Genomic DNA, 115343 nt, shown 5'->3' with positions numbered 1-115343 from the left:
ATGATTACATGACCAAACCGTTCTCGCCTGTAGAGCTGGATGCCCGAATCAGACGCTGCCTGCATTAGAAGATAAAAAAGACCAACAGACAACCATCTATTTACATGGATTTGAAGAACCATCAAATACACTACCCGGAGGGAATATCATGGAGAATCAACAATTCCACACATTACTGAATGCGATTGAAAATAAAGAAGCTGTACTCGGCGTTGTCGGGCTCGGTTACGTAGGACTTCCACTTGCCGTGGAAATGGTCAATCAAGGTTTCACGGTAATCGGAATTGATCTGGATGCGTCCAAAGTAGAGAGTATCTATCAAGGGGATTCCTATATTCACGATATTTCGTCCGATGAGTTGAAAAAAGTAATGCAAAGCGGTCGGTTCCAACCAACGACAGATTACAGCATGCTGCGCGTCATTGACGCACTCAGCATCTGTGTACCGACGCCGCTCAGTGAGAATCAGGACCCGGATACGTCTTACATCGAGACGGTTGTGGATCAGATCAAACTGCATATGAAACCAGGTATGCTGATTACACTGGAGAGCACCACTTATCCAGGTACAACCGAAGAATTGATCCAGCAGCAGCTGGACAAGATCGGACAAGAAGCAGGTAAAGACTATTTCCTCTGCTTCTCGCCTGAACGTGTGGACCCGTCCAACGGACGTTTTACAACATTTAATACACCGAAAGTGATCGGGGGCACAACTGAAGCTTGCCTGAAACTTGGAACAGCGCTATATAGCAAATATGTAGAAACCGTAGTACCGGTATCTTCGCCAAAAGTGGCTGAAATGTCCAAACTGCTGGAGAACACATTCCGCAGTGTAAACATTGCCTTTGTGAATGAAATGGCGATGATGTGCGACCGTATGGGCATCGATATCTGGGAAGTAATTGATGCGGCAGCAACGAAACCCTTTGGTTTCATGCCATTCTATCCAGGCCCAGGCATCGGTGGACACTGCATCCCGCTTGATCCGATGTACCTGTCGTGGAAAGCCAAAGGTTTCCGTTTCTATAGCAAATTCATTGAACTGGCGCAATCGACCAATGACAACATGCCATATTACGTGTTGAACAAAACATCAACGATTCTGAACGAATACGCGAAATCTGTACGTAAATCGAATATCTTGCTGCTCGGTATGTCATACAAACCGAATATTGCCGATCTGCGTGAATCACCAGGACTGGAAGTATATGAACTGTTCAAGGAAAGTGGAGCCAACGTAAGTTACTACGATCCACATGCCGATTCTTTCCAGGACAAGCATGGGGAGACGGTACACAGCGAAGCATTCAATCTGGAACAGTTCAAGAAGTACGATTGCATCGTGTTGATCACCAACCACAGCGATTTGCCTTACTTTGATATTGCCGAGATGGGTGTGCCGATTCTGGATACACGTAATGCATTCCGTTCGTACACACATCCGCACATCTACAAAATTGGTCACTCGGTTCAGCATCCTGTGTTTGAACCAAGTGAAGCGTTGCTCGTCTGAGGAAATATATGAGGCAACGGGGCAAGCTGGTAGGGATGGCGAAATGGGCCATTTTGGCTGTGGTATTGTGCCTGCTGCTTCTGTCTTGGATGTTTAAGTGGTTCTCCACCGAGGAACACAAAGCGACCTGGCTGTGGGACGCGTCCATTATTGCAGAACAGACACCTGAGATTATTGCTTTCTCGAAAGAACAGGGCGTGGATACCATCTTCCTGCAAATCCAGGATGAGGTGCCTGATGCAACATACCGCAAATTCATTGCTGCTGCCCGGCAGGCTGAGATTGAAGTGCATGGACTTAACGGCCATGCAGACTGGGCCTATGAGGAGAAGCGGGATGAAGGACTTGCTTTTATCGAGCGAGTGAGAGCCTACAATGCAGCTTCTGCCAAGAATGAACGTTTCGAAGGCATTCAACTGGATGTGGAGCCGTATCAGCTGAAACGCTGGGAGGACGAAGAAAGCAGTGTCATTGCGGAGTGGAGCGACAACATGAAGGCTTGGACGAAAGCGGGAGAGGCCGCCGGATTGTACATGAGCGCTGCCATTCCGTTCTGGCTGGATGCCCGTCAGTCGGCTGAAGGTGAGGGTACATTCAGCCGCTGGGTCATCTCTCACTTCGATGCAGTGGCGATTATGGCTTATCGGGATAGCGGGCAGCAGATGTATGATCTGTCCAAGGAAGAACTGGACGAAGCGGATGATCTCGGCAAGAAAGTCTGGATTGGCGCAGAACTCGCGGATACACACGAAGGGGATCACCTGACCTTTTTCCGTAAACCCGTTAGCAACATGAATGAAGAAATGGCCAAGGTGTTCGATCTAGGCTCTTCCCATTCCTCTTTTGCAGGTGTGGCTGTGCATCATTATGAAGCATGGTATGCGAAGGAGAACGGTATTCCGCTTGCACGTAAGGATGAGAAAAAGGAATAGCGTTAAGTAAACGTTAGAAGTTCCTGGTTTCTGATGCGTGCCTCAAGACTATAGTATAGAAAGAAGGCAAGTCCCGGGTAGATGGGGCTTGCCTTTTTTGGTGGTGGATTAAGCAATGGATTTTGCAGCACTACGATATACAGGAGTGAAACTCAATATCCACTGTAATTTGATAAAGGGCACAATGTACACAACCGCATACAAGCGTGGTACACGAGGCTGAATTATAGGCTGGGGAGCGAAAGGTCGCTCCCTCACTCTTTCGTGCTCTCCGCTGTGCGATAACGATTGGGTGGCAAACCGACCTGCTTTTTGAACGCTTTGGAGAAGGAGAACAAGTCGGGATAACCCACGGAATGAGCCACTTCCGTTAAACTTAGCGGCGTCTGCACGAGCAGACGTTTGGCTTGATTCATTTTCAATTGCTGAATATATTGCACGGGGGACAGACCATAGGCTTTGCGGAACTGTTTGGCAAAATGAGTCCGATCCACACCCGCATGAGCAGACACACCTTCCACGGAAATGCCGCCTGCAAAATGAATGTCCATGTACTCCTTGCCTTTCTGAAGCCAAGACGTGGCAGAATCTGGTTGCAACCCTTTGGTTGCAGGGGAACGGGCTATCCGGTCAAAGAGGCTTAGAAACCGGGTGAGTCGTCCCAGATCGCTCGCTCCATCCTGCGGTTTGCGAACATCCTCCATGAACGAGCGCATGGCGCTTGCAGTCTCCGGCGTCAGTACACCTGAACGATACGGTGAGTCCGGAGTAAGTCCAATACGAGACAACAGTTCGGCTGCGTATGCACCATCAAAGGCGATAAAATTTTTTTGCAACGTGTCCTCCGGGTCCGTCCAGTACTCATGCGTTACATGTGGAAACAGGCAGAACGCATCCCTGGCTCGAAGGGTATGACGCTGTCCGTTCTGGATGAATGTACCTTCTCCCTCCAGCACAAATAACAAATAGTGATAAGGTGTGGTGCGAGGGCCAATATGATAGTTGGTCTTGGCTATATTACGGCCAATGCGAATCGGCCAGGCTCCCCCGGCTTTCTCAAATTCAGATGGAGTGAAGAATATAATATCCAAAAATTCGTGGTGGTCCTCCTTCATGCGTTCAATCTCGGTCATCAGGAACACCTCTTTAATGTATAAGTATCGTAGATACGATCTAAAAGTTTCGCTTGTAGATGTTGTTCAAAAGTGGAAAATCATATTTTTTGTACTCGTATTTAAACCTATTATACAGGTGGGTTTTATACATATTCAAGATCAGCAAGACCTAAATCTCTGAAAAGACCACAAAATGACAAAATAAACTTACCGCGAAATGACATTGCTCACAGACAAATCAATTGATATGATGTCCATACCTATTAAACCAAGTTAATTAATCGGTATTTGGAGCTTTCATACGAATAAAATGATTAGAAATTAGGCGCACTTTAAAAATAAGTTTCAAGAGATGCCAACGTAGTGGAGGGGACGAAATCGATTCTGAAGAAGCGAAGCGGTCGCCTGAAAGCTTTCTGAAAGAAAGCTACATCGGAAGCATAAGCTACCCTTGAAATTTTACCTTTAAAAAGGAGAATCAAAAAAAATTCAAGGATAACAGTGATCGGAAGAACGATTCGTACCCGGAACGTCAAGGAGGCGTAACGGTAACTCTTTAACATGAGACTTTATTTATTCATAGAAGGGATTGAACCTTGTGAGCGAACAGGAAGATATGAAGTTTGGATGGTTTTTGCCTACAGCAGGGGATGGTAAGTATGTGGGGGTTGCCCCGGAGCGGGAGCCGAGTCTGGATTATCTGATCGATGTAGCACAGACGGCGGAGAAGGCAGGATTCGAATTCGTACTGATTCCGACAGGGGGAGCCTGTCTGGACGCATGGGTGGTTGGCTCGGCAGTAATGAGTCACACGAAGACATTGCGTCCCCTTGTTGCCATTCGCCCGGGTTTGGTTACACCGGTACTCGCTGCACGCATGGGAGCGGCATTGGATCAGCTATCTGGTGGTCGCGCCATGATCAATGTGGTGACAGGCAGTTCTGTTCGCGATCTGGAGGAACTTGGCGATCCACTGGCACATGCGCATGATGAGCGGTATGTGCGGGCGAGCGAGTATATGGAAGTGATGAAGCGTTCATGGACGCAATCGACGGGACTGAATCTGACGGAGTTTGCTGGAACTGGGTCCAACTCTGGCACAAACGCACCCAGCGATCCCAATCCTGAATTCAACGGCCAGTATTACAACTTCAAAGGACCGGTAGGCATGCCGGAGACGGTCCAAAATCCGCATCCACCATTCTATCTGGGAGGAAGTTCACCGATTGCCAAGAAGGTGGCCGTTGAGCATGCAGATACGTTCCTCATGTGGGGCGAGCCTCATGACTGGATTCAGGAGCAGATCGAAGAGATTGAGGTCATTCGTCAGCAGGTAAAACAGGAAACGGGACAAGATCGTCAGCTCCGTTACGGCATGCGTGCTCAGGTACTCATTCGGGATACCGAAGAAGAAGCATGGGCAGCAGCGTGGGAGATTATTAGCAAAGTACCACCAGAAGCGATCGAGAAAGCCAAAGCCGCTTTTGCCGAGACGGATGCAACCAACCAACGCAGACAGAACGAGTTACGGGAACTGTCCGAGAAGCAGCAGTTTGTCGTAGGTCCCAACTTGTGGACAGGTTTGTCCGTTGTGCGTTCCGGCGGTGCAATCCTTATTGTGGGTACAGCCGAACAGGTCGCAGAACGTTTGATGGAATATGGAGATCTCGGCGTTACGACGTTCATTCTATCCGGCTACCCACATCTGGAAGAGGCTGAAATCTTCGGACGGACCGTGATGCCGATCATTCGCGAGAAATGGAAAACAAGACAGAAGCAGCATTCAATTACTACTAACTAAATAAGTTAACCTTTTTTACACGATAACGAAGCGTTCAAAACAAATCTGGAAAAGCGAAGCGATCGCCTTTATCCCCGGATTTTAACCATTGAAGAAATAATTCAAAGAAATTCGGGGATAACAGCGATTGGAAGATTGTTCTGAACGCGTAGTGATCCAGTGTAAAATCATTCGTTCAACTTATACAACATCTTTCAGGAGGTCGTCTTTCATGAAAAAAAATAAAAAATTAATCCTGCCGCTCGTCAGTATGCTGGTGATGTCCATCCTGTTGTCAGCTTGCGGCGGTGGGGATAACGCGTCCTCTGGAGATAACGGTTCCTCAGGTTCAGGCAAGGTTACGATCAGCTTCATGCACTGGCGCGGAGAGGATTCCGAAGCACTCAACAAGACCATTGACGCATTTGAAAAAGAAAATCCAAACATCAACGTGGAGATGCAGACGCTGCCCTCCGATCAATATCAGTCCACTGTACAATCCAAAATCAGTGACGGTTCGGTAGGGGATGTATTTGCTTCCTTCCCGGGTGCACAATTCGAAGCCTTCACCAAGGCGGGATTGTTCACGGACCTGAGCGGATCATCGTTCCTGTCGGCTTACAATCCGAAGCTGATTGAAGCAGGACAGCACGATGGCAAGCAATATGCGATCCCGTATCAACTCGTATATAACGATCCCATCTATAATGTGAAACTGTTTGAAAAATACGGACTGACGCCCCCAACCGATTGGGAAGGCTTCCTGGCCCTTTGCCAGAAGCTGAAAGACAATGGCATCATTCCGATTGCCTTTGCCGGAGCGGACATTGGCCCAGGGCAATTCATGAATACAATGGTGATGAACAACGCACCAAGTGACGACATTTTTACCAAAGTAGAAGTGGGCGAAGCCAAACTCACAGATGAGTTCTGGGTGAAAACATTGACTCAAATTAAGGAACTGAACGATAAAGGTTACTTCCAACAAGATGCACTGGGTACGAAGGACCCTGCGGCTGGCGCACTGTTTATTCAAGAAAAAGCAGCGATGCTGGCAAGTGGATCATATCAATTGGCTCAGAATAAGCAGCAGAATCCAAATTTGGAGCAAAAACTGCTTGCGCCAATTACGGTAAGTGCAGATCAAGCGAAGTATGAAGGGGTGCATACGACCACATTCATGCTCGCAGTGAACAGCAAATCGAAACATCCGGAAGAAGCGAAGAAGTTCATCGAATTCCTGAGTAATCCGGAAGTAGCAAGCGACTACGCCAACCAGACGGGACAGAATGTAACGGTGAATGATGTGAAGTACGATACGCCTGAACTTCAGGTAGCCGGAGAATGGGCGAGCAAAAAGACCGTGTTCCAGCCACGGTTCACCATCCTGAACGGAGACAATCAAAAAGCAGTAACCAACTCCATTCAGGCCGTGCTGAGCGGTACTTCTCCAGAAGAAGCAGCACAGCAGGCACAATCGATCATTGATCAGCATATCGGGAAATAAACGATGAAAAACCGTCTTCAGCTATCCCTGTTTCTGATCCCCGGGTTGCTGCTGTACGTTGGATTGTTCGTATTTCCTACATTGACGGGGCTGTTCTACTCCTTTACGGATTGGGACGGGGTATCCCCGTCGTATGCATTTGTAGGGCTGGATAATTACAAGGACAGTCTCAGCAGCATCGTATTTCGCAAAGCCTTTGGCAATAACGTGGAGTTCATGTTAACGGTTGTTATTGCACAAACCTTTATTTCACTTGTCCTGGCCTTGCTCCTGGTACGTAATACCAAGACACGCATTGTGCTTCGGGCATTGTATTTCCTGCCTGCGATTCTGTCCTCCGTATCGGTCGGGCTGATCTGGGCATTTATGTATGATCCATCCATTGGATTGATCAACTATGGATTGAATGAGGCGGGAATGAGCAGCATGGCCCGCAACTGGATTGGTGATCCGAAGATCGCCATCTATTCCATCGCTGCGGTCCAAGTCTGGGCCCATGCCGGCCAGATGATGATTGTATTCATCGCAGGTCTGCAAGGCATTCCGGCAGAACTGTATGAAGCGGCTCGCATGGACGGCGGGAGCAAATGGCAGGTATTCCGTACCGTGACCTGGCCGCTCCTGGCACCTTCGGCAACGATTGTTGTGGCCTATACGACGATTCAATCGTTCAAGGCTTTTGACCTCATTTTCACCATGACGGACGGAGGCCCGAATTACGCAACTGAAATTTTGACCACATATATTTATCATACCGCCTTTGGCAGTTATTCATTTGGTCTGGCTTCTGCCGGTTCGATGATCTTCCTGGTGTTGCTCGCGCTCTTGACGCTGTTGCAGTTCAAGGCACTGCGTGCCGACCGGGTAAGCTATTGAAGATTGGACGCGTGTTCGTGAGTATGCGAGCCGTGACTGGATGAGATGTAGAAGTATTTGTCGTTTCCGTTCCATCCGAACGGCGAACCTGAACGGCACCGAAGTTGACCTAATAGACTTAAAAAAGAAGGGAGGGAGTTTATATGGTTTTAAAATGGTTCAATCGACTGATCCTGTTGGTGTACGCGCTGCTGATTCTTGTTCCGCTGTATTTTGTATTTGTATCTTCGTTCAAAACAAGCAGCAACTTCTTCACCAGTCCATTCAGCTGGCCTGACCCGTTCACGTGGGATAACGTCATTGGTATGTTCCGCAATCAGCCGATGTGGCAATACTTCGGAAACAGTATGGTCGTAACGCTGGGAACGGTTGCGATTGAGCTGCTGCTGAGCAGTATGATTGCTTACGCCATTGTCCGCTGGGGCGGCAGCGTAGGCAAAATCGTATTTGCGCTGTTCGTGGCAGGCCTAATTGTTCCTTCTCAGGTGAGCATGCTGCCAATCTATTCCCTCACGCGTACACTCGGGTGGTCAGACAATCTGACGGGCCTGATTGTCGTATCCGCCGCGATGCTCATGCCTGTCTCTGTATTTATGCTGACAGGCTTCATGCGCATGCTCAATTCGGAGATTCTGGAAGCGGGCAGTATGGATGGAGCAAGCGAATGGAGGCTCTACACCCGGATTGCACTGCCACTTGCTGCACCTTCGCTGGCGGCAACAGCGACGTTCCTGCTCGTCATGGTATGGAATGACTTGCTTATTCCGATGCTCATGCTTAGCAGTAAGTCCAAGCTGACTTTACCACTAGCACTGATGCAATTCCGTGGGGAGTATGTAACCAACTATCCGATGATGCTCACGGGTGTACTTGTCACTGCTATTCCGATGATTGTGCTGTTCCTGTTACTCCAGCGTTACTTCGTTGCAGGTCTGACAGCGGGTTCACTTAAGGGGTGAGGTATCGTAGAAATCGGAAGGAAAAGCTTATTTTGCATTGATTTCTGGAGCATTCTGCATAATAATGATTTAGTGTCAGAGTGACTACATAGAGATCAAGGGAGCTATAAGTGATGAGCAAACTGGAAGTATTGCGGAATCCCAAGCAGCGCAAGCTGCTGTTCAGTGCCGGCATGAGCTGGCTGTTTGATGCGATGGAAGTGGGTATGATCTCCTTTATTGTGGCTGCACTCGCCAAGGAATGGAGTCTCAGTCCGGGACAAGTCGGCGTGCTTACGAGTATTAACTCGATCGGTATGGCATTAGGTGCTTTGCTTGCAGGTGCACTTGCAGACCGTTTTGGACGGAAGGCCATTCTGATGTGGACCTTATTAATCTTTACGATTGCAAGCGGTCTATCTGCATTGGCGACTGGATTTGCTGTATTGTGTGCACTACGTCTGGTTGCGGGTATTGGACTTGGCGGAGAGTTGCCTGTGGCATCCACACTGGTATCGGAGTCGATGCCTACAGCGGAACGTGGACGTGCCGTTGTATTATTGGAAAGTTTCTGGGCAGGGGGCTGGATTGTATCGGCGCTCATTGCCAACTTTGTCATTCCGGAGTACGGATGGAGAATTGCTTTTGCCATTGGTGCACTTCCGGCGTTCTATGCATTATATCTGCGTCGTGCCATTCAGGACCCGCCGCGGTATAAGAATCACGCCAAACTTCGTAAAATCACGTTCCGCGAGAAAGTGGCTACCGTCTGGTCAGCACCACATCGCCGTACAACGTTGATGCTCTGGATTTTGTGGTTTACCGTCATTTTCTCTTATTATGGAATGTTCCTATGGCTGCCTTCGGTTGTAATGGCCAAAGGATTTACGTTGATCAAAAGCTTCCAATACGTGCTGATCATGACGATCGCACAATTGCCAGGTTACTTCACCGCAGCGTACTTCATCGAACGTTACGGTCGCAAGTTCGTACTAGTGGTGTATCTTACGTTGACTGCATGCAGTGCGATTGCGTTCGGACTGGCAACCACGGAAGCAACGATTCTGGCTGCGGGGATCTGCCTCTCGTTCTTCAACCTGGGTGCCTGGGGTGGTCTGTACGCTTACAGCCCGGAATTGTATCCGACTTCCGTTCGTTCGACAGGTGTTGGCCTTGCCACATCGGTAGGCCGGATCGGTGGTGTACTTGCTCCACTGATGGTCGGTATGCTGGTTCAACGCGAAGTGGCAATCAGCCTGATTTTCACCATTTTCTTCGTGACAATCCTCATTGGCGCAGCGGCTGTGCTGTTCTGGGGCCGGGAAACGAAGGGACAAGAACTCGCCGAGTAATTGTCATTATATTCAAGCGCAACTTTTGTACGGGTCTGCCTGCCTACGGAAACGGGGGCTGGACAAGCGGTACAAGGTTGATACAAGAAGAGGTGTGACCCTGATACGACCATGGGCTCATACCTTTTTTTGTTATGTCCAAGACTCATTTTTACATGCTCCATCGGTCCGATAGACGGCACTTTTTCTATATCCTATAATGACACTCGGGATGTAGAGCCGGGAGGATTCAGGGGAAAGAAGTAGGATCTGAATTCAGAAAATGGAGGGTAACGAAAAGATGCAGACCAAGCGTGAAATGGATCAAATGCGTGAATTCAATGAGAACAATACGATGGGTGAAGCGACTCGAGCGAATAGCATAAATGGAAGCCACAACAACGTGATTGACATGGTGCGAGAATATGGGAATAACAACATACATGTAACGTACAGCGATAATAACATTAAACAACTGAGTGAGATGAACGGAATGTATGATGTGTATGTTGTGGATGAAAGTAAACCTACGAAAGAGATGGAGGTCACCAATATTATGAATAACATGACGATTACGAAAAATATGGAGTACACGGGCAGTGAGGATGTACGGATTAGAGCTGGTAGTACAAATGTGGGATCTGATGTGCAGTTGAGTACTGACATCATAGAGCCTATCACCGTTAGCCGAAAAGTAACCCATCGGAGAGGGAGAAAGGCAGGCAAAAGAGCAGGACGAGTAGGTATGCTTCTCGGTACTTGTGCGATGGCTGTCGGGTTAACCGTAGCAGCGCCTTCTGCGGGAGCACAGAAGCTGGAACAAGGCGTTCGCAGTGAACATGTGCTGCAATTGCAGGAGCAATTAAGTGACCTGGGGTATTTTGACGCGGGAATGACCGGTTATTACGGTTCGATTACCAAAAGCGCTGTCCGCGAGTTCCAGCAGGCGCAAGGACTCAGCGCGGATGGTGTTGCAGGTCCGGCAACGCTGAACAGGCTGAATAAAAAGGCCAAAGCCGAAGGCGAGACGCTGCGCCAGTTGGCGAAGCTGATCCATGGCGAAGCACGCGGAGAATCTTTTGAAGGGCAGGTCGCTGTAGGAGCGGTTGTCATGAATCGTGTGCATTCGGATTTATTCCCGTCATCGATCTCGAAGGTCATTTTCCAGAAAGGTCAGTTCACGGCTATAGACGATGGGCAATTTAATACAAAACCGACAGCGACCTCTTATAAGGCAGCACGCAAAGCATTAAATGGCGTGGATCCTACGAATGGAGCGCTGTATTATTACAATCCGAAGATTGCGACTTCGCTGTGGAGCAAGAGCAGGCCGACGCTGCTTACCATTGGGCAGCATGATTTTACGAGATGAGATAGGTTGAGATAGGTAGTGTAATATTTGGAATGATAATGATGAACCTCGGCTGTACGCTGCTGAATGCAGACGTGTACCGGGGTTTGTTTTATATTTTGGTTGTGTAGGCGAAGAATAAGGGGGGGCTTCCGTTAACTTCAATTGAAATAGCATCTCAACACCATCTAGTATATCATTTTATTTAGTTTTAGAATAAATACATATTGCATTTTAGTTGTTATTCAAGAATAAAAGAAGAATAGTCCATGAAAATTGAGTTTATTTCTATAATCCTATAATAAAGGAAATGGAGATGATTAGTAGTTAAGCTATTTGTTGCGTAACGAATTATTGAGATAATGATCAACCATCCGTTCCGGATCGAAAGCGAAAGTTGGGTCTTAGATCGGAATTTGGTTAATTAGCACTATTGATTTCTAAATTTCATAAAAAGGGAAAAAATTCAAAATTAAAATAGATTGTGTTAGAATATATAGTAATTATGGAAATTGGAGGGGCTGAAATGGAAATACAAAATAAGTTAAGTGAAATTAGAGTTGAAAAAAAATCAACTACTAAACAAAATTTTTTTTCAGTTTTAAGCGCGATAACGATCGGGATGATTTTAGGTTTAGTGGCTAAGCTTGTAGATGATCAGGGGATTAACCCTATATTTGATGCTATCGGTGGGCGTTTAGGTGTGTGGATTTTTGTTGCAACACTTATAGCAATTTTTAGTTATTCTCCCAAACTAGCAGCATTTAAAATATGTTCCTTTTTTGTGTCGCTGCTAACCATTTATTATCTATATACCGTTTTTTTTCTAAATTTCTTTCCAATGAGAGAAATTGTGTTTTGGGGAATGTGTGCAGTGGTATCTCCGGTGTGTGCTTATGTGATGTGGTATGCACGTGGCAATGGATTCTTATCTAGTGCTGTTTTGGCCCTTCCAATCACAGCTTTGCTTTCCGAAGGTTATCAATTGCGTAACGCTTACTTGCCTGAGCACACTCATTACTATCTAATCCCAATACTTATGGGGATATACTTAATTATGGTCATTATTTTACTGATCGTTGTTCCTAAGAGGAGACTTGAATTTTTAATTGTACTTCCAATATCTATCATATTGTCCCTTATCATAATATATTTTAATGTTTTAGGGCGGATATTTGGTGGATTAAACGGAGTTTTATGAAAAAATTTTAACTCCAAAAGAAAAAAATATAAAATTTATCCATAAATATATATTAAAATCCAAAAACTTCTTGATTTATCCAATTATATGATTTACAATTATGTCAAATACATGAAGGAGGTTATTTATTTGAAAAACAAAATTGCTACTTTATTGTTATCTTCGTTTTTATTGGCAACTTCGGTGAGTGCAGCAGCTGCATCTTCACCTGGTCCGGGATTTCCGCTTGCTGATGGCGTGGACACTTTAGCGACATCTTCGATTAGTTCATCAAATTTATCAGCTCCAGCCCCTGGATTTCCACTCGCTGATGGTGTGGATACTTTGGCTTCGACTGAGGCTAAAGTTCAGGAATTTTCCACAAACGAAAGTCGAGGCATTAGTCTACAATCTGTTAAATCCTATAACAGTCCAGGTTTTTACACAGGCCTGTATATAGGTGGATCGTCTTCGCCGACAGTATTTGCTTTGAATAGTAGCGGATATGCGGTTTATAGCAGTATTTACCAAGCGAATTTGAATGCCGGAGAAAGTGTTCAAGTTACATATCAAACCTTGAATGCTAATACTGGAAATACTCTAGCAGGTAAAAGTTTATCTGGAATTCAAAGTAGCGGTAAAGTAGATATTTCTACAAAAGTACAGTCACAAACAGCAGTTTATGGATATATGCACAATTTTACTGGTAACCATACAGCCGTATCGGGTAATTTTAACTATTAATTCTTTGTAGTAGCAGCATCTGTCATCCCAGTGGTTTTCTGATACAAAACACAGGGATGGCAGATGCTTATCTTTTTTTCATGCTCAACATAGGCTCAGTTCATTCACTGATAATTGAGTTTTGGTTAATTTTTAAAATAAAGAGAGGCGTTGTTACTACAATGAATAAAATCAAATCAAAAAAAATAACTTTCATTATATCTTTATTACTATTTTTTGTTGCGGCTATTTTTTTTGGGGGTTACTTTATCTTCTCTAAAGAGAATGAGAATAGTAGAAGTAAGATAAGTATTTCAATTGGAGTGCCTGAAATGGGAAATCCAATATATCAGTATCCAAAGCTTAAAAGTGATATAGAGGCGAGATTTGACGTTGAAGTGAACTTCGTGGAATTATATCCCGAATCTCAAAAAAACGCCATAACAGAGAATGATGTTATTGATAATACATATAAAAAAGTAAAAAATGGTGAACTGGATATAATTGCTGGACTGACACCAAATAAATTAGCACCTCTTGTTCAAGACAATTTACTTTTAGATATTACTGATCATATAGACCATAAAGAAAATTTGCATTCAGGAGTACTTAATAGTAGTTTGAAGGGAGGTAATGGAAGAATATATTATATTTCGCCAGTCATAAAAACAATATATTTTGTTTTGCAGAACGAAGAAATCTTTAATGATCTGGGTGTTGATTTGATACCTATGTATCCAACATATAATGAATTTCTAAATACATTAAATCTTTTGGAGTCCTCCTCAAAGAAAAAAGGACTTTCATATAGTCCTATAGCACTTGCAGTTAAAAATACTGATGATGACGAGTTATTTATTGGTACTCAGTTAAGAATGTTTGGTTACAATTTAGAAACGCCTTTTTATAGTAATGGTCAACTTATGAATGAAGAATGGCGAGAACTATATAACTTTTTTGCCACCATGGTAAAGAATTATGGAAAAGGTTATGAAGAATATGAAGATGGGACTTACCCTATCGATAATATTTTTTCTAATGGAAACTATGGGATGATGATTGCCAACGCATTTAATATGGAGATATATTCTAATAGCGAATTTAATAGAGATTGGAATTCAAAATCTCCAGTAAAAATAGAGGCGAATTTCCCTATCAGTATTTCTTTCTTACCTAATAAAGATGGTGATAAAATACAAAATATAAGACAGTCTACATTAGCAATCGTTAAAGAAAGTGATTACAGAGATACTCTAATAGGAATAATAAACTATATATTGAGTGAAGAGTACACTTTAAAAATGCTGGATTCTAGGGGTGAATATAATCATTTCAGTAACTACCCGCTCTCATACCCAACATTTTACAACGAAAATACAGTTTCTATTTTGAATCAGTCTTATAACGAAAACTTTGATGCATCAATGATATACGATGTGGACAATGGATCTGCTGTAGAAACGTATCCTATCTCAGATGAATATATTAATTTTGATACGACTGTTAATGAGGCCCTTACTGATGTTTATAATAATGAAAAAACAATAGACGAATCCTACCAATATATATTTGAACAGTTTGAAGACTAGTTCGGTCTAGCTTATTAACGAAACTGAGACTCATCTTCGATTTGTAGCCAAATCAAAATAATAAAAAATCTTATAGGAACCCTTTTCTCAACAATTAGTTGAGGGAGGGGTGCTTCATTTTATGCGGCGGTATGAGGTGTTAATCCTTTAATAGGTTAATCCGCAAAACTTATTATATTTATTCAGTTTGTAGTTATAATGATTGAGCTTTCCTCAATGGGATAGACATGGCTTTCCAAGTAACGAAATATGTGTTTGTTGTGGCTTTCAATCTGGATTTGATGATGATGCAAAAGAAAATCCTTGAATCCATAGAAGAGTATAGAACTAGATGGATAAGTGAGGGGGCTAACTGGTTTAGCTCATTGAAACCAATAAAATTGAATTGGGATCTTTCAGTCCAGTGAAAAGAGTCAACTTAAATAATCAATATGCTTATACGACGGGACACAATTTCCTAAGACATTATCAACTTTGAAGTCAGTAGGCACTCCTTCTATTCCTCGAAAGTTAGCGAGCGATTTGAATAAGTAACAAAAAATGCGGTGTGGGATTTGTCATTAAATGTTGAGCAACGACCTGCTTGATGAAACACTGGATTAAATGGAATAGTTAATCAGTGAACATATATCAAGTGGTTTCTGGTATATGAATATGAATAAGTCGGGAGTCCTTAATGGAAAAAACGAATATCATGGCTGAATTTATCGTTACAGGAGATCATTTCGAACCGAAGTTAATCACAGAACAGATTGGAATCGAACCATCAGGAACCTATATAAAAGGAGAAAAGATTGATGATAGAGATTTGTATCGAAAAGAAACCTGTTGGTTCTTGGAGATGGACTATCAGGAATCTTTTGATATCAATCAGCAATTGAACCACATACTCAATCTTTTGGAGCCACATATTGAAAATTGAAAACCTTGAGAATGAAGCATAATTTGAATTTTCTGTTAGCTTCTCGATCAGGATTATGGATAATGAGACCCCTGCTATTACTATCGAGCAAAAGGCAATCAGTATAGCCTATGACTTGAACGCAGAGTTTGATTTTGATTTGTATATCCTATAGCAATAGGAACAAGTTTCTTGTGAAAATACATACGTATAATAAAGTGTCATTTATATCATTTGTTTAGACCTAATGAGATAAGCAATGGGTACAACTATGGCCTGATCCATAATTCCTAGATCAATTGATGATCCCTTTTTTGATAGGAATAACCGTATACTGGATGTCAATCACTCACAATTTTCTTCACTACTTAACCTAATAGTAGGTCAAGCGCTGAATATCCTTGAAACCGAATACTAATTTACAAATTATATATAAAAGAGGATATAATTAGTACCTATTTATAAATTTGTGCTAAGTTACATCCAAAGAGGGGAGGACGAATATGCCATTTATTGGGGGAATCATTTTAATCTTGATCCTAGCATTTATTCTATGGGCATTAATGATCCCGCTATTCAATAAAATAGGTAGTAGAATTCTGAAGAAATACAATAAATTCAAACAAGAGGAGAATGTTGATGAAAAATTCAAAGACGTTTAGAACAGGGGCGATCACGGTTGCATTGGTTATTATCGTGGGAGTATTATTGGTGACTTTCTTTGTAACACGAATTCCTAATGGATATGTCGGGGTTGTATATTCACCCAATGGAGGCGTAAAAGATAGCACACTGAGTCAAGGTTGGAAACTGGTTGGAGCGTTTGATAAAGTAACGAAATATCCGATCCGAATTCAAACGGTGGAATACAGAGACATTCAGATTGCAACTTCTGACGGAAAAAACATCACTATCGATTTTGCTTACAACTATCAGGTAGAACCAAGTAAAGTATCTTCTATATTCAATACATTTGGGCCAATTAGCATTCAAGAAATTGAGGATACATATCTCAAAACACGTTTCCGTGATGCAGCTCGTAAAGGTATTTCCGAGTTTACAGTCATTGATGTGTATGGTGAAAAGTCATCTGAAGCAGGCGTGGACGTGCAACAACGGTTTTCGGATGACGTTAAAGAGTTAGGTTTTATCGTATCCAACGTTACCGTAGGTGTTCCTCAACCTGACGCTAAGACTCAGGAAGCCATCGATAAACGTGTCGAAGCTTCTCAAGAACTGGAACGTAAAACGACTGAACTGGAGATCGCCAAGAAAGAAGCAGAACGCAAGCGCGTGGAAGCACAAGGTAATGCAGACAAACTATTGATCGAAGCAGAGGGTCAAGCTAAAGCCAATAAAGAGCTTCAACAATCCTTATCGAGTCAACTCGTTGAATATGAAACCATTAAGAAATGGGATGGAGCCCTTCCATATGTAAGTGGGTCCAACACGCCAATGATTCAATTGCCGACTACAAAAACAGAGCAAAATAGCGGCGCGGGGAGCGTAACTCCCTAATTAGCGCTTGAAAATGCACTTAATACTTTCTCATCCAATTGAATTTATTGACTCTAATGAACAAGCCGGTCCAATCTTGGGCTGACTTGTTCATTTTTGAGTCTTTTTAAAGATACCGCAGGAAAAACCGTGAGCTTCACCATTGGATTCACTTAGCCAATCCTGTACAATGGATAACGACAATAACAACGGTAGATTAAGGATGGATTAGCACGATGAGAATTATCATATCACCAGCTAAAAAGATGAAGATCGATACCGATTTGATGGCTATCGCGCAGATGCCGCAATTTATAAACGAGTCAGAACAGCTATTGAGTCTGCTTCAAAAGTTATCCTATGACGAACTGAAAGTGATGTGGAAGTGTAACGATGCAATCGCTGAACAGAACGTGGAGCGGATTCAGAATATGAATATAAAAGCAAATCTTACGCCAGCCATTTATGCCTACGAGGGCATTCAGTATCAATATATGGCACCGGGTGTTTTTCAAAATGAGGAACTGGCGTATCTTCAACAGCATTTACGCATATTATCCGGTTTTTATGGCATGTTGCGGCCTTTGGATGGCGTTACCCCGTATCGATTGGAGATGCAGGGTAAGCTGCAAGGTCCAGGTTTCAAATCGCTCTATCAATTCTGGGGCAGCAAGTTGGCGGATCAGCTTCAATCTGAAAGCAATTGTATTCTGAATTTGGCTTCCAAAGAGTATAGCAAGAACATCACGCCTTTCCTGAAGGAGGAAACCCAGATGATCACTTGTGTGTTCGGACAAATGGTCGATGGAAAACTTGTTGAAAAGGCAACCCGGGCCAAGATGGCCAGAGGTGAGATGGTACGATATATGGCTGAGCGGAAGATTACAGATGTGGAGGATATAAGAGACTTTGATCGGTTAGGTTTTGTTTTTTCAGAAGAGAAGTCGGATGAGAGTACTTATGTATTTATATATTCAGAGGGACAGTAGCCTGTTGTCCGCTGATCATATATCAGAATGTTAACTATTTATTCACCCCAAAAGTCGCCAACTGGCGGCTTTTTTTATTTTTCAGGTAATAAATCTAGGTTCTAATCTAATAGGAAAGACGATTAATTCAAATGAAATAGCATTTGAAATAGATCTAATCTATTATTCTATTCGTGTCAGGATATTACAGGTTATATTCTAAATTGTTATCTGAGATATAAAAGGAAAAAAGTCCCTTAAAGTAGGGACTAATTAACTATGTCCTAAAATAAGGGAAATGACGATAATAATTTATTACGCTCCATTTATACATCTTTTAAGGTAAGAAATGGAGAAAAAACATAAAGGAGGAATATGAATTCCATGAGTTTAAGAAAAGGTTTTATTGTTTTTCTGATGGCTTTGTTGTTGATTGGAACGATCTATCCGAATAGCGGTTATGCGCTTTCGAATCAATCGGATGCCATAATAACAACTGAGAGTAGCGTGGAGAAAGTTGATGTTCCTATGGAGGAATCAGCTTTAACAGACAACGAATATCTGGAAGATATTGATCCGGATTTCTATGAAGAACCGGAAGGTGTAAACGAATTTATCGAAGAACCAGTAGATGAACCGACGGTTACTGATGATACATACGGGGAGAACTCTTTCTCTGCTCAAGCAATGGCCATGGCAGACGAAACTTTGACCATGAGTCCTGGGGATTCCTATACGTTCACGAATAACGGAAGTGCGACAAGATCGTTAAGTACGAATGCGGCGACCTCGAGAAGTAGTGCGTACGATTACGTTATTTATAGACCAGATGGCAGCATCATGGGCGAAAACATGGACTCTACTAGTAGTTTATCAGTAGGTTCAGGTTATACAGCTGTGATCACCTCGACGGGTCAGAATCCTTTTACAGTGACAATTCGTTCTGAATTTTCCTACAGTGTATCAGCTAACCCTGCCATGCTTAGGGTTACGTTATCCAAAGGAGAGAGTTATCGATACTTTAATGAAGGGACACAGTCAAGAGTTTTAAGTGCCGATACTTCGACGGCTCAGGACAGGAAAATAGACTATGCTTCTTACAAAGAAGATGGTAGTCTTGTAGCTTCCAATTTTGAAACGACGGGGAAACCTTCACTTGCAGGAGGGAACGAAATTATTATTACTGGAGCGGGCTCGCAGCCTGTTAGTGTTGGTTTTCCCTATGAAGTCTATACCGGTGAATGGAGCGATGAGCCAGCCTATACGCGTACAACGCTATATCAGGGAGATAGCTACCAGTTCACTAATATCAGTTCCAAATCCGATGCACTCCAAACGGATGGAACGACCAAAGATAAGCATGATTACGTTGTTTATCTTCCGGATGGAACGGAAAGTTCTACAGGGACGAATACGACCACTAAGCCTACGGTAGCAGCAGGAAGAACCGCCGTTGTAACCTTGGTTACAGCAACGCCTGTAACATATGGTGTGCCCTATCGGACATTTGATGTCCAAAAAGCCGGTGGTGATGCGATTACTCGAATCACTGTATATCCTGGAGAATCTATGATTTTCAGTAATAATGGTTCGTTGGCTAATCCGATAAAAAACAATGCAAGCAGTACCAATGGAGCCGTTTTTGACTATGTTCTTTATACAGCAGAAAACGTCGTTCATTCGGATGGATTCAACAAAAATACTAATCCGATCATTCGCTCACAAGGTTACGCAGTCGTGACCGTAGTTGGGCAAGTCCCAATTGAGTTTAGTTATACGGATGATTTCTCGGTTGAAGAAAGCATGGAACCTGCGTACCATCGCGTAACACTTCAACAGGGAGAAAGCGTGACATTTTGGAATAACAGTACCGATCGGGAATATCTCGACAGTGATGCATCCACCAGTCAAGGGCGAATATTTGATTACGTCACCTATTATCCGGATGGCACAGAACGGAGTACAAGAAAAGCAACAGCGGTTGAACCAGTTGTTTACTATGGAAATAAAGCTGTAATCACAGGCGTATCTGCTCAACCTGTAACCATAGGTGCGATTTACACCATTTTTGATGTGGAGGATCGACCAAATGAAGCACTAACTAAGATTACGGTATCACCGGGTCAATCGGTAAAATTCCATAATGGAGGCTCACTCAGTAACCCAATACGGAGTAATGCCAAAAAATTAGGTGCACTGTTTGATATTGTGGTGTATAAGGCAGACGGCAGAGCACATAGTGACAAATTCAATAGCAATGTAAGTCTCGCTACCATTCCTTCTGGTGGTGAAGCCGTCGTTACCGTAGGTGGAAGTACACCTGTAACATTTGAATACACGGATGATTTCTCAGTAGTGGATAGCCAGGAACCAGCTTATCTGCGCGTAACGTTGAACAAAGGCGAGAGCTATGCCTTTACCAACATAAGCTCAGATTCGAAAAGGGTCCGAAATGATGCTTCCAGCAGTGAGGGGCGGGTGTATGATTACACGATTTACAACGTTGATGGAACAGTGTCAAGCAGTAGAACAGCAACAGCGATCGAGGCATATGTCCTAGGTGGTAAAAAAGTTGTTGTTACCAACATCTCGGATCAACCCATAACGTATGGTGGGATTTACCGTGTTTTCCGTGGACAAGATGATCAAGTCCCTTCACCAGAAACAGAAATCACTGTCAATCAAGGACAGAGTGCAGTATTTACGAATCCGGATTCAAAACCTGCTCAAATTGAACGAATCGCAGGAGTAAACTCCGTTGTGGATTATACGGTCTACGACAAATCTAATAAAGCATTGTATTTCGTGGAAGGTATGAGTCATGCAACATGGGATATTCCAGCAGGTGCAACGCTTGTTGTTACCGTAGTATCTACGGAACCTGTAACGATTCAATATACCTCTCCTGTGACAGCCAGCTCCAGTCAGGAGCCTGCACTTATCAAGCGGAATTTGACGCCAAATAACACGCTCTTGTTCTCAAATACTTCACCTTATGAGGCTATACTCGTTGGTTCTCCTTCAGAAGGAGGAACCTATGATTACGTTATTCGAAATCAGAATCAAGCTGTTGTTAAGGAAGGAAAGAACGCTACAGGAGGACAATTTGTACCTGGAAAGTCTGACATTCAGGTGCATAACGTGTCATCCCAAACACTGAAATTTGTAGGTGCTTATCGGCACTTTACGGTCAAGGAAGTGGAAGTGGAGTTTCTGACTTTGTATGAAAACACAGAGACGGCGCTTCCGACAGTTCAGCAAGGGAATGTGTACTACCGTTTTAGTCCGTATAGCTCTGACAAGTATCGGATTGCCATAAAGGAATCAGGTGATTTTTCCATTGAACCTCGGATCGAATTGTATTCAGATAAGGAACTGAGCATTCCGGTAGCTGCTTCAATAGAGCAAGAACAGGTATATGGTGAGCAATATACCGTTCTTGAATGGGAGCTTGAAGGTGGACAGAATTATTATCTCAAGCTAAGTGAAAAAGAAGGAAAACCGATTCAAGGAGCCATAAAAGCAGCGTGGATGAACATTCGCAATGACAACAGCTATGAGTACGGCTATGGCAATCAACTGCTTAAAGTTGTCCTATTTACGGGAGATCAAATTGTGTTTGAGTATGATCGCAACGGTAATTTAACGAAACGAACGAAAAAGATTTTTCCATTTAATTAATGATTGTCTAAATTTAGGTTGAGGTGATGGAGTGTTTAAGAAAATAACGATTATTTGGTTATGCGTCATATTGGTTCTTAGTGGGTTCGGTTCTTTTGGATATGGAGGACAAACAGCAGCGGCGGCAGAAGGTAGGGATTCCCTCCCTTCCGCTACCTACCTTACAATCCATAGTTTAAAAGAGCAATTTGGTATCAAAGAAGATTGGATCGAGAAGAAACTAGATCAGGGTTATTCGTTGTACCAGTTGTATAAAGCTTTACAGACAGATCGCACAGGCGGCGAGGCTGCTGAAAAATGGCTAGAAGCACAAGAAATAAGCGAACCGATTCAAATGGAGGGGCTACGCCCTTCCGGTTCATCACAGCAAAACAACTTCTCGATTAATGCTCTTAATGAGGATACTCCAGGTACGGGAACGACCGTGGACGAAACTGGACTTAACCATGTCGATATCCGAGATGACGCATCGCTATATATGACGTCTTATGGAGCGGAGTCCATCTCTACTGCTACAGGGGAAATGATGATTCAGAGTACTGACCTTTCTCTACCTGGACTCATTCCGTTTGATCTGACACGCGTCTATGACAGCGCTAGAGCCACTGGGCAACTTGGCATTGAATATGACGAAACGACAAAAACGTATTCCAATAAGGTTACGCCACGCAAGGAAGAACTTTCTGCTGGATTGGGGCAAGGCTGGCGTTGGGACATTCCTTTCATGGAAAAGCGTGGCGATAATCAGTATATTCTGATTCCAGGCGTGGGCAATTACCGCTTAAACGCGAACCTGGAACTGGAAGGTTACGTATGGAATGACTTAACCGTTAAGCGAGATGCGACCGTGACTGTTAATGGCGTATCTAGCAGTTATCGTCTATCCATCCGAAATGGCTACGATTATCTATTTAATGAAGCCGGAGAACTGTTGCAAATTACAGATGGCTACCGAAATACTGTGAATTTTCACTATACGACATTGAATGGAAACCAAGCCATTGCAAGAATTGAAAACAGTGAAGGTCAGGCGCTGACATTTGCTTATGACAACCTGAAGGTTACTGTACAGCTTGCAGGAACGGATCGGAAAGCAACATACACGCAACGCGAGGACGAAGGCATTCGCATTTTGCGAGAATACACAGATGCTCTCGATCGGACAACGACGTATACGTACTATTATCCGGAATCCAAATTCAATTTCCTGCCTGACTTGCAAAGTAACCAAAATGCTCAAGGTGTGATGCATACAGCGTTGCTATCGCGCATTACAAGCCCTTCATCAGCTATAACGGATTATGCATATATTCCAGCGCTGAAGCAGATTGGCGAAGCTTCCTCCCATTTTGTATTCAAAGTAAGAGAGCGCAAGAGCCAGTTTAGTACAACGGATGGCGAAGGCGTTCTGGACAAGGTTAACTTTGAGTACTCTGGAGAAGATCTGGACTCCTATGGACAATCCGCAACATGGACAACAAAAGTGAAAGCAGAGAACACCGCAGATACTTGGACGTTTTCCAAAACGTTTAGCGCTGCAGCTCATCCAGATTTGGTTCGCGCAGATAAGCACACGTTAACTGGAGATGACGTGACTTATTCCACGGAGTTGCAGTACGATAACCAGACGAAGCGAAACCTTCCGACTCAAATGACGGAGTGGGTTAGTGAGGGTGGACGTGCAGGCGAGAAGCTAACCACGACCATGACCTATGATACCAATGGAATGGTGACTTCAGAAAAGCGCAGTACCGGACAAGAATCCACTTATGCGTATGAAACGAGTAAGGCTCCATATCACTGGATCAAACCTATTCGTTCGACCAGCAAGATTAATAGTACCTTGGAGAGATACACCGAAACAACCTATAACAGCCAAGGTTCCGTTCTGCGGAGCACAACTAAAAATGGATACGGCGGGCAGTTGCTCACTGAATCGGAAGTGAAGCTGGATGATAAAGGAAGAGTCATCAGCACCACAGATAAAGGCGGCTATTTAGCTAAAGACAGCGTAGTGACGTTGAGTTATCAGGCTAATGCAGGGCATTTGGTGGAATCCAGATCCATAACCGTGAATGATGCTGCTGGTAAAGCAGAAGCCCTCGTGGAATCGTATCAATATACGAATGCTGGCGAACTGGAAAAGACAACCGATGCATCCGGGGAACAGGAATCGTATCAGTATGATAAGAGAGGGCGACTTCTACAAATCGTCCATGCTGATGGTACGCAATCAACCACTGCTTACGATGATGTTAAGAACATCATTACAAGCACATCACCAGACGGCATTGTCACGACCGAGCGGTATAATCCGCTAGGCCTTTTGGTAGAAGAGCAGACGGCTGAGGCTACTTACAAATATGCCTATGACCACGAAGGTAATGTAACGGCTGTTGAGGATGCCGAAGGCAATGTGACGAGATTTGTAGTCGACGCGTTTGGACAAGCGATAGAGACAAAGTATCCAGACGGGACCACTGGAACAACCAATATTGATGCTGTGGGTCAAACGGTGACCTATAAGGACGCTGCTGATAATCGCACACGGGAGAAGAAGGATTTACTTGGTCGAGTGACGGCGGTGGAAGAATATCGGAATGGTGCATATGTTCCGTTACAACAAACCGAGTATGATATCGATGGTAACGTAATTGCATCTATCGATGGTAACGGTCAACGAACGACCTATACGTATGATGCGCTTGGACAAATCACGACGGTAACCACACCGAAGCAAGAAACAAGTCGTTATTTCTACAGTTATCAGGGCCAAGTGACACAGATCGTATCACCGAATACGCAAACAGTCACAAAACAGTATGATGAATTGGGAAGACTCATTAAACAGACGCATCCGAGTCCAGCCGGGTATGCGACAACGTTATATTACGATAAGAAAAGTAATCTGATTAAAAAACAGGATCGACTTGGGAAAGTAACAGAGTATACGTATAACAGTGACAACATGCTCACAGGTATGAAAGCACCGGATACGAATGTATCCTATACGTACGACGAGATTGGCCGCAGAACATCGATGACCGATGACCATGGAAAGACCACGTACAGTTATCGAGCAGCAGATGGGATGTTGAACGGACTGACGTTCCCGGATGGGACACGACTTGATTACGAAAACAATACTCAGCAACGTCTAGGGTATACCTTAACGGATGCCAAAGGACAATCCTTGCGCATTCACGGCGAAGTAGATGCCATGAATCGGGTAACCTCCATGGATATTACCTCGGGTTCAGGAGGGGCTTCTGCACTCGCAGCATCGGGAACGACGCCTGTGGATCGTATGACATTCAGTTATGCGTCCAATAGCTTGCTGGAGAAATTGTCGTTTGGCAAGGGCCTCAGCACAAGTTACCAGTTCAATGGCTATGACCTGTCGGGAATCACGATCTCTCAAGGGACATCTGCGGTGCAACAGTTCGCCTATGAATATGATGGTAATAAAAACATCACGTCCCGTACACAGAACGGGGAAACCGATCAATACACATACGATGAATTGAGCCGGATTCAGACCGAAACGGGCACGCAAAAAGAAACGTATACTTATGACCCGAATGGTAACCTGTACAGTACCGGAAGTGGTAAGGTATACGGTCTAAAGGATGCACAGTATACGTATGACAGCCAGAATCGTCTGATTAAAGCAACGGGTGAAGGCAAAACGGTAACCTACAGCTATAATGGAGATGGACTGTTGTATGAACGTACGGAAGGCGACCAAACGATTCGTTATTACTACGATGAAGAAGCCAAACTCATGGCTGAGGCCACTGTAACGTCTGGAAAAGCTGAGCTAACATATGCCTATATCTATGATCTGTATGGGCAATTATGGGCTCGCCAGGACAAGCAAACAGGTAAACTGGAATACTACCAGTTGAATGGTCATGGCGATGTCGTTGGCCTCGTGGACGATGCAGGCAAAGTGCTGAACAGTTACACCTATGATATCTGGGGCGGACCGTTAACGACGGAAGAAACCGTACCGAATATGCTTCGCTATGCCGGAGAATATTGGGATGATACTGTAGGTCTGCAATATCTGCGAGCACGCTGGTATGATCCAGGCATGGCACGTTTCATCGGTGAGGACACGTACGAAGGGGAACTGAACGATCCGTTGAGTTTGAACTTGTATTCGTATGTGTTGAATAATCCGTTGAAGTATGTGGATCCGAGTGGGCATGTGGCTTGGTTAATTCATGGGACTTTTAGTGACAAGGATACGTGGACAAAAGATTTTCGTAGTTATCTTGAAGGTGTTCTAGACGAGTCAGTTACGAGGCTTAGTTGGAGTGGGAAAAATAAGGTTCCGGCTCGTGAAGAAGCAGCGAAAGATCTAACAGACAGAATATACAAATACTATTTATCTAATCCTAAGGAACCAATCCGACTAATAGGTCATAGCCATGGAGGGAATGTAGCCATAATGATAGCCAACAATTTGGCTAAGTTAGGGGTTCATGTAGAAACCCTGGTAACAATAGCTACTCCAGTACGTGAATACCAACTATCAACAACAGTTGGTCAACACATACAAGTGTATAATAGTTATGACATTATTCAAAATAATGGCGGTAGCATAAAAAAAAGCGGGAAAGCAAGAAGAACTTTTGAAAGTGCATTGAATATCGAGGTCATTCTTCCAAAAAAAGAGAGAGAATTTTATTGGAAGGGACAAGGGATAGCTAATCATTCTTCTATGCATAGTAATGTTAATGTATGGAAGAAATATATCGAGTCAAGATTGAAATGATAGTGATAGTTTGAGTTCCATAACTGATGGGGAGGTGAAAGAGTGTCGACTTGGATTAAATTTATATGGATTGCCACTACATTAATTAATTTATCAGTATTTATTTGGTTTTTAGTTGAGGCGACGTCTAATTTTCAAAAATCACTAGATTTGGTTGGTATGCCGATCATGCTTTTCTATGGAATACCTTCTCTTATTGTTAATATGATTTCGATTGTAATTCTGATAAGGAAATGGAGTTCTCAGTTAAGTGTAAGTACCATGATTGTGGGGGGAGTGTTCATCTTCATACTGTTATTCTGTACTCCGGCTTTTGTAACTGCATTACAAAATACGGTGAAATCAGATCAAGTAGAAAGTGATCCGGTTAGTTACACATCTGATCAGAAGTACCAGTACAATATCGAATTAATTAACATGTCACAGAGAAATAATCAGGTTAATTTAATTGTAAAAGATGTTTCTGGTAAAGCTGAAAAGAAAACCATTCCATTAGATCTGGACACTGAAGAGTTAATAGCTTTAACCACTGGGCCGGGATCCAATTGGCAGTGGGCTGTATTAGATCCTACAGAAAAACCTGAATTATACAAGCTTACCACTACCGAAAAGTTAGGCATGCATAAGGTCTATATGATTGATATTGTAGAAGGTTCTTCGCAAGAAATTAAGTGAACAGACAAACAGCATTTGAATTGCTCCCTGTTTGGTGATGTCCAAGTTTTAAGCTAATGAATATTTTGAATGGTTTGTTTTAATCGCTCTGCAGAGAATTGAAACTTTTCAAAAAAATATTAATTTGCTAACAATAATAAATTGATGATGCGTTCTTTAATTTTTGATGAACAAGCCAGTCCGCTAGTGGGCTGGTTTGTTCATTTTGTAGTTCTTTGAGAAGCACCACGGTACAAAATCATCAAACCATTGCTGTAGACTTAAAAAGTCTAAAATATAACGTTAAATTAAAGGATGAATCAGCATGGTAAGGATTATTATTTCACCTGCTAGCGAGAAGAGCTGAACTCAAGGTCCGGGTTTCAAGTCACTCTATCAATTCTGAGGCAGCAAGCTGCCAGATCAGCTTCAATCGGAAAGCAACTGCATTCTGAATCTGGCTTCAAAGAGTATAGCAAAAATATTCTGCCTTTTCTGAGTGAGGAAACCCGTTTCATTACTTGTGTATTCGGACAAATGGTCAATGGGAAGCTTGTTGAAAAGGCAACCTGGGCTAAAATGGCCAGAGGTGAAATGGTACGTTATATGGCAGAGCACAAGATTACAGATGTGAAGGACGTAAGAAACTTTGATCGGTTGAATTTTGCTTTTTCAGAAGAACGATCCGACGAGAGTACGTTTGTTTTCATACAAGCAGAGGGGAAAGTAGCCTGCTGTGCAATGGGTGGTTCTTGTACAAAGTCTGCCCTTTAATGTCTCAATGACAAAAGACGCAGGGGATGTATATCCCTGCGCCTGATCTGGCAACAAATCCGTGTCCATCAAACCAGAATTAAAGACTTGGCGGAATCTTTGTCTGCAAACACGTTGTCCATGCGAATACGGGCTTCCCTAGCACCATAACGAAGCATCAGGTTGTATTCCATCTCCATATGTCGCTAGAGCAAGGAGGAACCTGCAATTTTACCATCAGCATCAGTTAATGGATTGAAGCCAATTCCTCCAATATTCATATTACATCCTTCCTGTTAGCGAACATTAATCCAAGCGGTCCACTGTGTTGGGATGTTAATGGAATAGACCGTTCCTACAAATTGCCCGCCTGTTGTATTAGGGGATTCATAAACCCAAGAATGGGCAAAAGCGTCTACGACACGATCTCCGTCCAAATCAATAGCTTCAGACCAGTTGTTTGTCATTGTATTGCCAGCGAGTTTGCCGAAGTGACTGCTGTCATAACCGATCTGGAAAGTAATACACTGAATCCAAGCCCCACCATGATCATTGGTCGTGGAGAGCGGGTTGTTATTGAAGCCGTAAATTTCTTGACCGCCATTAGGAGATACAACACCATATACATTAATGTGAGATACGTTCGGAGCAGGCGCAAACAGAACTGGACCACCCGTATCTTTAGACTTCTGGGCTTTAAATTCAGCCTTAGCAGCCTCAACAGCTTCACGGAATTCTTTGGAATTAATAATTTCTTCCTTTGTTAACGGTTTGGGTTGAGTCACATCACCATCTGCATAGGCAGCTACATTAAACGAAAGTACGAGAACAAGAATAAGAGCTAAACCAACCAGCTTTTTCATAGTAATAAATTCCACCTTTCTTGTTATGGTTATTCTTTTACAAAAATATGGATAACGACAAATAGACCTGCTTGCAGATTAAAGCCTCTTGCCCTCCTTTCTTAAGAAAATGGTTCTTCCCCTTTTTTCTTTACTGAAAAAGAAATTAAGGAGGTAGAACTCTACAGGCTAGAAGACTCTATGAAGTAGGAATGTATATGTAAAATGAATGCCTGCCAATGATTATGTGTTGCAGACAAAATGGTAAACTCATTTTAAAGTATTGATATTTTAGTTGTGGTGTGCCCTGATACTTATGGTAAAAATATAAGATTTCAAAATAAGCATTTAAATTGTAATATATTCCATATATATAAACATATAGTACATCTAATTATCGGCACCAGTCAAGTTTCTTCATTAATACTATGATTTGTTAAAGTTTTCAGCTTGTCGTAGTAAAATGCCACAGTATCCTGTAGTCGTAAAAAGAAAACCTTCTGGAATATGTATACACCTACATAGAGATCGTATGGGGCTGAAGAACGGATATAAATCATTCTGAGCGTGGATTCATGCAGTGAAATCAGGAGATTAGCCGGATATAATTGCCATTAAACTTCTGCTAACATAGTAGTATCATATTTTAGATGAGCGGTGAAAATGGATGAATACCATTAAAGTTACCCCTGAACAGTTACATCACGTATCGAATCAAGTGGATCAGGCGAGACAACAATTGGAGCATATACGGGAGGATCTCACAAGACAGATCATGTTCCTTCAGCAGATGTGGCTAGGTGTGACGCAGGAGCGTTTTTATGATGAGTTTGCCCGGTCACGTCCTGTATTGCAGAAGGCGCTGGAGAGTATGGTGGGCATCTCCAAGGAACTCAAGGATATCGCCATACGGTTTGAGAATGCTGATGCTCAGAAGGTGAGTCTGGGTAATGCCGTTGGTACTGTTGGCGCTGTAGCGATGATGGAGACCTCGAGATATTATGCCGGTTCGGATGATAAGGGCTATGGGATGGCACAAGTCAATGTTTTTGGAAAGTGGATGTCGATGCCTGTCAACGAGAATGGAGTTACGGATCAGTCTGCACTCCAAGCTTATGAGAGAGATCAGGGGCATTTGGATATTAATCGAATGCAGGCTGTAACTGCTGAAGCGTCAGGGGAAGATATTTTTGCGATGCAGATCAAAGGCTTTGAAATGGGAATTGATCCGTTCACAGGCGAGCCTGTATCCGATAAATATGCTCAGATGATGTTGACTTCTCTAAAGTTTAGCCAACTATTCATGGCATTTCAGATAGTTCGCGGGAGTATGCCGGGCGGCAAAGGGCCTTTTCGGTTGCCTTCATCTCATCCAGCTGTGGCGAAGATTAAAAAGAATTTGGAAGCGGCTGAAGCAAGGAAAACAAATGAGCAAAAGAGTGGTTCTGGGGTGACGGGACAGGCTCCTGATATCGGAGAAGTTAAATTGAAGCCACTTGGGACTAAAGGGGAAGGTGATGCACTAAAACGTATCTTTGAGATAGACGGAACTAAAGTAGAAATTAATAGTGGACATGGTTACCGTGGAAGTGGCCATCGAACCGGCAATGCTCAAGATATTGGCACCATGGATCAGATTGAATCCGTTATACTCAAAGATATGGAATTAGCCAATAAGGCAAATATTGATTTGCCTAGACCTCCTAAAACGATAGAGCGAACGATTCAAGTAAATGAGAAAACGATGGGCTATACCGTAACACAAACGCCTGATGGTACTTTAAGGGTCTCTACCTATTATCCAAAATAAAAAATAAAGGGGACATTTACCTTGACTATACAGAAGACAGTGGAAGAATTGCATCAGTTGATTGACCAGGATTGGTCGAAATTAGACCAGGCAGAATTAAAAACAACGAGAGAGACTGTAGAATCTCTGTCCAATGAATTGCTATCTGAGATAGATCATACGAACAACTCAGATTATTTATTAGAAGCCATTAATTATGAGCTTACGCATTTCTTTCTACCGATCCCTTGTGTGATAAAGATGTATCAAAGATTGATTCTGTTGAATCCGTCCAACCTGTCCTACTATGAATGGTTTACCGATTACCTTTTACAGTATGGACCCGATTGGCAGGAAGAGGCGAATGAGTTAACCGAACTTTATACAAAAAAAGATTTTCAGGATGCTTGTGACTTTGCACAAAAGATTGAGCAGGTTAAAGATTTTGAAAGTAAATAAATTTTCAAACATCATCGTAACTCGTTACAGTAAAATGATTTGATATCCTTTGTTAAATCAAAGAATGAACTATAGGGATATGTATGCTCCTCCTGAGGAGAATAATGAATTTCGAGACCATAGGAGGGAGTGTAATGGCTTCATTTGTATTATTGTTGAAAGATTATGAAGATGATGAAAAGGTTATTTATCGTTTTGGTCCAAATGAACAGTTCATGGGAAAGATTGAACTACATAAAAAGAAGGAAACCATTCAAGAAGTGGAACCAGTAGTAAACGCTAAAAACGAGTCGAAGTTTTATTTCGATAGAGCAGCTCAAAGATTGGCAAGATGTCTATATAGAGAAAATGGACCATTTCCCGATAAAACAACATTTGAATCGTAAAGCAAGGCAAGCCTAGATTGGTTTTCTTGCTTTCGGGGGGGGGGGATTTTTTGAGGGGGTGGCAAGTGAACTATATATTTAAACATTAACGGGAAACATAAATCATTGCGGAAAACAACGAATGTTCATATATGTGGATATAGAATGTGTTCGCATCATGAAAACGAACAGCGGCTTGGTGAGAAAAGTGTGTTACCGAGTACAAAGGACCATAATAATCCCCCTTCAGTCTTGGATGTCGGTTTTAAATTATTATGGTCTTGTTTTAATAATTTGCAAAGTTATCGTTGGGCGATTTTCTTTATTGAGTAACTTACTCATTGAACTTTTTAATACTCACAACCGTCCTAATTGGTGGCAAAGATTCTTGTTAGTTAAAATCAGCAGTGATTTTTACTTTCTGTCCTACATCAATTGATTCATAAGACTCTTTATCAGGTGTAATCAGGGCTTGAATTCTCTGCGATTGTGTCTGTTTATTTCGTATTGAGTGTTCATCTAATACATTTTAACCATGTACTTATCATCTAACAGTTTGAGACATACACTAGTTTCAAGCGCCACGTTTTGTGTAAAACCTAAAAATTTAAAGGAAGCAGAAAAAGTATCAAAAAAAGGGGAAATCAGGAGAAGAGTCGAATAATATCAACTATTAGAAAGTCTAGCTCTAATGAAGCGGTTAACAAAACATACTTGCTATAATCAAGGAGGGTTAGTTTTGGGTGTAGAGCGAGTTATAGATGGGATAAGATTTCAACGAAAAGAAGGTTATGCTGTGTGCCATATCGATAATTTTTCACAAGATATGGGGGATGTTTTACGTAAAGAATTGTCAGCAGTTTGTTATGGTTCAGCTAAGGCGAAATCCACGAGAAAAGCTTATACATACGAGAAAACGTTAACAGAATTTTTAGAGAGATACGAGACTAAAGCTCCTGACACCCAAATGGGCATGATTGGTGAATTATTGACACACATTTTAGTAATTAATTATTTTTCTGAATTTAATTGCGTTTCTCCATATTTTAATCTTGAAGAAAGAAGCATAAAAAAAGGATTTGATGTAGTTCTTTATTCAAGCGGAGATAATGAATTATGGATAACTGAAGTCAAGTCTGGAGAAATACATAAAAACAAAAATTCTAATGAAACATTATCAGATCTTTTAGGAACAGCAAAGAGAGACTTACAAAAAAGGTTGAATGAGAATGAAATTTCAATTTGGGAGAATGCAATTAATGGTGCAAAATCAGTCTTAGAAGACCAGAAAGATGTAAAAGATGCAGTGATGGAGATACTTTATGATTTTGAAGACGATGTAGCAGAAGAGAATGCTATAAGCAACAATAAAAATGTTATTTTGGTCGCTTCACTATTTTCATGTCTTACTGATGAAATTGGCATAGATGAAGTCCAAAAATTTTCTAAGAAAGTTTTAAAAGCGAATAAATTTCGGGATGTTATAGTTTTCTCATTTCAAAAAAGAACCTATCAAAGAATAATCGATTTTTTAAGATCGGAGGCAGCGTCATGAAAGGACTTACACTTACGAGATTAAGAAATACAAATTTCAAAGATTTATATGAGAAATTACTTGTAGGAAAAATAGATAAGCAAAGTGACTATCAAAAATTGTTATCGTTAGCAGTTATATTTATTAATGAGAAGAATACAGATATATCCAGACTAGGATACAGAATAATTGTTTTCTATTGTAATTTGACTAAAGACTATAAGCCTTTATATGACATTGCTTTAAATGAAGGTCTAATTCCCATAGTGAAATTAATTGAAAATAGCGAGAAATATAAAGCATATCTTTCAGATTCGTTCTTTAATTCTTTTTTTTCATCTTATGGAGAAAATTATAAAAATGAGTCTGTTTATTTTAGTGAGCAACAAAAAGAATTACTGTCTTTTTTTAATGAAAACATAAACCAAACAGTTTCTGTAATTGCGCCAACATCATACGGAAAATCGGAGCTAATAATATCTACTTTGAAAAGTATGGAAAGAGGAAATGTTTGTATTGTAGTACCTACAAAAGCGTTATTATTCCAGACTAGACAACGATTAATTAAATCTGAAATCAAAAATTTATGGAAAGTGATTACTCATCCTGAAATGTATAATGCTGGGGAGGAGAATGTTACAGCAGTTTTAACACAGGAAAGACTTCTAAGATTACTACGTAAAAATCCAGCATTATCATTTGATATGGTGTTTATTGATGAAGCTCACAACTTGCTTGAAGATAACGACAGAAGTGTACTCTTGGCGGCAACAATCTCAATATTGGAAAAAAGAAACAGTGATGTGATTTTTAAGTTTTTAACTCCTTTTCTAATCGACGAAACAAATTTAAAAGTGAAGTATTCAAACTATTCTCCAGAATCATTTCGAATAACAGAATACATAAAAACTGAGAAATTTTACATTTATGATTTCAGATTAGGGAGTGTACTAAAGATTTACGATCACTATATCGATAATTTTTTCACATTAGAAACTACAAAGAAATTTATGGACGATATCGAATTTATATTAGAAAATAAAACCCGAAAAAATCTAATCTACTTGAATAAACCTACTGATATAGAAAAAGTAGCTGCTAGACTACTGTCAAGAATTGAAGATATAAAATCTGATCAAATCCGAAAAGCTTGTAAGGAATTGAGTGATTACTTGCATTCTGATTATTTCCTAATAGATTGTATAAAAAAAGGATTTATTTATCATCATGGTTCCGTCCCAGATAATGTTAGAAACTATATTGAGCACATCTTTTCAGCTGAAGCTACAATGAATTTTGTTATCACAAGTTCAACTTTGTTAGAGGGGGTTAACTTGCCTGTTGAAAGGTTATTCATGTTAGATAATAAAAAGGGTAGAGGTAATTTAAAACCAGCACAATTCAAAAATCTTATTGGTAGAATATGCAGGTTTAGCGAGATTTTTGATCGTAATAGTGGAAGATTAGAGAAATTGGAACCTAAGATATTTTTAGTAGTATCTGAGTACTTCTCTTCAAACGCAAATATAAATGATTTTATTAAAAATAGTATGAAAGTAGATAAAAAAATAAAAGATGAGGTTACGAATGTACTTCTTGAGAATGTAAACATTACTCAAAATAACTCTATTCAAAAAGAAGAAGCAGATGAATTTTTAGAAAATTTCGAACCAGGAATAATTAGTAATTATAATAAAGGACATGCAGAAACTGAAGTTGGTAAATTATGTTTTATGAATAACACAACAGAAATTGATATTCTCACGAATGAAAACTTAATGCAGGACATAGCTGATGGTATTCCCCTGAAAAGTGTTGATAATGTTGAGGATATTTTTAATATTTTTGCAGATTTATTTTTACCCTTTATTAAAGCTGAAGAAAAGTATAACAACTTGAATAGACTAGAATACAAAGAGTCCCGTCGATTCTATCAAATGTTTCTAAACTGGAGAATTAGGAATGCTTCATATAAAGAGATGATTACTAGTTTTCTTAGGTACTGGAGTAAAGTTGAAGAATCAAATGATTCAGATGTGTTTGTAGGAAAATGGGGAGATAAGCAAAGAGAGGGCTTTAGAGAACTCTGGACAGATATTAGGTATAAGAATCGAGTTCAGCGTGTTAATCTAGCGATTGTTCGTATCAAAGAGGAACAAGATTTTTTAGATAACACTTTTATTAAATATATCGAAGTCATAAATGATCTTGGAATTCTTGTAGATGAATTTTATGAGAAAATAAAATATGGTACGACCAATAAGAATATGATTACTTTAATAAAAAACGGATTAAGTAGTGGATTATCTAGTTTATTGGTTAGTAACTATAGTGATGAAGTTGAGATAGATAGTAATTCAAATACCATTTTACTTAAACCGAGCCTTATTGATAGAATGACTGGGAATTCGGAGAACGATATTCTAATACATGAAGTTAGATATAATTCTAGATTGAACAACAGTAACTAATAACAATTCTCCACGTAAGTGTGAGGAAGCTTTATCAAGCTGGGAATGGGACTTTAATTAAAAACAGAAAGATGCCGTCTTTGAGTGCATAGCTTACTCAAGTCATACTTATGTATAACTTGAATTCTTTAAAAACATCACTATATTTTTCAATAAAGAATAGTGATGTTTTTAAACATTTGAGTAAAAATAGTAAGTGATTGATAGTTCAAGGATATGGTTTTCTTACATCCGTCCGATTCAAAAGATAATCTGTACTTGTCTGATGATAATCAGCCAGCTTTATCAATATAGCTGTGGGAATATCCAATTCACCACGTTCATAGTTGCTATAGACACGTTGGCTACAGCCAAGATAGGTAGCCATTTGTGTTTGGGATAAATCTTTGTCTTCACGCAAATTGCGTATACGAGCATACATATTCATCACCTCACCAATATCATACTTTAGCGTGTTATCCGCTATTGATTTTTAGCGGAAAATCCGCTAAAGTATAGTGAGAATAGTTGGTAAAAAGACTAGGTGGGGATAACATGTCAAACCTGATCGAGGATTTGTTTCACGGGAACCTGCGGTTGGACGAGTCGATTCATCCGGAGCAAGAAGAGTATCAGGAGATCAATCGTCAAATATCGGACATGATGCAGGACTACAAAACACAGCTAACCGAGAACGAATACGATGCCTTGGAACAACTGATAGACTTAATCGGACAATCCACGTCCATGTATGTGGAAGCCGCGTTTGAGCAAGGTTTTCGCACAGGCGGTAAACTGATGATTGAGGTTTTAGCCAAACCGTGAGTATCTACCTACTTCATAAGCCAGCGGCAGACAATACACAGCAATTCAAAAATCCCCTCCTCCATTACCACCGCTTAGGAGGAAAGGGGAAGGGGATTTTGCTTTTAAATTACTCTTTTATCTTATTACCAACCAACTTACCGCGCCCCAATATTCTTACCCGCTGGTGTACCTGATCCAATCAGATCACTACCACCCGCAAGCTTCAGGAAATTACCCAAAACAGGCGTTCCGTCCGCGCTGCGCGTTACCGAAGGCACGAGGGAGACAAAGTCGGCTGCGCTGGCGAGCAGGCCTTTGGCGTTCTCGCTTTTTTTGTTCTTCCACCAGACGTTGGTGCTGCTGACGTCAGTTCCGCTGGTTTTGTCACTGGCGCCGCCTTGGAAGGACAGGTTATTAGTGAAGATGTGGGTGCCTACATCAAAGGCAAAGTTGCTTTGCCCGTTGTTCCAGGAGGTGTTATTTTTCATCTGGATCGAACCGGGATTGCTGTTGTAGGTGAAGCCGTGCTTTTTATTATTAAAAGCAATATTGTTCTCAACGATATGATTCACGGCAATCTTTTCGCCGCCAAGCTTGAAGCCGTTGCCATCGCTGTTGGAGGTGGAGGTACCGTCTGATGTTGCACCATTGGCGTAGGCGATGCTGTTGCGGATCGTGACCGCGCCGATGGCGCCTGTATCCGTTTTGCTATACAGATCCCAGCCATCGTCCACGTTATAGGCCGCAATGCAGCCGTCGAAGACGTTGCCCGGGCCAACGGTCAGTTTGGCGGCAAAACCGTCTGCATCCTCGCCGTCATCCGGGTCATAGTTGTTGTGGGAGTAGGAACGAATGACTTCATTATAAGCAGGCCATTCACTCTTGGCGGCGGTGGAAGCATAACGTCCCATTTGAATCCCCGTATCCCGGTTGTGATGCGCTTCGATCTGCTCCAAGCGGTTGTAGCTGCCTCCGATGAAGATTCCGTTGTCACCCGCACCTTTCACCTCAAGACCTTTGACGAACCAGTAGTCTCCGAACATCTGCAGTCCACGATTGGTGGAAGCGAAGGCTTGAGCGGAGAAATCAAAGACTGGTTTTTCCGATCCATACGCCACCAGATTTTTACGTTGTGAGGAGGTGCCGCTGTTACCACGTTCAATGGTTATGGTCTGCGAGAAGCTGTAGGTTCCGCCGCGCAGATAGATCGTTTTACCCGGAGCGATCTGGGTCAATGCGTTAGCCAGCGACGTTGGACTATTTATGGTCCCCGGATTGCTGGCTGAGCCGTTAGGGGAGACATAGAGATCACCCGTAGCAAGTGTCACACTTGAGGTAGCCACGGCTTCTGATGGATTATTTTGCAAGCTGCTCTGGATTACATCCGCCGCGCTAACCGATCCACCACCAATCAATAAAAGAGGAAATGCGGCACTCAGACAGATCTGGGCCATTTTTGATTTGAGGGAGCGCTCCTTCAGGGAAAGTACAGATCGTGCAGACACATGAGTAGATGTGGATGGGAATAATTTCATTAGTAGACCTCCTTGGTTAATGGAAAATGGAATGCGTGAGCTGTTGCGGTATGCCGGACAGATGCATCAATGAAGTAGCTCATTGCGATGGAATGAATACTATCTGTACAGCATAGTTTTATGGTAAATGTTGTAAACGTTATCTTCAATAATCATTTGATCAGATAGGTCTAGATACAGGCAGGTTAGGCGTAGTCGCTCCCATTGCCTGGGGTTACACAGGTTACATGTAATCCTGACATTGGTTGGTAGCCCTGATTTAACGATGAATCATCTGAAATGAACCTAGAGATGCACGCGTTTACAACCCTCAAGGCACGAAACTCACCCTCAATCCACCCAAATGAACTTCGCATATTCAAAAAAAGAGCAGCACGCATCCAATTGGGGAGCGTAATCATAATTCGTGGCCTTTATCGAAATGATGGGGCAATTAACACATAACAAAAAGCCCCATAGTGGATGCCAGAGGCAACGAGACTATTGGGGCGATGTTCGATGTTCGAAGCGGCATTATCTGATCATTGTAGGCACTGTCCTTCATGGCAAGGCTCATCGAATCAAGCGATATGCTCCATTAAACCATCGCTGGGACTTATCGTCCGAACAATCTCATGCATTATAAGCGATGCATAGACGAGAGTTCTACAACGCTGCCCACTTTAATATCCGTCCGTCTCACGACTGCGCTTCTTCGCTTGCTCGACACTTGGTTCATGTTTTGGTTGGACCGTCGCACTATCATCGGTTGGCACTGACGCCAGTCCTTCCGCCACACGACGACCGTAGTCGGCATCCGCTTGGGTAAAATGAGAGATCATGCGCTCCCGGATATCCGGTTTGCATTGGGCCAGAGCATCGACCATGTTGCTGATCAGCTCATCCCGCTCCCAATCCTCGAACGCCCGGTACGTATCCCCGGCTTGTCCAAAATCATTCGTACGTTCGATCTTCTCACGCACTAGCCTGCCTTCCACCAACGGTTCATGTTCCGGGCCGCGTGGTGTAGCTTCTTTTAACCCGCCAAGGGAGGATGGCTCGTAGTTCACATGCGGATTCTGCCCCGGTGCACGATCCACCTGATACTGCATCTGCCCGCCGCTCTGATTGGTCGCAACACGGTTCTTCGGCGCATTCACAGGCAGTTGCAGGTAGTTCGCACCGACCCGGTGACGCTGAGTATCGGAATAGGAGAAGGTGCGTCCTTGCAGCAGCTTGTCATCTGAGAAATCCAACCCGTCCACTAATACACCGGTGCCAAATGCCGCTTGCTCCACTTCATTGAAATAATCCTCGGGATTACGGTTCAACGTCATTTTGCCAACGGGTAGAAAAGGAAACTGCTCCTGCGGCCACAGCTTGGTTGGGTCCAGCGGGTCAAAGTCCAGCTCCGGGTGCTCGCCATCTTCCATCACCTGAACGCACAGCTCCCATTCGGGATAGTCTCCTTGCTCAATGGCATGATACAGATCCAGCGTCGCATGGTTGAAATTCTGCCCCTGAATCTCGGTAGCATCTTTTTGCAGCAGGTTACGTATGCCTTGATTCAGCGGTTCCCAGTGGTATTTGATGAGCACGCCCGTGCCTTCCTCATTGACCCATTTGTATGTATTGACACCTGACCCTTGCATCTGACGGTAATTGGCCGGAATACCCCAAGGGGAGAAGAGGAACGTCACCATATGGGTTGCTTCTGGACTGAGTGAGACAAAATCGAAAAACCGCTCCATATCCTGTGCGTTGGTCAACGGGTCGGGTTTGAAGGCGTGTACCATATCCGGGAACTTGAGCGGATCACGAATGAAAAAGATTTTCAGGTTGTTACCGACAAGATCCCAGTTGCCATCTTCGGTATAAAATTTCACGGCAAAGCCACGCGGGTCCCGCAGCGTCTCGGGAGAGTGTCCACCGTGAATAACCGTTGAGAATCGAACGAATACGGGGGTTTCTTTTCCTTTTTCCTGAAACAGACGTGCTCTTGTATATTTGGATACCGGTTCATTCCCGGCCGTTCCATACGCTTCAAATACGCCATGAGCACCAGCACCCCGGGCATGCACAACCCGTTCCGGAATGCGTTCGCGGTCGAAGTGAGTGATCTTTTCGAGAAAATGATAGTTCTCCAGCGTAGTCGGTCCACGGCTGCCCACAGTTCGTACATTCTGATTGTCCGTGATGGGGTGACCCTGTCGGTCCGTTAAAGTCTCGCTTGATTGGTCTGAGGAATGCTCGGATTGTGAAGAATGGTTATCCATGGAGTGGAATGCCACCTTTCCTTAAGTTGGATTCCTGTATATATTTTCCCTGTGGGCAGGTTCTATACATCGTGGCAACCAACGAACATCTAAACTACCTTTTGAAAAAACTAATCAACTGTCCTTCGATTTCCTCATAAAAAAAAGCTTGTCACCCGCCTCATCGCATGAGATAATTAACTTTTGCCCTGCGGCCTTTTTTGAACGGAAAATGAAAGAGGACCGCGTCTAAGAATGGAGGCTGACCTAGGATTGTCTACACAACGTTATCCTTTTGCATATGATCCGGCTGAACCTTTTGTATCCCGTCTGGGAGAGTGGGTTGCCGATGTTTTTTACGATATTTTGCCAGAGTCCGGCTTCGAGGTACGGGATGAACAGATTTTTATGGCGTACCAGCTCGAACGGGCCTATGGAGATAAAAAGACCATTATGGCGGAGGCCGGTGTCGGAACAGGCAAGACGTTAGTCTATCTGCTCTACGCGGTCTGTTATGCACGTTATACGGGCAAACCGGCGGTGATTGCCTGTGCCGATGAGTCCTTGATTGAACAGCTTGTGAAGCCCGGCGGAGATATTGCGAAGCTGGCTGCACATCTGGATTTGGAAGTGGACGCACGTCTGGGTAAGTCCCCGGACCAATACGTCTGTCTGAACAAATTAAGTGCGGTGCGATTCGCCGATGAGGATGCGCCTGTTATTGAAGAAGTACACGAGAGTTTGCCGGATTTTGTGAACACGCCGGGTACACTTCAGGCTTTCCATCCGTATGGTGACCGCAAACAGTATCCGCATCTGAATGATCGTCAGTGGAATAAAATCAACTGGGACCCGTTCCAGGATTGTTTTGTTTGTCCAAAAAGACAACGCTGCGGCCTGACGCTGTCACGTGACCATTACCGTCGTTCCAAAGACATCATCATCTGTTCCCATGATTACTACATGGAGCATGTCTGGACTTATGATGCGCGTAAACGCGAGGGCCAACTGCCTCTGCTGCCTGACCACAGCTCGGTTGTGTTTGATGAAGGACATTTGCTGGAAGAAGCAGCCCTGAACGCATTGAGTTACAAACTGAAACACCGCATCTTCGAGGAACTCGTGACTCGCCTGCTTGAAGGAGAGATTCGTGAATCCCTAGCCGAGCGTGTGGATGAAGCGATTGAGAGCAGTGAGCGACTGTTTGCGTTGCTCGATACGTATACGGTGGCGATTCCGGGATCGGAACGGAAAGAAGTTCGGGTAGAAGCACCACTTCTGCGTGAGATTGAACGTCTGACCAACGTATTGGATGCCATTGGCGAAGAATTGGTATTTGAAAGTGGATTGTTCTCGCTGGATGGGTACCAGATGCGTGTCGTTGAAGAGCATTTGGACATGATTCAGTCTGCACTTGCGTTATTCCGTAAGGAAGACGGCTATATCTGCTGGGCGGAAGAGAGTGAAGACGAGACGACATTATCGATTATGCCGCGTACCGTGAAGGAAATGCTGAATGAGCGTGTGTTCAACACAGGTATTCCAATCGTGTTCTCCTCTGCAACGTTATCTGTGGATAGTTCATTCCGTTATGTGGCGGACAGCCTGGGCATTGATGATTTTGTATCGTTCTCGGTGGCTTCCCCGTATGATTATGCGGACAAAATGAAGATGAAAATTACCGATGAAGCTTTACCGGGTCATCCCGAAAATGAAAATCGCATGCGCGACGCGGTGTCTATGCTTCAGGAGAGTGGAGGACGTGCACTCATCCTGTTCCGTACGATGGAGGAATTGCGTGCGTTCAAGCAGGATATCGTTCATGTGCCTGAAGCAGAAGGTTTGCGCTTTATGTATGAGGGAGATCGGGAGATCAGTGATCTGATCGCGGCATTCCAACAGGATGAGGAGAGTGTGCTGTGCTCCGTTAATCTGTGGGAAGGGCTGGACGTTCCAGGACCGTCATTATCCAACGTGATGATCTGGTCGCTCCCGTATCCGCCACAGGACCCTGTGTTCAATGCAAAACGCAGTGCGTCGGCTGCACCATACGAAGAGATCGATCTTCCGTATATGCTCCTGCGTGTGAAGCAAGGTCTTGGACGTCTGATCCGGACAAGCACGGATTCCGGTTCTGCGGTCATTCTCGATGAATCACTGTATACCAAAAAGGAAGCCAAAGACCGCATTGCGGCCCTGCTTCCCGAAGGTGTGGAATGGACAACCCTGACACACTAATGACTGAATTCTAAATCATACAAAATCGTACTAAATCCTACATTTGCATTGGATTATGCGTTCTAACCGGGCCGAAATGGCTCCCATCAGAAAAAAGCTCTTGTTCTCTGCGGATGCACCATCCGTATGTGAGCAAGAGCTTATTTTTTTATTATGATGGTTCCTGCAATGTACTTCTATTCTCTTTTTTTGAGGAATTTACCCTCACTCCACATCGCTCCAAAATTCTAACGAACCTATCACACCTTATTGGGGTGATAATGAAGAGATGTAAATTCTAACGAATCTCAGTAACGTTATCTTGCCGAAAATAGCTTCTAAGCTCGTAAATCAACCAAATTCGGGGAAATAACGCCGCTGTGATTCGTACATGTCCAACCAGCGTGAATAGGAGTGAATAGCGTGTCTCAGGTTCATTAGAAGCAATGAGCGCTAAATGAACACTACATGAGTGAGTACTAAATGAATGCTCATAAGGGGGGGCTCTGTCAAGCTTATAACTTATGGGCTCATGACTTATGGGACACGGAAGCCCCTTTTTGATGTGTACAGATGTTAGCTGTGTTAAAAAATACCCATGCTCAGATACCGTTCCCCGGTATCCGGCGCAATGCAGAGCACCCGGTGCCCCGGCCCCAGTTCCTTCGCGATGCGAAGGGAGGCCCACACCGAAGCCCCAGAGGAAGGGCCGAGCAGCAGCCCTTCCCGGGCAGCAAGCTGCCGCATCGTATCCAGTGCGTCCTCATCGGACACCTGGATGATGGCATCCCATACGTCGGTATTCAGGATGTCCGGAATGAACCCCGGACTTGTACCGACGAGTTTGTGTGGTCCGGGCTCGCCACCGGACAACACTGGAGAACCTTTGGGCTCCACCGCATAGATACGGATATCGGGCAACTGCTTACGCAGTTCTTCCCCGGTTCCCGTAATCGTTCCGCCAGTTCCCGCCGTAGCGATGAAGGCGTCCAGCCTGCCATCCATCTGCTGCATAATCTCGGGCGCTGTGGTGATCCGGTGAATATCCGGGTTAGCCGGATTCTCGAATTGCTGCGGAATGAAACTTCCTGGAATATCTGCCTGAAGTTCTTTCGCTTTGCGAATTGCACCTGGCATCCGCTCCGCAGCAGGGGTGAGCACCACATCTGCGCCGTAGGCTTTCAGGATGTTGATGCGTTCCTTGGACATATTGTCCGGCATGATTAGGATCGCTTTGTATCCTTTGGCAGCAGCGTTCATAGCCAAACCGATGCCCGTGTTGCCACTGGTTGGTTCAATAATGGTTGCACCGGGAAGAAGCAGTCCTGCACGTTCAGCTTGAACGATCAGGTTATATGCGGCACGGTCTTTGACGCTGCCGCTGGGGTTGAAGTATTCCAGTTTCACGTATACGTCAGCAGAGTCGCTGCCTGTGAGTCGGTTCAGTTTAACGGCAGGTGTCTGGCCGATTAGTTCGGTCACATCTGCGGCAATGCCTGTATGTGCGGGTGTTCGTTTAATCGAATGTGTATTCAAATCCATAAAGTACAGCTCCTTGATTGATAAGACGTTGAGAGATATCCAGTTGAAATCAAAACCCACGGTACAAGTCTATCTGCCATGAATGGCAGGAGCTTGTTTTTATTATAGGAATTGAATTTAGATCATGCCTTATTGGAATGGTTGGGTATCTCTCCTCCATCTTAATGAACATAACCTTCCGTGGTCAACTTGTTTTGAAATAAGCGAAGGGCGCGGAATCATACGAGCAGTGAAGCGGACGAAGCGAGTAGGAGTTGGATTCAAACGTAATGACGGATACATGGACGCAGATCCATATGTGTTTGGATAACAACAGGGCTTATGCTCCGGTTCAATAGGGTCAGAGTTGCATCAGCTCTGTGCCAAGTCCATCTGCAGATGCCGACTGAGTTCTTTTTTGACTTCATTGCGTGCGAACGTCCATAGCATATAGAACCGTTGCCAATACCCCCTGCACATATACAGAGTTTCGATACCATCAGCTTCACGATTCTCTTCCAGAACTTTGACACCGCGAATTCTCATCTGCTTGCGAAGACCCAACATCTCCTTGAGCACATTGTTCTGAATACGGGTCAGCGACAGAATGTAGACTTCAGGCATCTTAAGCATAAGTGTATCTAACGTTCGAATATCTCGCTCAAGTACATCCAGCAATAGTGTCCGTACAACCAAACCTTTAATTAGACGATGGTCTTCATCCGCAGGGGATGGGGCGGAAGTTGAGGATGTCATATGTTCACTTCCTTAACCTTTAATTGGAATTTTTTATTTACAGAACATGTGTTCCTATATTATAATCAATATATGTAATGGAGATACACAATACAACCGAGAAATATTGGAAGCAAGCATTAACTTATTTTCCTGAGGATACAGATCGTGAATGAGGCTATGGATTTAAGGACAAGCCCGATCCAAAATTAGGTATAATTTATGGGTTTTGCAGGAAACCTAAGGCCATAAACCAAATAAGCCTTATGCAGTGCAGTCTGCTACAGAAGTAAATAACAAGCAATGAAATAAAGCAATCAATTGCAATAATCATCTAAGGCTGGCTTGCCTTAAAACGATGACGCTATGAACAACAAGTGAAAGTAGTTCACTCTACTAAAAATGTGCAACAAAAAAGCCCCTGCCTTGGGCGGCGGGGCCTATGGAATACTGCCGATTCAGCGGCAGGTTTGATGATGTGTTTAGAAATTAAGCAAGATATTGAGGCTTTTCGTAGAACGCCTCTTTTTCAAGGATGACCTTATAAGGTCTTTCCTTGCCCTTCAGGGAGGGCCCAATGGTCGTTAGCGGTACGGCCGGCTTGTGGAAACGATCTTCTTCCTTGGGTTCCGGAACCGGTCGTGATGATTCGGGCGCAGAACTGAGGCGTACCTTTTTTTCGTTGCCCCAGCGCTTGCTTATTTTTTTCGTTTCCGGTTTCATTCCGGTTCGCCTCCTAACAAATCGTTGATGGCGTTGAACAGTTGACGATTCTGTAGGTCAATCTGCTGAAATACCGCCTCATCCGCTTCAATATGTCCAATAATGTGAACGGTGATTACATACCTCTTGGCTACAGGATAGCATAGCAGATACTCTTTCTCAAGGTAATCATCATACAGGTTAATCTTGATCTTGTTCTCCCGGTAAGAATCAATCACCAGGATGCGCTTGGGATCATCCGGTTGTTTGTCGTCATTAGCGGACAAGTCATACTTTCTCCCCGGTTCTCCAACATTACCACATAATTGCTCAATATAACCACTGTCATCTGTACGGTATATGGCTGTGCCACGTACAGCGAATGGAGGATGAGAGACAAAGGCAGTACGCAGGGCATCACTCATTCGCTCCAGCATTTTAGCATCTGCTTTGCGGGTACGCAGCAATTCCCTAAAGAACCGCAGCAACTTAAGCAGTTGTAACCTTGCTTCACCCTCAGTGCGTTTATGCTTCTCAATGATATTCTCCAATTCTGGATCACTCCAGCGTCCTTGTTCCTCAATACTGTCTGCAATCTTGGAACATGCCACGGACACGGCTGGTGCCCACTTTCCGTCAGAACGGATTTCATATACGAGTGGATTTAATCCCAGCAGATCTGTGGGCATACGCAATCCTTCGACCTTGGTCGTGTCCTTGATGTCTGTAATATCCTCAGGAAGAATGAAAAAAATACGCTTTCGTCCCAGACGGCCCATAAACAGACCCATTTCAAGCATTGTATTATCCCGGACCGACGCGTAGTACTTCCCGCGAATTTTGGATATATCATCCGGATGAAAAATAAAAATCGCGAAGTCAGTCGTACGGACCTCTACTTCCAGATCGTCCATGGTATAACTACTTGGATTAAAAACCCCGGAGTACCAAGGGGTAACTTCGGCTGAAAAACGTAAGTTTTCGTGTACTGCGGCTGCAATCGGCTTCGCTTCCAGCGAGCAGCCAATAAAGACTCTTGGCTTTAACGTTTTCATCAATCCGCCTCGCTTAAACGGTAGTGGGATTCAATTGTTATATTATACCATAAACAGCAGAGTAAGTCTGGAAACGTCTGAACTGGACAAATCATAAGCCGATTACGTTTGCTATAGTGTATGTGTGAAAGGAAAATGATTCCTTTAAAAAGCACAAGAAAATAAAAAAAGGCCCCAATTTGTCACAGTTGGGTGACTGACAGTTATTTTTGGAAGCTTCGGTCATAGAATAAAGGAGCAGGTTGCACCATTAGCAAGCATTGCTTATCCTGGTGTGCCCGTACGACTGCTGGAGCAGCCCAGATGCTGCTTTATGCGCATATTTGACGGGTCCGCTGTTTAGACCCGGTCACGTTGGTGTTATATAATAGAAGAACAAGCAAGTTAGCTTTGGTGTTTAAACGGAATCTTTACACGGTAACGAAGAGTGCAGAACCCGTCTGAAGAAACGAAGTGCTCGCCTTTATCAACGGATTTTCCCATTTAAAATATGGGATCAAAAAAATCCGTGGATAACAGCGATCGGAAGAGGGTACTGTAATCGAAGTGTTATAGTGTAAAGTATAATGTTTAACCAAGCACAGCTAACCACAACAGAACAGAAAGGATCAGGATACCATGAGTCCCCGAAGGACAATCTCCCCAAGGACAATCTGGAAACGTTACGATCTCTCATACACATAGCGCCCCTTGTAGAGTACACCAACCGGTTCAAAAAAACGGCTGACTCTGCGAAAGAGGGGATTGGAATGAATATTCGAAGGACACACACGATGATTTCTTCCAGGCTTGCCTTTTGCAGGGTACGGTCGGTCTAAAAAACCAACCTACAAACTGCGAGGGAACCTGAATGAAGAGAACATCGTTAACCTTACAACACGTTAAAACAGAGGCGATCAAATTCGCCATTATGCTGCTCGGTACATTTATTTTAGCTTTTGCCTATTATCACATTAACTTTCAGAATCATTTATCGGAGGGCGGATTTGTCGGTCTGGCCCTGCTCGGAAAATACGCAACAGGCTTATCACCTGCCATCGGTATGTTGTTGCTCGACATTCCGGTCATGATCCTGGCCTGGTTCCTCAAAGGCTGGAAATTCATGATTCAGGCATTGCTTGGCGTCGCTGCATTTTCCCTATTCTATGACGGCTTTGAACGATACTCCACACTGGTATTGTCGTTTAACGGAAATCTCTGGATTCCGGCAGTTCTATCCGGTGTATTGACTGGAGTAGGCGCTGGGATTGTGCTTCGATTCGGTGGAGCGACAGGCGGAGACGATATTCTCGCCGTGCTGGTTAGCCGCTGGAAGGGATGGAAGCTGGGAACCGTTTTCTTTGTCAGTGATGCTTTTGTATTGGGATTGTCGCTTTTCTTTCTTCCGGTAAAAGAAACTTTATATACGATTCTGGCCGTATGGATCGCCAGCAAAGTCATTACGTACGTCGTTAGTGTTCCGGCTCGCGGAACCGTGGTTACGACTTCGGCTGTGAAATTGCCGATGCCATCGGCTGCAGCCAAAGCAGTTAATGCTGCTGCTGTTTCACAACGGACTACGGTGGCTAGAGGGGTATCCCATTGATCATACGTTTCAGAATAATGATAACCTGTATGGATCTTGTTGAGATCTTGATTGACGGTTACGTTCATACAAAATCCCTTTTGACTGCATTTCAGCAGCAAAAGGGATTTTGTTGTTTTCGCTCAGATCATGGTTAATTATTCGCTGAACTGTAGAATAAGAGCCAACGATGAATACCGTCATTTTCCGGTATCGTCCAATTCAGTCAAGGCTTAATCGAAGATGCAATCTGTCCATCCTGATTATGGATAATGGCACGAATATTCTGATGGCTACTGCGTTTTTTAGCTTCATCCACAGCTTCAGCTTTCGTTTCAAATGTAGACAGATAGGTGGACTTTCCTTCTTCCTTGATTGCCCAGCCAGCGTCGATAGGCACGACATGGATGTTGTCATGACTCTTGGACGAAGAAACAGGTTCGGAATGCCGACGCTGCGTGGAAGATGACTCTTTATGATTAGAATTTTCGGAAGAAGATGTGGAGTTCGATTTCGAACTTTTCGGCACGGGATGATTCTCATCCCACTCTTCCGCCTTTGCTGTGGCAATGGCAATCGAGCGTCCTTCCTCGTACCCTTCATCAAGCAGGGCATTTGCAATTTCAATCGCCTTATGTCTGACACGTGGCTTCAGATTTTTCATGGATACCGGATAATCCTGTTTGTTCCAAGGCATATGAATCCCTCCTGTACAATAATGGATTAGTTGTATATTACCCTTTGAGGGAAGGGATAAACGATGAACACCGAGGTCGTAAATGCAATTACCGATGATCTATATAAATTGAAATAAACATTTACATGAAACGGAGAAGACGGAAAGAACCTGAAGAAGCGGAGCTAAAAGCTTTCTGTGGAAAGCTACTTCGTAAGCATAAACTTCGCCTAAAAGCTTTCTGAAAGAAAGCTACATCGGAAGCATACGCTATCCCCGGATTTACCCCTTTCTAAAAGGAATCAAAAAAATCTGGGGATAACAGCGATCTGAAGGCTGTTCTGTCATCGGAGTGTCCAGTGTAATTATTCTTTAGTTCATTTTATACAGAAGGATCTCGTTCCTATACTTTTGCAAGCTGGAGGCGTATAATGCTGTCCATGAAAGAAATAAATTCAATAAGAGGAAGATAAAGGAGTACGTACATATGTTTAGTCTTAGCCTGGCAATCCCTATGCTGTTCACCATGCTGATTCATGCCGCAGACAGCCTGTCTTATGCACTTCGTCTAGGTGGCCTGCGTACGCGCAGAATCGCGCTAGCCATTTCATTGGCAGGTATCTTGCTGCTGGTTTCTCGAACTTCCAATATGGCTCAGGGTCCGATGGTGGGTAATCTGGTGGATACCGCAGCACGTGGGGCCAATCCACACTTTGCAGCACAGTTGCATTGGTTAATGGGTGCGGCAACTATAGGAACGGCATTAGCCATCTTGTGTTTCCCAACCATGGTGAAGCTCTCATCCCGAATGGTGGTGCATTTTGAAGCAGCCGGTTCCATTCCTGCGATGGTTCGCGGTATGCTGAAGCGAAGCAAGATTAGAAATGCAATGTATTACATCACCCCGCCATCCTGGAAGATGGCCAAACGATTGGTACAGCATGGGATGCCAAGACGGTTAATGATGTTGAATGTAGCGGTAACCGCAATCTACACCACGGGTGTCCTGTCCAGCTTGTACGCAGCGTACCTTTACCCAGGGCAGGCTGTAGCTGCATCCCAATCGACCGGGCTAATTAACGGCATAGCGACTATTTTGCTTACCATCCTGATTGATCCGCGAATTTCCCTGCTCAGTGACAAATCATTACGTGGCGAGATCCGTTTGGATCGCATGAATCAGATTTATGGCTGTATGCTGGTATCCCGTTTATTCGGTACAATGGTGGCACAGTTGTTATTAATTCCATTTGCGTACTGGATTGGTTGGATTGTAAGTATGATGTGACGACTTCTTTCCTGAAGCGTAGCCTGGCACTCTCTTGTACATCTTCTGAAGCAATGAGAGGGTGTCGGTGCACATTGAATTGACGGAGTATTTTAGCTGTGATACTATTAGACCGAATAGTCGGTTTAGTTTATGGGGGTTTTTCCAATCGAAGTTAAACGAAGAAAAGATGTTACCCAGATTAAGAAAGACATAGCGCGTAATACCAAGGAACTGTTTGCCCAGAAGGGATATAGTGCAACTTCCATGGAAGACATCTGTACGATTAACAATCGGAGTAAAGGCAGCATCTATTATCATTTCAAAAGCAAAGAAGAGCTATTCATGTATCTAATCAAGCTTAATAATGAAGATTGGATGGATGCTTGGCTGGACAAAGAATCCGAGTATAAGACTGCCATAGATAAACTGTATGGACTTGCTGATCATTATGTGGATGATTTGGCTAATCCGCTGAATCACGCCATTAATGAGTTTGTCTCGGGCCAGGTTGTTAGCCAGGAGATGCTCGATGAGATGCTTTCCCTGATTCGAATTCCATATGCAACATATGAGTCCATTATTACTAAAGGCATGAAGGACGGGGAGTTAAAACCAGATGACCCACAAGATGTAATGCACATTATCTACGGTCTGTTTAGCGGATTGACGACACTCTATTACGAGAAGGACTTGGCAGATATTCGTCGTATTTACCACAAAGGCATGGCCAGTCTATTGGCGGGCATTCAACAACGTTAACCATGAAAAGCTGATGTAAAGTCAGTTTTTCTTTTTAAATTTTAATAAACCGGACAGTCGGTTTAAAAGGGAGATGAAGAATGAGCACTTTGTTCAGGAACAAAGCTTTTTTAATCGTTACAGGGTCTGATCTGCTGCAAAATCTGGCGATATGGATCCGGAATATGGCGATCCTCTATTATGTGATGGATCAAACTCAAGGAAGTCCAATAGCCGTCTCGCTGATTACCGTACTTGAATATGCTCCGATTTTTGTTTTCTCCATCATTGGCGGTGCACTGGCTGATCGCTGGAATCCCAAACGTACGATGATACTGGGAGATATTCTGAGTACGTTGTCCATTGTCGTGATTATTGGGGTTTTATCTTCCGGTTATTGGCAGATCTTATATGTTGCCACGTTTGTATCCTCTATCGTTAGCCAGTTTTCACAGCCATCCTCTCTAAAGATTGTGAAGCGAAATGTAAAGGGAGAACATTTGCAATCTGCAATTGCTATTACCCAGAGTGGTCAATCGTTGTTCTTAATTCTCGGACCGATCGTCGGAACTTTTATATACACGGCAATGGGAATTCAGGCATCCATGTACGCATTACTCATTCTATTCCTCATCTCCGCAGTTCTACTCACATTTCTACCTAAAGAAGCCACTCAGCGGGAAATAAATACCTCATTGTTTGCGGATATCAAAGAGGGCTGGCAATATGTTGCTCAATCCCGCTCATTAAGAATGCTTAGTCTGGTTTTCATCTGTATAGGGCTTTCTGCGGGTCTCATCAGCCCACTTGGAATATTTCTGATTACCGAACGTCTGGGGCTTGAAGCAACGTCTGTACAATTCCTGTCTGGTGCATCCGGATTAGGTTTATTGATTGGAGGAGGTATTGCGGCTGCTGTAAGTGCTAAGTTGAATCAGACTTTAACTCTGCTTGTAGGTGTGCTATGTCTGGCTGTAACCACGATGGGGGAAGTGTTATCCAGTTGGTTCTGGCTGACTCTTTTGATCACCTTCGTGAGCTCAATCAGTTTGGCATTTATCAACGTCATCATTTCAACGTACTTGGTTACCCGGATTGATGAGCATTTGATCGGGAGAGTGAATGGCACCATCACGCCTTTATTCATCGGAACGATGCTTCTTGGATCTTCCATGTCAGGTGTATTGATGAATAGCACATCCATTTTTATCGTCTACGCAATCTCGGTTACCGTAATGATCCTGGGTATCGTTCCAGGGATACGAATTCAATTTGATAATGATCAGACGGCTCCTGCCAGCCCATTGAATTCGGAAATCTCCTCGAGCTAAACCTGCTCAATGCATTCTCGGGCAACAATAGTTCGTCTATGAAAAACAAAAATGTACAAAAAAAGAGCAACGGGATCATCCCATTGCTCTTTTGGTATTCAAACTTATTGGAAAAGGACGGCGTACTCACCGTATCCTTCTTTTTGCAAGTCTTCTTTGGGTACAAAACGAAGTGCCGCAGAGTTGATGCAATAACGCATTCCACCTGCTTCGGCAGGACCATCGTTGAACAAGTGACCCAGATGGGAATCCCCCTCACGACTTCTCACTTCGGTACGAATCATGAAGTGGCTGAGATCGGTTTTCTCCTTCACATTGTGGTCACGCAATGGACGTGTGAAGCTCGGCCAGCCGCAACCGGAATCATATTTATCGGTAGAACTGAACAATGGCTCGCCGGATACGATGTCCACATAGATACCGTCACCGTGGTGATCCCAGAATTCGTTATGGAATGCAGGCTCGGTCGCGCTGTTCTGGGTCACTTCATATTGAAGCGGCGTCAGACGCTCTTTCAGTCCGTCTTTGTCCACGTTGCCGGACCAGTTGCGTTCGATGAAATCTACGCGTCCAGAACCTTTGCTGTACCGTTTGTAGTGGGCAGGGTTCTTCCGGTGATAATTCTGGTGATGTTCTTCCGCTTCATAGAACGGTTTGGCTGGCAAGATCGGAGTGAAGATTGGTTTGTCAAAACGCCCGCTTTGTCCCAGCTCCGCTTTGGAAGCTTCCGCAATCTGACGCTGCTCTTCGCTGTGATAGAAGATGGCCGTCTGATAGGAAGATCCACGGTCATGGAATTGCCCGCCTGTATCCGTAGGATCAATCTGCTGCCAGAACAGTTCAACCAGTTTCTTATAAGGGAAGATGGCTGGGTCGAACGTAATTTGCACAGCCTCTACATGTCCTGTTGTCTCCGAGCAGACCTCTTCATATGTTGGATTCTCGGTATGTCCTCCTGTATAACCCGATACGATTTTGTGAATACCGGGCAGTTCTTCAAAGGGGGATACCATACACCAGAAGCATCCGCCTGCAAAAGTTGCTAACTCACTTGAATGTTGTTCCATGCTATAGTCACTCCATTTCTGATGAAGATTTAGCGCTCGTGTTCGAGCTCCAGCAATCTACCATTTTTATTAACCTGTTAACACAAGCATTGGGCTTGCTCTTCTATTATATCCTGAATTGGCAAGCCAACCAAGCGGGATTGAAAACAAACTGGATCTGAACGACTTACGAATTCTGAATTCAGGCTTTGTTGCGTGACCGAAAGCGAAATAAGAGCAATACAATGGTCATGAACACCAGGTATCCGGCAAGGATGGCCAAGCTCAGCCAGATGGAGGTTTCAGCCTGTGCACCTGCATAGGCAAAAACAAAAATCGCGGGCATTTTGCCAATTGCCGTGGCGACCATGAAAACCCAGAATGGCGTATACGTTATACCTGCGTAGATATTAACGGCCATCTGAGGCACGACCGGCAACAATCGCATCGACATAACACCCATAAACGGATGTGCTTCCATCCATGTGGTAAAACGGTTCAGACCCCGAATGCGTTCGAGGTACGATCTCGCCTGATGTCTGAAGATAGTTCTTGCTCCGCCGTAGACGAGCATGGCAGCAAGTGTAGTACCAAGCCAGCATATCCAGGCTGCTGTGGTAGTACCGTAGCTGTAACCAAAGGCGATGATAACAAACTTATAAGGAATCACAGGCACAAGAGCAAACAATGTTGCCATGGCAAGTAACAGCGGGATGGACTGATGGAGATCGGTCCAGGCCAGCAGTTCATATCTGTAAATAAACGTGACTCCTGCAAGTAAAACATATAACAGAAGCCATAACCATTTTCGCAAAATCCCAAACGCTCCTTTCAGATCAGGCCGGTCTAGTCGTGTCCCGATCTGTACTGCTGTTCCTCATAAGTTTACCACGTTCGCCCATGGTCTGAACAATTCGTACGAAGTCTGCTGCAATCACTGGCAAGTTGCTGTCCGAAGGGTTACACTATAGGACGTGGAAATATAGAACCGAACTGAAGGTGGAATGATCATCATGGAAACAACCCAACGTAAACGAATTGCAATTATCGGCCTGGGGGATATTGCACGTAAAGTATATTTGCCGCTGTTAACAGCTCATCCGAACGTGGAAATTGTAGGCATTATGAACCGATCTCCGGAGCCGGTCAAAGTCGTTCAGGAGGCGTATCGATTAGAACGGGGAACAACGGATCTGAAAGAACTGTTGTCCTGGGACTTGGATGCGGTGTTTGTACATACAGCAACAGAAGCGCACTTTGACATTGTCATGCAATGTCTGGAACAGGGATTAGCCGTGTACGTAGACAAGCCGTTATCCTATACGATTCGAGAGTCGGAAGAGATGACTGCTTTTGCCGAGGCACAAGGTCTCTTGCTGGCAGTGGGCTTCAATCGCAGATTCGCACCGATGTACCAAAAAGCGAAACAATGGATGCAGGGTGGAAAAGGCTTCGACTCCCTGACAGTGAGCAAACATCGTACAGGCATTCAGGATCGTCCTGCGGCAGAAACCATCTATGATGATCTCATCCACATGCTCGATCTGATGTTGTGGTACTCGGATCATAATGTGGAGCTGCTTCATCAATGGATTCGGAAGAATGATCTGGACAGATTACTGCATGCAACCGGAACGGCCAAGCTGGGCAGAACAGCCTACGGTCGATTCGATATGGTGCGTGAAGCTGGGGCAGATCTGGAGAAGATCGAATTGCATGGTGGTGGACGTTCTGTTGAAGTGGTGAACATGGACACCATCAGCTACTTGGAACAGGGGAGTCTGGAAACCAAAGAAACGTTCGGGAGCTGGGACACCGTGTTAGCACGCAGAGGTTTTAGCGGAGCAGTTGATAATTTCCTGGCTTGTCTGGACTCGCCTGATGATTGCCTGATCAGTGCAAGTCATGTTATGGACAGTCATGAACTGGCTGAACAATTGATTCGCAAATAGTTAGAGAATACACATACGGAGGATTAGAAGTCATGGATGAATATGAAAAGGAACGTAATAAACAGATCGAGGAAGCTGTTATAGAAACCTATAAACAGGAAGAAGAGATGATGATCCTCGTATTTGCACAGTGGTGTGTCAATAATGGTTTGGACCCGGAAGAGATGTACCGGCAAGCCTACCCGAATCAGCAGAGCAACGAGCGTTTGCAGCAGGTGCAGAAGCTGATTGTATCCAAGGAGGAAGCCGGTGAGATCCCGGATGATACCGTACTTGGCGTGTTGTCCATGTTTGGCAATGAAGATCTGGCGATGGTTGTATCCGAGGCCATAGCCGCGCGCAAATAAGTTCAACTTACGTATACTAATATGATTACATCTGTTCCCGGTGAATGACGCGGAATTCCTTCGGGGACATGCCGAACCGGGAACGGAATACCCGATGGAAATAGGTATAGTTGTTGAAGCCAGAAGACTCGGACACTTGCTCCAGGGTCATTGGGCTGAAAATAATTCGTTCCCTGGCCATGTTCAGCCGTACGTCAAGCGTGTATTGCATGATGCTTTTGCCAAATGCCTCTTTGAAGAGATGAACACCCCGTGAGACACTGATGCCAATATGTGTTGCCACATCATCCAGCTTGAATAAAGAGGAAGCGTTTTCTTCAATGTAGTTCTTGATCTCATAAGCCACATAATTGGTATTGGTTATCGTTGGATGCTCCGCAAGCAGACGATCCACTTCGAGACATAAAATTCGCATATAATAACTTGAAATTTCCGGATAAGGATTGGAGATGCGGCGCTGCTCCAGCACAAGCTGTCGAAACAGGACTAAGAGACTTTCCGTCAGTTCGACTTTGATCCGTGTCGGCCGTTTGTGACGCTTCCACCACTCATCCACCCAGGAACCATTGAAGAAGATGTGATAGTCGCCACTCTCCACCAGTCGTTCTCCCATCGGATTGGTTTCATTGTCTATTCTCAGCTCATAGGGCTCGTCAGGATCAAAAAGAAGCAGATCGCCCGCATCCACCAGGGACATGTCCCCGTCAATGCGTGCACGGCAACGTCCGTCTGTTTGCAGTCTTAACAGGTAGTTCTTCACCCCTTCAGGCTGCACCATAGCGTAGGGTTTACGATGAAATGAAAAGCCTGCTGTAAGAACTTGGCAGGATTGATCTGTCGGCATGGGCATACTCCTTGCGATTTGAAAATTATGACCAGATAGTTCATGTTTCAATCATATTATTCATTTTAATTGAAGCTGAAACGGAATACCATAGTATTAGATTTAAGGAACAGGAAACATCCAACAAAACATATGTATCTCAACCATTCAAACGCAGAGTTTCACCATGCGTAAGGAGATGAACGTCACAGTGGAGAAAATGAAAGCAGGCATCATCGGGTGTGGTAACATCAGCGCCATCTACTTGGAAAATCTCAAAAACAACCCGGTCATTGAAGTCGTGGCTGTTGCGGATTTGATTCGTGAACGCGCTCAGGAACGGGCAGATGAATTTAATATCGCAAACGTTTACAATGTAGATGAGTTGCTGCAAAATAACGAAATTGAACTTGTGTTGAACCTTACGGTTCCTGGCAGTCATGCCATGACCGATCTGGCTGCACTCGAAGCAGGCAAACATGTGTATGCCGAGAAGCCACTGGCAATTTCTCTTGAAGATGGTCGCAAGGTTGTTGAGTTGGCTGAGGAAAAGGGATTGTATGTTGGTTCTGCACCGGATACGTTCCTTGGTTCAGGCATTCAAACGGCTCGTAAAGCGATTGAGGATGGGCTGATTGGCAAGCCGATTGCAGCGACTTCGTTCTTCATGGGTGGAGGACCGGAAGCTTGGCATCCTAATCCGGAGTTCTTTTATGTTGCAGGTGGAGGACCGATGTTTGATATGGGACCGTACTACCTGACCGCTCTGGTTACCCTGCTTGGACCGATACGCAGAATTAGCGCCTCGGCAGGCATACAGATTGCAGATCGCAAGATTGGCTCCGGGCCGAAGGAAGGTACAGCGCTGCAAGTAGAGACGCCTACCCACTTGGCAGGAACCATTGATTTCGCAGAAGGTGCCATTGCAACCATGATTACCAGTTTCGATATTCGCGGAGCTTCGGATCTGCCACGTATCGAAATCTATGGTACAGAAGGTACGCTTAGTGTACCGGACCCCAACTATTTTAACGGGGAAGTGAAGGTTCGCAGATACGGTCAAGACACTTGGGAGACAGTCAAACCAGTCTTCGAAAGTGGACAAAACGAACGAGGCATCGGCGTAACCGAAATGGTCGAATCCATTCGTGCCGGACGCGAACACAAAGCCAGTGGCAAGCTCGCTTATCACGTACTGGAAGCCATGCATTCATTCCAGCGTTCTTCACTTGAAGGCAAGCACATACATCTGGAGAGCAGCTATGACGCTTTTGCAGTAACTCGCACAGTTCAAACTGAGATTGAAAGCGTGGAATCGCTCTAGCATGAGTAACAAGTGTTAACGCTTGATGCTCATACGAATGGTGGAGAATAACCAGTATTCTTACGTTCAATTTCAGGATAGAAACACTCTCGATTTTCCACACTAAGCAAACAGGCATATGATCTGAACGGTAAATGTATACAGTTCAATATTCATGAATTCAGCAATAATTCGATATCTAATCCAGGGAGGAATCGCACTTGAAACTCGGCGTATTTTTGGTACTATTCGGAGGACGTAAATTGGAGGATGCTCTTGATTATGTAGCATCCAAGGGATTAAAAGCAGTAGAGATCGGAACAGGCGGACATCCAGGCAATGCACATTGTAAGCCGGATGAATTGTTAAGCAATCCTACAGCACTTAAAAACTTCAAAAACGCAGTGGAATCACGGGGTTTGACAATTAGTGCACTGAGCTGTCACGGTAACCCGCTTCATCCGCAAAAGGATATTGCGAAGGGATTCCATGATGATTTTGTTAAAACGGTAGAACTGGCTGAGAAGCTGGAAGTACCTGTAGTGAATACATTCTCCGGTTGTCCGGGAGACCATGAGGATGCCAAATATCCGAACTGGCCTGTTGCACCATGGCCGAATGATTTCCAGGAGATCCTGAAGTGGCAGTGGGAGAACAAAGTTATCCCGTATTGGACAGAGTGGGGGAAATTTGCAGCAGATCGCAACGTAAAAGTTGGATTGGAACTGCACGGTGGATTCTCTGTTCATACACCTGCAACCTTGCTGAGACTGCGTGAAGCAGCAGGTGAAGTGATTGGGGCCAACCTGGATCCAAGTCACATGTGGTGGCAAGGTATTGATCCAGTGCAGGCGATTCACATCTTGGGACGTGAAGGAGCGATCCATCACTTCCATGCAAAAGACACAACGATTGATCCTATAAACGTGAACAAACACGGTGTAACGGATATGCAAGATTATACGAATATGCTGGATCGGGCTTGGCAGTTCCGCTCGGTCGGTTATGGACATGATAACAAGACATGGGCAGACATTATTAGTGCTTTGCGCCTGGTCGGATATGATTACGTAGTAAGTATTGAACACGAAGACGGTCTGATGTCGGTTGAAGAAGGATTCTCTAAAGCCGTACAAAATCTCCAGCAAGTATTGATTGAAGAGCCGCTGGGCGATATGTGGTGGGTTTAGAGCTACACTAGGGGGAAATTGAATATGATCAACGTCACCATTTGGAATGAATTTGTCCATGAGAAAATTCACGATGAAGTAAGGGAAGTCTACCCGGATGGTCTGCATCGAGCACTGGCTGACGGACTTGGCGGCGAAGGCTTTGCTATTCGTACGGCTACACTGGATCAGCCTGAACACGGATTGAGTGATGAAGTGCTGAATTCCACAGATGTGCTTATATGGTGGGGACATATGGCACATGATCGCGTAAGCGATGAGATCTCACAGAAGGTCGCGCAACGAGTGCTGAACGGGATGGGAATGATTGTGCTCCATTCAGGTCATTTCTCCAAACCATTCAAAGCGCTAATGGGAACCAGCTGCGATCTGAAATGGCGTGTAGCTGACGAGCAGGAAATTGTATGGTGTGTTAATCCATCTCATCCGATTGCAGATGGCATTGAAGGCAAGATTGTATTGGAAAAAGAAGAGATGTATGGCGAATTCTTTGATATTCCAGTACCGGATGAACTGGTGTTTGTGAGCAACTTCCAAGGTGGAGAAGTATTCCGGAGCGGATGTACGTTCCGTCGTGGTGAAGGTAAAATCTTCTATTTCCGACCAGGTCATGAGACGTATCCGACCTATTACAAGCCGGAAATATTGAGAGTAATCAGTAACGCAGTAAAATGGGCATATCCTGCCCGCAGCTTTAAGCCGGAATTTGGCAAGAGCGAACCTGTAAGACCATTTGGTGGCGTGCTGGTTTAATTCATAATTTTCTTTATTCCTAGAAAGAAATCAAAAGAATCTGGGGATGACATAATCTATACCAAGGAACCCTTCTGCAAGTCGATGATGACTGTGGCAGTTGGGTTCTTTTTGGGTAAGATAGTATTATGGGGAAGTTATACGATATTTCCCATGGTTACGGGGCAGGCTGTAAGGTATACTGGGATATAACAAGTTATACTTCTAAAATTTAAACTTTTTAGGGGCAGACGTTTTCTTTAATGCTTAAATATGTTATTATGAAATATACTAACAAAATGTAAGTTGAGTGATCTCTAAAGAGGTGATTAATGTGGAAGGTCAAGACTTGCGGATGTGTCCGCGTTTTGAGACGGCGTTTTCTTTTTTGGGCAAGCGCTGGAATGGTTTAATTATTCAAACATTGATGAGTGGTTCGAAGCGATTCAAGGATATCTCCAATCTGATTCCATCTATGAGTGATAAGATGTTATCCGAACGGATGAAAGATCTGGAGGGTGAAGGTATTCTGGTTCGTCACGTCTATCCTGAGACGCCGGTTCGTATTGAATATGAACTGACGGATAAAGGTAGAGCGCTCCAGCCTGTCATGAATCAAATTCAAGATTGGGCTGAGAAGTGGGTTGACTAACGTATAAGCAACATCACCCACTTTCGTTGCATGAAAGACATAGACTCCTGATTTCTGTGGAAATCAGGGGTTTTTGTCTTAAGTATAACGTGGATCGTCGTTTTTCTCTTGGGCTATGCACATGTTGTCATGAGTTGTAGTATAATCTATAGAAAATGGCCACAGACGGCCGGAGCGAAGGAGGCCCACTTGTCATGAGAGAAGAAAGCTTATCCCGCGAAGTACGCTACGGCAAGAAAGATATTGCAGAACTTGAGAGCGCATCCATCCAGGTCCATCTAATCTACAAAAAAGCTGCAGAGTTATTCAAGCGCACAGCATATTCCCAATCGGTTAAGGACGATTTAGCCGAAGTGAATACGCATTCTGTGAACAGCGATGGTCCGAGATTAGCTCCGGCGGTGCTGCAAAAATGGATTCAAACGTCCAGGGGCTGGAAGTGTATCGGATGTGAACTGAGCCAACCTGATTCAACGATGTCTCAGATGGAAGAAACAATTCAGGGTAAGCAGTTGATTCTGGATGTGGGCGTAGGCCGGTTGGCTCAGGCAGAAATGCTGATTCAGGCGGTTGTCTGGTCTCAATATGAGAAGATTCGAATGTTTGCACCATGGCTTGGGGATGAACCCTTTTATAGCGTTCAGGAATTGGATGTCATTGCCCGTTATATTGTACCTACCTATTTCTCGGAACGGCCTTTGCATGAGCAAGGCAAGGTCTTCAAGGTACATCAACAATATGGACAGATTCCGTTGTATCAGGAGTATGTAGACGCACCTTCATGTTGCGTGCAGGTGGACGGTGGATTGCTTGAAGGGCGATTGCTGACAGGTGTATATGTGTCTGAGGAACAGTTCTTCGGACTTAATCCATATCTGAAAGATGGAGATGGAGGACGGACATACATGCAGGCTTGTGTCCAGTAACAGCGTAACCGATGAGATCGGAAAAATGATTCAGATTGGAGAGCCTGTGTGCAGGCTCTCTTTCTTGTACAAGCCTTATCTGGAGGGGGCACCCTATAAAAGTAACGGCTTTGACACTTTTTTTTGCTGAAGGTTGTGCCATAATAGAGGTTATGGACAACAGGGTGAATGATTTTACGCAGGGTGGTGTTACCTACATGATGAAGAAAATCCCCGGTTACATAGGTGTATGTTTGCTCCTACTGGCGATCTTGGCTGGTTGTAGTGAGACACAGCCTTCTGAGCAGCCAATTGTCAAAGAGACAGAAACAGCGAATACGATTACAGTGGCTGTAGATGGCAGTACGTTTTTGCCTGATGCAACAAAGTCCATAAAGCGAGATTTTAGCGAGGGATTGACACTCAAAAAAGCATTACTCAATAGCGGACTGGTTGATTTTACGGCAGATGGCAAACGGATTCAATCCGTTGGTGAAGTTTCTCTGGATTCTTCGCTTAGCTGGGCTGTCAAATTGAATGGCAAGGATATTGAGCAGGAAGATTGGGACATGGAGCTTCATGCCAAAGATGAAGTGATCATTTACGTGAAAGCCGCTGACAGTGGGGGGGATGGCGTTGCATATCAGACAACGTTACTCAAGGTGAGCGGTGGAAACATTATGCCAACCCTCAATCGTCAATATGCCGGAGTCTACGTTCAAGAGTGTACAGTTCGCGATGTGTTGAAGTCCAGCGGGATTGTAAGAATGTCGGAGAATAACAAATTTGTCGTTTCGGTCGAGAATGTCACACCCCGCATGAATGAGCGGTGGGTCATTATGGTGAATGACAAAGAACTAATGGAAAATGGTTTGGACATGAAATTGAATCCACGTGATGCGGTGAAGCTTGAATTGACCAATGCATCCTAAGCATACCAAGAAGCCCAATCTCTATTCAGAGAACTGGGCTTTTTTTCATTAAAATATATAAGCAACATCCGATAACATAGTCAAATATTAGATACGACAGATCTCGTTCGGGCAAAGTTCACAGTGACAGATCCCTTGCAGCATCTTCAGATCTTTGATGACAATCATGCCATTATCATATTCAATCGCATCTTTCTTGCGCAGATCGCTTAACATGCGGTTTACACTTTCACGGGTGGCTCCAATCATATTGGATAGGTCCGTGTGGGTAATTTTTTTGTGAATAATGACATGCTCACCATGAGGCTCACCATATGAATTCGACAAACGAATGAGGGTGGAGCAGAGTGCACCCGGTTTGCCATATAACATGAGATCCCGGAACTTGGTTTGTGTCAACCGATGGTGGATGCCCATCCATTTCATAAAGTCGATCGCAAAGTCACAGTGTTGGCAGATCAGCATCTCCAGGTCTTTATGCTCCAGTACACCAATCTCACTATCCTCCAGCACTTCCGCCGAGAAGCTGTGTTTCGATCCGAAAAACGGATCAGCCTGCCCAATCATATCACCGGACTGATACATGTACATGATCAATTCCTTGCCTTCATCCGTGGATTTGGTGATCTGGGCACGGCCCCGTTTCATATAATAAAGTTTGTCAGAGACGTCTCCTTCCCAGTACAGATGTGTACCTTCCGGATAGGTTCTATCTTTCATGGTAACCAGCAGATGGTTGAAATTCGCTTCCGAGAAACAGTTGGTATTGCCGCGTTTTTCCAGTACAGTCGTTAGTTCTATCATAAGTCTATCTCCCCTTTGTGTCCGTCGGATGGACTCCTGTAGCTTGCAGTAGCCTCCGAGGTTTGCCGCAAACCGTTGCCGTCCTGATCAGGGTCATCTCGGCCGGGAGGAAGGACGGTACAAATTGCGGTGGTTCAATTTTTAAGTTCAGTATATACCTAATCTTACCGTTTGAGGGGGAAGGAAAGGGGGCAAAAATGACGAAATTTCAAACATTGTGATAAAATTCACTTTTAATGGAGAGCATGAATTTTACAGCCCTATATTTTTAATAGGAAGTGAAAATGGTTGGATGAAGGACACTACAAAACTTAAATTAAATTCGTTATACTTTGTGAAAAAAATCACATAATTAAGTTTATGGTCATGTTACGATGTGAATGTAAAGAAGAGAGACAAACCAATACGAACCTTTAGGAGGATGAGGGAGATGGCTGTAAAGAACGAAGTCGCCCCAGCAAAAGAACCGACAGCAGGTCAGTATATTCAAACGTTAATCGACAAAGCGAATAAAGCACACGCCGCATTCATGAAGATGGATCAGAAGCAGATTGACCGGATTGTGCAAGCGATGGCGCTTGCGGGTCTGGATAAACACATGATGCTCGCCAAGATGGCCGTAGAAGAAACAGGCCGCGGAGTATATGAGGATAAAATCACCAAAAATATATTTGCAACAGAATATGTGTACCACAGCATCAAGTATGACAAAACCGTAGGTGTGATTGAAGATAACGAATATGAGAGCTTCCAGAAAATTGCTGAGCCGGTCGGCATCATCATGGGGATTACACCAGTTACCAATCCAACATCAACGACGATGTTTAAAGCACTGATCTCCATCAAGACGCGTAACCCGATCATCTTTGGTTTCCACCCATCTGCACAGAATTGTAGCCGGGAAGCTGCCAAAATCCTGCTGGAAGCGGCTGTGAAACATGGTGCACCAGCAGATTGTATTCAATGGATTGATGATCCTTCCATGGATCGTACAAACGAACTGATGAATCACAATGATGTGGCTCTCATTCTGGCAACAGGCGGATCAGGCATGGTACGTGCAGCGTACAGCTGTGGTAAACCTGCACTGGGCGTAGGACCAGGTAACGTACCTTGTTTCATCGAGAAAAGCGCGGATATCAATCAGGCAGTAACGGATTTGATCCTGTCCAAGTCTTTCGACAACGGCATGATCTGTGCTTCCGAGCAAGCGGTCATCATTGAAGAACCGATCTTTGATCAAGTGAAGAAAAAAATGATTGCAAATGGCTGTTACTTTGTTAACAAAGATGAAGCAGCAAAATTGACAGCAGGTGCGATTAATGCCGAGAAATGTGCGGTGAACCCGGCGATTGTTGGTCAATCTGCGGTGAGCATTGCGAAGTTGTGTGGTATTGAAGTTCCAGCAGGCACCAAAATTCTCGTGGCCGAGATTGAAGGGGTAGGTACAAAATTCCCATTGTCGGCTGAGAAATTAAGTCCGGTACTCGCTTGTTACAAAGTTAAAACGGCAGCAGAGGGAATTGAACGTGCAGCAGAAGTGGTTGCTTTTGGCGGCATGGGTCACTCCTCGGTTATCCATTCCACAAATGAAGAAGTGATTGGCAAATTCGCAGATCGTCTACAAACTGGACGGATTATTGTGAACTCACCATCCACACACGGTGCCATCGGGGATATCTACAACACAAATATGCCATCATTGACACTGGGATGCGGATCATACGGACGTAACTCGACTTCTTCTAACGTAACCGCTGTGAACTTAATCAATGTGAAAAGGGTGGCTCGCCGTACCGTGAATATGCAATGGTTCAAAGTGCCGAACAAAGTCTACTTCGAAAAAGGGGCAACACAGTATCTTGCCAAAATGCCTGATATCACACGTGTGGCGATTATTACGGATGCCATGATGGTGAAACTTGGATATGTTGAAAAGGTAGAACACTATCTGCGTCAACGCCAAATGCCAGTAGCGATCGAAGTATTCTCCGATGTTGAGCCAGATCCATCCACAACAACAGTAGATCGCGGAACCGAAATGATGCGCCGCTTCCAACCAGACTGCATTATCGCACTCGGCGGTGGATCACCGATGGATGCTGCCAAAGCCATGTGGTTGTTCTATGAATATCCGGACACGGACTTCAACGATCTGAAACAAAAATTCATGGATATCCGCAAACGGATCTACAAATATCCACGTCTCGGCGTAAAAGCGAAATTTGTAGCGATCCCAACCACATCAGGTACAGGTTCTGAAGTAACATCGTTCGCGGTTATTACGGATAAAAATCAAGGTAACACCAAATATCCATTGGCAGATTATGAGCTGACACCAGACGTAGCGATTGTCGATCCGGAGTTCGTATACTCCCTGCCTAGAACAGCCGTTGCAGATACAGGTATGGACGTACTGACTCATGCGATTGAAGCTTATGTATCTGTTATGGCAAATGATTACACGGATGGACTTGCGATCAAAGCAATCCAACTGGTATTCCAATACCTGGAGCAATCTGCACTGCAAGGAGATAAACTGGCACGTGAGAAAATGCATAATGCTTCCACGATTGCCGGTATGGCGTTTGCCAACGCATTCCTGGGCATTAACCACAGCTTGGCGCATAAATGGGGCGGTCAGTACCACACCGCACACGGACGCACCAATGCGATCCTGATGCCGCACGTTATTCGTTACAACGCGAAAAAACCGACCAAATTTGCATCGTTCCCGAAATATTCGCACTTTATAGCGGATGAGCGGTATGCCGAAATTGCCCGCATCTTGGGATTGCCTGCTCGCACAACAGAAGAAGGCGTAACCAGTCTTATCAATGCCATTCGCAAACTGAACAAAACATTGGGCATTGAAGAATCGTTCCAGGAAATCGGATTTGATGCCAAAGACTTTGAAGCACATGTAGATTATCTGGCTGACCGTGCCTTCGAAGACCAATGTACAACCGCCAATCCGAAGTTGCCGTTGGTAACTGAACTGGCTGATGTATACCGCAACGCTTTCTACGGAAAGTTTGAATAACAAATCTAGAACGAAGCGTGACTTACGGCAAGAAGATCAGGGTTCCCCGAGAGGGGAGCCCCGATTGCCGTCTTTCACACATAATGAGAGGGCAGAAAAACAGAAGAGTGAAGCACCTGTTTTTCAGGTTTTATTCTAAGATTTAGTTTGCTCCGAGCATAGAGGAGCAAAGGGCTCTAAAGAGATGGCATGGAATCCGTGACGTGGCTGTTTGAGTCAGATGTTCGCACAATAACGAGAGGGCAGAAAAACAGAAGAGCGAGTATCTGTTTTTCAGGAAATGGTCCTAAGTCCTTGTTTGCTCCGAGCATAGAGGAGCAAAGGGTTCTAAAGAGGTGGCATGGAATCCGTGACGTGGCTGTTTGAGCCAGATGTTCACACAATAACGGAGAGGGCAGAAAAACAGAAGAGCGAAGCACCTGTTTTTCAGGAAATGATCAAAGTCCTTGTTTGCTCCGAGTTTAAGGGAGCAATGGTCCTAAAGAGGTTACACGGAATCCGTGATGAGGTTGTTTGATCCAGATGTTCACACAATAACGGAGAGGGCAGAAAAAACTGAAGAAGCGGAGCGTTCGCCTTTATCCCCGGATTTTCCCCTTTGAAATATAACATTGAAAAAATCCGGGGATAACAGCGATCGGAAGTTGTTCTGCCCGCGCAGTGGCTAAGTGTGAATCTAAAGAGGGTTCAATAGGACACAGCGCAGGTGGAGTGAGTTAGTTCACTGACTTTGTGACAAAAATCACAGATGATGAAAGCCCCAAGTCGTATACTGAAAATGTAAGAAAAACATTCATTCCGCGGTTCCGGTTCCCAAGTAGAGAGAACATGTTCCGGTTTATGTGAAACAATTCACATTAATCGCGGCTCTGGGCACACAATGATACGAATGAAGCAAGATGTTATGTGTCCAGAAATCCAAATTAGTGGAGGGATTACGATGTCGGTGATTGAAAAAGATGTCAAACAACAAACAGGCTGGAGAAACTTTACCAAAGGAACATGGACCAAATCCGTAGATGTGAATGATTTTCTGGCACACAACTTGTCTCCGTATTACGGTGATGAAGCATTTCTCGCAGATGCAACCCAGAATACCAAAGAATTGTGGGAGATCGTATCTGATCTGACCAAAAAAGAACGGGATAACGGCGGTGTCCTTGACGTTGATGTGAACACACCAGCGACTATTGTTTCTCACCAACCAGGTTATCTGGATCAATCCAAAGAGCAGATCGTCGGCGTTCAGACCGATGCTCCGTTCAAACGTTCCATTCAACCAACAGGCGGAATCCGGATGATGATTGATGCATGTGAAGCATATGGCTTCGAATTGCCTCAAGGCGTCATTGATATATTTACGAACATTCGCAAAACACATAACCAGGGTGTATTCGATGCTTATACTTCCGATATGCGTGCAGCGCGTAAAGCAGGAATTATTACAGGTCTGCCAGATGCTTACGGCCGTGGCCGGATCATCGGTGACTATCGTCGTGTAGCTTTGTACGGGGTAGACTTCCTGATCCGTAACAAAAAAGGCGAATTGAACGCACTTGAAGTTGATGTCATTGATGAAGATGTCATTCGTCTGCGGGAAGAATTGTCTGAGCAGATTCGTGCATTGCAAGAATTGAAGCAATTGGGCGAAATGCACGGGTTCGATATTTCCTTGCCAGCGACTACAGCGAAAGAAGCATTCCAATGGTTGTACTTCGGTTATCTCGCTGCCATCAAAGAGCAGAACGGTGCTGCGATGTCCCTGGGACGTGTATCTTCTTTCCTGGATATCTACATTGAACGTGACCTGCAAGAAGGCATTCTGTCCGAAGAACAGGCTCAGGAACTCGTTGACCATTTCGTAATGAAACTGCGGATTGTCAAATTCCTGCGTACACCGGATTACAACGAACTGTTCAGTGGAGATCCAACGTGGGTAACGGAGTCCATCGGTGGTATGTCTGTAAATGGTGAAACACGCGTAACCAAAAACAGCTTCCGTTTCCTGCATACGCTGCACAACCTGGGACCTGCACCAGAGCCGAACCTGACTGTACTATGGTCCACGAAACTTCCGGAAGCGTTCAAAGATTATTGCAGTAAAGTATCGATTGAAACAAGTTCAATCCAGTATGAAAATGATGACCTGATGCGTCCGATCTACGGTGACGATTACGGTATTGCTTGCTGTGTATCGGCTATGAAGATCGGGAAACAAATGCAATTCTTCGGTGCTCGTGCCAACTTGGCAAAAGCTCTCCTCTATGCGATCAACGGTGGTCGTGACGAGAAATCCGGAGCACAGGTCGGACCGGAGTATCCTGCCATTACAAGCGAAGTACTGGATTACAATGAGGTCATGAAACGTTTCAAACCAATGATGGAGTGGCTCGCGAAGTTGTATATGAACACCCTCAACGTCATTCACTACATGCACGATAAATACAGCTATGAGCGTATCGAAATGGCATTACATGACCGTGACATTGTACGTACGATGGCTTGTGGTATCGCGGGTCTCTCGGTTACAGCAGATTCACTGAGTGCAATCAAATATGCCAAAGTAAAACCAATCCGTAACGAACAAGGCATCGCGGTTGATTTCGAAATCGAAGGAGACTTCCCTTGTTACGGTAACAATGAAGATAGCGTGGACAGCATTGCTGTTGAACTGGTTGAGAGCTTCATGGGCATGATTCGCAAACACAAAGCATACCGTAACGCAATACCAACACAATCCGTTCTTACGATCACATCCAACGTGGTTTACGGTAAGAAAACAGGGACTACACCGGACGGTCGTAAAGCAGGTGAACCATTTGCTCCAGGTGCGAACCCAATGCATGGTCGTGACAAAAAAGGTGCCCTGGCATCCCTTGGCTCTGTAGCCAAATTGCCTTATGAACACAGTCTTGACGGAATTTCCAATACCTTCTCCATCGTGCCAAAAGCATTGGGTAAAGAGGAGACTACACGTAAATCCAATCTGACTGCGATGATGGATGGTTACTTCGGTCAAAACGCTCATCACCTGAACGTTAACGTATTTGATCGTCAGCAACTGATTGATGCGATGGATCACCCGGAAAACTATCCGCAACTGACTGTACGGGTATCCGGATATGCGGTTAACTTCATTAAATTGACTCGTGAACAACAGCTGGATGTCATCAACCGTACGTTCCATGGTTCGATGTAAGTGATATGTAAGTAGAAGACCGCTAGAGCAGGGCATTCCAAATCATATTAAACGCACAGCGGATGCGGATACAGAAAGGAAGAGGCAACATGGTTAACGGACATATTCATTCACTCGAAACTTTCGGGACGGTTGACGGCCCAGGCATCCGCTTCGTGCTTTTTATGCAAGGATGTCTACTCAAGTGTCAGTACTGCCATAACCCTGATACATGGGCGCTGGATGGTGGAAAAGAAATGACGCTGGAGGAGGTATTGGCTGAAATTGAGCCATATCTATCCTATTACCGCAGCTCCGGAGGCGGACTCACGATATCTGGCGGAGAACCAACGTTGCAGGCTCACTTTGTAGGCGAAATCTTCAAAGAAGTGAAACGTCGCTGGGGATTGCATACGACACTGGACAGCAACGGATTTAACGAACCGGAACGGATTCACGATCTGTTGGATCACACAGACCTGGTTCTGCTGGATCTCAAACATATTGATGACGAGAAACATATCAAGCTGACAGGTAAATCCAACGAGAGAACGTTGAAAACGGCCAAGTGGTTATCGGAGCAAGGTCGGAAAATGTGGATACGCCACGTGTATGTGCCTGGTATTCATAACGAGGAAGAGGATCTTCTTAACCTCGGACGGTTTATTGGAACATTAAATGGCGTCGAGAAGTTCGAAATTCTTCCATACCATCAGATGGGGATCTACAAATGGGAAGCACTCGGCAAAATATATCCACTGGATGGCGTTCCTTCACCAAGTGAAGAAGAAGTGGAGCGGGCGTATCGCCTAATCGAACAAGGTCGCCAGGAAACGGCTGGCGTGGCTTGTTCCGGTAAATAATCTACCTTTATATGCAGGATGTATATAATTTGAACTAACCATTTACACGAGAACGAAGAGGACAGAAATAAGCTGAAGAAGCGGAGCGTTCGCCTAAAAGCTTTCTAAAAGAAAGCTACATCGGAAGCATATGCTATCCCCAGATTTTCACCTTTGTAAAAGTGGATCAAAAAAATCGGGGGATAACAGCGATCAGAAGGTTGTTCTGTCATCGAAGTGGCAAGTGTAAATATTCTTAAGTACTACGTATATACCAACCAAGCAGCCCTTGCGAATACACTTCGCAGGGGCTGTTTTTTGTCCAGTGAAGGATTTTATCCCTCCATTGATGAATTGTCATCCTTACGATGTAAGCTCCGGCTTTTTATAATCAGAGTGTAAAGCCAAATGCTCAATATCTTGAGGAGGGTCAACCCGATGAAAAAAAGAATGACATTGCTGCTTTCATTATTGCTTATCACTTCATGGACTTTGGCGGGATGTGCAGGCTCAAGTAACGAGCCACAGCAGGGCGCAGGCAATACACCTGTGGAGGAGACAAGTAAGGAACCAGTTGAGATGCTTCTTCGCCACACGCAGGTGGGTGCCGACAAACAAAAAAGATTGGCCATTCTGCAGGATGTTGTGGACAAAGTGGAGGGTGAGATACCCAATCTGACCTTTACGCTGGATGGTGTCGAATCCGATGTGAATCGTAAGGAGAAGCTTCGGGGGGAGATGGCGGCAGGTAACCCGCCGGATATTTTTGAACTGTTCGGCAGCCCGGATTCCAAAGTTTATGCCAAGGAAGGGATGCTGCTTGATCTGACTCCAATCCTGCAAGAGCTGGGCATTCAGGACCAATTTACATCCCTTGAGCCGTTTACGTATGAAGACAAAGTATATGGATTGCCAATTGGCGGATCTGGCGAAGGCTTTTTCTATAATAAAGAGTACTTTGAACAAAAAGGATGGAAAGCCCCAACCACCATGGCTGAACTGGACAATATGTTAGCCGAGATTAAGGCTGATGGCAAAGTACCGCTTGCTTCTGCATCCAAGGCAGGCTGGGTTCCGCTTATGTTAACCAACCACCTGTGGTCCCGGTATGCCGGGCCGGAGATTACCGCAAAGTTTGCAACAGGTGAAGCGAAGTGGACCGACCCGGGTGTTGTCCAAGGTTTTGCCAAACATAAGGAATGGGTTGATAAGGGTTATTTCAAAAAAGGTGAGCTGGGCTTCGAGTATGCCGAATACACCACGCAATTTACCAGCGGAGAAGCGGTATTAATGTATGACGGAACATGGAAATCATCTGTATTCAAGGAAGGCCAGAGCGGTGAATCGCTCATTGGCAAGGTTGGATTCTTTAATATGCCTCCGGTAGAGAACGGAGCAGGTGATCAGACGTCCTTGATGCGGGATGTGAACAATGGATATGGATTCTCGGCAGCCGTGGCGGATGATCCTCAGAAGCTGGAAGCTGTTAAAGCATTTATCAAAAATTTCTACAATGAAGATATGCAGGTTCGCGGCCTTGTGGAAGATGGTGTGTTGCCTGCAATGAAGCTCGATGAGAAAGTGTTAACCGATAGCATTACCGATGATCTGATGAAAGAAATTGTGGCCGTGCTTAATGCGTCGAAGACGTCGTTCCCGGCATTTGATGCACTCGTTCAGGCTGATGTGACGACAGAGATCAGTAATCTGCAGATTCAGAAGTTGATCGGTGGGCAGACCACGCCAGAGAAAATGACAGAAGAGCTGCAAAAGGTACAGGAGGAAGCAAACGCTTCAGTGGAATAAATCAATCCAGTTGAAACTGCGATCGTTGAAGTGACTTAAGGAGGCTGACCATGAATACTTCACTCCGCAGCCCGTTAATCTATACGCTGTTTGTAATGCCGGCCCTAATTCTATTTGTAATGTTCTTTCTATATCCTATTGGCAGCTCCTTATATTACAGCCTGACGAGTTGGAATGGGGTATCCGCTGAGCCACGTTTTGTGGGTTTATCCAACTATGTGAAGGCACTGACTGATGAACGATTTTGGATTTCCACACGGAATAACGGCTTTTTCATCGGATTTTCGGTTCTTATTCAGGTACCTCTAATCGTCCTGTTTTCGCTTCTGATTGCCAATGTGAAAAGGCTGAAAGGTCTGTATAAAACAGCTGTTTTTTTACCATCCATTATGTCGACAGCCGTGATCGGTATCTTATGGGGGTTCATCTATGAGCCGAATATCGGATTATTAAACAAAATACTTCATGTGCTGGGCATCGATCCAATCTACTGGTTATCAGATAACCGATTCGCCATGTTGTCCATTTTGGTAACTAATGCTTGGCAGTGGACGGGATTTTACATTGTCATGGTGCTGGCGGCCATACTGGCGATTCCCCGTGATTTGGATGAAGCAGCTGCAATTGATGGCGCAACGGCGGTACAACGTGCAATGCGCATAACATTGCCGCTGATTCGCCCGATCATTTCCGTCGTTATCATGTTGTCCATTGCAGGTGCTATGAAAGCAGCTGACATCGTGATTGTCATGACCAAAGGTGGGCCCGCTGGGTCCACCGAGGTTCTGGCGACATACATGATCAAATATGCGATTACCAATTTCAAATATGGTTATGGCAATACCATTGCGGTACTGATCTTTGCTCTGACGCTTGTGCTTACCGCGGTGTATCAACTGCTGGTGGCGAGAAAGAGCGAGAAGGTGGAATATTGATGGCGAAAAACATAAAAAGCAGTATACCTCATGTGTTGTTAATGTTGTATTTAATCGCGATTTTGTTTCCCTTTTTATTTGTGATTTTCTCGTCCTTTAAGCAGGATAACAATGAGATCGCCTTGAATCCATTCGGTCTGCCGACAACATGGGAGTTTAACAATTATGTGGAGGCCTGGGTGAATGCAAAGATTGGCACGTATTTCTGGAACAGCCTATACATTTCAATTCTGTCTTCGGCGTGCACAATTGCACTCGGTGCCATGTTTGCTTTTGCCGTAACCCGGATGAGACACCGGAAATGGAGTCTGTTTCTGTACAGCCTGATTCTGGCGGGCATGCTTATTCCCAACAATGCACTCATGCTGCCGATCTATCTGCTTGTACGCAAAATGGGCATATTGGATTCACATCTGGCATTGATCGTGCCTTATGTGGCGAATGCGATCCCCTTTACCATTATTATACTGGCGGCTTTTATGAGATCTCTGCCTGGCGAAATTGAGGAAGCGGCGGTCATGGACGGCTTGAGGGCCCCGGGTATCTTTGCTAAAATAGTGATACCTCTTACGGTTCCGGCTATTGTTACCGTTTTTATCGTTAATTTCCTCGGCAACTGGAACGAATTTTTACTCGCCAACTATTTCTTATCCACCGATAAATTGCGCACGCTGCCCGTGGGCATGGTCCAGTTTCGGGATCAATATCAGATGAACTATGCTCAGATGTCGGCAGGTATTGTATACAGTGTTGTACCTGTACTTGTGATCTACGCTATACTCCAGGAGAAAATTATAGAAGGAGTAACTGCAGGTGGTGTCAAAGGTTAATACCATGAACCAGTGAATAGGGAGAACGGGATATGAACTTGCGAATGAAGCTGGCCTTGGCATTTCTACTGCTGATCATTGTACCGATGTGTGCGCTGGGCATTGGCATGTTTCTGGTCACATCACATACGATTGAGAAAAAATACAATCAACAGGCCGAATATGCGCTTCAGGCTATTAGTTACAATATCGAGAATGTATTTCAGCAGATTAATAATGTTACCGACAACGGGATAGCGACATCTGTTTTCCAGATGGCATTGAACGCCAAAGATCCGACCAAGCAGGATCTGGGCACCGGTAATCAATTATCCCTGAATGCCAGCCAGCGCAATTTCCGTTCCCTTCTATATAATTATCCGTTCATCAGTTATGCCTTTTTATATGATTTGCGTTCTTCCGAGAACAACCAGATTGTCTCCATTTTCACCAAAGAAAATTTTCAAGCCCTTCCTTTTCAGCAATTTAAAGTGCATCCCTTATTTAACGAAATTCAGCAACTTAATGGCGTGCCCAAATGGCTCGCACCTCTGGAGTATCCCGAATTGACCGGGGTAGAACCTGTCTTCACTCAGATCAGGCTGGTCAAGGAACTCAGTTATTTTCAAAATATCGGCGTGCTTGTTGTTCAGATCAAAAAAGGAGAGATCGACCGGATCTTCCGTCACCTGCAAATCAGTGATTCGGCACAGGATACATCATTCCTGTTAATTAACGAAGAAGGGCTGATCGTCTATGATCCTGCAGGGCGTTATAACGGTGAGAACATGCAAAACCTTGGTGCTGAATCCGGCAGTTACGGTCCCGGCTTTAGCAGCGTCAGAATGGTCTTTGACGGCAAGGAGAGCATCATTTCGCAATATCATCTGAAGAACTATAATTGGAGTCTCGTCAGTGTGACTTCATGGGAAGCCTTATCTGCGGAAACAAATGCTTTTGCAGGTTGGTCTGTCATCATTATTCTATTCTGCCTGCTCGCAGCGATGATCTTCAATCTTTTTTTTATGAATCGCATTACGGGCAACATTGCTGTACTTGTAAGATTTATGCGCCGAGTTGATGATGGTGATTTTAATGCGAGGGTCGAAGGAAAAGGCTTTGACGAAATGCAGCTGCTTGCGCAAGGGTTCAATGAGCTGTTGGATCGTATTGGGGGATTATTCCGTCGTGTTCGGGCAGAGCAGGAGCAGAAGGCCCAAGCGGAACTACGTGTGCTACAAGCCCAGATCAAACCTCATTTCCTGTTCAACACATTGGAATCGATCAATGGATTGGCATTGCGCGGAGAGGGCCGCAAAGTAAGCGAGATGGTGACCAGGTTGGGCAATATGCTTCGTATCAGCATTCAGGATCAGGAGGAAATTCCGCTGAGTGAGGAAATAAGGCATTTGCAGAGTTATCTGGAGATTCAACAGTACAGGTTCAGTGATTTGTTCACCTATGAGATTGACATACCACCCCATCTATACAGTTCAATCCTTCTCAAGCTGACGCTCCAGCCTCTGGTGGAAAATAGCATTCAACATGGATTTGAGGGAATCACCTATCCAGGTGTACTGCGGATAAGCGCATATGCAGAACGGGATCAACTTGTGTTATGTGTTGAGGATAATGGGATCGGTATTCCCCAGGAAATGCTCGCACGATTTGAGTACATGGCAGCAGATCCGCCGGAAGACATGTTGGTGAAAGGGGCGGAATCATTATCGTCCATAACGGAACGCCGGGGATTGGGATTACGAAGTGTGGCAGATCGAATTCGTATTCAATACGGGGCCGGGTATGGCATATTTATATGTTCAGCACCGGGGTATGGCACAGTTATTCGATGCATCATTCCATTATATGAGCAGGAGGAAGCCGGATGAATCTGACTGCAATGCTGGTTGACGATGAGCTGCCGATTCTGGAGAATCTGAATTACATTTTACCATGGAAAGAGATGGGCATTGAAGTAACGGGTACAGCGAGAAGTGGCCTAGAAGCACTGGATAAAGTGACAGAATGTCATCCTGACATTATCTTATGCGATATTCGGATGCCGTCCATGGATGGATTGGAACTCATTCGGTTGCTGCGAGAGCAGGGTGAAACGTGTGAAATTATTTTGCTGACTGGGTATCAGCAGTTTGAGTATGCTCGGACCGCTATTCAATATAACGTGCATGAATACATATGTAAGCCCATCGATTATTTGAATCTGGAATATAAACTGCGTGAGCTTGCCGGACAGATCCAGAAGAGACGTATGGAAAACGAATCGCAACGTTATCGCAGCCAAGAGATGGAAAGCTGGATCAGACACAAACATTTGATTGACCTGTTGCGGGGAGAAGCACCGTTGAAAATTGCCTATCCTGCCTCTGTTCCTGAATTCATAACAACTGCTGCACCGTATACGTTGCTGCTGGTGGATGCGGTCGGTTATTTTCGCCATTCTATCGGCTGGTCCGAGCTTCAGCATGAGCGATGGCATGAGACCGTCAGTTCCAGACTTAGGGAAGTGGCAGAGAGCATGACGGGGGACTGTCAGATTCTTTCGACTCGCAAAGGTGAGTGGTGCATCCTGCTGGAGGCATCGGGTGAGTGGAAATGTCGCTCAGAGGAACTAGCCCATCAACTGTGTCACGAATTGAATGCGATCGTATCCTTGAATTCAAGTGTGAAGGTCAGGGTTGTTCAGGATGATGTGCCCGTGAACCTGGAAAGTCAAATTCTGGAGCGATACCGGCATTGTCAAAAAATACTGATGTCCCATTCGGAGAGTGAAGACAGGGTGCTGAGTTCGAGTTGTCCCGAAAGCACTTTATCGTATGATCAAGCGGCCTCCAAAGGGGCTAACTCATGGATTACAAGAGAAGATCTGGAGTTGGTTACTCGGTGGATTCGTCAAGGGAACAAGCAGGGGTTGCGCGATGTGTTGGGTCGGCTTAAACAGCGGATGGGGAATTCAGGACAATCCTTCAACAGAATAGATGAAACCAATCTTCGGTTTATGCTTGTACACATGCTTCGGGAACTGCGCGAAGTACAGGCCATCGCTGAAGAGCACGAAGTGAATTATTGGAATGCACTGCAAGGGGCTGTATCCATGAGGGAACTCCTTGAACTTGCAGAAGTCGTTACCCATGCCTCTCAAGGCAAACAAACGCAGCCACGTCCCTCTGTATCGGAACTGATCCTATCTGCATGTGAGTATATGGATGCACGGCTGCAACAGGACTTGGGAATAGATGAAGTCTCCGATTGGCTCGGAATTAGCCCAGGATACTTCTGCCAACTATTTAAAACCCAAATGGGTGTTACTTTTGTGGAATATATGACGCAGAAACGGATGGAAAGTGCTGCTTTGTTGTTGAGTACAACCGAATGGAGCATTACAGCAATTGGGGAAGCAACCGGTTTCAAGGAGCGCCGTTACTTCTCCAAGGTGTTTCATAAACACTTCCACATGAAACCTTCGGAGTACAGGCAGAGCAAACGACTGGGTTCGTAGTGGTAAGGTAAACGGGAGGAGAGGTCGAATGAGACCCTTGAATGAGCTGACGTTGGAGCAAAAGGTAGGCCAATTGTTGATGTGTGGATTTCACGGTCAGCAAGCAGATGAACAGATTACTCACTTAATCCGTGACTATCATATTGGGGGCGTCATTTATTTCCGGCGCAATGTGCAAAGTGTAGATCAATTGACAAGGCTGTCCGCCGAACTGCAAAATATGGCTGCTGCAGCGGGGGCAATACCACTCATGATTTCGGTGGATCAAGAAGGTGGCATGGTTGCACGGATTGACAAAGAGGGAATGACTCAAGTGCCGGGTAATATGGCACTTGGTGCGACAGGGAATCCGGAATATACCCTGGAGTGTACCCAAATTCTGGGGCGTGAGTTAAAAGGCATCGGTATCGATATGAACCTTGCACCAGTGGTTGACGTGAATAACAACCCGCTTAACCCGGTAATCGGTGTGCGTTCGTATGGTGAACATGCTGAAAGTGTGGCCGCTCATGGCGTAGCAGCCATCACAGGATACCAGTCACAGGGCATTGCTGCTACTGCCAAACATTTTCCCGGACACGGAGATACCGCCGTAGATTCTCATCTTGGTATGGTTACGGTACCTCATGATCGAAACAGGCTGGAACAGATGGAGCTGCTACCGTTTCGCCGGGCGATTGAGGCTGGGGTCGATGCTATTATGACAGCTCATGTGATGTTCCCTTCAATTGAGCCCGAGCCCATTCCGGCAACGTTGTCGCGTAAAGTTTTAACCGGTCTGTTACGCGAAGAGATGGGCTTTAAGGGCATTATTATTACAGACTGTCTAGAAATGCATGCCATATCCAAGCCGTATGGGGTAGCTGAAGCTGCCATTCGTGCTGTAGAGGCAGGAGCAGATCTAATTCTAGTGAGTCATACCCTTCAAGATCAGGTCGCTGCTGTGGAAGCCATTGTTCAAGCCGTTCGAACAGGGCGAATTACGGAAGATATCATTAACAAGGCACTGGAACGTATTATTACATGGAAGGCAGCGCGCTGCGGGTACCCGGACACTGGTCTTGATTCGCCTAAAGCAAGTGAAACGATCGAAGCAACCGATGTTGAACCTGTTAATTACAATGAATCCACTGAACCCAGTGATCCCAGTGAATTAAACGAATCGACGCTGTTCAAGATTGCTTCAAGCAGCATTACCATCGTTCATAATGATGGACTACTGCCGTTGGACCCAGAGAAGGACGTGCATGTCATCTGGCCTGAGGTTGTGCAGCGGACAGAGGTGGATGAACCATGGTCCCATACAGAATCGCTTGGTATAGCGTTATCGCAACTGCGAGGCAGAGTTCGTGAACACAACATTACAACTCAGCCCACCTATGATCAAGCGGATCGGATATTGGGTGAAGTGTTGGAAAGTGAGCAAGTTATCGTGTGTACGTACACATCTGCAGGTCATCTTCCAAAAGGGCAACAGTATTTGGTTGAAAAGCTGAGTGAGAATCATTCGCTGATTGTCATTGCTCTGCGCAATCCATATGATCTGCTGGAGATTTCGAGGCCGGGAAGTTATGTGTGTACCTATGAGAATACACCTGCAGTCGTCCGGGCACTGTCCCATGTGTTAACCGGTGAACTGCAGCCAACAGGCCGTCTGCCTGTCCGTTTGAGCTAGACCTATTTAATCTATACATCTCTCTGCGATATGGTGCTGATTGACCATATCGCAGAGAGATTTTTTTGTTGGAAGTTGTCAATGGGGAATTTTGGGATCTGATGACTAAAAGATAATGGATAGATAACTATTTTCATAGTATTTTCCTTCTATTAAAAGTTTACAATTCTCCTCTTAACTTTTTAGCAACTTTTCCCGGTTGCAAGCGTCTAATAATATGACTTTTTGAGGGGGATATTTATAAAATGGGAGCAGAAGGAGCCAAAGACAAAGAATGAATTTGAAGAAGAAATTGTCCATACTTACCGCTTTTGCTGTTTTTCAGGCGTTTGCAGTGATTCCTGCCAATGCGCAATCAGCAGTTAAGAGCGATACTACACCAGTGAATACAGCCAAAGTTAAATCCGTGGAGGTTGTGAAGAAAGAACAAACCATCGCGGAATCCGAAGTGAAATCCGAAACAAACACGCCAACATCAAATAATGAAACAACTGAAGAAGTGAATCCCGAAACCAATGTTCCTACAGGAACAGATGTTACTCCAGTTGATCCGGTAGAGGAACCGACGGACGAAGAAGGTACAGCTGAGGAAACACCAACACCTGCACCAGCAGAAGTAGAGCAACCGTCTACAGGGAGTTCATCTGTTGCTGGAGGCGGGGGTGGAGACCTCACTCTTTATATGAACAGTAATAAAATGATGCAAGATGGCAAAACATATCTTGCCGGACAGCCAATGGCTGTTAAAAATGGTGTATCCTATGTAGCCATCCGTGCTCTCGTTGATCGGGTTGGCTATGATGTCAAATATGATAACACAACCAAAGAAACGATCATTATTAGTGGTGAAGATGAGCTGCGTTTCAAAACAAACAGCAAAATCTATACCGTTAATGGTGTGTCCAGAACGATGAAGGGCGCGGCATATCAACAAAAAAATACGTTCATGGTGCCGTTGACTTCAATAACACAGGCTCTGAACATTACGTATAAAGTAAATCAATCTGCCAAAACGGTTGTATTGAATCTGAGTACCAAACCGGTAGCGAGCTTCACGGTACAAAAAGAGGTCTTTGCCGGAGACCAGGTAACCTACACAACCAGATCCAGCTCTCCCAAGGGACTTAGCATTGTAGATGAGCGTTGGACAGGTCGTCAGGATTCATTCGACCAACCAGGTGTATACACAGTAACCTATGCGGTCCAAGATTCAAGTGGTCAATGGAGTGATCCATATTCGGTTACGATTAAGGTTGAAAGACCGAATCTGCCACCTGTCGCGATGTTTACGACAGATAAAGAAGAATACAAAATGGGTGAGAAAATCACTTATATTGATCAAAGCACAGATGATGAGAATGCCATTGTAAAAACAGAATGGGATAACAATGCACTTGCATTCTTTGTTCCAGGACCGAAGACCGTAACGATTACAGTTACCGATAAACATGGTGCTAGCGATAGCTACACCAAGATGATCAATGTTACGGGAGAAACGCTATACAGTTTGACTGACTTCAATCAATTGTTTACACCAGTCGGTGAGAAGTTCACCTTCGACGGTGGTGGAGTACCGGCATTGGAGAAAGTTCCTTTCACTTATTATGATGAACCAAGTCTGCTGATCCGCAGTAACAGCCCAGAAACCGTGAATACGGAAGGCATTGTGTACAAGGAATCTTCCTTTGGACAGACACGTTTCATGATTCACCATGTGAACAACACGGGCAAAAATGTGAAAATGTATGTTGTAGCGACAAACAACAATGCATACACGGCGTCCATTGACCAGCAAAACATGGGCTTTGCAGGACCGTCTCCTTTTGCAACGGTAGCTGGAAAGTTGTCCATCGACCGTTGGTTCCAATCCATGCAGAATGGTACAGGACAAAAGAAAGTGTACATCCAACCAGGAGAGAGCAAGCTGATTCTCAATGATCTGAGTGTTCTCCCGATGAAACAGGGACAAGTCATCTCCTTGTATTCGGATGTATTCAGTGACTATGAACTGGATTACAACATTATCATGATCGAAGAAAACAAGGACCCGATGGAAGTGTTGTCGAGCCTGCCAGTTCTGGATCGTGATGGTGTTCACAACCGCGGAACGTACCCGAATGCAACACGGATCATTACGTATGATCAGGAAATAGGATCGAAGCCTGCACGTCTTCCACTTGGAGACAATGCAAGTGATCCGAACCTTGTGGGAACGGACCCTATGGCTTACACAGAAGCTTCCAACGCAGGTAACTTCGGTGTATTGTACAAAATTACATTGAATAATGTTGCTCCGCGCACGTTGATTTCATTCAACCCTCGTGGAGGCAGATACTCAGGTGTGGCACTCGTGAACGGACAAGTTGTTCAGATTTCCACAGGTAAATCTGTAACCGCACCTAATGAGCAAAGCGTAATGTATCGCACAGGTTCATACGGCGAGAGTGTAACCATTCTCTTCTCGGCGGCACCAGGAAGTAACTTGCCTGTTAACCTGCTGTTCACGCCGCTTCCGGCTGAAAAGTAATATCATGAACATGCACGGACGGTTTGGAGTGAAAGCTTATATCATATATACCCGTTCACCCCAAAAGTCGCCCGAACGATTGATCATCTGAACCGTCAGGAAGGGACTCCATCAATATGTAATGTCATTAGCTCAAAGCTAAACGTAATGGCAATGCATGTGTATGGAGTCCTTTTTATGTGTTGTTGGAATGACCTAACCCGGTGTCTTCGTTGACTCTAATCGTAATTTGATGCATTATTAGATGTATACAGAAGAGGCAAAATGCTTGTAAGACAGGAGGTGCTTTAGATCATGCTGTCGACAGAACAGATTATTTCGACTATGTCCTCACAGGGGCTCCGCATTACAGATCAGCGGAAAACACTGGCCCGGTTATTTGCCGAGTCCCCCGGGTATCTTACACCCAAGGACGTCTATGAATATATGGGTAAAACTTACAGCGGACTGAGTTTTGACACAGTATATCGGAATTTGCGGGTGATGCAGGAACTGGGTGTACTGGAACAGGTCATCTTCGAAGATGGCGTTAAATTCAAAGCACACTGTAGTGAAGATCATCATCACCATCATATGATCTGTCTGAAGTGTCAGAAGACTTATCCTATTATTTTTTGCCCAATGCAGCTTGCGGATGCCCCTGAGCAATTTCAGGTTGTGGACCACAAGTTCGAGGTGTTTGGATATTGCAAGGACTGTGCTGAGCATGCTCCGGCCAAAACGGCGTCGGGACATCATCACGCTCACGGGAAGCATTGACGATGAAGTTATCACGCAGAATCGCTCAGGCACCCATTCGTGTGTACCGCAACTATATATCTCCATTAACGCCGCCAACATGTAGGTTCTATCCAAGCTGTTCGGCTTACGCCATGGAGGCGATTGAATTGCACGGTGCCCTCAAAGGCTCGTTGTTAACAGCGAAACGTATTGCCAAATGTCACCCGTTTCATCCAGGTGGTGTAGATCTGGTGCCACCGAAGACGGAGAAGTCTACTCTGGTATCAGAGTAACGTTTATGCCTGAAGTATTCGGTGGCCTGTAAGCAGGCCGGGATTGAATTTGAGGATGCTGTCCACTTGACAAAGGGGCCCGCATTTCAGTATATTTTTCCTATATGATTTCCAGTGAAGGGATAAGTACAGACACACCCCCAGTGCAGAGAGCCGGATGAGCTGAGAACCGGTCTGGGAGGAGGATGGAACATGGTCCCGGAGGAACCTCTTTCGAGCGTGCAGACAGTGATTTCAGAGCTGCTGTCGTAAGGCTGAGGCGTGATCCAGCGTTAATGGGCGGTCGAAGGACCGACAGAGCCTATGTTTTGCAAAAAACATGGGGAATTTGGGTGGTAACACGTGAGAGCAACTCTCGTCCCATAGGGGCGGGAGTTTTTTGTGTTCTTTTTTAGTTGTTTTGGACGAAGGGATCACATGAAGCAGGAACATTCGAAGGAGGAGAAGTCATTCATGGCTGACCAAAAAACATTTTATCTGACAACCCCGATTTATTATCCGAGTGACAAATTGCATATTGGGCATGCGTATACAACTGTGGCGGGAGATGCGATGGTTCGTTACAAGCGTCTACGCGGTTATGATGCTCATTATCTGACAGGAACCGATGAACATGGCCAGAAGATTGAGCGCAAGGCACAGGAGAAAGGACAGACTCCGCAAGCTTTTATCGATGATATCGTTGTGGGGATCAAAGAACTGTGGAACAAGCTGGACATTTCCAATGACGACTTTATCCGTACAACCGAAGAGCGTCACAAAACCGTCGTTCAGGATATCTTTGACCGTTTGCTGAAACAGGGAGATATCTACAAAGGTGAGTATGAAGGCTGGTACAGCATTCCGGATGAGACGTATTACACGGAGACTCAACTGGTGGATGTAGAGAAGAATGAGAAGGGCGAGATTATCTCAGCCAAGAGCCCGGATAGCGGACACCCCGTTGAATTGGTCAAAGAAGAATCCTACTTCTTCCGTATGAGCAAATATGCAGATCGTTTGTTGAAATATTATGAAGAGAACCCGGGCTTTATTCAGCCGGAATCTCGTAAGAACGAGATGATCAACAACTTCATCAAGCCGGGTCTTGAAGATTTGGCTGTATCCCGTACTACATTTGAATGGGGCGTCAAAGTTAAAGGCGATCCAAAACACGTGGTCTACGTGTGGATTGATGCATTGTCCAACTATATTACAGCTCTGGGCTACGGTTCATCCGATGCATCCCTGTATAACAAGTTCTGGCCTGCAGATGTACATCTGGTAGGTAAAGAAATTGTTCGTTTCCATACGATCTACTGGCCAATTATGTTGATGGCATTGGATCTGCCTTTGCCGAAGAAAGTGTTCGCACATGGCTGGTTGTTGATGAAGGATGGCAAGATGTCCAAATCTAAAGGCAATGTGGTTGATCCAGTGACTCTGATTGACCGCTATGGTCTTGATGCACTGCGTTATTACCTGCTGCGTGAAGTACCGTTTGGTTCCGATGGTACGTTCACACCAGAGAGCTTTGTAGAGCGTGTCAACTCCGACCTCGCAAACGATCTGGGTAATCTGTTGAACCGTACAGTTGCCATGGTAGACAAATATTTTGAAGGCAAAGCCCCTGCGTTTGCTTCGAATGTAACGGAATTTGATGCTTCTCTGGAAGAAGCAGGCCATGCTACGGTGGAAAAAGTGGAACAGGCGATGGAAAACCTGCAGTTTTCCGTAGCACTGACAGCGATCAGCCAGTTTGTCAGCCGCACCAATAAATATATTGATGAGACGCAGCCATGGGCGCTGGCTCGTGATGAAGCGAAACGCGATGAATTGGCATCCGTTATGGCTCACCTGATCGAAAGCTTGCGAATTGCTTCGATTCTGTTGCAACCGTTCCTGACTCGTGCTCCTCATAAAATTTGGGCACAGCTCGGCATTCAGGAAGGTGAACTTACGGCTTGGGATACAGCTAAGCAATGGGGTCTGGTTCCAGCTGGAAACGCATTGCAAAAAGGTGATCCAATCTTCCCGCGTTTGGACTCCGAACAGGAAATTGCTTATATCTCCGAAGCAATGACTGGTGGCCAAAAAGCAGCAGAGCCTGAAGCAAGTCAAGCAGATGCTGGAGCTTCAGCAGCTGTTGAACCGGTAACAGCACCAGAAGGTACGGAAGAGATCGGGATTGATGATTTTGCCAAGGTTGAACTGCGTGTGGCTCAAGTCATCTCCTGCGAACCGGTCAAAAAAGCGGATAAGTTGCTGAAATTGCAGCTCGATCTGGGTTATGAGCAGCGCCAAGTCGTCTCTGGAATCGCGAAGTTCTATTCACCAGAAGAGATGGTTGGACGCAAAGTCATCTGTGTAACTAACCTCAAACCGGTGAAACTTCGTGGTGAACTGTCTCAAGGTATGATCCTTGCAGCGTCCCATGGCGACCAGCTTACACTTGCTACAGTACCAGACAACATGCCTAATGGCGCACAAGTGAAATAAAAAGAATCAATTTCATAATACCTTTAGCTGCTTCAATCAAGGGTAGATATTAAAAATCCTTTTTTATGAGTTATGAAATTGATTCAAATACTGTCGTAACTATGACTCAAGGTGGCCCGAAGTAATTCGGGTCCCTTTTTTTGTCGATATAATTTCGTACCTGACTGGAAGAGAACAAGCATATACTGTTATAACTCCGTAGTTCAGGAAAGAATGAATAGGACGTGATAGCTTGACAAGTAGGGTCAGGTTACCTATAATTCTTTCAGTAATGTTTACGATTAAGAGATGCGGAGTGAATCATAATGACATTTTATAAAATGCAACATCAAGTTCCGGATAACCGGACAGGGAAGACGAGCAAAAGAGGCAACATCAAGTTACTGTGGACGGGTTTCCTTATTCTCAGTTTACTGGTATTGTCTGCGTGTGGGCAGGATAACTCCAATAGTGCGACGATTGTGGAAGGTAAGGTAAACGTTGTGACGACATTTTATCCTGTATATGCTTTTACGGCTGCAATTGGTGGTGAAGATGCCAATGTCATTAACCTGCTGCCAACAGGAGTAGAACCACATGACTGGACTCCAAAGAGTCAGGATATTGTCAATACGTCCAAGGCACAGTTGTTTTTCTATAATGGAGCTGGACTGGAAGGATGGGTTCCGAATTTCCTGAAGTCGCTGAATAGCGATACACAGGTGAAGTCTGTTGCCGTCAGCGAAGGTGTGAAGCTGTTGACCGCTGAGGGTGACGATGGGCACGGTCACGGCGAAGAGCATGAAGACGAACATGCAGATGAGGCTACCAGTGAAGAAGATGTCGCTGATCATCATATTGATCCACATACGTGGGTTAGTCCGAAATCTGCTATGATCATGGCTGAGAACATCAAAAATAGTCTGGTCGAGGCAGATCCTGATCACACAGCAGGTTACGAACAACGTTATGAAGAGCTTCGTACCAAGCTTGAGACGCTGGATCAGCATTTTACAGATGAATTGGCTAAAGTGCCAAACAAGGAAATTGTGGTATCGCACCAAGCGTTCGGCTACCTTGCACGTGATTATGGACTAACTCAGCATGCTATTATGGGACTTTCCCCGGATGCTGAACCGACAGGGCAGGATATTGTGAAACTTGCGAAACTGGTTAAAGATGAAGGCATTAAGTACATTTTCTTCGAAGAGCTGGTATCTGACAAATTGGCGAAAACACTGGCAAGTGAAGCAGGAGTGGAGACCATGGTCCTTAATCCAGTTGAGGGATTGACCAAGGAGCAGGCAACCAACGGGGATGATTATTTCACCCTGATGGAGAAAAATTTGCAAAATCTGCTGATCGCATTAAAATAAGATAGAATGAAGGATTCAGATCAAAGAGTCTTTACCGTTCGCGGTGAAGGCTCTTAGGACGCTATGCAATCCTTATATATAATGAAGGGCGGCTTTGCCATGCAGCAAATCATGCCACTATGTCATGATCCAATTATAGAGATCGAGAAACTATCATTTTCCTACGGGGACCAGCGAGTGATTGAGAATCTCGATTTTATGGCCCAGGAACGGGACTTTGTCGGGATTATCGGTTCCAATGGGGCGGGTAAAACGACATTGCTGCGTATGCTGGTAGGACTTCTTCCTCCTGCGCAGGGAGATATTAAACTATTCGGACAGTCGATCCGCAAGTTCAAGGACTGGGACCGAATTGGATATGTGCCACAAAAGAATGCATTTAACCCGTTATTCCCTGCGACCGTTCGTGAAGTGGTCATGTCCGGTTTGTACAATAACAAAAACATGTTCCGTCGTATGTCTCGCAAATGTCAGCAACAGTGCACAGATGCGATGCAGGTTATGCGGATTGAAGATCTGGCGAACAAACGAATTGGTCAATTGTCCGGTGGACAGCAGCAACGTGTATTTTTGGCACGAGCGCTTATCAATCACCCGGATCTGTTGATTCTGGATGAACCCACAGTAGGTATTGATGCTGAATCACAGGCCAGTTTCTTTGAACTGATTACCCATATGCATGAACATCACCGCATGACTTTTCTGATGGTGTCTCATGATATGGATCGGATGGAGAGTTATCTGGGTTCTGAAGCTGCGGTAACGAATGGCAAAATTAATTTCCATGTCCGTCATTCGCATGAGGTACAGGATTGTGCTGAGACCAATCTGCAACATACCACCGCACAGGTACGCTAGCCGTATTTATGGCGCATTAGATTAGAGTAAGGCCGAAGGAGTCGTGTTTGTTTTGGAAATATTAATGAGTGATTTTTTTCAGCGTGCGCTGGCGGGTGGGTTGCTAATCGGCATTACCGCTCCGTTAATCGGACTGTTCCTGGTCTTGCGGCGGTTATCCATGATCGGAGACACCTTGTCTCATGTGACCATTGCCGGGGTTGCACTTGGATTCCTGATTGAAGTGTATCCCATTGCGGTAGGCTTGATATTTGCCGTGCTGGCTTCATTTGCGATAGAGAAATTGCGCAAAGCGTACAAGAGTTACGCCGAATTATCGATTGCCATTATCATGTCCGGTGGAGTGGCTCTTGCATCCTTGTTCTTCACGCTGGGCAAAGGATATAATGCAGATGTCATGAGTTATTTGTTCGGTAGTATATATACCTTAGACGCTACGGATCTGAAGCTGGTAGGTGTGGTTACGCTGATCGTGGTAATTGTAGTGGCATTGTTACATAAGGAATTTTTCCTGCTCAGCTTTGAGGAAGATGCAGCAGCGGTTACAGGATTGCCTGTGAGAATTCTGAACATGTTAATTACTGTGATGACAGCACTCGTTATTAGTACGGCGATCAAGATTGTCGGCGCACTTCTGGTGTCAGCGCTATTGACCATTCCGGTAGCGGTCAGCCTGTTGATGGCTCGAAGTTTCAAATCCGCGATAATTCTGTCCGTCGTGATCGGTGAAATTGCCGTAGTCCTTGGATTGGTTGTTGCAGGCATCTGGAACCTCGCACCTGGAGCAACGATCGTATTATTGCTGATCATGATGCTGATTCTGACGATGATTGGAAAAAAAGGGTTCCGAGCCTGACGACTGAACGAGCAAGCACGTGAGCCCGGGGAAGGGAGACATCCGCTTCATGCCTGATGTTAATGTATGGATGGCTTTTGTAGCAGGTTTGGTCTCATTTATATCACCATGTTGTCTTCCACTGTACCCGTCATACCTCTCCTACATTACAGGGATGACGGTGCAACAATTGAAGGATGACCGCAATCAGCGAGAAGTCCGCTTTAAGACCATGACGCACACGCTGGCGTTTATTCTGGGCTTCTCGGCTGTGTTTTATTCATTGGGCCTGGGTGCCGGACTGTTTGGCCAATTCTTCAATGATAACCGCGGACTGATTCGGCAATTGTCTGCGATTTTGATTATGCTTATGGGCTTATTTTTGCTAGGTGTGTTCAAGCCGCAGTTTCTAATGAAGGAACGAAAGCTGGATATGAAGTGGAAACCAGCTGGCTATCTGGGCTCTTTCATATTTGGTATCGGTTTCTCAGCAGGATGGTCGCCTTGTATTGGTCCCATTCTAACAGCGATTATTGCAATGGCTGCGAGTGAGCCCACAACCTGGCTGGCACTAATTACAGGTTATACCGCAGGGTTTGCCATCCCGTTCTTCATTTTGGCGTTTTTCATTGGTTCGACACGCTGGATCTTACGGTATTCCAATGTCATGATGAAAATCGGGGGAGCATTGATGCTGTTCCTTGGGATATTGCTTTTTACAGATCAAATGACGAAGATTACGATCTGGTTGCAGCAGATTACACCAGACTGGATGATTATTTAAACGGATGAACTGAAATTAGATTTTTATTATGCATGATAAAGCAGGCTACATGTTAACCAGAGTCACTCTGGGTCATGTAACCTGCTTTTTAATCGTTTGGTATGAATGTTTATACCAGCATCACTATTCGTGCAGGGCAGTGTTTTTTCGTTTAGGTGAAGTAATCAATATTGGCTAGTGGAAAATGTTCAAAGATCCGTTCTGTAATGAATTCGCGCAGCGCATCTTGCTGATCATCTTTATACACATACTTGTACTGGCCCCAGCGGCCCCATTTCATCTTGCGTTTCTCGATATCCATCTCCAGCTTGGTTTTAGGATAACGCTTTTCAATGGTCGCTTTGGCCGTTTTGGTAAAACGGTGCTGGATCATTTCAAATGTAAGATCCTTGGTTGCTTCCTCTGGAAGCGTATCTGCCAGCTTCTGCAACAGCTCGGAATATCCTTCTTCCCAGCCCTCATACCACATAATAGGAGCGATAATGAAGCCGAGAGGGTAACCTGCGTGTGCAATTTTGCCAGCAGCTTCTATGCGTTCCTCAAATCTGGAGGTAGCCGGTTCAAAGTTTTTGATGACATAATCCGAATTAACACTAAACCGGATACGGGTGTGCCCATTATGCTTAATGTTCAGCAACGGATCAACGTGATGATATTTGGTTACGAATCGCAAGCGTCCATAGTCTTCTTCCGCCATAAAACGGATCAAGTCACTTAAATTCTCCGTGATATGCTCGAGTCCTACGGGATCAGACGTACAGGCGGCTTCAAATCGCGTGATTTCTGGCGCGCGTTCTTCGATGTATCCTTTTGCAGCCTGAATGATCTCCTCGGTATTGACGTAGACGCGGACATAAGGTTTGGCACCAAGTGTAGTTTGAAGATAACAATAATGGCAGTGTCCCATACAGCCTGTAGAGATAGGGATAGCATATTCCGCTGAAGGTTTCGACTGGTCGAACTTGAGTGTTTTGCGCACACCAACGACCAGAGTACGCTTCGCCATCCGGTACTTTTCTTGTTCGGTTTCACCTGGCAGATTCGTGATCCGGTTATGCGATGTGGTCATCTGATAAGGGATGTTTTTGGAAGTCACCCACTCCATAATACGTTTACCTTTATCATATTCCAGCGCACCGGGTTCAAAGTACACCAAATCGGGAATAAAGGGTTTAGTACCTTTTGCTTTGCGAACTGGCGGTTGAGCTACACTTGTACTCACGAAATCACTCCTTTCAATGCGGAACTTAGCTTAGTTTGCCTCGTATGGTGAAAAGTCACGCCTGCCAATTACTTGTGTACCGTGCGCTACGAAATGTGCAGGACTTGCCAATGCGTATTGATAACATGTATCATTATAAGATAGGGACCAGGCACGAATAGGGGCCGGTCAGAGAGAAAAGAGGGAAGCAGATGCCAACGCCCAGTATGGAAGATTATTTGGAGCGTATATACAAATTAATTGATGAAAAGGGCTATGCTCGTGTGTCTGATATAGCTGAAGGACTGGAAGTGCATCCTTCATCGGTGACGAAGATGATCCAAAAGCTGGACAAAGACGAGTACCTGATCTATGAGAAGTACCGCGGACTGGTGCTTACGCCAAAAGGCAAAAAGATGGGCAAACGTTTGATGGAGCGCCATCATCTGCTTGAACAATTTTTAACAACGATTGGTGTTCAGGAAGAAAATATTTACAATGATGTGGAAGGCATTGAACATCACCTGAGCTGGGACTCCATTACATGTATTGAGTCCTTGGTTGAATACTTCCGTCAGGATGAGAGTCGGTTACGTGACCTCAAAAATCTTCAGGACGTCATGAGTAATACGGAGTCTTGAGTTCCAGCAGTACATTAAACAAAGTAATATACAATGAATTTGTATCCTGTGATCAAAGGATGCTTCTTGCCGTTTTAATGGCAGGAAGCATTTTTTATTTGGTTTGACACCATAATTTGGTGATTTTTCGCAACTAAACGAACGGTAGGAGCGTCTATTAAACTAGTAGAATTTACCGCAAATTTATAATGATTTTGGAGGACTGCACTAATGAATGTTCGTAAAGGATTGATGCTGCTGCTCATTTTTGTACTTGGATTACAGACAGCAGGCATGACGGCACAAGCAGCCACACAGAAGGAGATTGCTATTTTTCTGGACGGCAACCGCTTGGAATCGGATGTATCACCATACATCTTGCCCAAGTTAAATGTAACGATGGTACCTCTACGTGTCATTAGTGAAGGACTGGGTGCATCTGTTCTATGGTCTCAAGCTACTCGTACCGTGACCATCCAGAAGTCCGATTCGGTCATCACGATGACGAGTGGACGCCAACAGGCGACCGTGGATAACGCTGTAGTTGGTCTGGATGCATCGGTAGAATTGAAACAGGGTCGGGTCATGGTACCCATTCGATTTGTCAGTGAGAACCTTGGCATTCGGGTGAATTGGAACCAATCAACCCAGACCATTGATCTGTACACAGGAGACGTTTCAACACCGACACCTGAACCAACTCCGGTAACCCCGGCAGAGCCTGGAGGCACAGGCAATGTACCGGCATCTGAAGAGATGCGGGGAGCATGGATCTCCACTGTGAATGGAGACTGGCCTTCATCCGGGGCCAAGGGAAATGTAGAGAAGCAAAAGCAGGAATACACGAAACAGCTTGATACATTACAAGGCATGGGCATTAACGCCGTATTTGTCCAAGTGAGAGCCAACGGGGATGCCATCTATCCTTCGGGTCTGGTACCTTGGAACAGTGTGCTGACAGGGACACAGGGTAAAGATCCAGGTTATGATCCCCTCGCCTTCATGATTGAGGAAGCTCACAAGCGGGGCCTGGAGTTCCATGCCTGGTTTAATCCGTTTAGAGCGACCAACTCAGCGAGTACAACGAACCTGGCTGCAAACCACATCTCCAAGCTTCATCCCGACTGGATTGTGAATGCATCCGGTAAAATGTACATCAACCCGGGCATCCCGGAAGCCAGACAGCATATTATTGATACAATCATGGAAGTGGTCAATCAGTATGATATTGATGGTGTACACCTGGATGATTATTTCTATCCATCGAATGTGACTTTTAATGATGATGCAGCCTTCAAAACCTATAACACATTGAATACCAAAGACCGTGCTGAATGGCGTCGTGACAATATTAACCAGTTCGTCAAGCAGCTCGGACAGAGCATTCACAGGGTGAAAGGTAACGTTGAATATGGAATTAGTCCATTTGGTGTATGGCGTAACAAATCCGTTGATCTGACGGGCTCTGATACCAAAGCGGGAGTAACCGCGTATGACAGCATGAATGCAGATGTTCGGACTTGGATTAATCAGGAATGGATCGACTATGTTGCCCCTCAGGTGTATTGGAGCATGACCCTGAGTGCTGCACGTTACGACAAAGTTGTAGACTGGTGGGCGAATGAAGTGGCTAATACCAATGTGAAATTGTATATCGGCCACTCTCCTTATAAGTTAGGTACACCGGAGATTGGCTGGCAGACATCACAGGAGATCATCGATCAGTTGAACTACAACAAAAAGTATGGTTCGATCAAAGGAGATATTTTCTTTAGTTCACAACACCTGACGAAGAATCCTCTCGGCATAATTGCCAAATTAAAAGCGTACTATGGTCTCTAAAACATTTTAACGATACAGTTATAAGACAAACCCTTGTTCTCATAGAGTGGCAGTAGAAACGTGGCTGCCTGGAGAACGGGGGTTTTGTTGTGTTAATTAACGCGGTGTTTGAAGGTGGAGGCGTCAAAGGCATCTCGCTTGCGGGTGCTGTGCAGGGTGCTCAAGATTGTGGCATTCAGTTCAATCGGGTGGCTGGCACATCATCTGGCTCCATTGTAGCTGCTCTGCTAGCGGCGGGTTACCGGGCTGAAGAGATGAAAGTCATTATCGAGAATACACCCTTTGTTTCATTGCTGCGTCGTTCCCCCATATTTAATACCCGATGGATTGGACCCGCAGCAAGGCTGTTTTTGAAGAAAGGGCTGTATTCAGGAGAAGCGCTGGAATCATGGATTCGCAAGATGCTGGAGCAAAAAGGGATTCGCACATTCGCCGACTTGCCGCAAGGCAAGTTGCTTATTACCGCATCCGATATATCCAATGGGACCATTCTGGTGCTGCCAGACGATATTCGGCGGTTCGGCATTGATCCTGCCAAGCTGGATGTTGCAAAAGCGGTACGCATGAGTTGCAGTATTCCGTATTTTTTCGATCCGGTTGTCATACGCAAATCGCCAGTATTCTCCAAAGGACTTCCTTTTCAAGATCAGTTCGTGTATGTAGTGGATGGTGGATTGCTTAGTAATTTTCCGCTGTGGCTTTTCGATGGTGATCGTTCGGAACGAGGGGGAGATGTTATTCCGGTTGTCGGGTTCAAAATGGTGGGCAAGACGGAAGTGGAACCTGCCCGCATCAAAGGACCGCTAAGCATGCTTCAGGCCCTTGTGGAGACGATGCTCACAGCACATGATGAACGCTACATCGAACAGATTAACCGGTTTCGTACCGTGAAGATACCAACGCTTGGGATTAAACCGACGCAATTTCATTTATCGTTACAGGACAGCACGGCATTATATCGTTCAGGTGCTACCGCGGGGAGCGAATTTTTCAACGGGTGGAATATGAAAATGTATGATGAACAGCTGGACAAACAAAGAAAAGAATTGCGCAAGAAACAAGCAGAAGCTCCGCCTCTGATTCCTGTATAAACGTGAAAAAAGCAATTCTCCGCATTGGGAGAACTGCTTTTTTGTATATTCAGTAACTTTTAGTGAAATTTCGGTATATCTTCATCGCTTTTACCCTTTTGTCCCTGAATTACCTGGAAAGGATAATCCTTGCGTTTCTTTGAAGAGCCGCTGCTCTTTCTGGCACTGGACTGAGCATTGACTTTCGCCATGGTTCGTGCCGATGGCTTAATCTTTGGTGATTTGGCTTTGCTTGCCCAGCGACGAGGCGGATATTTGTACAGCAGGAATACAGCTCCGAACACGACCAGAGGAATAATGATCCTGGATGGACTAGCATTTCCCAGCCAAGTCAAGACTCCAACAGCAGCTAGTGCGATGAACGTCCAAAATAAGATTGCCTGCTTGTTCATATCATTCACCCTTTCACAGGATCGAGTGTTGCAACAGGTACTTCTGATGTAGCAGAGACATTGGCAAGCTTGGCATCCAACTCACGCATCCGGTTAAACGAAGCAATGGATACTTCTACCTGTTCGTTGGTCGGTTCTTTTGTTGTCAGCAATTGCAGCCACAATCCCGGATAGCCGAGATAACGCAGTACAGGAATATCACGTACCGAATTCGTGAGCTTTAACAGTTCAAAAGAAATGCCTAGCACAACTGGCAATAACAACAGACGCTGACCCATACGTTCCCAGAGGTTATCGTACGTGAAGAGGGAGTATAGAAACACTCCGATAATGACAGTCAACATAATGAAGCTGCTTCCGCAGCGGTAGTGCAACCGGCTGTACTTTTGCACGTTCTCCGGTGTCAGTTCTTCACCAGCTTCATGTGCGCTGATGACTTTGTGCTCCGCTCCATGATACTGGAAGAGACGTTTAATCATCGGCGTCTGTGAGATTAACCACAGATAGGCCAGTAACAAAATCAGCTTAATGCCGCCTTCCAGTAAATTATGCAAAAACTGATTGTCGAATGCATTTTTGAATAGAAAATTCTCGATAACAACAGGAAGCAACGTGAGCACAACTTTACCAAAAAGGAATGAAAGGATGGCTACGGCGGTTACACCGATGATCATGCTAAGGCTCCAGCCCGAACCTTCTTTCTCTTTTTGCTTGGCTTTCTCTTCCGGTTCCAGTTCATCATCAGCATAGGCGTCAGCAGAATAATTGAGATGTCTGCTACCTTTGACACTTGAATCTATAATGCTGACAATTCCGCGTAATAAAGGAATCCGCCGCAATTTCGTGACCCAGGACTTGTCTTGCTTGGGAACTTCCAGATACGTAATTTCGCCGTCTTTTCTACGAACAGCTGTAACGTTGACATGTTTCCCACCGAACATTACGCCTTCAATGACAGCTTGCCCCCCATAGCTGACAGGCTTGGATTGTTGAGGCAAATTATTCACCTTCCTATTCTGTTCTAGGCCTTCGCAATCAAAGGCAGTTTAATAACCCTATTGTATCGAATTTTAAGACCAATTTCTAGTTTGTGAGTCAAACCTTGAAGGATGTTGTTAAGATTGTCCTGTTTTGAACATACTACCTCGTAGAATCAGACAGGAAATTCGGGCATAATCCGGGATTATCAACTGAATGAAGGAGAATATCGATGACAGAACGTAAGCATGAAGATACATCACCTCCTGAAGGTCAACGACCGAAAGAACGGCAGCCAAAAGACAGGGGCAGGCGCCCTACCCAGAAGCAAGGTCAAGCGCACTACTATACCAAGCCATTTTCCTTTGCATTGGAGCTTGGTTTCTTTGCAGGTCTAATCTGGGGAGGGCTACACTGGCTATTCTACCTGCTGCATTTTACGATTGTGCCTGTAGGATTTCTCGCAGAGCCTTTTTTCAAACATCAATATATATATACCGCAGCAGGGCATTTGACAGGCTGGCTGTTTTTTATAGTCTTTTCCGTCCTGGCTTCCTTGCTCTACACGTTCACGATTAGAAAATTGAAAGGGCCGTTACCCGGCATGGTGTATGGAATTGTCTGGTGGCTGATTCTCTTTGTACTGGTCGGACCAAAACTGGGGATGATGAAGCCTTTGAAAGGTTTAACATGGGATTCCATCATCACGGAACTCTGCTTCTTTTTGCTATGGGGGCTGTTCATTGGATACACGGTAGCCATGGAGTACACGGATGAACGCAAACGCGAGCCAGAGCGAGCGGGGGCATAGCGCAAAAAAGCTTCTCAATCCGGCAATGCCTGTGTTAAAATAGCAGATGGTTATTTGCAGAGAGGGTGGAGCAGCGATGAAACGAATTATTGTGATCAATGGTCCGAACCTGAACATGCTTGGAGTACGCGAGCCAGGCATCTATGGAACGCTTAGTCTGAAGGATATTGAGGACAAAATTCGCAGACAGGCTGATGAACTTGGCGTCTCCATCGCTTTTTATCAATCGAACCATGAAGGGGATATCATTGACCGTATTCATGCAGCGATGGGTGAAGCAGACGGACTGATATTGAATGCCGGAGCATTTACTCATTATAGCTATGCTATACGTGATGCAATCAATGCTGTAAAAGTCCCTACAGTGGAAGTACATCTATCCAACATTCATGCACGCGAAGCGTTCAGACATCATTCAGTGATTGCAGCGGAAACAATCGGGCAGATTGCCGGATTTGGCGAAGTAAGCTATGAACTGGGATTGCTGGCTCTTGTGCGTCATCTGGACAAACAAACCTGAGCCGGGAACCCGGGAATGTGAGAGAAAGAAGGGTTACCGATGGAAAACAAACGAGTTAATAAATTGCGTGAAGCCATGCGTGAGCGTGAACTCAGAGCAATGCTGATTACAAACCCGATTAACCGTCGTTATATGACGGGTTTTACAGGCTCGGCGGGATATGTGCTGATTACGGAACAGGATGCTTTCTTGTTGACTGATTTCCGTTACATGGCTCAAGCGCCTCAGCAAGCCAAAGGATTCACCGTTGTGGAGCACGGAGCTAAGCCGATGGATACGGTGCGCGAACTGCTTTCATCCGCGAATATCAAAGAAGTAGGCTTCGAGCAGGATAGTGTTACATTCGGCACGCACTCTGCTTATGCTGAAGCACTTCAGTCTATTGAACTGAAAGCTGTATCCGGGATCGTGGAACAACTTCGCATGTTCAAGGATGAAGACGAGATCGCGGTCATGCAGAGAGCAGCAGATCTGGCGGATGCCACGTTCAGCCACGTTTTGCAGTTTGCAAAACCAGGCATGACGGAGCGTGAAGTGGATCTGGAGATGGAGTTTTTCATGCGCAAACATGGAGCAACGTCCTCTTCGTTTGACACCATTGTAGCATCGGGTGAACGTTCTGCTATGCCTCACGGTGTAGCGAGCAGCAAGGTCATCGGGCAAAATGAGTTAATTACATTTGACTTTGGTGCACTTTTGGACGGATACTGTTCAGATCTGACACGTACCATTGCTACAGGTACACCTGTACCTGAACTGCGCAAAATTTATGACATTGTACTGGAAGCTCAGTTACATACGCTGGAGAACCTGAAACCGGGCATGACCGGACGGGAAGCAGATGCATTGGCTCGTGATATCATTGCAAGTCACGGATACGGAGATCAATTCGGACACAGCACAGGCCACGGTCTGGGTATGGAAGTTCACGAAGCTCCTCGCTTGTCCAAGCTTAGCGACGATGTATTGAAACCAGGTATGGTTGTTACCGTTGAACCGGGTATATATATTGATGGGCTTGGCGGCGTGCGTATCGAGGATGACGTAGTGATTACCGAGACGGGTATTCATATTCTCACGAAGTCGGACAAGAAGTTCACCGTAATCGGCTAAATTACAGCCACAAGGGATATAAGACGATTTTTAATATAGAGGTGTACATCTACGATTGATTCTATGCGAGCGCAAACACAGTGAAGGGGACGGAATCGATTCTGAAGAAGCGAAGCGTTCGCCTTTGTCTCCCTATTTTCAACCATATTCCAGTTCAATCAAGAAAATGGGGAGACAACAGCGATCGGAAGAACGATCCGAACCCGAAACGGTCATGTCGCACAGAGTCACCAAGTAGATGAACTCACCTTTATATTAACCCATCGTCTTATATCACCTATTTTTCAACCATATCAGGAGGGATTTTTTGTGATTTCAGTAAACGATTTTAAAACAGGCTTGACCGTGCAAGTAGACAACGATATCTATACCGTGCTTGATTTCCAACACGTTAAACCAGGTAAAGGCGCTGCTTTCGTACGTTCCAAATTGAAAAACCTTCGTAATGGTAACACAGTTGAAAAAACATTCCGTGCAGGCGAAACCATTGGTCGTGCTATCATCGAAAACCGTGGCGTATCCTACCTGTATGCAAGCGGTACAGAGCACACGTTCATGGATAACGAAACTTATGATCAGTTCACACTGACTAGTGATCAACTGGAATGGGAATTGAACTTCCTGAAAGAAAACATGGTCGTTAAAATCGTTAGCTACCAAGGTGAAATCCTCGGAATCGACTTGCCAACAAGCGTTGAGTTGAAAGTTATCGAAACTGAGCCAAGCGTTAAAGGTAACACTGCACAAGGTGCTACCAAAAATGCAAAAGTGGAAACAGGCTTGAACGTACAGGTTCCTTTGTTCATTAACGAAGGTGACGTTCTCCTGATTGACACACGTGAAGGCAAATACTCTTCCCGTGCGTAACTTTCACAAGCTGTAAGCTAATAAACGGTATTAACAACCCTTTGCCATTCCTTTGGCAGAGGGTTTTTTCGAAAAAAGATTAGCCTATCAGGCGCTTTCGTAATATACTGGGTTAAAGTCATTTCTCGTAGAGAATAATGACGATGGACATCAATTATGCATACTGCACAAGGTAGGGAGTGGATTTGCGTTGTCATTGTACGTCATGAAATTTGGGGGCAGCTCGGTCGGAGATACAGAACGCATGAAGCGTGTAGCCGGACGTGTTGTAGAAAAAGCTGATGAAGGACATCAGTGTGTAGTCGTGGTTTCGGCCATGGGGGATACAACAGATGATTTGATTGATCAGGCAAAACAACTGAATAGTGAACTGCCTGCCCGTGAGATGGATATGTTATTGACAACAGGAGAACAGATTTCGATCTCTTTGTTATCGATGGCTATTCAAGCGCTTGGACGTAAGGCAGTATCGTTTACGGGCTGGCAAGCAGGATTTCGCACAGAGCCGGTTCACGGAAAAGCACGTATTCATGATATTCAACCTGACCGTGTAAATGCAGCGCTTGCCGAAGGCAATATTGTTATTGTGGCAGGTTTCCAGGGCATGACGGAAGATGGCGAGATCACAACGCTGGGTCGTGGTGGTTCGGATACAACAGCTGTAGCGCTAGCCGCAGCCATTAAGGCTGATGCATGCGAGATCTATACGGATGTAGACGGTATCTATTCTACAGACCCGCGGATCGTTAAGGTTGCGCGCAAGCTGAAGGAAATATCGTATGACGAAATGCTGGAACTCGCTAATTTGGGAGCAGCGGTGCTGCATCCGCGTGCAGTAGAGTACGCGAAGCATTCCGGTGTACCTTTAATTGTAAGATCCAGCTTTAACCATAATGAAGGAACGGTTGTGAAGGAGGAAGCAGCAATGGAACAAGGCGTAGTGGTTAGTGGTATTGCCTATGACAAAAACGTGGCTCGCATCAGTATTTTGGGTGTGCCGGATGTACCAGGAGTTCTGGCTGAAGTGTTTGGTGCGCTTGCATCCAATCAGCTGGATGTGGACATTATCGTTCAGAGCGGAGTGATGGATGGTAAAGCGGACTTCTCATTCTCTGTTGCACTGTCTGATCGTGAGAACGCATTGCGTGTCATTGAAGGCCTTCACAGCCGCTTGCCATACCGTGAAGTCACATCTGAAGAGAATCTCGTTAAAATCTCGATTGTTGGCGCAGGCATGGTTAGCCATCCTGGAGTAGCTGCGAAGATGTTCAAAGTTATTTCCGCTGAAGGCGTGAGCATCAAGATGGTGAGTACTTCCGAGATCAAAGTATCTTGTGTCATTGATGGTGATAAGCTGCATGAGGTCATCAAGGCATTGCATACAGCATACGATCTTGATACTGCTGAGCAAGCCGTTATTGGTGGACCACAAGATCGCAGATAAGGTTTTTCTGTGTATGTATAATAGTAAAGGTGTACTGTTGCCAATGGGCAGCAGTACACCTTTTTTTGTTTTTTCATAGCCATTCTCACATCAATTTGAACATCTTTCCCCCGCGTATGCCTCTATAAGGTTGCATGCGGTTGCCCTCCCCCATCTCGGGAACACAATCCAGCAGATTTAATTGAGAGCAATATGAAATATCATGTAGCCTGCCTAACTTTTCAAGCCTCCGCCCGCTAACAGATCTTTGCACCAGATCCGGAATACTCTCCTGACTTTGGGATACGGCTTGATGAAGCACTGTGCCGAGATCGTTTAGTTGGAGGGGAGAAAAGGATTGGCGGTGCAGTTCGTCAATGATACATCCAGCACACAAGCCGTCCTCCAGAGCAAATTCATCCTGGTTCCCCGCACATAACAGCAATACATCCCGTTGAAGTTCACATAGAACTGCTGCAACAGCCTGCACATTGAGGAATGAACCAGCGAATACATGTTTGCCCTTAGAAGCCTTGATCAAAGCTCGGGTACCATCGGTTGTGGTTAGGATAATGGTTTTATCTGCAATGCCTGCGGTCATATATTCATAGGGGGAATTCCCCACCTCAAATCCGGTAATTTTTTTGTCAAAACGCTCTCCGCCTCGAATGCAATCTTTCACTTCCATTTGTTTGGCTTGTGGAACCGTCTCTACGGCAATCACAGCCGAAGCGTCATACGCCAGAGCCGTAACAATTGTACTGGTCGTACACAATACATCAATGACAACTGCACTTCGCCCTGCAATATCAATGGTACGTACTTCATTCACATTGCCAACAACATCGACTCGCACTCCCCACAGCTCCTTTCTGTATCTGGGGATCGGTAGTTCTGTTTCGAACCGGAATGGAACTTACCTATCTGCAATTAATATATGCATGCACATCTAGACGGGTGCCTAGAACAGAAGGTGGATCTATGCTTTCAACTCTCAACCGTATTCTGAAGAATTGATAGATTTCAGCGTCATAAATTAAATGTACAGGCATAAACTTGAGATATGAACAAGCGCCAGAAGCGTGAACCAAATGATCTCAAGGTTGGAGGAGCCTACTCATGAAGGTGAACTGGAAGGAACTTTTTCCGGAACCGATCCGAACCATTCTCGGAAGGATGCCACCCGCTCTATTGGAACAAGTGGAGGAAGTACGTATTCGTGAAGGCAGACCCCTGGAGATTAATGCAGACAACACATACCACTTCCTGACACCTCAAGGTTGTCCGACCGGGAATCCTGAAGAAGCATATGTTCCTCAGAAAGAAGTGACGCACAGGTTGCTGGATCTGATCAGTAATCATTCACTTTATACATTGGAAGAGGAACTGCGCAAAGGGTTTATCACCATACCTGGCGGACATCGAATCGGACTTGCTGGCCGGACGGTACTAAGCGGTGGGCGTGTCGAATACCTGCGCGACATCAACGGGTTTAACGTTCGGATAGCCCGTGAGGTACATGGAGTGGCTGATCGTATCCTTCCTTATCTTCTCGATATGAAGAGCGGGCAGGTCCTGCACACGTTAATCCTTTCGCCACCACAACAAGGAAAGACGACATTGCTGCGAGATCTGGCGAGACAAATTAGCAGTGGTACAAAGCTTACAGGGGGCACTGAACTGGTTCAAGGCATACGTCCGCGTCTGAAAGTGGGCATTGTGGATGAAAGGTCCGAAATTGCTGGTAGCTACAAAGGAGTACCTGGATTCGACGTAGGTCCCCGAACAGATGTGATGGACGGTTGTCCGAAGGCTGAGGGCATGATGATGATGCTTCGCTCCATGTCGCCCGATGTCCTGATTGTGGACGAGATTGGCCGCCCGGAGGATGCTGAGGCGGTGATGGAAGCCCTGCATGCAGGAGTCTCTGTAATCGCGACTGCTCATGGCCGTGACCTATCGGAGCTGTCGGCCAGACCTGCCCTTAGAACCTTAATTACAGAGCAGATGTTTCAACGATATGTCCAGCTGCAACGGACGAGCCGGGGCATGACCTTTCGGCTGGCTGATGGCAAAATGCGTGGGTTGCAGCAAAGCGGGGCAGGAGGTGAAGGCTTTGGTTAACATGCTTGGTGCGGTAATCATTCTGTTAGCCAGCACCCTCGCCGGTTTTTACAAGGCAAGACAGTATGCATTAAGACCGAGACAGTTGCGAGAACTCATTGCAGCCCTCCAGCGACTAATGACGGAGATTAACTATGGGCTCACTCCCCTTCCCGATGCCATGGGCAAGATGGGAGCCCAGACCAAAGAACCTGTTAAGACGCTGTTCCTTCATGCAGCCACACAGATGGAACCTCCCCATGGACTCACTGCCCGGGAAAGTCTGCAGTCGGGCGTGGATATGGCATGGGGAAGATCGGCCATGAAGGCTGACGAGCGGGAAGTCATGCTGCAATTAAGCTTCAGCCTTGGCACAAGTGACCGTCAGGATCAGACCAAACATATATCGTTAGCCATTCAACAACTAATGCATGAGGAATCCCGTGCCCAGGCCGATCAAATGAAATATGAACGAATGAGCCGAAGCCTCGGGATGCTTGTCGGAGCGTTAATCGTCATTCTGATCTTCTGAAATAGCCGGGATAGTGAGGTGCCAAGGTCATGAATCTAGAAGTGAACGCAATCTTTCAAATTGCGGGTATCGGAATCATCATTGCCATGATTCACACGGTACTGAAACAAATGGGAAAGGAAGATATGGCTCACTGGGTGACCGTAATCGGATTTGTCGTTGTATTGTTCATGGTGGTCCGTATGCTGGACAGCCTGCTACAAGAGATCAAATCGATATTTCTTTTTCAATGAAAAACGGTCATAAAGCCGGATGGTGGTGACCTGTGGAAATTATACAAGTTGTAGGTTTGGCGCTCATTGCAACAGTACTCATTCTGGTCATTAAGGAACAGAAACCGATGTTTGCCTTTCTGATTGCAGCCGCGACCGGCATTGTCATCTTCATGTTGTTGATTGGCAAAATCGGTGCAGTCATCGAAGTGTTGAAGCGGCTTGCCGAGAATTCAGGCATGGAAAGCATTTATCTGAAAACGGTGCTGAAAATTATTGGCATAGCGTACATTGCTGAATTCGGCGCGCAGATTGTCAGGGATGCAGGTCAGGAGAGCATTGCGTCCAAGATTGAACTGGCTGGTAAGGTATTGATCCTTGTACTTGCTATACCGATCATCAGCATTATTATCGAAACCGTCATGAAGCTGATGCCGGTGTAGAAGGGGCGTGCGGACTTCATATGAAATCAATGCATCATAAGCCGCAGTGGCGCCTTACGGTTGTGCTGATGCTCTGTTTTCTGTTCGGTATCCTGGGACAGGTTACTGCAAGCTCGCCTTCCGGTGAGTGGATGGAGCAGCAGGCGGATCAGCTTCCCAAGGATCAGGTGGAGAAATACTGGGATCAACTGATGCAACAATACGGTGGTTTCTTCCCGGATGGGAAGACCCCTTCCTTCATGGATATGTTAATCCCCGGCAATGAAGGGTTCAGCCTGAAATCGGTGTTTGTAGCCATAGGAACCTTCATGCTGCATGAAATTTTATATAATGGCAAGCTTCTGGTCACGATTGTGATGTTAAGCGTGCTCAGCATGATTCTGGAGACTCTTCAGACCGCATTTGAGAAAAATAATATTAGCAAAATCGCTTATTCCATCTGTTATATGGTCATCATCATCATTGCGATCAACAGCTTCAGTGTGGCGATTGGGTACGCCAAAGATGCGATAACCGGCATGATCAACTTCATGATGGCCATGGTTCCCTTATTATTCACACTGCTCGCGTCCATGGGTAATGTCATCACCGTCTCCGTGACACATCCACTCATCATTTTCATGATTCATCTGGTGAGTACATTGATTCACTTGCTGGTATTCCCGCTACTCTTCTTCTCAGCTGTTCTGCATCTCGTCAGTTCATTGTCTGACAAGTACAAGCTGACACAGCTGGCAGACCTCCTGCGCAATATTAGTGTGGCACTGCTGGGTATTCTGCTGACGATGTTTTTGGGTGTAATCTCGGTTCAGGGGGCATCGGGCTCCGTAGCGGATGGAGTCAGCCTGAAGGCCGCCAAGTACATCGCAGGCAATTTTGTCCCTGTCGTGGGCAGAACATTTGCGGATGCGACAGATACGGTAATTACAGCTTCTCTACTTGTCAAAAATGCAATTGGACTCACTGGGGTAATCATCATTTTGTTTCTATGTGCCTTTCCGGCACTCAAGATCCTGGCTCTTGCCTTGATATACAACGTAACCGGAGCCATTATGCAACCGCTAGGAGACACCCCGATTGTAGGATGCCTGCAGGCCATCGGCAAGAGCATGATTTACGTATTTGCGGCGCTCGCAGCCGTCGGGCTGATGTTTTTCCTGGCAATTACCATCCTGCTGACCGCGGGAAATCTGACTGTCATGATGCGCTGAATGTATGTTGGCAAGAAAGGGGATGGAAAGGATGGGGTGGCTGAGCAACTGGCTCCAGGAATTGATAATGATCGTTCTGCTGGCGACTTTCGTGGATATGCTATTGCCGAATCGATCCATGGAACGTTATGTCAAGCTTGTGCTGAGCCTTCTCATCCTGCTGACCCTTTTATCACCCATAACCAAGCTACTCAAAAGTGATCCGGTTGGCGAACTGAAACGAGCAATGTCGGCAATGGATGCTCCATCGGATGGGAATGCAACACTCGAACAGATTTTGGCTCAGGGCAAACGGCTGCAATCCAATGAACAGGAACAATCCCTGCAATGGACAGCGAAAGAACTGGCTAATGTCATGAAAAGCCAAATTGAAGAAACAACAGGAGCGAGGGTTCGATCCGTAGAGGTACAGCTAGCAATGAGTAAATATGAAACCGAGATGGAAGCTGCCTCATCCGTCGAACTGCCTGTGATCCAGCGTGTGTTGGTCGAGATGGCAGGAGAGGATGCAGGAAGCAAAGTGAAGGCTACGCAGCAAGAAGTCGCTGCAAATACACAACCCATATTCGGAACAGACACAGCAACCGACAAGGCTGAATCATCTCAAATACAGCAGCCCATCCAGATCGGACAGGTTGAAGTGCCTGATGTACAGATTGATGTGAGTAACGGGCAACGTGATGGAAATGGAGCGTCTTCCGAGCCTGTTATACGTGATCAGGCAGATGAGACTAAGCAGCAAGGTGAGACATCCACAAGGTCCGAACATGCGGTGCAGATTATTACCTTGTTGACTGAAAAGTGGGATGTTGATGCGAACAAAGTTCAAGTGAAAGAACCGAAAAGTGCTGAAGTGTTCTGAGAAGGAGGGTGTCCGATGAAACAATGGTTTAGAAAGATGGAGACCTGGATGGGTGGCGGAGAGGGTGGGGCAAGGCGGAGTCAAACCTTCCGCTGGCTGATTATCCTTGGGTTGATCGGGGTGGGAATCATGCTGTTCAACTCCTTCGTCAATGTCAAAAAAATTGATTCCGAAAATATCGGTCGGGAACCACCGGACCCGGCAACATCCATGGCATCCATACAGAGTGATCCGTCCGAACAGAATCCTTTTCAGGCGATCGAAATTGCATTTGAAGACAAAATCAAAGGTGTGTTGGAAAACATTGTTGGTGTGGGGACGGTTGATGTGATGGTTACCGTGGATTCCACAGAAGAACTGGTCGTTCAGCGGAACGTGAAGGATTCTCAGCAACTTACCGAAGAAACGGATGCTAGCGGGGGCAAACGACATATGACGCAATATACCCGTGATGGCGAGATTATTACGTACGAAATATCAGGGGATCAGACACCTATAGTAACCAAAAAGCTCAAACCGCAGATCCGTGGTGTGCTTGTGGTTGCGAGGGGGGCAGAGAACAAGGTTGTGAAGGACCTGATAACCGATGCTGTAGAAAAAGGACTGAATGTGGCAGCCTACCGGATCTCGGTTGTACCGCGCAAACAAGACTAATTTGGTTTGTTGAATCACAAGATTCAATTCTCATAAGATTGAAGCCAATTTGAGGAGGAAGTTCTAATGAATAACAAACGTCAAACGGTATGGCTCGTTTCCATGCTGAGTCTGATGGTCATTTTGTCCGCGTATTATCTGTTCACTGAAGATTCCGGTCCAATCAACGCGCCGGTGGCTGACAGTCAGCAAGTCGATGGAATCAAGCAAGGGGAAGCGAAGGAGACGGCAGGCATTCTTGATCCTACAGAAGGATTGGTTGTGAATGAAGTAGTAAGTAGCGGCGAAGTTGAAAGTGATCCAAGTCCGGCAGGCGCTGTGGAAGAACCGGCGGCTACGGAAGGCAAAGAAGCTGGAAATACAGAGAAAACACCTGCTGTCGAACCGGAAGAGAATAAGGGTGAAGCAGGCAAAGAGACCGACAAAGGGGCAGCAACCACACCTGAGACAGATGGTCAGGCTGGGGGCACTGCAACCAAGACAGATGAGGAAGTCCTCAAGGAGATGGAAGAGCAGAATACGACAGCTTCTGCGAGCAGCCAGTTCCAGAACTACCAATGGCAGCGTGAAGAGAGCAACAATCGCAAGTATGAGGAACTGATGACTGTGGCAGGCGACTTGAGTAAAACACCAGAGGAGAATGCTAAAGCAACGGAGCAGCTCCGTACACTGGAAGAAAAAGAAGCCAAAATCACAGGCATTGAGGAGACTCTCTCCCAACAGTTCGCCAATGCGATCGTTCAGGAAGACGCCGACAAGTATAAAGTTGTGGTCCTTAGTGACAAACTGGATGTAAAACAGGCGGTATCCATTGTCGATCTGGTGATGAAAGAATTGGCCGTTTCACAGAACAAAATCAGCGTGCAATATGTCACAGAGCAGTAATCCAAATCATGGAAAAGCAGTCCCGGGAGCTGGTTCCACTCTCGGGCTCTTTCCATTTTTAATGATTATGATATAATACATAAAGCCATATGACCGTCCTAGTGAGACTGGCATGATGCCGAAGGAGTGAATAATGGAAATGTTTAAATTGAGTGAGATTAAAGAACTGATTAAACTGGTTGATGAAAGTTCCGTTCAAGAGTTGGAAATTGAAAATGAAGGATCACGGTTATCGATCCGTAAACCGGGCAAAACGGAGTATGTTCAAGCAGCTGCTGTGCAACCGCAAATGATTGCTGCTCCGCAAGTACAGCCGGCAGCAGTGGTAAGTGAAGCTGCACCGCAGGTCGATACTACAAGTCATTTACATAAAATTGTATCTCCGATGGTAGGTACTTTTTACAGAGCTTCCTCGCCGGAATCGGGTCCTTTTGTGAGCGCGGGTGATAAAGTTGTTGAGAAAACAACGGTATGTATCATCGAAGCCATGAAGCTGATGAACGAGCTTGATGCTGACATCAAGGGAGAAATCGTTGAAGTGCTGGTTGAGAACGGACAGCTGGTCGAGTATGGGCAGCCCCTTTTCCTGGTGAAACCGGAATAACCGTTATAGCTGGTTAACAGCTAACCGCATGAGCTTCGAAGGAGGACAAAACGAAATGAAATTTCAAAAAATACTGATTGCGAACCGTGGAGAGATTGCGGTACGTATTATTCGTGCCTGCCGTGAAATCGGCATCTCAACGGTAGCCGTCTATTCGGAAGCGGACAAGGATTCTCTGCATGTTCGTCTTGCAGATGAGGCTTATTGTATCGGACCGACACTGTCTAAGGACAGTTACCTCAACTTTACAAACCTGATGAGTGTAGCTACGCTGACGGAATGTGATGCAATCCACCCTGGTTATGGTTTTTTGGCGGAGAATGCTGACTTTGCAGAAATTTGTGAGTCTTGCAATATTACGTTTATTGGACCTTCTCCTGAAGCCATCACCAAAATGGGTGACAAGGCTGTTGCCAAACAGACGATGAAAGATGCTGGAGTGCCTGTTATTCCTGGTTCAGACGGCCTCGTTGAAAATATGGATGAAGCCATCATGATTGCTAGAGATATCGGATATCCTATCATTATCAAAGCTACTGCTGGTGGCGGAGGTAAGGGAATTCGTATTGCCGAAGATGAAGAAACGCTGATTAAGCAGATTACCGCTGCTCAGCAGGAAGCACAAAAGGCATTTGGCAATGCGGGTGTGTATCTGGAGAAATTCCTGACAGGCATGAAACACGTGGAAATTCAGATCATTGCCGATAAACACGGCAATGCAGCACATTTGGGAGAGCGTGATTGCTCGGTTCAGCGTCGTCGCCAGAAATTGGTAGAAGAAGCTCCGTGTCCGATTCTCTCCGAAGATGTGCGCACACTGATGGGCGAAGCCGCAGTACGGGCAGCCCTTGCTGTGGATTACTCGGGAGCTGGCACATTGGAGTTCCTGCTCAGCCCGAATGGCGAGTTCTATTTCATGGAGATGAATACGCGTATTCAGGTAGAGCACCCGGTAACCGAGATGGTTACTGGCGTGGATCTGATCCGTGAGATGATCTCGGTAGCTGAAGGCAATCCACTTTCATTCCGTCAGGAAGACGTAGTCATTAATGGCTGGGCCATTGAATGTCGTATCAATGCAGAAGATCCAGACCGTAACTTTATGCCATCACCAGGCAAAATCGGATTCTACCTTGCACCGGGAGGACCTGGCGTTCGTGTAGATAGTGCTGCTTATCCTGGTTATACCATTTCACCTTTCTACGACTCCATGATCGCAAAATTGATCGTGTGGGGAGCGAATCGTGAAGAGGCAATTGCGAAAATGAAGCGTGCGCTTGGGGAATTTGCGATTGAAGGCATATCTACAACCATTCCTTTCCATCAGAAATTGCTGGAGCACCCAACGTTCATTCGTGGTGACTTTGATATCAAATTTCTTGAGGAAAACGAGATTTAAAAGGTATATTGGGCTTGTTTGTCATAATGTAGCCCAAATGATATAGTATGTAATAATAAGAGCGCATGTCTCCTGCAAAGGATAAGCCCGCACCTCGCGGATGTTTGCAGGAGTTCCGGTAAAGCCGGACCGGAAGGGTTCTGAAGGTTGTTTAACCTGAGTCCAGCGCCCTGACGGATGGCCGCAAACTTATCTCGCGAAAGGTGTGTTGAACAGTTATGAGTGCACTACCGACTGAATTTGAACGAACGGATATCGGTGAAATCCAGATCGCACCTGAAGTTATTGAAGTGATTGCTGGATTGGCAACCCTTGAAGTGAAAGGTGTTGCAGGCATGAGTGGCGGATTCGCTGGTGGATTTGCTGAATTGCTTGGTCGCAAAAACCTTTCCAAAGGCGTTAAAGTTGAAGTGGGCCAACGTGAAGCTGCAGTTGATGTTTCCGTAATTATCGAGTATGGATACCGTCTGCCACAGGTGGCTACGGAGATTCAACAGAACGTGAAACGTTCTATTGAGAACATGACAGGATTGAATGTGAATGAAGTGAATGTGCACATTCATGACGTTCAGTTCAAGACCACCGAGAAAGTGGAAGAGATCGACCTGAACAGTCAGCGCGTAAAATAAAAGAAGACAGATTCCCCCGGCATCTTCTGCCGGGGGTTATCCCCGTCTTGGACAGGTCTTCATTTTAGTGAAAGCTAAATGACGATCTGATTTTTTGCTAGTGAACAGGTTAAGTCATGTTAGTGAGCAAGGGAGGCTGTGCAGTTCGTGGCTAAAATACTGGATCGGCTTCTGTTGTTTATATACAGCATAAGCGTTGGAGCAATATCGGCAGCCGTCATTCTTCTGATCAGCGGTGTGCTGCCTTACGAATTGAATTATCAGCAGGAACAAAACGTTATTGTTGCGTCGGTTATTGCAGCAGCGATTTTGTTTATCCTGAGTTTGCGGTTTTTCTACATCTCGGTTCGGCGTGAGCGTGCATCGTTGCCGTCTGTAGATCAACGTACTGAGTTTGGTGATGTACAGATTTCGATGGAGACGATTGAGAATCTCTGTTTGAAGGCGACTTCCCGTTTCCGGGGAGTACGTGATGTCAAGGCACGCATACGCGTGGTTGAGTCAGGACTGGAGATTATGATTCGTGCGGTAGTGGATGGTGAAACACCTATTCCTGCGCTGACTTCTGATCTGCAAAAGGCGATACATGATCATGTACAAGAGATTACGGGCATCCCGGTTTCTTTTGTCACGGTGTATATCGCGAATGTAACCCAGTCGCCTAACTACAAGAGTCGAGTGGAATGAGGTGAGTTTCACTGATGCTGTGGAAAGAGATTTGGGATAGTCACAGAGGCCGAATTACCGGAATTATCGGCGGCATCTTTTTTGGATTTCTTTATGTATGGATCGGTTTTTGGGATATGTTGTTCTTTGCACTCTTGGTGTTCATCGGTTATACGTTAGGCAGACGAAGCGATTCGAAGCTGGGTTCGTCCATTCCCTGGAGGGAGTGGGGACAATGGCTGGGCGATCGCTGGCGTCCGTTTAAGTGACCTACCTGAACCCTGCAATATGTTTCTTCCGAAAATAGAGCTGTAGTTTAGGTTGCCCGTTTTTTGGAGGAAACGTATTGCAGGTTTTTTTGTGAAAAGGGATAACAATAACAATACCGTGGAAGCCATCGATCAATCCCTTGAGGGATTGGATCAGATGGTTGCATGGATTATAAAATAAGCATGATGACGCTCCAGAAGGAGCGCTGCAGGAGGCAGGACATGAAAAGACGTTTGGCAAGGGAAATTGCAGTACAAAGTCTGTATCAGATGGAAATGAATGAGGTGGGTGCAGCAGAAGCTGTAAACATGTTGATCAATGAAGCCGCTGAAGATAATGAAACCGAAGTGGTTATTCGTGATGCAGATGTAATGCGTACTTATGTTACTGAGATTGTACAAGGAGCTTGGAATAATAAGGAAGCGATCGACGGATTGCTCGTGGATTATTTGAAAGGTTGGCAGATTAGCCGTCTGTCGCGTGTAGATCGCCAGATTCTAAGACTGTCTACGTATGAAATGGTGTTCCGTGATGACATTCCGGCAAAGGTATCCGTCAATGAAGCGATTGAACTGTCCAAATATTTTGGTACAGAAGAATCCGGCAAGTTTGTCAATGGCGTACTTGGACGCATGATTCAGGAAGTTGACGCCATTAAAGCAAAATTGTCTTAAGTTATGATTAACTATAGTGCGTGTTCAAAAGGACCGGTTTTCAGAACCACTCTTAATCAAAAGCGGTTTTTTTGAACAACCTCTAAATTTATATTCATATAAGGGAGAGAGTACAATGACAGCATCTATTATTAACGGTAAAGAAGTATCCCAAGAGATCCGCGCAAGCATGACAACAGAAGTAAAACAGCTTAGCGAACAGGGGGTAGTACCTGGTCTGGCTGTTGTGCTCGTCGGGGAAGATCCGGCATCCCAAGTATATGTGCGTAATAAAGAAAAAGCATGTCACGACCTCGGCTTCTACTCCGAAGTGCATCGTTTGGATGCAAATACGTCTCAAGAAGACCTGCTTGCCCTGGTGGACAAGCTGAACAATCAGCAATCCATTAATGGTATCTTGGTTCAACTCCCACTGCCAAAACATATCGAAGAGAAAGCAGTCATTGATGCGATTGCCGTGGATAAAGACGTAGATGGATTCCATCCAGTCAATGTTGGTAATCTCGTCATTGGAGACGATAGTCTGCTTCCATGTACACCAGCAGGTGTCATTGAACTGATCAAACGTACTGGACTCGAATTGTCCGGTAAACATGCGGTGGTTATCGGAAGAAGCAACATCGTTGGCAAACCGGTATCACTGTTGCTCCAACGCGAGAATGCAACGGTAACCATGTGTCACTCCCGTACAGCAAACATGAAAGAAATCACGCGTCAGGCTGATATTTTGGTGGTAGCTATCGGTCGTGCAAACTTTGTGGATGCTGATTTTGTCAAACCGGGTGCTGTGGTTATCGATGTCGGCATGAACCGTTTGGAGAACGGCAAACTGGCAGGAGATGTTGACTTTGAGAGCGTGAAGGCAGTATCTGGTCCAATTACACCGGTTCCTGGTGGTGTAGGTCCAATGACAATCACAATGCTGATGCAAAATACACTGATCGCAGCCAAACGCGCTCACGGATTGGCCTAGGGCTCTGTCTGTGGCAGATCAAAAGATTTACTCCATCAAAGACCTGAACCGATACATTCGAATGAAACTGGAATCGGATCAGGTCCTGTCGGACGTTTGGCTACGCGGGGAGATATCCAATTTCACACATCACTCCAGCGGCCATATGTATTTTACATTGAAGGACAAGGACAGCCGGATTAAGTCGATTATGTTTGCGTCCCATAACCAGCGATTACCCTTTGTACCGAAGGAGGGTGCAAGGGTTATTGCCCGTGGTAATGTCTCGGTGTATGAACGGGATGGGCAGTATCAATTCTACGCTACTCATATGCAGCCGGACGGGATCGGAAGTCTATATCTCGCTTACGAACAGCTGAAGAAAAAGCTGGAGGATGAAGGGTTATTTTCACCTTCGCGCAAAAGAGAGATCCCGCGTTATCCACAGACTATTGGTGTTATAACTTCACCGACGGGAGCAGCGGTACGGGACATCATGATTACACTCCAGCGCAGATATCCATCTGCTAAAGTGGTTTTATATCCTGTGCTGGTCCAAGGCAAAGGTGCTGCGCCTTCCATTGTTAAGGCGATTGGCAACTTGAACCGGATGGGAGAAGCCGACGTACTCATCGTTGGACGCGGAGGCGGTTCCCTGGAGGAATTGTGGGCTTTTAACGAGGAGATTGTGGCAAGAGCGATAGTCGCTTCGGATATACCTGTTATTTCTGCAGTTGGGCACGAAACGGACTTTACGATTGCCGATTTTTCGGCTGATTTGCGTGCGGCGACGCCAACAGCTGCTGCGGAGCTGGCAGTACCTAATCGAGCTGAGCTGCTCGATCAGATTGCACAACGTCAGCGCCAGTTACAACACAGCTTGCGTCAGCGTGCTGTACATAATCGTGAACGGCTCGCGAGGTTACAGCGTTCGCCGGTGCTTGTTCATCCAAGACGTACCTTGATGCAGCACACGGAACGACTGGATATGATCCATCAACGGCTATTGAGAACAGTGGATACGCGTATGAAATGGACGGGAGAGAAACAGGAGCGTCTTCGGGCGGCACTGCAACGATTCAATCCTCGTGACCAGGTCAATGCAGCACGCCGTGAGAATGCGGCAGCACGCAGACAACTGGAACTTGCGATCAGATCCATAACCAGATCGAAGCAGCAACAGTGGAAATCATCTGTGCGGCATCTGGATGCGCTTAGCCCGCTTAAAGTCATGTCACGAGGATACAGCCTTGTCTATGACGAGCAGGAACAGCGATTGATCAAGTCGACAAAGGATGTACAACCTGGAGATTCGATTAAGATTAAATTAACAGACGGACAGCTGGACTGTCAGGTTTGGGGAATGAAGGAGGACGACAATACCCATGGCGAATGAACCGGAATTGAATTTTGAAGAAGCAATGGCGGCATTGGAAGATATCGTAGGTCAGCTTGAACATGGTGATGTTCCGTTGGAACAGGCCATCGATCTGTTTCAGCGCGGAATGAAACTATCGCAACTTTGCGGTCTGAAGCTGGAACAAGTGGAACGTAAGATCGAGATGATCGTAGAAGAAGATGGAGAGCTTCGCAAGAAGCCTTTCGGAACTGCTGACGATGAGAGCGGTGAAGTCCATGAGTAATCGTCCTTCGTTTCAAGCATATCTCGAAGAGGTCACAGCTGAGGTGACAGAAGCGTTGAAACAGACGCTTCCCGACCACTGGGATGTACCCCAGTCGCTGGCAGATGCGATGCAGTATTCACTTATGGCCGGAGGCAAGCGCCTTCGTCCTCTTCTGGTCGTTGCTGCGGCGGAAGCCTTCGGTGCACAGCGTACAGCTGCAATGCCGGTAGCCTGCGCCGTGGAGATGGTTCATACCTATTCGCTGATCCACGACGACCTGCCCGCTATGGATAATGATGATTACCGCAGGGGAAAATTAACGAATCATAAGGTTTATGGTGAAGCAACAGCCATATTGGCAGGCGATGCACTGCTAACTCATGCTTTTTATAGCATTGTTCAAGCTGGACGCCGTAGTGGTGTGGCAGCAGATGCGTTGCTGTCCATCGTGGAGGACATGTCCGAACTCGCTGGAGCAAGAGGCATGGTTGGCGGCCAAGTTGCGGATATGGAAGGCGAACAAGGCATGACTGATCTTGCACAGCTTCAATATATTCATTTGCACAAAACGGGTGACCTGATTGTTTTTGCCCTCATTGCCGGAGCACGAATTGGTGGAGCGACGGAAGGACAATTGGAAGCCTTGCGTGTGTTTGGCCGTGATCTCGGCCTGGCGTTCCAGATTCAGGATGATATTCTCGACCTGACGGGCGACGAGCAGAAGATGGGCAAGAAAACACAAAGCGATGTGAATCAGCAGAAGGTAACGTACCCTTATTTTATTGGTATGGAGGCTTCTGTAGACGAAGTGAAATCCCTTACTCAATCTGCAAAAGACGCACTTGAAAGAGCCGAGTTACCTGATTCATCCAGATTGCTAGAGATTGCAGATTATCTGATGAGTCGAGACCATTAGATTCTGACAGAGCGCGCTGTTTCAAAACCTGTATAACCGTGTAATAAATGTAATGTCCTTTTTCTGAGTGGATGAAAAAAGTCTGTCCCGAGTGGATGCGGGAATACATATGGAGAAGGATTCTAAATAACTTGCTGGCGAGAATGCTCGTTATCGGGAGTATAGTGCAGGAAATTATGATTCTTATTCTTTTATGTTATAATGATTTAATGTCATTTGATTCATAATGTATATATCGATTTACAACAATAAACTAAACAATCTAGGAAAGCGGGGAGATTCTCGTGCTGCTTCCACAAATTAAACAACCCAGTGATCTAAAGTCGATGTCTCAGGATGATCTTGCCCTTTTGTCGGCAGAGATCCGGCAGTTTCTGATTGAGAAACTGTCCGTTACAGGGGGGCATCTCGCACCTAACTTAGGCGTGGTTGAGCTCACGGTAGCCCTGCATTACTGCTATAACAGTCCGGCAGACAAAATGATTTTTGATGTAGGGCATCAGGCTTATGTGCACAAAGTTCTGACAGGACGTATGGACCGCTTTGATACATTGCGTCAACATAACGGCCTATGCGGGTTTGTCAAACGCAACGAAAGTGAACATGATGTATGGGAAGCTGGACACAGCAGTACTTCATTGTCCGCTGCGATGGGGATGGCTCTTGCACGTGATCTGAAGGGTGAGGACAACCAAGTTATCGCGATGATTGGTGATGGAGCGCTTACAGGTGGTATGGCTTTTGAGGCTCTCAATCATATCGGTCATGAGCAGAGAAAACTGATGGTTATTCTGAATGATAATGAAATGTCCATTGCTCCAAACGTTGGGGCCATGCATAAATATTTGAGCAAAATTCGTTCGGATCGTCATTATCTGAAAGCGAAAGATGATGTCGAGGGGATGCTTAAAAAAATTCCTGCTATTGGAGATCGTTTGGCCAAATCGGCAAGCTGGATCAAAGACAGTGTCAAATATATGATGGTACCAGGTGTTCTTTTTGAAGAACTGGGCTTCACATATTTGGGCCCGATTGATGGGCACGATATTCCCAAATTGATTGAAACATTCAAACAGGCGGATAATGTGGATGGTCCAGTCATGGTCCATGTACTTACAACCAAAGGCAAAGGCTATCAGCCAGCGGAAGCCGATTCGCACAAGTGGCACGGAATTTCTCCGTACAAAATTGAATCCGGGCAAGTGCTGAAAGCAGTCGGAAAACCGATGTACACGGAAGTGTTCGGTCAAACGTTGATTGATCTTGCGAAGCAGGATAAGCGGATTGTAGCGGTAACACCTGCAATGCCTACGGGATCAGGTCTCATTCCTTTTAGCAAGGAATTTCCTGATCGCATGATTGACGTAGGGATAGCAGAACAGCATGCGGCCACCATGTGTGCTGCACTTGCTATGGAAGGCTTGAAACCGGTCTTCGCGGTGTATTCCACATTCATGCAACGTGCATATGATCAGATTGTGCATGATATTTGCCGACATAACGCCAACGTGATGTTTGCCATTGACCGTGCCGGGTTTGTTGGACCGGACGGGGAAACACATCAAGGTGTATACGATGTGGCATTTATGCGCCATATTCCAAATATCG

General features: G+C 45.1%; 100 protein-coding genes (2 of these 100 cut by a window edge). 82 read left to right on the top strand and 18 right to left on the bottom strand.

What is annotated here, in order from left to right:
• From AB4111_RS15330 to AB4111_RS15320, 3 genes are all read left to right on the top strand, one after another.
• Positions 1-68: the 3' end of a response regulator transcription factor gene (locus AB4111_RS15330; RefSeq protein ID WP_442032252.1), read on the top strand. The gene continues 736 nt to the left of window position 1, outside the view; only the last 68 of its 804 coding nucleotides appear in the window; its start codon lies beyond the left edge, outside the window; the stop codon is at positions 66-68.
• An 80-nt stretch (positions 69-148) separates the two neighbouring features.
• A complete protein-coding gene (locus AB4111_RS15325) occupies positions 149-1516 on the top strand; it encodes a nucleotide sugar dehydrogenase (protein WP_253439004.1) in 1368 nt (455 codons plus the stop codon).
• Between the two features lie 8 nt (positions 1517-1524).
• The gene (locus AB4111_RS15320; RefSeq protein WP_442032251.1) at positions 1525-2448 is read left to right on the top strand and encodes a hypothetical protein; all 924 of its coding nucleotides are present in this window, start codon (positions 1525-1527) and stop codon (positions 2446-2448) included.
• Between the two features lie 254 nt (positions 2449-2702).
• Here AB4111_RS15320 and AB4111_RS15315 read toward each other — a convergent pair whose 3' ends face one another.
• Complete coding sequence (locus AB4111_RS15315; protein WP_442032250.1) at positions 2703-3581, bottom strand: AraC family transcriptional regulator; 879 nt, start codon at positions 3579-3581, stop codon at positions 2703-2705.
• 598 nt (positions 3582-4179) lie between these two features.
• Here AB4111_RS15315 and AB4111_RS15310 point away from each other — a divergent pair.
• The 16 genes from AB4111_RS15310 (at position 4180) to yaaA (AB4111_RS15235) (ending at position 28096) form a co-directional block, all read left to right on the top strand.
• Positions 4180-5364 (top strand): LLM class flavin-dependent oxidoreductase, encoded by a 1185-nt coding sequence (locus AB4111_RS15310; RefSeq protein WP_442032773.1) that lies wholly within the window; start codon positions 4180-4182, stop codon positions 5362-5364.
• A 211-nt stretch (positions 5365-5575) separates the two neighbouring features.
• Positions 5576-6850, top strand: a complete 1275-nt coding sequence (locus AB4111_RS15305; protein WP_442032249.1) for an ABC transporter substrate-binding protein — start codon at positions 5576-5578, stop codon at positions 6848-6850.
• A gap of 3 nt (positions 6851-6853) precedes the next feature.
• Positions 6854-7726, top strand: coding sequence for a carbohydrate ABC transporter permease (locus AB4111_RS15300; RefSeq protein WP_442032248.1), 873 nt, complete (start codon positions 6854-6856; stop codon positions 7724-7726).
• Positions 7727-7869: 143 nt separating this feature from the next.
• Positions 7870-8685: a carbohydrate ABC transporter permease gene (locus AB4111_RS15295; protein ID WP_442032247.1), complete on the top strand. Its 816-nt coding sequence runs from the start codon at positions 7870-7872 to the stop codon at positions 8683-8685.
• A 113-nt stretch (positions 8686-8798) separates the two neighbouring features.
• Positions 8799-10016, top strand: coding sequence for an MFS transporter (locus tag AB4111_RS15290; protein WP_442032246.1), 1218 nt, complete (start codon positions 8799-8801; stop codon positions 10014-10016).
• Positions 10017-10740: 724 nt separating this feature from the next.
• Positions 10741-11367: a cell wall hydrolase gene (locus AB4111_RS15285; protein ID WP_442032772.1), complete on the top strand. Its 627-nt coding sequence runs from the start codon at positions 10741-10743 to the stop codon at positions 11365-11367.
• Positions 11368-11872: 505 nt separating this feature from the next.
• Positions 11873-12547: a DUF6518 family protein gene (locus AB4111_RS15280; RefSeq protein WP_442032245.1), complete on the top strand. Its 675-nt coding sequence runs from the start codon at positions 11873-11875 to the stop codon at positions 12545-12547.
• A 129-nt stretch (positions 12548-12676) separates the two neighbouring features.
• Positions 12677-13270, top strand: a complete 594-nt coding sequence (locus tag AB4111_RS15275) for a hypothetical protein (protein WP_442032244.1) — start codon at positions 12677-12679, stop codon at positions 13268-13270.
• A 161-nt stretch (positions 13271-13431) separates the two neighbouring features.
• Complete coding sequence (locus AB4111_RS15270; protein ID WP_442032243.1) at positions 13432-14838, top strand: hypothetical protein; 1407 nt, start codon at positions 13432-13434, stop codon at positions 14836-14838.
• 676 nt (positions 14839-15514) lie between these two features.
• Complete coding sequence (locus tag AB4111_RS15265) at positions 15515-15760, top strand: DUF4279 domain-containing protein (protein WP_442032242.1); 246 nt, start codon at positions 15515-15517, stop codon at positions 15758-15760.
• A 618-nt stretch (positions 15761-16378) separates the two neighbouring features.
• Positions 16379-17257: an SPFH domain-containing protein gene (locus tag AB4111_RS15260; RefSeq protein ID WP_442032241.1), complete on the top strand. Its 879-nt coding sequence runs from the start codon at positions 16379-16381 to the stop codon at positions 17255-17257.
• Between the two features lie 215 nt (positions 17258-17472).
• Positions 17473-18225, top strand: coding sequence for a peroxide stress protein YaaA (yaaA, locus tag AB4111_RS15255; protein ID WP_442032240.1), 753 nt, complete (start codon positions 17473-17475; stop codon positions 18223-18225).
• Between the two features lie 363 nt (positions 18226-18588).
• On the top strand, positions 18589-21885 hold the full coding sequence (locus AB4111_RS15250) for a hypothetical protein (protein ID WP_442032239.1): 3297 nt from the start codon (positions 18589-18591) through the stop codon (positions 21883-21885).
• A gap of 31 nt (positions 21886-21916) precedes the next feature.
• Positions 21917-26668, top strand: a complete 4752-nt coding sequence (locus AB4111_RS15245) for an RHS repeat-associated core domain-containing protein (protein WP_442032238.1) — start codon at positions 21917-21919, stop codon at positions 26666-26668.
• 42 nt (positions 26669-26710) lie between these two features.
• Complete coding sequence (locus AB4111_RS15240; protein WP_442032237.1) at positions 26711-27343, top strand: hypothetical protein; 633 nt, start codon at positions 26711-26713, stop codon at positions 27341-27343.
• A 342-nt stretch (positions 27344-27685) separates the two neighbouring features.
• Positions 27686-28096 (top strand): peroxide stress protein YaaA, encoded by a 411-nt coding sequence (yaaA, locus tag AB4111_RS15235; protein WP_442032771.1) that lies wholly within the window; start codon positions 27686-27688, stop codon positions 28094-28096.
• Positions 28097-28371: 275 nt separating this feature from the next.
• Here yaaA (AB4111_RS15235) and AB4111_RS15230 read toward each other — a convergent pair whose 3' ends face one another.
• A complete protein-coding gene (locus AB4111_RS15230) occupies positions 28372-28938 on the bottom strand; it encodes a DUF4879 domain-containing protein (RefSeq protein ID WP_442032236.1) in 567 nt (188 codons plus the stop codon).
• 646 nt (positions 28939-29584) lie between these two features.
• Between AB4111_RS15230 and AB4111_RS15225 the strand changes: the two genes are divergently transcribed.
• The 5 genes from AB4111_RS15225 to AB4111_RS15205 all read left to right on the top strand — a co-directional run bounded on the left by AB4111_RS15225 (position 29585) and on the right by AB4111_RS15205 (position 35535).
• Positions 29585-30727 (top strand): WXG100 family type VII secretion target, encoded by a 1143-nt coding sequence (locus tag AB4111_RS15225; RefSeq protein ID WP_442032235.1) that lies wholly within the window; start codon positions 29585-29587, stop codon positions 30725-30727.
• 21 nt (positions 30728-30748) lie between these two features.
• Complete coding sequence (locus AB4111_RS15220) at positions 30749-31165, top strand: hypothetical protein (RefSeq protein WP_442032234.1); 417 nt, start codon at positions 30749-30751, stop codon at positions 31163-31165.
• Positions 31166-31299: 134 nt separating this feature from the next.
• Positions 31300-31551 carry a hypothetical protein gene (locus tag AB4111_RS15215; protein ID WP_442032233.1) on the top strand — a complete coding sequence of 84 codons (252 nt, stop codon included), beginning with the start codon at positions 31300-31302 and terminating at the stop codon, positions 31549-31551.
• 718 nt (positions 31552-32269) lie between these two features.
• Positions 32270-33085 carry a hypothetical protein gene (locus AB4111_RS15210; protein ID WP_442032232.1) on the top strand — a complete coding sequence of 272 codons (816 nt, stop codon included), beginning with the start codon at positions 32270-32272 and terminating at the stop codon, positions 33083-33085.
• Positions 33082-35535: a DEAD/DEAH box helicase gene (locus tag AB4111_RS15205; protein ID WP_442032231.1), complete on the top strand. Its 2454-nt coding sequence runs from the start codon at positions 33082-33084 to the stop codon at positions 35533-35535. Before AB4111_RS15210 ends, AB4111_RS15205 begins: the two co-directional genes overlap by 4 nt.
• A gap of 208 nt (positions 35536-35743) precedes the next feature.
• Here AB4111_RS15205 and AB4111_RS15200 read toward each other — a convergent pair whose 3' ends face one another.
• Positions 35744-35956 carry a helix-turn-helix domain-containing protein gene (locus tag AB4111_RS15200; RefSeq protein ID WP_442032230.1) on the bottom strand — a complete coding sequence of 71 codons (213 nt, stop codon included), beginning with the start codon at positions 35954-35956 and terminating at the stop codon, positions 35744-35746.
• A gap of 113 nt (positions 35957-36069) precedes the next feature.
• Here AB4111_RS15200 and AB4111_RS15195 point away from each other — a divergent pair, with 113 nt between their 5' ends.
• Positions 36070-36339, top strand: a complete 270-nt coding sequence (locus AB4111_RS15195) for a DUF6809 family protein (protein WP_442032229.1) — start codon at positions 36070-36072, stop codon at positions 36337-36339.
• 137 nt (positions 36340-36476) lie between these two features.
• Here AB4111_RS15195 and AB4111_RS15190 read toward each other — a convergent pair whose 3' ends face one another.
• Entirely contained in the window at positions 36477-37856 is a 1380-nt protein-coding gene (locus AB4111_RS15190) for a right-handed parallel beta-helix repeat-containing protein (protein ID WP_442032228.1), read from the bottom strand.
• Positions 37857-38518: 662 nt separating this feature from the next.
• Entirely contained in the window at positions 38519-40111 is a 1593-nt protein-coding gene (locus AB4111_RS15185) for a catalase (RefSeq protein WP_442032227.1), read from the bottom strand.
• A gap of 252 nt (positions 40112-40363) precedes the next feature.
• Between AB4111_RS15185 and AB4111_RS15180 the strand changes: the two genes are divergently transcribed.
• The gene (locus AB4111_RS15180; protein ID WP_442032226.1) at positions 40364-42328 is read left to right on the top strand and encodes an ATP-dependent DNA helicase; all 1965 of its coding nucleotides are present in this window, start codon (positions 40364-40366) and stop codon (positions 42326-42328) included.
• A gap of 564 nt (positions 42329-42892) precedes the next feature.
• Here AB4111_RS15180 and cysK read toward each other — a convergent pair.
• The 4 genes from cysK to AB4111_RS15160 all read right to left on the bottom strand — a co-directional run bounded on the left by cysK (position 42893) and on the right by AB4111_RS15160 (position 46320).
• On the bottom strand, positions 42893-43849 hold the full coding sequence (gene cysK / locus AB4111_RS15175; RefSeq protein WP_442032225.1) for a cysteine synthase A: 957 nt from the start codon (positions 43847-43849) through the stop codon (positions 42893-42895).
• A 351-nt stretch (positions 43850-44200) separates the two neighbouring features.
• Positions 44201-44584, bottom strand: a complete 384-nt coding sequence (locus AB4111_RS15170; protein WP_253438912.1) for a hypothetical protein — start codon at positions 44582-44584, stop codon at positions 44201-44203.
• A 468-nt stretch (positions 44585-45052) separates the two neighbouring features.
• Complete coding sequence (locus AB4111_RS15165) at positions 45053-45286, bottom strand: hypothetical protein (RefSeq protein ID WP_091018200.1); 234 nt, start codon at positions 45284-45286, stop codon at positions 45053-45055.
• Positions 45283-46320 carry a nucleotide-binding protein gene (locus AB4111_RS15160; RefSeq protein ID WP_051447360.1) on the bottom strand — a complete coding sequence of 346 codons (1038 nt, stop codon included), beginning with the start codon at positions 46318-46320 and terminating at the stop codon, positions 45283-45285. The genes AB4111_RS15165 and AB4111_RS15160 overlap by 4 nt, the downstream gene beginning before the upstream one ends.
• A gap of 850 nt (positions 46321-47170) precedes the next feature.
• On the opposite strand from AB4111_RS15160, the gene AB4111_RS15155 reads away from it, so the two are divergent.
• Positions 47171-47905: a YitT family protein gene (locus AB4111_RS15155; protein WP_339256251.1), complete on the top strand. Its 735-nt coding sequence runs from the start codon at positions 47171-47173 to the stop codon at positions 47903-47905.
• 205 nt (positions 47906-48110) lie between these two features.
• On the opposite strand, the gene AB4111_RS15150 is transcribed toward AB4111_RS15155, so the two are convergent.
• A complete protein-coding gene (locus AB4111_RS15150; protein ID WP_442032224.1) occupies positions 48111-48581 on the bottom strand; it encodes a DUF2188 domain-containing protein in 471 nt (156 codons plus the stop codon).
• A 466-nt stretch (positions 48582-49047) separates the two neighbouring features.
• Between AB4111_RS15150 and AB4111_RS15145 the strand changes: the two genes are divergently transcribed.
• From AB4111_RS15145 to AB4111_RS15135, 3 genes are all read left to right on the top strand, one after another.
• The gene (locus tag AB4111_RS15145; protein WP_442032223.1) at positions 49048-49848 is read left to right on the top strand and encodes a lipid II flippase Amj family protein; all 801 of its coding nucleotides are present in this window, start codon (positions 49048-49050) and stop codon (positions 49846-49848) included.
• Between the two features lie 132 nt (positions 49849-49980).
• Complete coding sequence (locus AB4111_RS15140) at positions 49981-50589, top strand: TetR family transcriptional regulator C-terminal domain-containing protein (protein WP_442032222.1); 609 nt, start codon at positions 49981-49983, stop codon at positions 50587-50589.
• A gap of 80 nt (positions 50590-50669) precedes the next feature.
• Positions 50670-51899 carry an MFS transporter gene (locus AB4111_RS15135; RefSeq protein ID WP_442032221.1) on the top strand — a complete coding sequence of 410 codons (1230 nt, stop codon included), beginning with the start codon at positions 50670-50672 and terminating at the stop codon, positions 51897-51899.
• A gap of 104 nt (positions 51900-52003) precedes the next feature.
• Here the strand turns inward: AB4111_RS15135 and msrA are convergent, their stop codons facing one another.
• Entirely contained in the window at positions 52004-52966 is a 963-nt protein-coding gene (gene msrA, locus AB4111_RS15130) for a peptide-methionine (S)-S-oxide reductase MsrA (RefSeq protein WP_091028748.1), read from the bottom strand.
• A gap of 181 nt (positions 52967-53147) precedes the next feature.
• Complete coding sequence (locus tag AB4111_RS15125; protein WP_442032220.1) at positions 53148-53759, bottom strand: TVP38/TMEM64 family protein; 612 nt, start codon at positions 53757-53759, stop codon at positions 53148-53150.
• A 199-nt stretch (positions 53760-53958) separates the two neighbouring features.
• Between AB4111_RS15125 and AB4111_RS15120 the strand changes: the two genes are divergently transcribed.
• Positions 53959-54897, top strand: a complete 939-nt coding sequence (locus AB4111_RS15120) for a Gfo/Idh/MocA family protein (RefSeq protein WP_442032219.1) — start codon at positions 53959-53961, stop codon at positions 54895-54897.
• A 32-nt stretch (positions 54898-54929) separates the two neighbouring features.
• Entirely contained in the window at positions 54930-55244 is a 315-nt protein-coding gene (locus tag AB4111_RS15115) for a hypothetical protein (protein WP_091028755.1), read from the top strand.
• A gap of 25 nt (positions 55245-55269) precedes the next feature.
• Here the strand turns inward: AB4111_RS15115 and AB4111_RS15110 are convergent, their stop codons facing one another.
• Complete coding sequence (locus tag AB4111_RS15110; RefSeq protein WP_017687546.1) at positions 55270-56088, bottom strand: AraC family transcriptional regulator; 819 nt, start codon at positions 56086-56088, stop codon at positions 55270-55272.
• A gap of 190 nt (positions 56089-56278) precedes the next feature.
• Here AB4111_RS15110 and AB4111_RS15105 point away from each other — a divergent pair, with 190 nt between their 5' ends.
• From AB4111_RS15105 to AB4111_RS15080, 6 genes are all read left to right on the top strand, one after another.
• On the top strand, positions 56279-57391 hold the full coding sequence (locus AB4111_RS15105; RefSeq protein WP_442032218.1) for a Gfo/Idh/MocA family protein: 1113 nt from the start codon (positions 56279-56281) through the stop codon (positions 57389-57391).
• A 200-nt stretch (positions 57392-57591) separates the two neighbouring features.
• A complete protein-coding gene (locus AB4111_RS15100) occupies positions 57592-58560 on the top strand; it encodes a sugar phosphate isomerase/epimerase family protein (protein ID WP_442032217.1) in 969 nt (322 codons plus the stop codon).
• 24 nt (positions 58561-58584) lie between these two features.
• Positions 58585-59313, top strand: coding sequence for a ThuA domain-containing protein (locus tag AB4111_RS15095; RefSeq protein ID WP_017687549.1), 729 nt, complete (start codon positions 58585-58587; stop codon positions 59311-59313).
• 334 nt (positions 59314-59647) lie between these two features.
• Positions 59648-59944, top strand: coding sequence for a winged helix-turn-helix transcriptional regulator (locus AB4111_RS15090; RefSeq protein WP_253442681.1), 297 nt, complete (start codon positions 59648-59650; stop codon positions 59942-59944).
• 194 nt (positions 59945-60138) lie between these two features.
• Positions 60139-60870 (top strand): hypothetical protein, encoded by a 732-nt coding sequence (locus AB4111_RS15085; protein WP_442032216.1) that lies wholly within the window; start codon positions 60139-60141, stop codon positions 60868-60870.
• A 197-nt stretch (positions 60871-61067) separates the two neighbouring features.
• Positions 61068-61781 (top strand): hypothetical protein, encoded by a 714-nt coding sequence (locus AB4111_RS15080; protein WP_017687552.1) that lies wholly within the window; start codon positions 61068-61070, stop codon positions 61779-61781.
• Positions 61782-61868: 87 nt separating this feature from the next.
• Here the strand turns inward: AB4111_RS15080 and AB4111_RS15075 are convergent, their stop codons facing one another.
• The gene (locus tag AB4111_RS15075) at positions 61869-62585 is read right to left on the bottom strand and encodes a Crp/Fnr family transcriptional regulator (protein WP_253438872.1); all 717 of its coding nucleotides are present in this window, start codon (positions 62583-62585) and stop codon (positions 61869-61871) included.
• Positions 62586-63015: 430 nt separating this feature from the next.
• On the opposite strand from AB4111_RS15075, the gene adhE reads away from it, so the two are divergent.
• From adhE to AB4111_RS14990, 17 genes are all read left to right on the top strand, one after another.
• Positions 63016-65628 (top strand): bifunctional acetaldehyde-CoA/alcohol dehydrogenase, encoded by a 2613-nt coding sequence (adhE, locus tag AB4111_RS15070; RefSeq protein WP_091018175.1) that lies wholly within the window; start codon positions 63016-63018, stop codon positions 65626-65628.
• A 940-nt stretch (positions 65629-66568) separates the two neighbouring features.
• Positions 66569-68827 carry a formate C-acetyltransferase gene (gene pflB, locus AB4111_RS15065; protein ID WP_442032215.1) on the top strand — a complete coding sequence of 753 codons (2259 nt, stop codon included), beginning with the start codon at positions 66569-66571 and terminating at the stop codon, positions 68825-68827.
• Between the two features lie 89 nt (positions 68828-68916).
• Positions 68917-69669, top strand: a complete 753-nt coding sequence (gene pflA, locus AB4111_RS15060; RefSeq protein ID WP_442032214.1) for a pyruvate formate-lyase-activating protein — start codon at positions 68917-68919, stop codon at positions 69667-69669.
• A 417-nt stretch (positions 69670-70086) separates the two neighbouring features.
• Positions 70087-71454: an ABC transporter substrate-binding protein gene (locus AB4111_RS15055; RefSeq protein WP_442032213.1), complete on the top strand. Its 1368-nt coding sequence runs from the start codon at positions 70087-70089 to the stop codon at positions 71452-71454.
• 50 nt (positions 71455-71504) lie between these two features.
• Positions 71505-72389, top strand: a complete 885-nt coding sequence (locus tag AB4111_RS15050) for a carbohydrate ABC transporter permease (protein WP_442032212.1) — start codon at positions 71505-71507, stop codon at positions 72387-72389.
• Positions 72389-73219, top strand: a complete 831-nt coding sequence (locus AB4111_RS15045) for a carbohydrate ABC transporter permease (protein WP_442032211.1) — start codon at positions 72389-72391, stop codon at positions 73217-73219. The genes AB4111_RS15050 and AB4111_RS15045 overlap by 1 nt, the downstream gene beginning before the upstream one ends.
• A gap of 32 nt (positions 73220-73251) precedes the next feature.
• A complete protein-coding gene (locus tag AB4111_RS15040; protein ID WP_442032210.1) occupies positions 73252-75087 on the top strand; it encodes a cache domain-containing sensor histidine kinase in 1836 nt (611 codons plus the stop codon).
• A complete protein-coding gene (locus AB4111_RS15035; RefSeq protein ID WP_442032209.1) occupies positions 75084-76715 on the top strand; it encodes a response regulator transcription factor in 1632 nt (543 codons plus the stop codon). Before AB4111_RS15040 ends, AB4111_RS15035 begins: the two co-directional genes overlap by 4 nt.
• 28 nt (positions 76716-76743) lie before the next feature.
• Positions 76744-78390, top strand: a complete 1647-nt coding sequence (gene nagZ, locus AB4111_RS15030) for a beta-N-acetylhexosaminidase (protein WP_442032208.1) — start codon at positions 76744-76746, stop codon at positions 78388-78390.
• A gap of 274 nt (positions 78391-78664) precedes the next feature.
• A complete protein-coding gene (locus AB4111_RS15025; RefSeq protein ID WP_253438847.1) occupies positions 78665-80917 on the top strand; it encodes a stalk domain-containing protein in 2253 nt (750 codons plus the stop codon).
• 294 nt (positions 80918-81211) lie between these two features.
• On the top strand, positions 81212-81676 hold the full coding sequence (locus tag AB4111_RS15020) for a Fur family transcriptional regulator (RefSeq protein ID WP_442032207.1): 465 nt from the start codon (positions 81212-81214) through the stop codon (positions 81674-81676).
• A 2-nt stretch (positions 81677-81678) separates the two neighbouring features.
• The gene (gene yidD, locus AB4111_RS15015; protein WP_442032206.1) at positions 81679-81930 is read left to right on the top strand and encodes a membrane protein insertion efficiency factor YidD; all 252 of its coding nucleotides are present in this window, start codon (positions 81679-81681) and stop codon (positions 81928-81930) included.
• A 417-nt stretch (positions 81931-82347) separates the two neighbouring features.
• Entirely contained in the window at positions 82348-84408 is a 2061-nt protein-coding gene (gene metG / locus AB4111_RS15010; protein ID WP_301290064.1) for a methionine--tRNA ligase, read from the top strand.
• A 305-nt stretch (positions 84409-84713) separates the two neighbouring features.
• Positions 84714-85763 carry a metal ABC transporter substrate-binding protein gene (locus tag AB4111_RS15005; RefSeq protein ID WP_442032205.1) on the top strand — a complete coding sequence of 350 codons (1050 nt, stop codon included), beginning with the start codon at positions 84714-84716 and terminating at the stop codon, positions 85761-85763.
• Positions 85764-85862: 99 nt separating this feature from the next.
• Positions 85863-86621: a metal ABC transporter ATP-binding protein gene (locus AB4111_RS15000; RefSeq protein WP_442032204.1), complete on the top strand. Its 759-nt coding sequence runs from the start codon at positions 85863-85865 to the stop codon at positions 86619-86621.
• Between the two features lie 52 nt (positions 86622-86673).
• Positions 86674-87477, top strand: a complete 804-nt coding sequence (locus AB4111_RS14995; RefSeq protein WP_017687569.1) for a metal ABC transporter permease — start codon at positions 86674-86676, stop codon at positions 87475-87477.
• Between the two features lie 49 nt (positions 87478-87526).
• The gene (locus AB4111_RS14990; RefSeq protein WP_442032203.1) at positions 87527-88240 is read left to right on the top strand and encodes a cytochrome c biogenesis CcdA family protein; all 714 of its coding nucleotides are present in this window, start codon (positions 87527-87529) and stop codon (positions 88238-88240) included.
• 151 nt (positions 88241-88391) lie between these two features.
• Here AB4111_RS14990 and splB read toward each other — a convergent pair whose 3' ends face one another.
• Positions 88392-89462, bottom strand: a complete 1071-nt coding sequence (gene splB, locus AB4111_RS14985; protein WP_442032202.1) for a spore photoproduct lyase — start codon at positions 89460-89462, stop codon at positions 88392-88394.
• Positions 89463-89653: 191 nt separating this feature from the next.
• On the opposite strand from splB, the gene mntR reads away from it, so the two are divergent.
• The 3 genes from mntR (at position 89654) to AB4111_RS14970 (ending at position 92994) form a co-directional block, all read left to right on the top strand.
• A complete protein-coding gene (gene mntR, locus AB4111_RS14980) occupies positions 89654-90082 on the top strand; it encodes a transcriptional regulator MntR (RefSeq protein ID WP_062835284.1) in 429 nt (142 codons plus the stop codon).
• Between the two features lie 210 nt (positions 90083-90292).
• Positions 90293-91903: a family 10 glycosylhydrolase gene (locus AB4111_RS14975; protein WP_442032201.1), complete on the top strand. Its 1611-nt coding sequence runs from the start codon at positions 90293-90295 to the stop codon at positions 91901-91903.
• Between the two features lie 89 nt (positions 91904-91992).
• Positions 91993-92994 carry a patatin-like phospholipase family protein gene (locus AB4111_RS14970; RefSeq protein WP_339177662.1) on the top strand — a complete coding sequence of 334 codons (1002 nt, stop codon included), beginning with the start codon at positions 91993-91995 and terminating at the stop codon, positions 92992-92994.
• Positions 92995-93053: 59 nt separating this feature from the next.
• On the opposite strand, the gene AB4111_RS14965 is transcribed toward AB4111_RS14970, so the two are convergent.
• Positions 93054-93386: a hypothetical protein gene (locus AB4111_RS14965; protein ID WP_442032200.1), complete on the bottom strand. Its 333-nt coding sequence runs from the start codon at positions 93384-93386 to the stop codon at positions 93054-93056.
• 5 nt (positions 93387-93391) lie between these two features.
• Positions 93392-94384, bottom strand: coding sequence for a DUF1385 domain-containing protein (locus AB4111_RS14960; RefSeq protein ID WP_062835280.1), 993 nt, complete (start codon positions 94382-94384; stop codon positions 93392-93394).
• A gap of 212 nt (positions 94385-94596) precedes the next feature.
• Between AB4111_RS14960 and AB4111_RS14955 the strand changes: the two genes are divergently transcribed.
• From AB4111_RS14955 to AB4111_RS14935, 5 genes are all read left to right on the top strand, one after another.
• A complete protein-coding gene (locus AB4111_RS14955) occupies positions 94597-95175 on the top strand; it encodes a YqhR family membrane protein (protein ID WP_442032199.1) in 579 nt (192 codons plus the stop codon).
• A 76-nt stretch (positions 95176-95251) separates the two neighbouring features.
• Positions 95252-95695, top strand: coding sequence for a type II 3-dehydroquinate dehydratase (gene aroQ / locus AB4111_RS14950; protein WP_442032198.1), 444 nt, complete (start codon positions 95252-95254; stop codon positions 95693-95695).
• Between the two features lie 39 nt (positions 95696-95734).
• Entirely contained in the window at positions 95735-96808 is a 1074-nt protein-coding gene (locus AB4111_RS14945; RefSeq protein WP_442032197.1) for a M24 family metallopeptidase, read from the top strand.
• A 309-nt stretch (positions 96809-97117) separates the two neighbouring features.
• Entirely contained in the window at positions 97118-97675 is a 558-nt protein-coding gene (efp, locus tag AB4111_RS14940) for an elongation factor P (RefSeq protein WP_017687580.1), read from the top strand.
• Between the two features lie 190 nt (positions 97676-97865).
• Complete coding sequence (locus AB4111_RS14935) at positions 97866-99119, top strand: aspartate kinase (RefSeq protein WP_421886351.1); 1254 nt, start codon at positions 97866-97868, stop codon at positions 99117-99119.
• 85 nt (positions 99120-99204) lie between these two features.
• On the opposite strand, the gene AB4111_RS14930 is transcribed toward AB4111_RS14935, so the two are convergent.
• Positions 99205-99954 carry a 2-phosphosulfolactate phosphatase gene (locus AB4111_RS14930; RefSeq protein ID WP_442032196.1) on the bottom strand — a complete coding sequence of 250 codons (750 nt, stop codon included), beginning with the start codon at positions 99952-99954 and terminating at the stop codon, positions 99205-99207.
• A 263-nt stretch (positions 99955-100217) separates the two neighbouring features.
• On the opposite strand from AB4111_RS14930, the gene spoIIIAA reads away from it, so the two are divergent.
• The 19 genes from spoIIIAA to dxs all read left to right on the top strand — a co-directional run.
• Complete coding sequence (spoIIIAA, locus tag AB4111_RS14925; protein ID WP_253438822.1) at positions 100218-101222, top strand: stage III sporulation protein AA; 1005 nt, start codon at positions 100218-100220, stop codon at positions 101220-101222.
• The gene (gene spoIIIAB / locus AB4111_RS14920; protein ID WP_442032195.1) at positions 101215-101733 is read left to right on the top strand and encodes a stage III sporulation protein SpoIIIAB; all 519 of its coding nucleotides are present in this window, start codon (positions 101215-101217) and stop codon (positions 101731-101733) included. The genes spoIIIAA and spoIIIAB overlap by 8 nt, the downstream gene beginning before the upstream one ends.
• A 29-nt stretch (positions 101734-101762) precedes the next feature.
• Positions 101763-101966 (top strand): stage III sporulation protein AC, encoded by a 204-nt coding sequence (gene spoIIIAC, locus AB4111_RS14915; protein WP_017687585.1) that lies wholly within the window; start codon positions 101763-101765, stop codon positions 101964-101966.
• A 32-nt stretch (positions 101967-101998) separates the two neighbouring features.
• A complete protein-coding gene (gene spoIIIAD / locus AB4111_RS14910; protein ID WP_017687586.1) occupies positions 101999-102388 on the top strand; it encodes a stage III sporulation protein AD in 390 nt (129 codons plus the stop codon).
• Between the two features lie 20 nt (positions 102389-102408).
• Positions 102409-103599 (top strand): stage III sporulation protein AE, encoded by a 1191-nt coding sequence (gene spoIIIAE / locus AB4111_RS14905; protein WP_442032194.1) that lies wholly within the window; start codon positions 102409-102411, stop codon positions 103597-103599.
• Between the two features lie 31 nt (positions 103600-103630).
• Positions 103631-104461, top strand: a complete 831-nt coding sequence (gene spoIIIAF, locus AB4111_RS14900) for a stage III sporulation protein AF (RefSeq protein ID WP_442032193.1) — start codon at positions 103631-103633, stop codon at positions 104459-104461.
• Between the two features lie 15 nt (positions 104462-104476).
• Positions 104477-105115: a stage III sporulation protein AG gene (gene spoIIIAG / locus AB4111_RS14895; protein WP_253438815.1), complete on the top strand. Its 639-nt coding sequence runs from the start codon at positions 104477-104479 to the stop codon at positions 105113-105115.
• 66 nt (positions 105116-105181) lie between these two features.
• Positions 105182-106000 (top strand): SpoIIIAH-like family protein, encoded by an 819-nt coding sequence (locus AB4111_RS14890; protein ID WP_442032192.1) that lies wholly within the window; start codon positions 105182-105184, stop codon positions 105998-106000.
• Between the two features lie 139 nt (positions 106001-106139).
• The gene (accB, locus tag AB4111_RS14885; RefSeq protein WP_253438811.1) at positions 106140-106604 is read left to right on the top strand and encodes an acetyl-CoA carboxylase biotin carboxyl carrier protein; all 465 of its coding nucleotides are present in this window, start codon (positions 106140-106142) and stop codon (positions 106602-106604) included.
• 55 nt (positions 106605-106659) lie between these two features.
• Complete coding sequence (accC, locus tag AB4111_RS14880; protein ID WP_249913463.1) at positions 106660-108003, top strand: acetyl-CoA carboxylase biotin carboxylase subunit; 1344 nt, start codon at positions 106660-106662, stop codon at positions 108001-108003.
• Positions 108004-108221: 218 nt separating this feature from the next.
• Positions 108222-108632 (top strand): Asp23/Gls24 family envelope stress response protein, encoded by a 411-nt coding sequence (locus AB4111_RS14875; RefSeq protein WP_442032191.1) that lies wholly within the window; start codon positions 108222-108224, stop codon positions 108630-108632.
• Positions 108633-108779: 147 nt separating this feature from the next.
• Positions 108780-109319, top strand: a complete 540-nt coding sequence (gene amaP, locus AB4111_RS14870; RefSeq protein WP_017687594.1) for an alkaline shock response membrane anchor protein AmaP — start codon at positions 108780-108782, stop codon at positions 109317-109319.
• 14 nt (positions 109320-109333) lie between these two features.
• A complete protein-coding gene (locus tag AB4111_RS14865) occupies positions 109334-109567 on the top strand; it encodes a DUF2273 domain-containing protein (RefSeq protein WP_017687595.1) in 234 nt (77 codons plus the stop codon).
• Between the two features lie 222 nt (positions 109568-109789).
• Positions 109790-110242, top strand: coding sequence for a transcription antitermination factor NusB (gene nusB / locus AB4111_RS14860; protein ID WP_017687596.1), 453 nt, complete (start codon positions 109790-109792; stop codon positions 110240-110242).
• Positions 110243-110357: 115 nt separating this feature from the next.
• A complete protein-coding gene (folD, locus tag AB4111_RS14855) occupies positions 110358-111215 on the top strand; it encodes a bifunctional methylenetetrahydrofolate dehydrogenase/methenyltetrahydrofolate cyclohydrolase FolD (protein WP_442032190.1) in 858 nt (285 codons plus the stop codon).
• A 10-nt stretch (positions 111216-111225) separates the two neighbouring features.
• Positions 111226-112590, top strand: a complete 1365-nt coding sequence (gene xseA / locus AB4111_RS14850) for an exodeoxyribonuclease VII large subunit (protein ID WP_442032189.1) — start codon at positions 111226-111228, stop codon at positions 112588-112590.
• Positions 112580-112837 carry an exodeoxyribonuclease VII small subunit gene (xseB, locus tag AB4111_RS14845; RefSeq protein WP_017687599.1) on the top strand — a complete coding sequence of 86 codons (258 nt, stop codon included), beginning with the start codon at positions 112580-112582 and terminating at the stop codon, positions 112835-112837. Before xseA ends, xseB begins: the two co-directional genes overlap by 11 nt.
• Positions 112830-113735: a polyprenyl synthetase family protein gene (locus AB4111_RS14840; protein WP_442032188.1), complete on the top strand. Its 906-nt coding sequence runs from the start codon at positions 112830-112832 to the stop codon at positions 113733-113735. The genes xseB and AB4111_RS14840 overlap by 8 nt, the downstream gene beginning before the upstream one ends.
• Before the next feature lie 284 nt (positions 113736-114019).
• Positions 114020-115343 carry the 5' portion of a 1-deoxy-D-xylulose-5-phosphate synthase gene (gene dxs / locus AB4111_RS14835; protein WP_442032187.1) on the top strand. The gene runs 584 nt beyond the window's last position, so 1324 of the gene's 1908 nt are visible here — the first part of the coding sequence; its start codon is at positions 114020-114022; its stop codon lies beyond the right edge, outside the window.

Origin of the sequence: Paenibacillus sp. 2KB_22 (assembly GCF_052115745.1) — a bacterium.
Lineage (GTDB): Bacteria > Bacillota > Bacilli > Paenibacillales > Paenibacillaceae > Paenibacillus.
The sequence above is the reverse complement of the archived record's forward strand: the minus strand, read 5'-3'. Positions and strand labels throughout refer to the sequence as shown.

What these genes read in the sequence shown, in the direction of transcription:
- AB4111_RS15325 (WP_253439004.1), top strand. Translation starts at nt 149, where the DNA reads ATGGAGAATCAACAATTCCACACATTACTGAATGCGATTGAAAATAAA.
- AB4111_RS15320 (WP_442032251.1), top strand. Translation starts at nt 1,525, where the DNA reads ATGAGGCAACGGGGCAAGCTGGTAGGGATGGCGAAATGGGCCATTTTG.
- AB4111_RS15315 (WP_442032250.1), bottom strand. Translation starts at nt 3,581, where the DNA reads ATGACCGAGATTGAACGCATGAAGGAGGACCACCACGAATTTTTGGAT.
- AB4111_RS15310 (WP_442032773.1), top strand. Translation starts at nt 4,180, where the DNA reads ATGAAGTTTGGATGGTTTTTGCCTACAGCAGGGGATGGTAAGTATGTG.
- AB4111_RS15305 (WP_442032249.1), top strand. Translation starts at nt 5,576, where the DNA reads ATGAAAAAAAATAAAAAATTAATCCTGCCGCTCGTCAGTATGCTGGTG.
- AB4111_RS15300 (WP_442032248.1), top strand. Translation starts at nt 6,854, where the DNA reads ATGAAAAACCGTCTTCAGCTATCCCTGTTTCTGATCCCCGGGTTGCTG.
- AB4111_RS15295 (WP_442032247.1), top strand. Translation starts at nt 7,870, where the DNA reads ATGGTTTTAAAATGGTTCAATCGACTGATCCTGTTGGTGTACGCGCTG.
- AB4111_RS15290 (WP_442032246.1), top strand. Translation starts at nt 8,799, where the DNA reads ATGAGCAAACTGGAAGTATTGCGGAATCCCAAGCAGCGCAAGCTGCTG.
- AB4111_RS15285 (WP_442032772.1), top strand. Translation starts at nt 10,741, where the DNA reads ATGCTTCTCGGTACTTGTGCGATGGCTGTCGGGTTAACCGTAGCAGCG.
- AB4111_RS15280 (WP_442032245.1), top strand. Translation starts at nt 11,873, where the DNA reads ATGGAAATACAAAATAAGTTAAGTGAAATTAGAGTTGAAAAAAAATCA.
- AB4111_RS15270 (WP_442032243.1), top strand. Translation starts at nt 13,432, where the DNA reads ATGAATAAAATCAAATCAAAAAAAATAACTTTCATTATATCTTTATTA.
- AB4111_RS15265 (WP_442032242.1), top strand. Translation starts at nt 15,515, where the DNA reads ATGGAAAAAACGAATATCATGGCTGAATTTATCGTTACAGGAGATCAT.
- AB4111_RS15260 (WP_442032241.1), top strand. Translation starts at nt 16,379, where the DNA reads ATGAAAAATTCAAAGACGTTTAGAACAGGGGCGATCACGGTTGCATTG.
- yaaA (WP_442032240.1), top strand. Translation starts at nt 17,473, where the DNA reads ATGAGAATTATCATATCACCAGCTAAAAAGATGAAGATCGATACCGAT.
- AB4111_RS15250 (WP_442032239.1), top strand. Translation starts at nt 18,589, where the DNA reads ATGAGTTTAAGAAAAGGTTTTATTGTTTTTCTGATGGCTTTGTTGTTG.
- AB4111_RS15230 (WP_442032236.1), bottom strand. Translation starts at nt 28,938, where the DNA reads ATGAAAAAGCTGGTTGGTTTAGCTCTTATTCTTGTTCTCGTACTTTCG.
- AB4111_RS15225 (WP_442032235.1), top strand. Translation starts at nt 29,585, where the DNA reads ATGAATACCATTAAAGTTACCCCTGAACAGTTACATCACGTATCGAAT.
- AB4111_RS15215 (WP_442032233.1), top strand. Translation starts at nt 31,300, where the DNA reads ATGGCTTCATTTGTATTATTGTTGAAAGATTATGAAGATGATGAAAAG.
- AB4111_RS15205 (WP_442032231.1), top strand. Translation starts at nt 33,082, where the DNA reads ATGAAAGGACTTACACTTACGAGATTAAGAAATACAAATTTCAAAGAT.
- AB4111_RS15200 (WP_442032230.1), bottom strand. Translation starts at nt 35,956, where the DNA reads ATGTATGCTCGTATACGCAATTTGCGTGAAGACAAAGATTTATCCCAA.
- AB4111_RS15195 (WP_442032229.1), top strand. Translation starts at nt 36,070, where the DNA reads ATGTCAAACCTGATCGAGGATTTGTTTCACGGGAACCTGCGGTTGGAC.
- AB4111_RS15190 (WP_442032228.1), bottom strand. Translation starts at nt 37,856, where the DNA reads ATGAAATTATTCCCATCCACATCTACTCATGTGTCTGCACGATCTGTA.
- AB4111_RS15185 (WP_442032227.1), bottom strand. Translation starts at nt 40,111, where the DNA reads ATGGATAACCATTCTTCACAATCCGAGCATTCCTCAGACCAATCAAGC.
- cysK (WP_442032225.1), bottom strand. Translation starts at nt 43,849, where the DNA reads ATGGATTTGAATACACATTCGATTAAACGAACACCCGCACATACAGGC.
- AB4111_RS15170 (WP_253438912.1), bottom strand. Translation starts at nt 44,584, where the DNA reads ATGACATCCTCAACTTCCGCCCCATCCCCTGCGGATGAAGACCATCGT.
- AB4111_RS15165 (WP_091018200.1), bottom strand. Translation starts at nt 45,286, where the DNA reads ATGAAACCGGAAACGAAAAAAATAAGCAAGCGCTGGGGCAACGAAAAA.
- AB4111_RS15160 (WP_051447360.1), bottom strand. Translation starts at nt 46,320, where the DNA reads ATGAAAACGTTAAAGCCAAGAGTCTTTATTGGCTGCTCGCTGGAAGCG.
- AB4111_RS15155 (WP_339256251.1), top strand. Translation starts at nt 47,171, where the DNA reads ATGAAGAGAACATCGTTAACCTTACAACACGTTAAAACAGAGGCGATC.
- AB4111_RS15150 (WP_442032224.1), bottom strand. Translation starts at nt 48,581, where the DNA reads ATGCCTTGGAACAAACAGGATTATCCGGTATCCATGAAAAATCTGAAG.
- AB4111_RS15145 (WP_442032223.1), top strand. Translation starts at nt 49,048, where the DNA reads ATGTTTAGTCTTAGCCTGGCAATCCCTATGCTGTTCACCATGCTGATT.
- AB4111_RS15140 (WP_442032222.1), top strand. Translation starts at nt 49,981, where the DNA reads ATGGGGGTTTTTCCAATCGAAGTTAAACGAAGAAAAGATGTTACCCAG.
- AB4111_RS15135 (WP_442032221.1), top strand. Translation starts at nt 50,670, where the DNA reads ATGAGCACTTTGTTCAGGAACAAAGCTTTTTTAATCGTTACAGGGTCT.
- msrA (WP_091028748.1), bottom strand. Translation starts at nt 52,966, where the DNA reads ATGGAACAACATTCAAGTGAGTTAGCAACTTTTGCAGGCGGATGCTTC.
- AB4111_RS15120 (WP_442032219.1), top strand. Translation starts at nt 53,959, where the DNA reads ATGGAAACAACCCAACGTAAACGAATTGCAATTATCGGCCTGGGGGAT.
- AB4111_RS15115 (WP_091028755.1), top strand. Translation starts at nt 54,930, where the DNA reads ATGGATGAATATGAAAAGGAACGTAATAAACAGATCGAGGAAGCTGTT.
- AB4111_RS15110 (WP_017687546.1), bottom strand. Translation starts at nt 56,088, where the DNA reads ATGCCGACAGATCAATCCTGCCAAGTTCTTACAGCAGGCTTTTCATTT.
- AB4111_RS15095 (WP_017687549.1), top strand. Translation starts at nt 58,585, where the DNA reads ATGATCAACGTCACCATTTGGAATGAATTTGTCCATGAGAAAATTCAC.
- AB4111_RS15090 (WP_253442681.1), top strand. Translation starts at nt 59,648, where the DNA reads ATGTGTCCGCGTTTTGAGACGGCGTTTTCTTTTTTGGGCAAGCGCTGG.
- AB4111_RS15085 (WP_442032216.1), top strand. Translation starts at nt 60,139, where the DNA reads ATGAGAGAAGAAAGCTTATCCCGCGAAGTACGCTACGGCAAGAAAGAT.
- AB4111_RS15080 (WP_017687552.1), top strand. Translation starts at nt 61,068, where the DNA reads ATGATGAAGAAAATCCCCGGTTACATAGGTGTATGTTTGCTCCTACTG.
- AB4111_RS15075 (WP_253438872.1), bottom strand. Translation starts at nt 62,585, where the DNA reads ATGATAGAACTAACGACTGTACTGGAAAAACGCGGCAATACCAACTGT.
- adhE (WP_091018175.1), top strand. Translation starts at nt 63,016, where the DNA reads ATGGCTGTAAAGAACGAAGTCGCCCCAGCAAAAGAACCGACAGCAGGT.
- pflB (WP_442032215.1), top strand. Translation starts at nt 66,569, where the DNA reads ATGTCGGTGATTGAAAAAGATGTCAAACAACAAACAGGCTGGAGAAAC.
- pflA (WP_442032214.1), top strand. Translation starts at nt 68,917, where the DNA reads ATGGTTAACGGACATATTCATTCACTCGAAACTTTCGGGACGGTTGAC.
- AB4111_RS15055 (WP_442032213.1), top strand. Translation starts at nt 70,087, where the DNA reads ATGAAAAAAAGAATGACATTGCTGCTTTCATTATTGCTTATCACTTCA.
- AB4111_RS15050 (WP_442032212.1), top strand. Translation starts at nt 71,505, where the DNA reads ATGAATACTTCACTCCGCAGCCCGTTAATCTATACGCTGTTTGTAATG.
- AB4111_RS15045 (WP_442032211.1), top strand. Translation starts at nt 72,389, where the DNA reads ATGGCGAAAAACATAAAAAGCAGTATACCTCATGTGTTGTTAATGTTG.
- AB4111_RS15040 (WP_442032210.1), top strand. Translation starts at nt 73,252, where the DNA reads ATGAACTTGCGAATGAAGCTGGCCTTGGCATTTCTACTGCTGATCATT.
- AB4111_RS15035 (WP_442032209.1), top strand. Translation starts at nt 75,084, where the DNA reads ATGAATCTGACTGCAATGCTGGTTGACGATGAGCTGCCGATTCTGGAG.
- nagZ (WP_442032208.1), top strand. Translation starts at nt 76,744, where the DNA reads ATGAGACCCTTGAATGAGCTGACGTTGGAGCAAAAGGTAGGCCAATTG.
- AB4111_RS15025 (WP_253438847.1), top strand. Translation starts at nt 78,665, where the DNA reads ATGAATTTGAAGAAGAAATTGTCCATACTTACCGCTTTTGCTGTTTTT.
- AB4111_RS15020 (WP_442032207.1), top strand. Translation starts at nt 81,212, where the DNA reads ATGCTGTCGACAGAACAGATTATTTCGACTATGTCCTCACAGGGGCTC.
- yidD (WP_442032206.1), top strand. Translation starts at nt 81,679, where the DNA reads ATGAAGTTATCACGCAGAATCGCTCAGGCACCCATTCGTGTGTACCGC.
- metG (WP_301290064.1), top strand. Translation starts at nt 82,348, where the DNA reads ATGAAGCAGGAACATTCGAAGGAGGAGAAGTCATTCATGGCTGACCAA.
- AB4111_RS15005 (WP_442032205.1), top strand. Translation starts at nt 84,714, where the DNA reads ATGACATTTTATAAAATGCAACATCAAGTTCCGGATAACCGGACAGGG.
- AB4111_RS15000 (WP_442032204.1), top strand. Translation starts at nt 85,863, where the DNA reads ATGCAGCAAATCATGCCACTATGTCATGATCCAATTATAGAGATCGAG.
- AB4111_RS14990 (WP_442032203.1), top strand. Translation starts at nt 87,527, where the DNA reads ATGCCTGATGTTAATGTATGGATGGCTTTTGTAGCAGGTTTGGTCTCA.
- mntR (WP_062835284.1), top strand. Translation starts at nt 89,654, where the DNA reads ATGCCAACGCCCAGTATGGAAGATTATTTGGAGCGTATATACAAATTA.
- AB4111_RS14975 (WP_442032201.1), top strand. Translation starts at nt 90,293, where the DNA reads ATGAATGTTCGTAAAGGATTGATGCTGCTGCTCATTTTTGTACTTGGA.
- AB4111_RS14965 (WP_442032200.1), bottom strand. Translation starts at nt 93,386, where the DNA reads ATGAACAAGCAGGCAATCTTATTTTGGACGTTCATCGCACTAGCTGCT.
- AB4111_RS14955 (WP_442032199.1), top strand. Translation starts at nt 94,597, where the DNA reads ATGACAGAACGTAAGCATGAAGATACATCACCTCCTGAAGGTCAACGA.
- aroQ (WP_442032198.1), top strand. Translation starts at nt 95,252, where the DNA reads ATGAAACGAATTATTGTGATCAATGGTCCGAACCTGAACATGCTTGGA.
- AB4111_RS14945 (WP_442032197.1), top strand. Translation starts at nt 95,735, where the DNA reads ATGGAAAACAAACGAGTTAATAAATTGCGTGAAGCCATGCGTGAGCGT.
- spoIIIAA (WP_253438822.1), top strand. Translation starts at nt 100,218, where the DNA reads ATGAAGGTGAACTGGAAGGAACTTTTTCCGGAACCGATCCGAACCATT.
- spoIIIAC (WP_017687585.1), top strand. Translation starts at nt 101,763, where the DNA reads ATGAATCTAGAAGTGAACGCAATCTTTCAAATTGCGGGTATCGGAATC.
- spoIIIAE (WP_442032194.1), top strand. Translation starts at nt 102,409, where the DNA reads ATGAAATCAATGCATCATAAGCCGCAGTGGCGCCTTACGGTTGTGCTG.
- spoIIIAF (WP_442032193.1), top strand. Translation starts at nt 103,631, where the DNA reads ATGGGGTGGCTGAGCAACTGGCTCCAGGAATTGATAATGATCGTTCTG.
- spoIIIAG (WP_253438815.1), top strand. Translation starts at nt 104,477, where the DNA reads ATGAAACAATGGTTTAGAAAGATGGAGACCTGGATGGGTGGCGGAGAG.
- AB4111_RS14890 (WP_442032192.1), top strand. Translation starts at nt 105,182, where the DNA reads ATGAATAACAAACGTCAAACGGTATGGCTCGTTTCCATGCTGAGTCTG.
- accB (WP_253438811.1), top strand. Translation starts at nt 106,140, where the DNA reads ATGTTTAAATTGAGTGAGATTAAAGAACTGATTAAACTGGTTGATGAA.
- accC (WP_249913463.1), top strand. Translation starts at nt 106,660, where the DNA reads ATGAAATTTCAAAAAATACTGATTGCGAACCGTGGAGAGATTGCGGTA.
- AB4111_RS14875 (WP_442032191.1), top strand. Translation starts at nt 108,222, where the DNA reads ATGAGTGCACTACCGACTGAATTTGAACGAACGGATATCGGTGAAATC.
- AB4111_RS14865 (WP_017687595.1), top strand. Translation starts at nt 109,334, where the DNA reads ATGCTGTGGAAAGAGATTTGGGATAGTCACAGAGGCCGAATTACCGGA.
- nusB (WP_017687596.1), top strand. Translation starts at nt 109,790, where the DNA reads ATGAAAAGACGTTTGGCAAGGGAAATTGCAGTACAAAGTCTGTATCAG.
- folD (WP_442032190.1), top strand. Translation starts at nt 110,358, where the DNA reads ATGACAGCATCTATTATTAACGGTAAAGAAGTATCCCAAGAGATCCGC.
- xseB (WP_017687599.1), top strand. Translation starts at nt 112,580, where the DNA reads ATGGCGAATGAACCGGAATTGAATTTTGAAGAAGCAATGGCGGCATTG.
- AB4111_RS14840 (WP_442032188.1), top strand. Translation starts at nt 112,830, where the DNA reads ATGAGTAATCGTCCTTCGTTTCAAGCATATCTCGAAGAGGTCACAGCT.